The organism is Devosia sp. (assembly GCF_028290435.1).
Classification (GTDB): Bacteria; Pseudomonadota; Alphaproteobacteria; order Rhizobiales; family Devosiaceae; genus Devosia.
Genome location: NZ_JAQGJV010000006.1, coordinates 1 through 91,793, shown reverse-complemented (window position 1 = coordinate 91,793; position 91,793 = coordinate 1). Strand labels below are relative to the sequence as shown.

Here is a 91,793-nt window from a genome sequence, read left to right as displayed (position 1 = left end):
CTCACGAAGCTCGACATGGGCGAGATGCGCGCGATCCGCGGCAACGAGATCTCGATGATCTTCCAGGAGCCGATGACCTCGCTCAATCCGGTCTTCACGATCGGCAACCAGATCCGCGAGGCCGTGGCGCTTCATCAAGACCTGCCCAAGAGCGAGCTCAACAACAAGGCCGTGGAGATGCTCAAGCTCGTAGGGATCCCGTCGCCCGAAAAACGGGTCGACGACTATCCCCACCAGCTCTCGGGCGGTATGCGCCAGCGCGTGATGATCGCCATGGCGCTACTGTGCCAGCCGAAAATCCTGATCGCGGACGAGCCGACCACGGCGCTGGACGTGACGGTGCAGGCGCAGATGCTCGACCTGTTCAAGACGCTGACCGACGATTTCGGCACCTCGCTGGTGCTGATCACCCATGATCTGGGCGTCGTCGCCGGCGTCGCCGACCGCATGATGGTGATGTATGGTGGCCGGGCGGTGGAGAAGGGCGGGGTCGACGATCTGTTCTATGACCCACGTCATCCCTATACGCTGGGGCTGCTGCATTCGACGCCGCATATTGCCAAACGCGCGGTACGGCTCGATCCGATCCAGGGCTTGCCGCCGAGCCTCGAGCACTTGCCCAAGGGCTGCTCGTTCAATCCGCGTTGCGCCTTCGCGTTTGACCGGTGTCTGGTGGAGCGGCCGCCGCTGACCGATGCCGGCGATGGACGGCAAAAAGCGTGTTTCTATGAAGGCCCGATGGCCTATGGGCAGGTGGCATGATGGATCAGACCCCGATCAACCTGCTGGAAATCCGCGATCTCAAGAAGACCTTTTCCATTTCCGGCGGTTTCCTGGCCCGCCCGCTGGTGCTGACGGCGCTCAGCGATATCAACTTCACCATCCGCAAGGGCGAGACGCTGGGCATCGTTGGCGAAAGCGGCTGCGGCAAGTCCACGCTGGGCCGCTGCATCCTGCAATTGCTGGCGCCCGATGAGGGTCAGGTGCTGTGGCTTGGCCAGGACCTGACCAAGCTGCCGGCCGAGGAGATGCGCAAGCACCGCGCCGACCTGCAGATCATCTTCCAGGACCCCTTGGCCTCCCTCAATCCGCGCATGACGGTGGGGGAGATCATCGCCGATCCGCTGCGCACGCTGCGTCCGGAACTGAACAAGGACGAACGCCGCGTCCGCGTGCTCAAGACCATGGAGGCCGTCGGCCTCCTGCCGGAGATGATCAACCGCTATCCACACGAATTTTCGGGCGGGCAGGCACAGCGCATCGGCATTGCCCGGGCGCTGATCACGGAGCCCAAGCTGATCGTCTGCGACGAGCCGGTTTCGGCGCTGGACGTTTCGATCCAGGCGCAGATCCTCAACCTCTTGAGCGAACTCAAAGACGAGTTCGGGCTGACGTTGATCTTCATCTCGCATAATTTGAGCGTCGTGCGGCATGTGTCGGATCGAATTCTGGTGCTCTATCTCGGTCGCATCGTCGAGCTGGCGACCGGCGACGAAATCTACGAGGAGCCGCGCCACCCCTATACGCGGGCGCTGCTGACGGCCGTGCCGATCCCCGATCCAAAGCTGGCGCGACAACGAAACATCGATGCGCTGCGTGGGGAAATCCCCTCGCCGATCAACCCGCCGTCGGGGTGCACCTTCCGCACCAGGTGCCGCTTCGCCAAGCCGCGTTGTGCCGAAGTGCGGCCACCGCTCGAAAGCATCGAGAACGGCCGGCTGGTGGCCTGCATCCGCTGGCGCGAGATCGGCGTCCCGGAGGACGCGGTGCTGGGGGTTTAGCTCGCCTTAGGCACCAGGATGAGCGGGGCCTCGTCGCGCCGATCCTTGTCGCCGATATCGACGGTCTTGCGCCGGCGGTCGGGGCCCTTATAGGTCTCGGCCTCGACGAAGCCGCGAGGATTGGCGTCGATGGAGACCAGACGCGACTGTAGATGGGCGGCCGCGAAGGGTTTGCGCAGGAATTCGGTAACGCCGGCGTCGCGGGCTTCGGCAATGCGCTTGGCGTCGGGGGCCGCAGAGATCATAACCACGGGAACGTAGCGGTTCGGACTATCGACGGAGGCGCGCAACTGGCGGACCAGTTCGACGCCGTCGAGACCGTCCAACCCATCATCGATGACGAGAACGTCGAATTGCCGGTTGGCGAGCTCGTCCATGGCGGACTGGGCGTCATTGGCTTCGCGGTAATCACGTCGACCGACGCCGCGCAGCATGCCGCCGATCAGGGAAACCATGTTCGCACTGGGGTCGGCGATCAGTACGCCATGGTTGGGAATGGACTCTTGCGCCATGACGAATGCCGGACCGTGGGTTAATTTTAAGTGTTGAGACAATAGCTTAGCATTCTATCCACGGGGTTAATGCTCAGCCTGGCGATGCCCCAAATCCACACTTGTCGAGCATGGCGGAAAACGCGCTCGGGCGCGTTGACAGACCCCGGCTATTTCCCTATGTTCCGGCCAATTCTTCGGGCGCTCAGGCGCCCCTTTTGTTTAATCGAGGATATACGATGAAAGTCCGCAACTCGCTGAAGGCGCTGATGACTCGCCACCGCGCGAACAAGCTCGTCCGCCGTCGCGGTCGCGTTTATATCATCAACAAGGTCGACAAGCGCTACAAGGCCCGCCAGGGCTAAGCTTGGTTCGTACCGTACGAATTTGAAAGCCCGCGCAAGCGGGCTTTTGTTTGTCGTGAACTGTGCGATGGTGGTGCAGTTGCGGAACCCAAGATGCGCCGATCCCACACCATCACGCTGCAAATCGAACGCCCCTATGCGGTGGTGTATGGATTCTTGGCCGATCCGCGCAATTTTTCGCAATGGGCGGCGGTGGACGAGGCGACGTTCGTGCCGCTCGAGGGCGGCGATTGGTCTGCCATGACGCCGGGCGGCCTGAGGCATTACCGGTTTACCCCGCCCAATGAATTCGGCGTGCTCGACCACGCCCAGTTCGTGCCGGGCGAGACGCCCCTGTTCACGCCGATGCGCGTCGTCGGCAACGAAGGGGGAACCGAGCTGATGTTCACCTTTTTTCGGCGCGCCGGCATGAGCGACGCGGAATTCGATTCCACGATCGAGTGGATCACTACCGATTTCCTGACCCTCAAGAGCGTGCTGGAGGCCTAGGCGGCAAACCCGCGGGACTTGAACCCGGGCAAATTGGTCCCATCTTCGAGCAAACGGAGAAAACACCATGACGATGGATCGGACCTCGGCTCAATACGATATCGAAAAGAAGTCTCTGCTCGTCGCCTATTTGCTGTGGTTTTTCCTCGGCTATGTGGGCGCGCACCGGTTCTATTTGGGCCGGCCGATCAGTGGCTTCGTGATGCTGGCCCTATCGGCGGTGACACTGGTGCTCACGCTGGTGTCGTTCGGGTTCCTCAGCTTCCTGTGGTTCGCCGTCGGCCTGTGGTGGCTTATTGACGCGCTGCTGATCCCCAGCATTGTGGCGGGCCGCAACACTCGCATCGCCGATCGCGTCTTTTCGTCGCGGCGCTAACGTAGGTTCCCTCCAAAAAGAAAAGGCCCGCTTGCGCGGGCCTTTTGCTGTCTGATGCGAGGTGTGTCAGCTAGAGCCGGCGCCGTCCTGTCGCACGAAGGCGATACGCAACATGTTGGTGGCGCCGGGCGTGCCCAGGGGAACGCCTGCGGTGATGGCGATGCGGTCACCGGGGCGGGCAAAGCCCTCCTGATAGGCGATGACGCAGGCGCGATCGACCATGTCTTCGAGGCTGATCGCGTCCTCGGTCTGCACGCAATGGATGCCCCAGACCACCGACAGGCGGCGGATGGTGCGGTGATTGGGCGAGAGCGCGATGATCGGCTTGGATGGGCGCTCGCGGGCGGCGCGGATGCCGGTGGAGCCCGAGGCGGTGTAGGTGACGATGGCGGCCAGGTCGAGCGTTTCGGCAACCTGGCGGGTCGCTGCCGAGATGGCATCGGCCGCGGTGGCTTCCGGCTCGGTCTGGGCGGCGCGGATGATGCCGCGGTAGTTGGCATCTCCTTCGACAGCGATGGCCACCTTGTTCATGGTGTTCACCGCTTCGACCGGATAGGCGCCCGACGCGGACTCGGCCGATAGCATAATGGCGTCGGCGCCTTCGAACACCGCGATCGACACGTCCGAGACTTCGGCGCGGGTTGGCACTGGCGAGGTGATCATCGATTCCAGCATCTGGGTGGCCACGACGACCGGCTTGCCATAGCGGCGGCACATGCGGATCATACGCTTCTGCAGGCCCGGTACGGTTTCGAGCGGCAGCTCGACGCCGAGATCGCCGCGCGCCACCATGATGGCGTCGCACAGCTTGACGATCTCTTCGAGGCGATCGATGGCCTGGGGCTTTTCGATCTTGGCCATGACGCCGGCGCGGCCCTGGACGATCTTGCGCACGTCAATGATGTCTTCGGGACGCTGCACGAAGGAGAGCGCGATCCAGTCGGCCTCGGCCTTGAGGCCTTCGAGCAGATCGGCGTGGTCTTTTTCGGTCAGTGCGCCGGTGGGCAGCAGCGTATCGGGCAGGGAGACGCCCTTTTTGTCGCTGAGCTTGCCACCATAGATGACCTCGGTCTCGATGGCGCCATTGCCCACCTTGGTGGCCTTGAGCGCCAGCTTGCCATCGTCGAGCAGCAGGCGGTCACCGACAGAAACGCTCTCGATGATTTCGGGATGCGGCAGGTAGACGCGATCGACATTGCCCTGATCGTCATTGTGGCTATCGAGGGTGAATTTTTGGCCAGCGACGAGCTGGACGGAGCCACCTGCAAATTTCCACACGCGCAACTTGGGGCCCTGCAGGTCGACCAGGATGCCGAGCGGATGGTTCAGCGTCTTTTCGACATTGCGAATGCGCGCCACCGTCTGGTGTAGCACTTCGTGGCTGGCGTGGCTCATATTGATGCGGAACACGTCGGCGCCGGCGCGGGCGAGCTCCTCGATCATCCGCTCGTCCTGGCTGGCAGGCCCGAGGGTGGCGACGATCTTTACGCGTCTCATGCGTCTCATTGCGGTTCCGTCCGGTTGGTCGTCGTTAATCGGCACCGTCCATCGGTGCGTCATTGGCTGGCACGTCGGGTGCGCCGTCCATCGGCGCTTCGTCAGGCGGCAGCGGCGGCGCGCCAGGAACGTTGGGATCGACCAGGAAGGTCGGATCGTCGCCTTCCGGGCTGTCCGTCCCTTGCGAACCAGGGCCGTCGCCGTCGTTGGTTAGTTGTAGAGTCCAGTCGCTACGGTTTTGTGTATCGATTTCAAAGAACCCGGTGCGCTCATAACCGCGCGCGAGACAATCCTCAACCCCGAATATCGTGAAGGTTTCGTCACGTGTGCACATGAACACCGAACCGTCCCAGGCGCCGCCGCCAATGTCGTCGGCCGCGAAGACGTAATAGAAGCGGCGCTCGAGATCGCCCTGGTACAAAACCCGGCAATCGCCGGGCGGGGTTTGCCACCAGCCTTCGCTCATCCAGCCGCGCTCAGCGCGGTAGCCAAGTGCCACGGTCAGCGGATTGGCCGTCTCGTTGCAGACGCGCAAATCGGCCCGGGCCGGGAGCGAAAAGAACATAAAGCTGGCAATCAGCGCGCCGACAAGGGTCAGGCCGAGACGGAGTTTGTGCAAGAGCGTGCCGGAAATCATGGGGATCGAAGCCACTTTTTGAGCGCATGGGCGCGTTGCGTCAATGGCTATCGGCGCGATTTGGCCGAATTGGGTCCAGTGGTGGCAGCGGGCATGTGGATTGGGCACAAAAGCGCTTGAACCGAAGGCCGCACTAGGGTTGAACCCAGGCTTGAACCGAAAAGGACGATTGTCGATGGCTGAAGAGAGTGTTGCCCAGGACCAGTTGCGTGCGTTCATCGAACGGATCGAGCGCATGGAAGAAGAAAAGGCCGCCATCGCCGCCGACATCAAGGAGATCTATGCCGAGGCCAAGGGCAATGGCTTCGACACCAAGGTGATCCGCGAGATCGTGCGCATCAGGAAGCAGGATGCCAGCGAGCGCCAGGAGCATGAGGCGATTCTGGAATTGTACATGTCGGCCCTCGGCATGGTGGCGGCGCCAAGCGAGGATTGATCCGATGATCCCGCATCGGCCGGAGATGGCGGCGTGAGCCGGTATTTTGTGGTGATGCGGGGCCTTGCGGCGGCGGCGGCGATGGCGCTGTTGGGGGGGCTGGCGCCGGTCCAGGCCGGGCAAGAGGATCTGGTCGAGAATGCCTTGCGGGCGGCGGCGCGGACTTTTGAACGCGCGCTGCCGCAACTGGACGCCGTGACCATGGGCGTGCCGACGCAAGAATATCATGACGCCCTGGTGCAGCGGCGGTTTGCGTCCTCGCTCTGGGCCACGGCCCTCGATGTGCAATTGGTGACCAATGAGAGCGAGCAGGGGCTGTGCGCGGGCTTTGCGGCCTATGTGACACCGGCGATCCAGCAGGGCGCGGTGTCGCTGGTGATCTGTCCGCGCTTCTTCTCGCCAGGAGCGGATGCGCTGCGCGAAACCACCATCCTGCATGAAATGGTGCATGTGGTCGCGGGGACCGATGAGTGCCAGGCGATGGCCTTTACGGCCCGCATTCAAAAGCTCGCGACCGGCTCGTTCCAACCCGTCAGCGAGTATTGGACCCGCAACAAGTGCAACGCGTCGCGCTATCGGCTGCCGTATTAGTTCGGCGTCAGCGTCGCTTCGGTCAGCTTGATCGAGCGCTTGCGGGTGTTGGAGTCGCCCGGGCGGCTGCGCACGGCGTCGGGGACATCCAGTATGATATCAAGCAGGCCGGTTTCGGCTGCTATGCCGGCCGGAATGGCAAACGGCACGGTAACAGTCTGCGCGCGGGGAATGGTGGTGGTGCCAACCGGGGTGCCATTGGCCGAGACGACCACGCGCTGGTCGCTCATGCCCTCAATATCGTCTGCGGTCATTTCCAGCGTGAGTGTCATCGCTTGCGTCGTCGTGCCAGTGGCGAAGCGCAGGCGGGCGGTTTCGCCGAGCAGGTGCATGCCGTTGCCCACGGGGCCTTCCCAGCCGCAGGGGCGCAATTCGGTGGTGTCGCCGCCGCCGGAGCGGAAATCGATGGTGATGCCCATCGTGTAGGCGCCGGTCACCGGCTGGCGCATGCAGGTTGTAGTGTGGTCGATGTAATAGGCGCGGTAGGCCTCGGGCACATTGGGATGAATGGCCTGCCAAAGGATAACGAGTTCGATCAGCGCGAGCAGCGCGACGGCGCCGTAGGTGGCGACGAAGCGGGGCGAACCCGGTTTGGGATCAGACAAGAGCGACATTATTGCCCAACCAGGCCAGAGGGATGACATAGCCTAGCGCAATAATACCCAGCAGGCTCAAGGCGAAGAGCCAACGGCGCGAGGCCAGCAATTGCGCGGCCAAGACCGTGATCGGCACCATGGCGGCGGTAAAGCGAATGACCGAAGCTAACCCAGCGAACAGCGGCAGGGTCAGCGAGACGAAGGCGAACAGGGCCTGGGCCCATTGGCGGCGCCACGCGAGTACGAGCGTCAGTACAAAACCCAGCACCGCTGCGCCAGCCAGCCATTGTGAGGAGGTCGGCCAAAAGCCCGTATTGGGCCAGGCGGTCAGGCCCTGCCAAACGAAGAAGATCGGATTGCCGAAAGGCCGGCCCCAGGCGCGCTGGGTATGTTGGAAGGCCAGACCATCGCCGATATAGAAATTGAGGAAGGCCATATAGGCGAACAGGCCGAGCGGAGCGATGAAGATCGCGAGCAGCAGGTTGGGCCGCTTGAGAAAGGCGCCGATGAGACCGCGCCAGGAGCCGGTGCTGGTGCGGTGGTCGAGCGCAGCCTGGACGATGAGTGACAATGTGGCGAAGACGCCGACGATGCGGGTGGCCGAGAGCAGCACGGTCGCGAGGCCGGCACCCAGATAATTGGAACGCTTCAGCATGACAAAGACCACGGTCATGGTCAGCACGAACATCGGCTCGGTGAAAAAGCTGGTGAAGTAGAACGCGAAGGGGCCGCTGAGCAGGTAGGCGGCGTAAAGCGTAAAGGCGCGCAGGTTCCGTTCGAAGAGCGGCCAGGCAACGACAGCGGCGGCGTAAGTGGTGAGCAGTGACACGATGCTGGCGGTGACGATGGTGGGAAACGGCAGGACGAGGCGAATGGCGCCGACGAGCAGTGGATAGAACGGGAAAAACGCCCAGTTGCCCGCGTTGATGCGGCTGGGGATCGGGAACGGATCATAGCCAGTCTGGGCCATCTTGACGTACCAGCCGCAATCCCAGCGGCACATCGACTGGATGAAGCCGGTCGGGTCGGCCTCGGGCTGGGCGACGCGGAAGGCAATGAAGCGCAGCGCCAGACCGATCACGAGGAACATCAGGGGGAGGACGAAGATCAGTGCAGTGCGGGATCGGCTGGTCGCTGAGGCCGGCTGGAGCATGTGCTGCACGTGTGTTCCTCGATACGCGCAAACTTGGCGCAGATGAACTGGCCGCGCCGGGCGTTGCTTGTCAACTGACGCAACGGGGATGGTTGCAAATAGACGCGTGTGACGCAACGGGGATGGTTGCAAATAGACGCGTGCATTCTACGCAGGGCAGCCATCACAGACTTGCATGCAACCGATCCTTATTTCCGTGCTTTTTGCCAGCTAGATCAAAACAACGCGACCTGCATCGGATATTGCATGACGGAAATCGGTAGCCAAGCCAAAGTTGACAGCCTCCGCAACCCCGTCGCCACCGGCCATCCGCCGCAATTGGCGGTGATTGTTCCCAGCTTCAACGAGCGGGGCAATATTGAACTGCTGTACGAGAAGCTGGCGATTGCGCTGGACGAGACCGCCTGGGAAATGATCGTCGTCGACGACAATAGTCCCGATGGCACCGCCACCGTCGTCAATGAAATGTCTCGCGTTTACGCCAATGTTCGCTGCATTCGTCGGTTCGGGCGGCGCGGGTTGTCCTCGGCCTGTGTCGAGGGCATGGCATCGACGTCGGCGCCTTATGTGGCGGTGATCGACGCCGATCTGCAGCACGACGAGGCCATCCTGCCGCAAATGCTGGAAAAGGCTTTGGCCGGCGCCGACCTCGTGGTGGGGACGCGCTTTGCTGGCGAAGGCTCTGCCGCAACCGGTCTGAGCGCCACGCGCCTGTCGGGCAGCCGGCTCGCCACCAAGATGGCGGCGATGATTGCCGGTCAGCCGATCAGCGATCCGATGAGCGGGTTTTTCCTGGTGCGCCGCGACATCTTCGAGAATGTCGCGCCCAAGCTGGCCAATGACGGCTTCAAGATTTTGATCGATTTGATCGTCACCTCGGAGCGCGCCGGCAAGCCGCTTCAGATTGCTGAAGTGCCCTACACGTTCCGCCCGCGCCATGCCGGCGAGAGCAAGATGAACCCGCTGATCGTGATCCAGTATCTGGGTCTGTGGGCATCCAAGCTCAGCGGTGGCATCCTGCCGCCGAGCTTCCTGCTGTTTGGCCTCGTCGGCGTGACCGGCGTCGTCGTGCATATGGCTACGCTTGGCGCCGTCACGGCAGGGCTAGGCGGCAATGGCGCCTTGTCTTCGGAGACGATCTTCGTCGCGGCTCAAATCACCGCCACGATGGTGGCGATGACCTGGAATTTCTTCCTCAACAACAACCTGACCTATTCGGACCGTAAATTGCGCGGCCGCAAACTCGTCATCGGGCTGCTGGGTTTCTACGCGATCTGCGCCCTGGGAGGCATCGCCAATATCTCGGTGGCCAGCGGCATATATGAGTTGCGGCACCAGACCTTCATCGCCGGTCTCGCCGGCGCGGTGATGAGTTCGGTGTTCAACTATGCGGTGACGCGGGCGTTTACCTGGAAGTAGGCTTGCGGCGATCGGATCAGCGCTCAGGCCAGGATATCGATCGCCGACTTCTGCATGTCGCTGGCGACCTTGATGATCTTGGTCGAGGCTTCAAAATCGAGCTTGGCGGTGAGGACGTTGATCAACTCCTCCGCCAAGTCGGCGCCCGAATTCGGGCTGGCGATGCGAGCCGCGCTGGTCTCGAACTTTTGTGTAGCGCGCTGAAGACCGGACACGCCGCTCGACATGGCTGAAATTGTCATGAGCTCACCTCTGACTTGGTGATAGCGGCCGGGCATCTCAATCGGGTTAATTGTCTCGCTAAAACCTTATAGCAAGCTGTTTTTAACACCCCTTTCTTCCCGGGGGCTTGGCCCGCGGGCCATTGGCCGCTTGTGCGGTGCTGGTGAAGGCCCGCGGGTTAAGCCCGCGCAAAGAGCTGGTGGGATTAACCGCTGAAGGCCCTAGCTGATCTTGCCCAAAGCCGCCTCGAGCGCCGCGCTGTCGTAACCGAGCGTGGTCAGCGCGGTTGCCACAATGCCGGCGCGGTCGAGGCCGGCGGCGGCGTACATATCGGCTTGGCTGGCGTGCTCGACGAAATGATCGGGGATCATCAGCGGACGGAAGCGCAGCTTGCCGTCGAGCATTCCGTTGCGGGCGAGGAAGGTGGCAACATGGCTACCGAAGCCGCCGATGGATCCTTCCTCGACGGTCAGCAGGACATCATGATTTTGCGCCAGTTGGGCGATCAATTCCTCATCGAGCGGCTTCATGAAGCGCGCATCGGCCACGGTGGGATTGAGGCCCAAGGCCGCCAGCTTGTCGGCGGCGGCAAGCACTTCGCCCAATCGCGTTCCATAGCTCAGGATGGCGATGGTGCCGCCCTGGCGCATGATGCGGCCCTTGCCGATGGGCAGGGCGATGCCGCGGGTGGGCATGTCGACGCCCATGCCGTCGCCACGTGGATAGCGGAAAGCGATGGGGCCGTTGTCATAGGCAGTGGCGATGGCGACCATATGCTTGAGGTCTGCCTCGTCGGCGGCGGCCATCTGGACGATACCCGGAATGGCGCCGAGATAGGCAGCGTCGTAGTTGCCAGCATGGGTGGGGCCATCGGCGCCCACATAGCCCGCGCGGTCGATGGCGAAGCGCACCGGCAGATGCTGGATCGCCACGTCATGCACCACCTGGTCATAGGCGCGCTGCAGGAAGGTGGAATAGATGGCGACAAATGGCTTCATGCCTTCGGTCGCAAGGCCGGCCGCGAATGTCACTGCGTGCTGCTCGGCAATGCCGACATCGAAAATGCGGGTGGGGAAGACTTCAGCGAATTTATCGAGCCCGGTTCCCGACGGCATGGCGGCGGTGACGGCGACCACGCGCGGATCGTCGGTGGCCTCCTGGATCAGGCTTTCGGCGAACACAGCGGTGTAGGACGGCGCGTTCGAGGGGGCCTTGGCCTGGGCGCCGGTGATGACGTTGAATTTGGAAACGCCATGATATTTGTCGGCCGAGTCCTCGGCCGGGCCATAGCCCTTACCCTTTTTGGTGACGACATGAACCAGGATCGGGCCATCGTCAGCGTCGCGCACGTTGTCGAGGACGGGCAGCAGGTGATCAAGATTATGACCGTCGATGGGGCCGACGTAGTAGAAGCCAAGCTCCTCGAACAGCGTGCCGCCGGTGAAGAACGAGCGGGCAAACTCTTCGGTGCGGCGCGCCGGCTCGTGGAAGAAGGCCGGCAGTTTCTTGGTCACGGTCTTGGCGGTTTCGCGCATGCCGCGATAGGTAGGGCTCGACACCAGGCGCGCCAGATAGGCGCTGAGGGCACCCGTCGGCGGAGCGATCGACATGTCATTGTCGTTGAGGATGACGATCAGCCGGGCATCCATGGCGCCGGCATTGTTCATCGCCTCATAGGCCATGCCGGCCGACATGGCGCCATCGCCGATGACCGCTACGACGTTGCGCGGTTTGCCCTGCAAATCGCTGGCGACCGCCATGCCGAGGCCGGCGGAAATCGAGGTCGAGGAGTGACCGGCGCCGAACGGATCGTATTCGCTTTCGGCGCGACGGGTGAAGCCCGAGAGGCCATCCTTCTGGCGCAGCGTGCGAATGCGGTCGCGGCGGCCGGTGAGAATCTTGTGCGGATAGGCCTGATGGCCGACGTCCCAGATGATGCGGTCATGAGGCGTGTCGAAAACCGCATGCAACGCCACCGTCAACTCGATAACCCCGAGCCCGGCGCCCAGATGGCCGCCGGTGACCGAAACGGCGTCGATCACTTCGGCGCGCAATTCATCGGCCAGGGCGCGCAGATTTTCGCGCGGCATGGCGCGCAGATCGGCGGGCGTCGAAACGGTATCGAGCAGAGGGGTAAGCGGCTTGTCGGGCAAGCGGGCGATCCTTTACCAAGGATTGTGACAATCGAGGTTTAGGCCCAGGGCCTTGGCTTTGCAACCGGAACAGGCCTGCCGCGCCAAACGCCGCAGCCTAGCGCTAAGTTGCGATCATGCTGGAATTGGGGCGGCTACCGCTTGCCCTAGTTGAACGCGACGATCGGCGGGCGGCCGGTCTGGAAGCGGGTGGCGCTCAATTCGGCCGGAACCGCGGCGGCGCCCATGACGGTAACGTAGCGACCCATTTCGGTGGTGGGATCGAAATCGGCCTCGTCATGGTCGTAAATGACCGCGAAGTGGTCGGAAGTCATGACGACCGGGGTGAGGAAGACCTCGGCGACATGTTCAAGGTCGGGGGCGATCAGGTCGACATTGCGCATGGCATTGGCATCGGGACGCACCGTTGCCAGCGCGGCTGCCGCGAGGGGCGCAACGCGCTGCTTGCTCGTATCCTGGGGATTGCCGAACAGGCTTCTCAGCGCGTTGACGGCCGGCTGGCCGCCCAGCGAGGCCGTGCGCAGGCCATTGGCAGTGCCGGGCAGTGGCGGCAGCACGGCAATCGGCGCCTTGGGCTGAGCGCTGGCGGTGGTGCTGCGTTCTATGATCATCTGCAGGGCTCGCTGCGCCTCGGGGTCCTGCGTCAGCATGGGCGCATAGGCGGTGAGCATGGCATCGGCCGGATTGCTCATCTGCAGGCGCGGCTGCGGGATGGGAGCCGTCAGGGCGGCAATCGCGGTCACGGCGGTTTCGCCATTGCCTTCAGGTAGGGCGGCCGACGTGGCCAGCAACAGGGCCTGGGACTTGGTGGCGGGAACCGGCGCCGCAACAGCGGTCAACAATTCGGCATCGTCAAGCGGCGCGCTGCCGGTGGTCGAAAAGGGCAGGGGCGGCTGATCGACAGCGGCCATCTGGGTCGGCGCGCCCAGCGCAGCCGGACGTATAGCGGGGACGGGTGGGGCGATTTCGGTGGACGCCACCGACGCCATCTGCACGGTCGCCGGAGCACCTGCGGGGGCCTGCTCGCCGTTGCCAAAGAACATGTCGGCCAGCGAGCGGCCCGAACCGCCATCGTTGCTGGCGACCTGGGTCTCATTGTAGCGCGTGTTACCGTTGCACGGCACAGTATGGCACTGCTGCCATTGCGCCATGGCGTATTGGCGGCCGGCCTCGGACAGCGGCTTGCCGTCGGTGGGCACATGCAGCGTCTTGCCGTCCGGGAAAATCTGTTGCAACTGCGCCTTGGTCATGCGCGGCCAGGCACGCACATTGCCGGTATCCAGATGCACGAAGGGGCTGCCCGAGGTCGGATAAAAGCCGACGCCGCCGACTTGGTGGCGCATCCCGGCAGCACGCAGCTTCGTCAGGGAAATGCCCGGAATGAAAAAGTCCATTGCCTTGCCGCGCATGTGCTGGGAATTTTCGGCGACGCCCGAGCCCTTGACGGCACGCAGCGAAGCATTGGTGGCGGGGTTGCGATAGGCCGAAACAATGTTGACCGGCTGGGTGGCGCCCACTTCCTGGTAGACTTCCCAGATCAGGTCGAACAGCGCCGGGTCCATTTTCGCAGGCTCGTTGTGGCGCCAGTCGCGCAGGAAGGTGTTGAGCTGGTTCAGCCCCGCCTGGACATATTGCCCATTGCGCTTGAACACGATCCGGGCAGTTTCGCCGGTATGCGTATAATAGAGATAGAGGCTGCGCTCACTGGCTGCACTGGCTGGAACCGTCAAGGACGGCAACAGCATGGTAATGCTCATAAGCGCGCTCAAGATGAGCCGCAGGAGATGGTTGCGTATCAAGAAGCTGTCCCCGTCACGCCGAACTCTGCCCGGTTACTGTACTGTGGTCTGATTTTAGCGGAAAGTCGCGTAGAACTTATTAACGCTAACGAGACCTCTAGTGTGGCCAACCAGGCCCCTCACAGTTGCATTTTTACTGGCAAAAACTGGCTGAACCAAGGCAAAATTATGAAGCGCAAGTTAACGGCAAAAAGCCGGACCCCACAGGGCCCGGCTTTGAACAAACCATAATCGTATCCAGAAACCGCAGATCAGGGAGACAGCGCGCCGTCTTCGACTGACGCCGGAGCGGCGGCGGGGGCTGCGCCGGGTGCGTTAAGGCCCATGGCTTCGATCAGCTTGGCATTGTGGCCATAGACGTCGCCGAATGAGCGGATAGTGCCATCGGGCTGCACACGGAGGGTGAAATAGGCTAGGTGCACCGGGATCTGATGTTCGGGGTTCACCCACCGCTCACTGGTACCGAACATGGCCTCGAGCGAGGCGCGGCTGATGGTGGTTTCGTTGGCCAGCAGCGCATCGGCGAATTCCATCGGGTTCTGCACACGCACGCAGCCGTGGCTATAGGCGCGGTAGTCGCGGGCAAATAGCGATTTGGACGGGGTGTCGTGCAGATAGACGTCGTGTTTGTTGGGAAACAGAAACTTGATCTGGCCCAGAGCATTGCCGGCACCGGGGCGCTGGCGGACGCTGAACGGGAAGCTGTTGCCCACGGCCGACCAGTCGATCGAGGACGCGCTGACGACCTTGCCGCCGTAGAGCAGTTCCATGTTCTGGCCGGCAATGTAGCCAGGATTGGCACGGGTCTTGGGTGCGATTTCGTTGCGCACGATCGAGGCCGGGACGTTCCAGTAGGGATTGACGACGATGTGCTGGATGGCGTTGGAGAAAATCGGCGTCTGGTGCGCGGTGGCGCCGATGACGACGCGGGTGGTGTAAACTTCCTGCCCCTGGCGATAGATGGCGAGGCGGTATTCGGGCAGGTTGACGAAGACGTTAAAGGCGCCGAGGTCGCGCGGCATCCAGCGCCAGCGTTCCATATTTGCCAGGATGTCGTTGCGGGTGATGGCGGTGCCGCCATTCAGCGCGGCGACGGTGGCCGGGCCCATAATGCCGTCGGTGGTCAGGCCCAAGCTGCCCTGAAAAGCCTTGATGGCGTCGATCAGCGCGTCGTCATAGGTTGTGTCGGCCACGGCGGGCACTTCGAGGCGCTCGCGCAACTGGGGAACGCGGTCGTCGCTCATGCCGGGCTTAAGCGTCTTGCCGTCGGCGATGTGGACGGGTTGGTCGACGCTGCCAGCGTCGAAATTGGCCAAAGCCGCCTTGAGGGCGAGGAATTCGGGATGGGTCGGCTCGAGTGCCTGAAGTACAGCGACGGGGTCGGCGCTCGAGGCGAGCTGCATCATCAGCGCCGACTGGTCCAGAACCTTGGGCTGGATGTCGAGGTTTTCCGATAGCGACAGCGGGCGGATGCGACCGGTATAGATATTGCTGGCATAGCGCATGGCGGCGCCAGAAAAGGCGGTTTCGAGCGCCGCCATCTTGAGCGGATCGCCCTTGGCGCCGGCAACATCGAGATCGGGCGTCAGGTAGTCGCTGGGGCGCAGGCCTTCGCTGCCGGCGGCCAGGAACAGCTTGAGGATTTTCTGAGCGGAGGCGGAAAAGGCCACGTCACCATTGGCCGCCTGCTCCAGCCAAAGCGGCTCGAAATGGCGCTCGCCGTAAAAGAAATAGAGTTTCTGGGCTTCGTTATAGGCAGTGCTGCCCTTGGCGGCGCCGTAATAAGCAGTGGCGAGGCCGGTCTTGATGGTGCGGGCCAACTCGCTCTGGGGCGGCGCGATGACCACTCGCGTCGGCAGCGTCGTCGTCGCGTCCTGCGCCAAGGCCGGCAGAGCAGTGCTGGCACCGGCGAGAGCGGCGAAAAGGCAGACCATAAGCTTGTTCATGCGAACTCCGGCGGCGCTGTCGCGGGCTCGGGCCAGGCCAGAATCAGGCCTCCGACCAGTCGTTCCGCATGAAAAAATCAATACTCCGCAAATCTTAACGGGCGCAATCGCTCGCAATGTTGTGAGCGATGTTTGTGGCGGCCCTGCAACTTGGTGTCGCACACAGATTTATGGCCGCATTGATGAATGCGGCGTGAATGCGGATGAACAGCACTGCCGCAGCGGCCGGCGTGTTACCCCAAACCTACAGGCAATAGCCGCATCAAAGCCGGACGGGCTGGCCGGTGCGGATGCTCTCGTCGGCGGCAAGACAGATGCGGAGGGACGCGACGGCGTCGTCCATATGGCGGGTCAGGTCGTAATCCTGCGTCACCGCCTGATAGACGAAATCCTGCTCGCGGTCGCACAATTGCTGGTGCCCCGGCTCGTCGTGCATGTCCAGCCAGTCATCCGCCCGCGTCAGCTTGCCCTCTGCGTCAGTTTCGGCGTGATGCACCAGCAGGCGCGAGGTCTGGGTATGGGCGTTGATATCGGCCGAGCCTGCGCCCCCGTCCATGACGATGGACACCGAGCCGCCCGGCGACATGACGTCCTTCACGAAGTAGGCGGTTTCCGACATCATCGGACCCCAGCCAGCCTCGTACCAGCCGAGGCTCCCGTCGTCGAACAGCACCTGGAAGTGGCCGTAATTGTACATGCCCGTGGGGAGGCCCTTCGCCATGTTCAGGCCCATGCCGCGCACTTCGACGGGCTTGGCGTCGGTGATCTGGCACATGACATCGACATAATGCACGCCGCAATCGACGATCGGCGAGGTGGTCTGCATGATCTGCCGATGAATGTCCCAGGCCGCGCCGCTGGACTGCTGGTTGAGGTTCATGCGGAAAACATAAGGACCACCCAGCCCGCGGGCTTCTTCGATCAGCCGCATCCAGGAGGGATGGTGGCGCAGGATATAGCCGATCACCAGCTTGCGGCCATTGGCCTTGGCGGCGGCAACGACGCGCTCGGCATCGTGCACATTGGCCGCCAGCGGCTTTTCCACGAACACATGCGCGCCGCTGTCGAGCGCCGCGACCGCATAATCGGCATGGGTATTGGTGTGAGTGGCGATCGACACCACGTCGGGCGAAAACTCCGCCAGCGCCGCGGCATAATCCTGCCGCAGCGGATATCCGGCCAGCTCATCGGGCAGGGCCCGTGCCGAGCGGTTGACCAGCCCGACAATCTCGAAGCCCGGATGGTTGTGATAGGCGATGGCGTGACTGCGTCCCATCTGACCAAGGCCGACGACGAGCACTTTCAACTTCTGATCCGACATTTGCAGGTCCCTGCTATTTGAGGAGAGGTTGAGCGGCCTTAGGCCGCTGCGCGCTTTTCGCTGGCGATCTTGCGGGCGCCGAAGGTGGCGAGCGCAACCGAGTACAGCGTCGGATTGGTGGCCGTCATGGTCGGAATGACGCCATTGCCGGCGACATAGAGGTTTTCGAACCCCCAGACGCGACTATTACGGTCGCAGACGCTGCTGCCATCATCGGTTTCGCCCATGCGCATGGTGCCCTGATAGTGCAGCGAACTGCCCACCGGCTGCACGAAAGTGGTAAAGCCCGGTGCCGCGCGACCGATGATCTCGGCGATGCTGCGCGCCGTGGCCTTGGCATATTCCTGCCGCGCCTTGTCGGCCTCAGACTCGCGCCACTGGATGGAAATCGCCGGCAGGCCCATCCAGTCGCACCTGGTCTCGTCGAACAGCACGCGATTGTCGGGGTTGAGATCGGACGGGCAGAAAACCCCCATGCCCACAGCCTGCCCGGTCAGGCCGTCCGGGCGGGTCATACTGGTCAGGTTCGTCGGATGGATGGTGACGGTGAAGGGGAAATCGTTGGTCGGGGGAATCCAGCTCATCGCCTGCATCGGCACCTCGTTCTGCATCTCGGCCATTTGCGAGATGATGAAGTGGTCGTTCAGGTAGCGGCCCAGCGCCGCCGGGCGGATACCGGACGCATAGAGGAGCTGCGGCGAATGCAGCGCGTCGCAAGCAACGATAACGGTGCCGGCAGCGACGAACCAGGTTTCGTCCTCACCCGGCTTGCAGAGTTCGACGCCGGTAACCTGGCCGCCCTCATGAACGATCCGGCGGCAGGCCGTTTCGGCTAAAATCTGGAAGCTATCGGCCGGTTCGTCGACCATTGGCCCCAGCACCACATCCGTGCCGTGGTAACGCAGTCCATTGGGCCCGGGCGTTGCCGCCAGCGGCATAGGTTGCACGAAACGGTCAGGCGAACGACCCGGGTTGAATGTCGCGCCCAGCTTTTCGCGCATGGCGATGGCGGTCTGGTCGTTGGGGTGCGGGTTGGTGTTGGTGCCCAGCAGTCCCTGGGCGACGACGATGGCAGCGGCCAGCTCGTCCGCCGGGATAAACGGCACGCGCTCCACCTGCGACGGGGTCGGGGTTCCGGTGGACCATTTGGTGCCCATGCCGCCGACATTGGCCGCCGAAAAACCGGCAAACAGATTTTCGACGGGATCGGCCTCATTGGCGATGAACAGGCCTGAACGGCGCAAATAGGACGCGTCGAAGCCGCCGGCACGGCGTGCTTCCCACTCCTCCTTGCTCATCGGCGTGCGCGGCGTACGATCGCCGCCCTGGGCCTGCATTTCGAGCGCGGCGCGCTCCTTGAGGTCCACGATATTGTCCAGATGCGCGCCGGTCTGCGGCAGGATTTGCGGGCCGGCCTCGACCATCAGGATGCGCGCTTCGGGCCAGTCGCGCCGGATGATCCGCGCATAGGCCGAACCGGTGGGGCCGCTGCCCACGATGACGACATCTGTGGATTCTTGACGCATCGGCCGGCCCTCATCCCATTTTGAACTGGTATGGAAATGGTATTAATGGTACTTTATTGGTACGTAAAGTGCACATTTAACGCCGTGCTCGCAACGACCGTTTCGTCTTCCCGGAGCGCCTTCATGAAACTCGGCCTGTCGTCCTATAGCTTCCGTCCATTGTTGGCCAATGGTGCGTTGCAGATCGAAGATATGTTCGATTGGCTGAGCGCCAATCAGGCAGAGCATCTGGAAATCGCGACGTTTTCGTTTGCTAAGCCAGGTACCGAGGCCGGCTATGATTTAACGACAGAGACGGAAACTTTGCAGCGCGTTACGGCGGCGTCAGCAAAGACCGCCGTGCCAATCTCCGGCATCTGCCTGGGCGCCAAACTGGTCTTTGTCGACGCGGACGAGCGGCGCGCGCAGATCGAGCTGGTGAAACGCCATATCGAGCTGTGTAACCGCCTTGAGATCGGCCTGCTGCGACATGATGTCGTGCTGTGGTCTCACCGGTTCGGCCAAACCGCCGAGTTCGAGAGCGTTTTTCCCGCCATCGCCGAGGCGTGCCACGAGATTGCGAGTTTTGCTGCGACCCAGGGCGTCACCACGAGCGTCGAGGACCACGGCTTCTTCATGAACGGCAGCGACCGCATCCGGCGCCTGCTGCACGCGGTCAACCTGCCCAATTTCAAGTTCACCCTGGATGTGGGCAATTTTCTCTGCGTCGACGAAGACGCCGTGGTGGCGACGAAAGCCAGCCTTGGCGATGCCAGCTTCGTCCACCTCAAGGACTTTTACGTCCGCCGCACCGCGCCCGGACCGGGCTGGCTCGAAACGCTCGGCGGCCAGTTCATCCGCGGCTCGGTGTTCGGCTTCGGCGACCTGCAAACCAAAATGATCCTGGAGGCCGTGGTCGCGTCCGGTTATGACGGCTTCGTCTCGCTCGAATACGAGGGGAACGAGCCGACCTTGTTTGGCTGTGAAACCGGGCTTGGCAATATCCGTCGCATGCTTGGCGAAATTCGCGGCGCCTAAAGCGCCGCGATCCGGTCCGCGCTTTCCTTGAGGGCTTTGAGGCGGTGGCGGTCGCCCCCCGGCATTTCGACAGAGCCCCAGCCGGAATAACCCGAGGCGAGCAGCGCGCTGTTGACTGTCGCCCAATCGCAGTCGCCTTCGCCGAGTTCGACTTCGAAGCCTTTCCAGGGCCCATCAGCATTCATCCGCGTCAGGCTGAATTCCTTGATGTCGATCTTGATTATGCGCTTGCCGAGCGCCTCGATCCAATGCGCTGGGCGGCTGTAGCGCAACACATTGCCCACGTCGAAATACCAGCCGACACGAGCGCTGCCGAACTCGTCGACGAACCGGGCGGCCTCAAGCGGGCTGAGCAGGAAGTCGTTCCAGACATTTTCGATCGCGATCGACACGCCGGTCGTCTCGGCATGGTCCAACACCTTGCGCAGTTCGGTTTGAGCCAGCGCATAGGCCTGGCTGTAGCTGGTCTGGGCGTTGACCACGCCGGGCACCACCAACACCGTGCTGGCGCCGTATTCGCGTGCATTATCGAGTGCCGTGCGGATGGCCTCGACGCCAACCTGGCGCACGGCCGGATCAGGATCGGTCAGCGGCGCTTTCCAATGCATGGAGTTGATCACGCCTGGAATGGCGAGGCCACTGCGGTCCCGAGCCGCCACGACCTCACCCATGGGGAGCTCGTTGGGTGCGTCGAGTTCCACGCCGTCGAAACCCAGATCGGCCAGCAGCAGGAACTTGTCGAGAATCGACAGCGTCGGCTCCTCGATCATGCTCCATTTGAGGCTCAACTTGGTGAGCGCGCGCGTCGGTTCGTTCAATGAATTCATGGCCATGCCGGAGTGTGACATCCCACCCGCTGCGTTGGCAAGCGGTCATGCCAAGCTCAAATTTGCGAGGCCAGGATTGGCGGGTTCCTCGCTATGACAGTCGGCATTCTTCTGGCCTCACGGCAAGCCGCCGGTTCAAGGGGTCGAGGTCGATGTCGACAACAGGGACCTTCTCGCGCACCAATTGACACTGCAGAAATACCGTCATCGCTGCCTTTTCGATAAGCACACATTCTCTTGCATGATATAATGGTGACGTTTTCATTGGAGCCGCAAAGAATCATGCGACGTCGACCGACGATCAGAGATGTGGCTTCGGCCTCGGGCGTATCGATGGGGACCGTGTCGCGGGTTGCGGCCAAATCGAGCGTGGTCAGCCCCGAGACCCGCCATCGCGTTGAACAGGCGATGCGCACACTCGGCTATGTGCCCAATATTGCCGCCCGGACGATGCGCACCAACCGGACCAAGATCGTCGGCCTGTTGCTGCCGGATTTGGCGAACACGGTTTTTCTGCTACTGGCCAAGGCGGCCGAGCGGTTGCTCGGCGCGGAGGGCTACACGCTTTTCCTTTATTCGTCGGAGCGCTCACCGACGCGCGAGATCGAATTTCTGGAACTGGCGTCGCGTTATCGTATGGACGGGCTGATCGTCAGCCTGTCCGACGAGACTAACCAGTCCGTGGTCGAGGCGCTGTCGAAGATGGAGTGTCCCATCGTGCTGCTGGATCGCGATACGCCGATCCGCGCCGACGTGGTGTTCTCCGAGCATGCCGAGGCCATGCAGCGCGTGACCGCCCATCTGATCGAGTTGGGTCATCGCCGGATCGCGCTGATCACTGCGCCACTGGGTATCCGGCCCGGCCGCGAGCGTGTGCTAGGTTATCGTGCGGCGCTGCGCGATGCGGGTCTGGGCGTGGACGAGGCGCTGATCGGCCACGACTACCAGACGAGCAAATACGGGTTCTCCAAAGCGCTGGAAATGCTGCGGCGGCCAGTGCCGCCCACCGCCGTCATCGCGGGTGGCGACGAGATTTTCTATGGCGTGTTGCGCGCGACGCGGCAGCTTAATCTGGCCATACCCGGGGACGTGTCGATTGTGGGGGCCGACAACCGCATGCTGTCCGACGTGGTCACGCCGATGATCACTATCATCGATCGGGACATGGAACAGGTGGGCGACACTGCCGCCGACATGCTGATCCGGCGGATGAACGGGGAAGGGGGCGAGCCGGTGCATGTTCACCTGCCCAGCGAAGTCATCCTGCGCAGCTCGACCGCCAAGCCGCGGCCGGACGTGGTTTAGGCGATGGCGGCGGCAAGCTGGGTTTGCAGGTTTTCGTTGTCGACCTGCAGCCGGCGCCGGGCGCGCCCCTCGGTGTCGAAAAGATAGAGATCGGCGCGGTTGAGGGTGAATGTCGCCTCGCTGCCGCGATCGACGCGCAGGGCCCGATGCAGGTGCGCCACCAGTTCCCGGTCCTGCTGGGCGATATGACCGTACCAGTAGGAGGCGTGCCCCATATATTCCACCACGGTTGTCAGCCCGGTGATCCTGACTTCTTCGGAGCCGCGATAATGCAGGTCCTCGGGGCGGATGCCGATTTCGATTTGGTCGCCGGCCTTGAGGCCATCGGGTTCGCAAGGCACCTCGATGATGCCCGGGGCGACGCCGGGCACCGAGACGCGCACGCTTTCGGCAGTGACGCCTTGCACGGTGCCGTGCAGGAATTGCATGCGCGGCGAGCCGATGAAGCCGGCTACGAAGCGGTTGGCGGGCTGATAGTAGACCTCGAGCGGGGTGCCCACCTGCTGCACCTTGCCCAGATGCATCACGATGATCTTGGTGCCCAGCGTCATGGCCTCGATCTGGTCGTGGGTGACGTAGATCATAGTGGCCGCCAGGCTATCGTGCAGCTTGGCGAGCTCGAGACGCATCTCCACCCGCAGTTCGGCATCGAGGTTGGAGAGCGGCTCGTCGAACAGGAACACCTTGGGCTCGCGCACGATGGAGCGGCCAATGGCAACGCGCTGGCGCTGCCCGCCCGACAGGTTCTTCGGCAAGCGGTCAAGATAGGGCTCGAGCTTGAGGATGCGAGCAGCGTTGGCGACGCGCTCCTTGATCACCGCCTTGGATTCCCCGCGCATGCGCATGCCGAACGAGATGTTCTTGGAGACGCTGAGGTGGGGAAACAGCGCATAAGACTGGAACAGCATGCCGACGCCGCGCTCGGCGGCGGGCGTCGCGTTCATCACCGCGCCGCCAATGCTGATATCGCCCCGCTGATGTTCCTCAAGGCCCGCGATGACGCGCAACAGCGTCGACTTTCCGCAGCCGGACGGCCCCAGGATCACGGCGAAATCGCCGTCGTCGATCTCAACATTGATGTCCTGCAACACCTGCACGCGGCCGTAGAACTTGTCGATATTTTGCAGCGATACAGTTGCCAACTTGGTGTCTCCAGTAAGCCAGGCGTCAGATGCCTTCGATGCCCTTGATGAATTTGCGCACCACGGCGACGAAGATGACCATCAGCGGAATCGACACCGAAACGTAGGCGGCGAACAGCGCGCCATAGTCGACCTGATGCTCGCCCTTGAAGCCGAGCGCGGCCACGGCGACGGGCATCTTGGTGGCGTCGCCCACGGTGATCAGCGGCCATAGCAGTTCGTTCCAGGTGAATAGCAGATCGAGGATCGCGACCGTGCCCAGCCCCGGCAGCGCCAGCGGCAGGGCGACGAACAGCAGCAGTTGGACCTCGTTGGCGCCCTCGATGCGGGCCGCCTGGAATAGCTCACCAGGTAGCCTTTCGAAGAACAGGCGCATGATGTAAATGCCGATGACGATCTCGAAACCGGCGAAGGGCAGAATCAGCGCCCATGGCGTGCCCAGCAATTTGAGGGCTTTGACTTCCACGAACAGCGGCACCAGCGTCAGCACGCCGGGGATCATCAGTAGGGCGACGACGCAGAGGAACGCCGCGTTCTTGCAGGGAAACTTCATCCGCCCGAAGGTGTAGCCGCCCAGCAGCGACAGGATGAGCACGATGACCAGGGTGCCCAATGAATACTGCGCCGAATTGAGGATGGCGACCGAAACCTTGGGCCAGACCTGGGCATAATTGGGCCAGTCAAAAGGGAAAGTGAACCACCAATAGTTCTCGAAGAACTGGTTCGGCGATTTCACCGAAGTCGCGAGCAGGAACAGGAACGGATACCAGGTCAGCGCGGCCAGGATGAGCAGTGCGAACTGTTGCGGCACGGCGTAGCGTTTGAGCGCCCGGAACTCAGTCGACATCGTAGGCACTCCGATAGCGCAGCCACATCGAGATGACGGTGAAGATGAGCCCGACGCCCAGCATCACCACGCCAACCGCGCAGGCCTGGCCGAACTTGCCGTAGTCGAAGGCGGTTCGGTACAGGTAATAGGCCGGCAATTCGGTGGAGGTGCCAGGACCGCCACGCGTCAGGATCAGCTGCGGCTCGGTGGTCTGCAGTCCTTCGAGGATCAGCAGTACAGCCACGAAGACGATGCCGCCGCGCAGCATCGGCAGATCGACGTTCCAGATCCGCTTCCAGATCGAGCAGCCTTCTAGTTGGGCCGTTTCGATGATGTCGCGTGGCAGGCCCTCGAGCGAGGCGACGAAGATCAGGAAGGCGAGTGAGGAAACGAAGGGAAAGCCGATAAAGGCCAGGGCGCCCAGCGCCGTCGATGATTGCCCGAGCCAGGGCTGCTGCCAGGCGCCCAGGCCGATGAGATTGAGCGCCTCGTTGATCAGCCCGACCTGCGGATCGTAAATGAAGGCCCACATCAGGTAGATCACCGAGCGGGGCACCACGAGCGGGATGACGAAGGCGATTTTCCAGAACATGCGCACCCGCTCGTTGCGGATGCTGAAGATCAGTTCGGCGGCAATGAAGGCAAACAGCAGGACCGCGATGGTGCGCAGCGAGGTGTATTTCGCCATGTTGACGAAGGCGTCGCGGAAGACGTTGTCGTTGAACAGGTCGGTGAAATTCTTGAAGCCGATAAAGGCGTCCTTCTTGCGCCCGTCCCAGTTGGTCAGGGAGTGGTAGAAGGCCGAAAAGGTCGGGATATAGCGGAAGATGATTAGCTCGGCGGCGACCGGCAACAGGAACAGGAACGGCACCCAGCGCGACATGATGCGCAGCCGGCTCTGGGGCACGGATGACACACCCGCCCGGTCGATCGCGATGCTGGTCATGCTGGGCCTCCCGTTCAGGAACTACAAAGGTGTGACGATAATGCGGAGCGCTCGCCTCGTGAGCGAGCGCTCCCTGGGAGCCGTTACTTGTTGCACCAGTCCCAGCTATTGGCTTCGCACTGATCGGCTACGGCCTTGTCGAGCAGGGCCTGATACTGGGTCTTCATCTCGTCGCGCGAGATTTCGCCCAGCATGAAGCTCTGCAACAGTCGGTTGTGCGGCGTGCCGTACTGCTCGCCATTATAGCGGCTGACGGCGTCGGTGATGCCGCGTTCGGGCAGCTGCGAGATGGCCGAGAACCCCTTGGCAACCTCGGCCGGCTCCACGCCCTTGATGACCGGCAGATTGCCTTCGTCATAGGCGGCGATGCGCTGGGCCTGCGCCGGCGCAGTGAGGAACTTGAGGAAATCGACCGACGCATCGAGCGTGCCGCGATCGGCGGCGCCCGACGAGATGCCGAACTGACCGCTCGAAGAGGGGCCGCCGACGCGATAGATGGTGGGCTGGGTCAGGTACTTGCTGTTCTGACTGGTAAAGGGCGGGAAATAGGTCGTCGTCACCGAGAACTTGGCCGTATCGCGCACTGTCGGGGCATTCCAGGTGCCGAGCCAGGCCATGGCGACCTTGTCGTTGAAGAACAGGTTCATGATCTGGTCGAGGCTTGTAATGCCCGCAAAGCCTTCCACGATGCAGTTGTCGGTCACTTCCTTGGTCAGGTCGAGGAAGGTGTCGAAGCGCGGGTCCGTGGTGCTGAACTTGCCGTCATGGGTGGCCTTGGCCATTTCTTCGGGCGTCAGCTGGCGGTCCTTCATGAACGGATTTTCGTAGGCGGGCAGGTGCCAGCTCGGAATCTGGTCGGCGAAGGCAGCGCTGATCAGCAGGGTGTCGAGCCATTGATCGGTGCTCCAGCCCGGCGTCGCGAACACGCCCAGCGGCTGGATGCCCTTGGCCTTTAGATTCTTGCAGCTCTTGATGAAGTCGGTCCAGCTCGCCCAGTTGGTGTCGATGCCATTGGCCTTCATCAGGTCATTGTTGATGAACAGGCCCGTCTCCACCCAATTGGTGTTGACCTGATACCAGTTGCCGTCCGGCGCGCGGATCTGGGCTTTCACATTGTCGAAGAATTCGTCATTCCACTTATCGTGGCCAGGCTGGCCAGCGGGGATGTAGTCGTTGGGGCCATCGAGGTATTCGTTGAGGGCCGTCCAGCGGTCGGCTTCGGCATTGCGGGTGTAGTAGTGCGACCAGCCGATATCGGGTTCGTCGCCGGCCGCGTAGCGGGTGGACAGCCAGGCGAAATAGGTCGACTGGTCGCCGCCGAGCCAGGGCACCGGCTCGATCTTGGTATCGGGATGCAGCTTTTCGTAGTCGGCAATGATCGCGTCCATGGTTTCCTTGGAGCGCGGATCGGAGTCGGGGGCGTAAAGCTGGCCCATATAGATTTTGACAGTGGTTTGAGCATAGGCGGCCCCTGTCAGCGCAGTGAGACCCATCAGGCCCATCGTCAGGCCCTTGGCGAGTATACTCAGTCGCATTCTCTTCCTCCCTAGTTGAACGTGTCTTAGGCACTCCCCGTCATGCGGCCAGGCGCAAGGTGATCGTGCGGCGGCCGGGACTGACCGGCAGCCCTTCCTGGCTCATGCTGCGCGCCGCCTCCTCGCGGCTCAATGCGCGGTCGTCCATGGTGATATCAGCCGCGCCCGCTGGCAGCTTCAGCCGCGCTTTGGTTCCGGGCGGGGTGGTGAACGAATAGGTGACCTGGCCGTCTTCGATCTGCCAACCGGCTTCGATGCGGCCGTAGCGGGTGTCGTGGCTCGCCTGGAGTGGCGCGAGTTCAGCATGGAATTCGGGGGCGATGATGATCGAGCCAAAGCCCGGCGCCTGCGGATCGGCCTGAATGCCGGCCAGATGGTGATAGAACCAGTAGACCACCGCCCCATAGGCATAGTGATTGTAGGAATTCATCGAGGTGGCGGGCGTGCCCTCGAGGTCGATGCCGTCCCAGCGCTCCCAGATCGTGGTGGCGCCGCGCTTGACCTGATAGAGCCAGCCCGGACTGGCTTCGACCAGTAGCAGCTTGATGGCGATATCGTGCAGCCCGATCTTGGAGAGGGTGGGCAGCAGTTGCGCGGTGGCGATAATGCCGGTGCCCAGTTGCAGGCCGGGCTCGTTCAGGCCACCGGTGCGATAGATGGCCTTCTTGAAGTCCTCGATGGCCTTGTCGTGCCACTGCTCGGGGATCAGGTCGTTGGCGAAGGCAAACACATAAGCGCCCTGTGAATTGTAGAGCAGCCGCCCGGTCGCGGTGATGAATTCGCGCTGGAAAGCGGCCTTGATCTTGCTGGCCAAGGCTTCATGATGGTCGGCAATAGTCGTTTCGCCCAAAATCCGGGCGGCCCGCGCTACCGTTCGGGTCGAGGCGTAATAATAGGCCGTGGCGACGAAATCGTCGCCGGTATTGGGGTTGGGCTTGACGGTGGAGCCCTGCGGCTGGACCCAGTCGCCAAAGGTGAAGCCGCGCTCGGCGATCATGGTGGGGGGATGCCGTACGCCATCGGGTGACATGCTGGTGAGGTAGCCGATCCAGCGCACCATGGCGGGCAGGTTCTCGGCCAGAATATCCTTGTCGCCGGTGAAGGTCCAAACCGTCCACGGCACCGCGCAGATCGCGTCGCCCCAGCAGGCGCTGCCGTAAAAATTGGGCATATTGGCTTCGTTATAGCGATTGGGGTGTGGCACCACATGGCTGATGGCACCGTCTTCGCGCTGGTCGGCCACCATGTCGCGCAGCCATTTGCGGAAGAACGGTGCCGTATCGCGCAGGTAGGAGGCGGTCGGCGAGAAAATCTGCGCATCACCGGTCCAGCCCAAGCGCTCGTCGCGTTGCGGGCAGTCCATGGGTACATCGAGGAAATTGCCGCGCAGGCTCCAACTGGCGTTTTCGTGCAGCCGGTTGATCAGCGGGTTGCTGCAGGAAAAGCTGCCTGTCTCGACCAGATCTGAGGTGAACGGCACCGATACGATCGACACCAACTGGGCGTGTCCGGTGATCGTCACCCGGGCGTGGCGAAAGCCCATGAAGGTGAAAACCGGCTGATAGCTTTCTTCGCCGCCGCCCTTGAGCGTGTAATCGAGCTGCACCTTGGCGCCGCGAAAGCTGGTGCTGTTGAGGTCCTTGCCCTCGGCATCTAGGATCTCGGCGAAATTGACCCGAACCGTGGCGCCGCGTTCGCCCGACAGGGTGAGCTTGACCGCGCCGGCGACGTTCTGACCGAAATCGACCAGCGTGACACCTGGGCCGATAGCGCTTTGGTCGACGGCATGTAAATGCGGAAGCTCGCGAATGGGCGGAGCCTCCTGGGCCACCAGCGTCGACTTATCGAGTGGCAGTACATCGACGCCGCCAATAGGGCCGGTCTCGCCTTCGAGCCGGGCATCGTAGGTTTCGCCAGGGTAAATGCCCGACATCAGCACCGGCGTCAGGCCGCTGGTCCAACTGCTGTCGGTGATCACCGATTGCGCTGTGCCGGTGGCATCTACCATGCGCAGTTCGGCGAGGCACCCCACGCGATCGCCATAGGCGTTGACGATGCGATGAGCGGGCCAGCAGATTTCGCCCCGATACCAGCCATCGCCAAGCCAGACCTCGATCGAATTTTCGCCGACCTGCAAGTGCTCGGCGATGTCATAGGTGAGATAGCCCAGACGCTCGCGATACGAGGTCCAGCCGGGCGTTAGCTCATCCGCCCCAACGCGCCGCCCGTTAATGAAGCAGCGGAATATCCCGTAGCTGGTGATGTAGAGGCGCGCGCTGGTTGGTTTGCTGGCCAGCGTGAACCGCTTCGCCACCGATGGCGCTCGTTTCTCGGCGCCCGGATCGGTCTGCGGGCCAATCATCTCGCCGCGCCAATCGGCGGTGGATAGTTTGGCGGTTTCGAACCAAGCCGGCTCGCTGCTGGCCTCAGCGCCGGCATCGCCCCAAATCCTGACACGCCAGTAATAGCGCTGATGGGCGGATAGTGGCCCCTCATAATCGATGTGTTGGGAGTTTTCGCTCTCGACGCGCCCGGTGGTCCAAACCATCGAGCCGGCGGCAAAGTCCGGTGCCGTCGCGACCTCCAGCTCATAGGCGATCTGACGCTGCGCGCTCCATTCCGCGGGCAGATACCAGCCAAGGTTCTTCGGCGCGGCATCTACGACTGGTGGCTGCGGCGCAATCAGCGTGAACAGCATCTCTTCCCCCTCCGGCTTCGTCGCGGACACTTTTTGGCGTCTCGTTGTTCCAACTCTGCCTAACCATAATGTAAACGTCAACATCCAACATTGTAATTTGTCGAACGCGCTTTCTCGAAAAAATAGCCCATTTGGCGGCAGGCTCTGGCGTAGCTGAAGTATTATTGACGGGGATCAAATGACAACGTAAGCATTCAAAGCTTCCGCCGTCCAGAACTCGGGACGCGGGCATGGAAGTCGCGTTCGCGTCGCAATCGGGGGAACAAAATGGCAAGCCGTTTCCGCATCCTGACGCCGGATGCGCAATATGCCGACGACGCCGAAATCGAGCGCAGCACCGCGGGTAGCGACGTCAGTTGGGACATTTTCCGCGAACGCGTCGACAGCAAGCGGGTGCCGGACACGGTCTTTGCCGCCGCAGATGCCATCATCGTCTGGCATGAAGTGCCAGTCGACATTGATCTGGTTCGGCGAATACCCAACTGCCGCATCATCGTGCGTGCCGGCGTGGGGTTCGATCACATCGATCTTAAGGCGACGGGCGAGGCCGGCATTCCGGTTGCCAACACTCCGGACTATGGCACCAGCGAGGTTGCCGACCACGCCATTGCGCTAATGCTGGCGCTGTGTCGCGGCATTACGACATTCCATGAATTGCTCCAGATCGACCCCGTGCTGAACTTCGATTCCGGGCGCGCCCCCCTGGTGCGCCGCATTCGCGGGCGCATTTTCGGCATTGTGGGGCTGGGCAGGATCGGCATCGCGACGGCGGCCCGCGCCAAGGCATTTGGGATGCATGTCATCGCCTATGATCCATATGCCCCTGCGGGCATGGAAATCGCCGCTGGCGTCGAGCGCGTCGATGACCTTGCTAGCCTGTTGTCGCGCAGCGACGTGGTTAGCCTCCACTGTCCGCTGACCGATGAAACCCGCGACATGATCGATGCGCGCGCGCTCGGACTGATGAAGCGCGACGCAGTGCTGATCAACACCGCCCGGGGCGCCATCGTCGATATCCCCGCGCTGATTGCCGCAGTAGCGACGCGGCAGATCGGCGGCGCCGGGATCGACGTGTTGCCGGTGGAGCCGCCATTGCCCGGCGATGCCTTCGCGCTTGCCTATCGCGATCTCGCGGCCAGCAATCTCAAGCATCGCTTCATCGTGACGCCCCACGCCGCCTGGTCGAGCCCCGAGAGCCGCGCCGATGCCCGACGGCTATCGGTGCAAACTGCGATGATGTATCTGCGCGACGGCAGGCTGCGTAACCTGGTCAATGGCGACTACCTGCGCGATCGGCGGAAGTTCGCGTAGCGATCGGGCATGGAATCGAGCATTTCCAAGTAGGCCGCCGGCCTTGACGCCGAGAGTGAGGACGCCCGTCTCTGCCCGAAGCCAGCGGCCCCTCAAAGCCCGTCGAACGTCCATTGGCCCGAGCTGATGTGTGGGCGCCTCGCCGAAGGGAAGCTGTCAACTGAGCGGCGTGTGCGTCGCTTTCCCGGTAATGTGACATTGGCTTGACAAGCGATGCCGGATGGTTTTTCATCACTGTAAGGAAAGTTACCAGACGGTCCAGTGATGATGCAAATTCTTGCCGGCAGTCCCAGATTGCTACGCAACCTCAACGAGAAAGCGGTGCTCCAGCGCCTCCTCTCCGAGGGCGCATTGACCCGCATGGAACTCGAGGCCTTTACGGGGCTGTCCAAACCTACAATGTCCGACTTGCTGCGCCGGCTCGAGGCCGTCAGCCTCATCCGCCGCGATGGCGAAAAGGCCGGCACCTATGGCCCCAAGGCGGGCCTGTGGACCCTGCACCAGGAAGCGTCTTACGTCGCGGGTATTGACGTCGGCACCCATGGCATCGACGCCGCGATTGCCGATATCTCCGGCAATGTCATCGGCAGCTTCCAGCACGCTGGCAGCCCTGGGGAGCGCTACGACGCGCATGAGCGCCTCACCACGGTCCTCGATCGGGTCACCAGGGAAGCTGGCATCGCTATCAAGGATATCGACCAGTTGGTGGTCGGCCTTCCGGGCATTGTAGACCTTACCGCCGGCAACCTGCGGCGCGGTCAGCAGCTCCCCAACTGGGAGAGGTATCACATCCCCGAAGCGCTGCAGGGGGTGCTTGGCCACCGCCACGTGATCATCGAAAACGACGTGAACCTCGTGGCCATCGAGGAGATGGCCTATGGGGCGGCGACCGCGGTGCAGTCATTCATCCTGCTCTGGATCAGCGACGGCGTCGGTGCCGGCGCGGTGATCGGCGGAAGGCTGATCCACGGCTCGACCGGTACGGCGGGCGAGCTGGGCGGTGCCATGGTGCCGGATCGCTTCGCCAGGCCGGGCGAGACGGTGCAGATGGCGCTGGTCGAGGACCTGCTCAACATCGAGGCGATCGAAGCGCTGGTCAACCGACATGGCCTTCGCGGCGATGACGGCATCGATGCGATCCGGCGCGCTGCGCTGGGTGACCGGCACGGGGAATTCTTCGCCGAGCTCGGCTATCGCGTGGCGGCCGCGCTCACCGGCGCCATCGGCATTCTCGACCCGGAAATGGTCGTCTTGGGCGGCAGTGTCGGCCGCGCTGGCGGCAAACCGCTCTGCGACAGCGTAACCGACGTCTTGCGCCGCCTCCCCATCGCCATTCCACAGATTGTCCCGACCGCCGTCAGCAGCAATGCCGTGCGGGCGGGAGCCGTAGAACTCGCGCTCGAGCATGCTCGGGAACGTGTGTTCACGGGAGGCAGCGCTGCACGCGGCCTCCCGTGAGGAGATTGGACCACCCTTGATGATGAAGCAGCCTTTCCCCGGAGACAGATATGCACATCGACCCCCTGCCTAAGAAGCCCTTATCGCGCTGGCTTGGACGTTTGCACACAAGCCTGCGCGCCGTTGCCCTTGGTGCGCTGGCCAGCGTTTCGGCCTTCGCCGTCACCGCCCCGGCTTTGGCCGAGGTGCCGCTCGACCAGCTCGTGCGCATCGTTGCCGAAGGCGGCAACAGCTTCACGCGCACCTTCAATCCGTTCTCGCCGACGGCCCGCTGGGTCAGCACTCGCACTATGTACGAACCGCTGATGATCCAGAACTACGCCACCGGCAAGCTCGACCCCTGGCTGGCCAGCGGCTACGAGTGGTCGGCCGATGCCCTGAGCCTGACGGTCACCCTGCGCGATGACGTCAAATGGTCGGACGGCCAGCCATTCAGTGCCGACGACGTGGCCTTCACCTTCAACCTGATGAAGGCCAATGCCGGTCTGATCGGTCCCGCCGCCGGCGCGTTCGACCAGTATCTGAAGAGCGTCGAGGCGGTCGATGCCAAGACGGTGAAGTTCACCTTCTCGACCACCTATACGCCCGGCCTCTATTCGCTGGTCGACCAGTTCATCGTCCCCCAGCATGTCTGGAAGGACGTTACCGACCCGGTGACTTTTGAGAACCCAGATCCAGTTGCCACCGGTCCTTTTACCACCATCGACGCCTTCGGCACCGATCGCTACCAGGTGACGCAGAATCCGAACTACTGGCAGAAGCTGAACATCCAGGGCGTCTTCATCCAGGGCTTCAACGGCAATGACCAGGTCAGTGCCGCGACGCTCTCGGGCAACCTGGACTGGGGCGGGTTGGTGCCCGATCCTGACACCACATTCGTGGCACTGGATCCCGAACACTTCGGCTATTGGTGGCCGCGCACCTCGGTGGTGTTGCTTCAGGCCAATACCACGGTTGGCGCCCTTGCCGATCCAGTGGTCCGCAAAGCCATGAGCCTGGCGCTCGATCGTCAGCGCATGATCAATACGGGTGTCTGGGGCAAGTCCGTGCCCGCCAATGCCACCGGCCTGCCCGAAGGCCCGTTCAAGGACTGGATCGACCCCAAGGTCGTGGAAGAGGGCTCCAGTTGGGTCAATATCGATCCCGATGCCGCCAACAAGATGCTCGACGACGCTGGCTACGCCAAGGGCGGTGATGGCATCCGTGTGGGCAAGGACGGCGCACCGATGAAGTACGACATCATCGTGCCCTCGGGCTGGAACGACTGGGTATCGGCCAGCCAGATCGTCGCGGAAAACCTCAAGGACATCGGTATCGACGTCACCCTGCGCACCACCACGGCGGATAGCTGGACCAACTCTACCTTCACCGGCCAGTTCCAGCTCTCGCTCGGCAGCGCGCAGCGCACCGCCACTCCGTTCGAGTTCTATCGCAACAACATGGCCACCACGTCGGTCAAGCCCGTTGGCACGGCGTCGCCGAACAACCAGCAGCGCTATGGCGATCCCAAGGTCGACGCATTGCTGGCCAAGTTTGCCGCCTCCACCGATGCGACCGAGCAGAAAGCCGTCATCGCCGAGCTTGAAGCGATGTTCTCGGCGGCGGCACCGGCCATCCCGCTCTACGAACAGCCCGACTGGGGTCTCTACAATACGCGCCGCTTCACCGGCTTCCCCACCGAGCAGGATCAGTATGCGCCGCTCAGCCTGCAGATGACCAACGGTCCGCTGCTGGTCTGGCCGCACCTGGAACGGCGCGCGGAATAACCCCACCCTGACCCCAAGCCCACGGAGCTCCCGCACGCGGGAGCTCCACCTCCCGGAGGCCAAGTGATGCTCTACATTGCGAAGCGATTGGCGTTTTACCTCTTGGCGGCGTTCGTCGCCATCACCGTCAACTTCTTCCTGCCGCGCCTCACCCCCGGCGATCCGGCCTCGACCATCGTGGCCACCTATTCGACCACGCTCAACGAAGCTTCGCTGAACGCACTCAAGGCCGCCTATGGCCTCACTGACGAGCCGCTGTTCACCCAATACGTCACCTATCTGGGCAACATCCTGCACGGCGATTTTGGCCGCTCGCTCTCCAATTTCCCCGCGCCGGTGACCGCCATCATCTCGGCTGGCTTTGGCTGGTCGATCCTGCTCGGGCTGACCTCCGTGCTCATCAGTTTCGTCTTGGGATCGGCACTAGGCGCGCTTGCGGCCTGGCGGCGCGGTGGGCTGTTCGACAAGCTGGCGCCGCCGGTGCTGCTGTTTCTCGGCTCGTTCCCCTACTTCTTCCTCGCCCTGCTGCTGTTCTACCTGTTCTGCTTTAAGCTGCAGTGGTTCCCGATGGGCAATGCCTATTCGAGCGTCAACCCGCCGCCCTTCACCCTCAACGGCATTGGCGATGTCCTCTTCCACCTGATCGCCCCGGCCTTCACCATCGTGCTGGTGTCGCTCGGGCCGTGGACACTCAACATGCGCAACGCCATGATCGGCGTGCTCAGCGAGGATTACCTGACCCTGGCCGAAGCCAAGGGGCTGAAACCGCGCCGCGTGCTGTTCGCCCATGCCGTGCGCACCGCGCTGCTGCCCAATGTCACCGCGCTCGGCGCCGCCATCGGCGGGGTATTCTCAGGCCAGTTGCTCACCGAGATCGTCTTCACCTATCCGGGCCTCGGCTATTCGCTGATGCGCGCCGTGAGTTCGGTGGATTACCCGCTGATGCAGGCGCTGTTCCTTATCATCACCTTGTCGGTGCTCGTCGCCAACTTCGTGGTCGACACTGTCTACGTGCTGCTCGATCCGCGCGTTCGCACCGGGCAGGAGGCCTGACGCCATGGCGCTCTACGACACCCTCGCCGGCGCCCGTCGCAAGGCCTTTGGCTCCATTCCCGTCACCGTCGGTGCGGTAATCCTTGTGATCCTCGTCGGCTCCTCGGCGCTGGCGCAGTGGATCGCCCCCTACAATCCCAAGCGCGCCACCGGCGGGATCAACGAGTTCCCCTCGCTGAAGCACCTGTTCGGCACTACGGGGCAGGGACAGGACGTGCTCAGCCAGTTCCTCTATGGCGGCCAGAACACGCTGTGGATTGCCTTCACCATCGCGGTGCTCACCACTCTGCTGGCACTGATCGTGGCGCTCACCGCCGCCTATTTTCGCGGTTGGGTCGACGATGTGCTGACGCTGGTCACCAATGTCTTCCTCGTCATCCCCAGCCTGCCGCTGATTGTCGTCCTCGCCGCCTTCCTGCCCCCCGGGCCGCTGACCATGATCATGGTGCTCACCATAACTGGCTGGGCCTTTGGGGCGCGTCTGTTCCGCTCGCAGGCCCTCAGCCTGCGGGAACGCGAGTTCATCGCCGCGGCCGAGGATGTGGGCGAACGTCGCTGGCGCATCGTCGCCATCGAGCTGCTGCCCAATATGGGCTCGGTCGTCGCCGCCTATTTCGTCAATCAGGTGATCTTCGCCATCACCGCCCAAGCCTCGTTGGAATTTCTCGGGCTCGGCGATGGCGGCCAGGTGACCTGGGGCTCGATGCTGTTCTGGGCGCAGAACACCTCGGCGCTGATCCGGGGCGCCTGGTGGACTTTCGTGGTCCCTGGAATGGCCATCGCCCTCACCGCCTTTTCGCTGGCGCTGATCAACAACGCCGTCGACGAACTGGGCAATCCGCGCCTCCGCGCCGACCGGCTGCTGCGCCGTGCCGGCGTCCGCAAACCGAGCGCCTCGCTCATGACCCCGGTGAAGCGCAATGCCTGACATCACGCCCGCCCTCGAAATCGTCGATCTCTGCGTCGGTTACGCTGGCGAAACCGGCATGGTCCCGGCCGTCAACCGCGTCTCGTTCAGCATCGCGCCGGGCGAGTTCATGGGCCTGGCCGGAGAGTCGGGCTGCGGCAAGTCGACCATCGCCCAATCGATCCTGCGCCTGCTGCGTGCGCCCGGCATCATCACTGGCGGTGATATTCACATCGCCGGCCACGACATGCTGACCTCCGACGACGCCAAGGTCCGAGAGTTACGCTGGCGCACCGCCTCGATCGTGCTGCAGAACTCGCTGACCTCGCTCAATCCGGTCAAGGCCATCAAATGGCAGTTGCAGGAAGTGCTGGATCGCGGCGGCGGCAGCAAGACGCCGACCGAACTGCTGGAAATGGTCGATATCGACGCCAAGCGCCTCAATGCCTTCCCGCATGAATTGTCGGGTGGCCAGCGCCAGCGCGTGGTCATCGCCATGGCGCTCGCGCTGTCACCGCAACTCGTCATTCTGGATGAGCCCACGACCGCGCTAGACGTCATCGTCCAGCAGGAGATTTTCGTCACGGTGAAGGCGCTGCAAAAGCAGATGGGCTTTGCCGTGCTGCTCATCACCCACGACCTGCCGTTGCTGTTCGACGTCGCCGATCGCATCGCCGTGATGAAAGATGGCAAAATCGTCGAAACCGCCACGGTCGACGCCTTCCGCCGGCATCAGGATCATCCATATTCCCGCACACTGCTGTCGGCGACCCCGCGCGTCGATTTCGCCACCCCCGATGTCATCCGCCCCAAAGACGTGGCCCATCCGGTGCTCGAAACCGCTCATCTGGTCAAAGCCTATGGCACCAATCCGCTGACTGGCCGCTCCATGCTCGTCGCTATCAACGACGTCTCCTTCCGCCTCGCCCCGCGCGAGATCGTTGCGCTGGTCGGCGCCTCGGGCAGCGGCAAGTCGACCTTCGGCCGCATGGTCACCGGCCTCACCGGGCCCACTTCCGGCGATATCGTGGTCGATGGCCACACCCCGGTTCCCGTCTCGCGCCGCAGGAAGAGCACGCCGCGCGCAGCCCAAATGGTGTTTCAGGATGTCTACGGCTCACTCAATCCGCTCCACACCATCGGCCACCACCTGCGCCGTGCCGTGATCTCTGCGCCGCAAAGGGAGAAGGTGGATGTCGAAGCCCGCGTTGCGGCCCTGCTCACCGAAGTCGGCCTGACGCCGCCTGCCAGCTACCTCGACCGGCGCCCGCACGAACTCAGTGGTGGCCAGCGCCAGCGCGTCGGCCTCGCCCGCGCTCTGGCGGCTTCCCCTAAGCTGCTGGTCGCCGACGAGCCGGTATCGATGCTCGACGTCTCGATCCGCCGCGAGATCCTCAATCTCATCGCCCGCCTTCGCGATGAGCAGGGCGTCGCGGTGCTTTACATCACCCACGATGTGGTGAGCGCCGGCTATATCGCCGACCGCATTGCGGTGATGCATCGCGGCCAGATCGTCGAGGAGGGCCCTACCAAGGCCGTCCTCATGCACCCCCAGCACGAATACACGCGCCGCCTCATCGCCGCAGTTCCCGGTGGCTTGGGCCTGCCCGACGGCCACACGCACAATCACCTGACAGAAGCCACACCATGACCACCACAATCCCCGAAATCCGCGTCGGCATCGATGGCCGGAAATTCCCGCGCGCCGCCGAACTGGGGCCGATCAAGCTGCTGGAGCGTTGCGCCGAGCTGGACCATGCGGGCGTGTTTTTCCGCACCGTCCTCGACGTGTCGCCCAGCCTCGACCGGGGTTTCCTCGCTGCCGTCAAGCAGCGCGCCGAAGAGCTTGGGCTCTACCTCGAAATGGGGCTAGGCAAGATCAATCCCTACAATACCCCCGAGGCACCCGAAGTGCGCGAGGTCGGCAAGGGCGACTATTTGTTCGGCATGACGCGGATGATTGAGGCCACCACCGAAATCGGCTGTACGGCGCTCTGGGGCGACACCGCCAATTACCAGCGTCACGACTGGGGCCTCCACGCCATCGATCGATACCGCACCGATGTGGACTGGTCCGACCAGCTCGACGCTACCCGCAAATTCCTGCTCAAGCTCAAGCCGGTGCTGGCCGACCATAGCGCCGTCATCGCCGTCGAAACGCATGAGGAAATCACCACCACCGAGATCGTCCAGCTCATCGAGCAGGTCGGCGCCGATACACTCGGCGTCACCCTCGATCTGGCCAATGTGGTGGTGCGCGGCGAAGACCCGGTGGCCGCGACGAGACGCCTCGCGCCATATGTGAAAAAGACCCATATGCGCGACATCGTGCTGTTCGCCCGCCCGCATGGACTGGAGCGGCAGACACGCGCCTGTGGCGATGGCGTCATCGACTGGCAGGCGGTGCTTGGCGCCCTGTTCGATGCCGGCAGCTATCCCAACTTCACCATCGAAAATGTCTGGGGCTCCGACAAGAACCAGATCCCGCTGTTTGATCCGGACTGGCAGGCTCGCCAGCCTGACGCCGTGCTCGGGGAAATCCTCGAGCTGATCCGCCTCTCTCGCGTCTTCGAGGACGGCGTGCGCGCCGGCACGATGATCGCGCCCGACGACTATTTTTCCACCAACCCGAGCCTTGATGAACTCGAAGGCTTCGTTACCCGCAGTGGCGCGACCCTCAGGGCCGCTGCCGATGCCCTGCGGGCCCGGATTTAGAAAGGAGCAATGCCCATTATGTCTTACCCGCTCAAAGTGCTGGTAGTCGAAGCGCATCCCGACGAGGCGGAAATGTATAGCGGTGGCACCATGCGCCGCCTCGCCGATCGCGGTGTCGCCGTCAAGTTCATGTCGCTCACCAATGGCGATGCCGGCCACTACCAGATGGACCGCGAGCCGCTAAAGCGTCGCCGCGCCCGCGAGGCCTATACCGCCGCCCGTCATCTCGGCGTGCTCGACTACGAGATTCTCGACATCCATGATGGCGAGCTGATGCCAGATCTCGCCATGCGCACCGCGGTGATCTCGTCGATCCGCCGCTGGCAGGCCGACGTGGTCATCACCTTCAACGACGAATGCCCCGGCCATCTCGATAACCGCGCCGCCGGCCGCATCGTGCGCGAGGCTTCGGGCTTCTGCACCAATGGCAATATCTGCCCTGAAGTGCCGCCCCTGGCCCAGGCGCCGATCTGCCTCAAGATGATCGACTACGGTTCGCTCGACGTGCACCAGCATGACGTCGTCGTCGATGTCGGCCCCTCGATCGACGCCAAGCTCAAGGCCTGTGCAGCGCACGCGACGCAGTTTTACGAGTTCGCGCCGTTTGAGCGCGGCTTCGTGGACGAAGCTCCCACGATCGGCGACTGGGCGGCCGAACGCGCCTTCATCCTGAAATACTGGCCCGAGTTCATGTATGCGCTGCCGGCGATGAGCGGTGGGCACCAGTTCGCCGAAAGCTTCCAGCTCGCCGATTATGGCCGCAAGACCAGCGTAGAGGAGGTGCTGCAGCTCTTCGCCCTGTGATGCAGGACGCAGCGGCCGCTGCCTGCGACGCAAAGTCCGCTGCATCGTCGCGGAAATGCCTTATGCTGGCCCGCGATGACGAGCCCGCGCCAGGATATCCACAATTCCGACACTCCCCTGCTCTGCCGTAGCTGCGAAACGCGGCATCAGGGCATGTGCGGGGTGTTGAATCCCCAAGAGCTGGTGGAGCTGGCTCGCCACACGCACAAATCGCGTCATGATGAAGGCGCCGAGCTGATTGGCGACAGCACTGAAATCCACAGCTACGCTAATGTCATGCGCGGCGTCGTCAAGCTGAGCAAGACACTGGAGGACGGGCGCCAGCAGGTGGTGGGCTTGCAGTTCGCGCCCGACTTTCTTGGCCGGCTGTTTGGCCATGAAAATTTGACCAATGCGCAGGCGGCCTCACCGGTCGAGCTTTGCGTGGTGCCTAGACTTGCGCTTGAACGGATGATGGCGGCCAATCCGGCGCTGGAGAATCGGTTGCTGCGGCAGACGTTGCGGGAGCTCGACGAGGCGCGGGACTGGATGGTGACGCTGGGCCGCAAGACCGCCAGCGAGAAGGTGGCGAGCTTCCTTTGGCTCATCGCCACTCATCTGGACCCGGCTGGCGAGCCCAGCGAGGGTGCAGAGTTCGACCTGCCGCTCAGCCGCGCCGATATTGGCGATTTTCTTGGCCTCACCATCGAGACGGTATCGCGCCACATGAGCGAGCTGCGGCAGGCGGGCATCATCGCGATCACGCATAGCCGGCATATCGAAGTGCCCGATCTGGAGGCGCTGCGAAACTGCTGCGGCTAACCGGCTAGGTGGGTGCCGCAAAGCCACGCTTGGTCAGTAGTGCGGCAATTTGCGGGTCGCGACCGCGGAACAGGCGATAGGCCTCGGCGTAGTCGCGCGAGCCGCCGGCGGAGTAGATGAACTTGAACAGCCGGTCGGCGGTCACCGGATCGAAGGGGTCGCCGGTTTCCTCAAAGGCGCCGAAGCCGTCGGCGTCGAGCACTTCGGACCACAGATAGCTGTAATAGCCGGCCGCATAGCCGTCGCCGGTGAACAGGTGCAGGAAGTGCGTGCTGGCGTGGCGCAGCGCGATTTCGCGGGGCATGCCGATGCGGTCCAAAGTTCGGTGTTCGAGGGCGGTGACGTCCATCTCGCCCGCCGTCGGGTCGGAGTGGTAATCCATGTCGAGAATAGCGGAGGAGACGAATTCGACCGTTTCGAAGCCGGTATTGGCCTGGCGGGCCAGTTTCATGCGATCGATCAGATCCTGCGGGATGGGCTCACCGGTGCGGTAATGCACCAGCCGTTCCAGCACGGGCTTTTGTTCCAGCCAATGCTCATAAAGCTGGGAGGGCAGCTCGACAAAGTCGCGCACCACGCTGGTGCCGGAAATGCGCGGATAGGTCACGTCCGACAAGAGCCCATGCAGGCCGTGGCCGAATTCGTGGAACACAGTGCGGGCTTCATCCAGCGAGAGCAAAGCGGGCTCGCCGGCGGGCGGCTTTAGGAAGTTGCAGGTGTTGACGATGAGCGGCAGCACGGTGCCGTCCAGCTTTTCCTGGTCGCGGAACGAGGTCATCCACGCGCCGCTGCGCTTGCTCGGGCGGGCGAAGAAATCGCCATAGAAGACGCCAATCTGGCGGCCGTTGCGCAGCGCCACCCAGGTGCGCACGTCGTCATGATAGACCGGGATGTCGGTGCGGGGTTCGAAGGTCAGGCCAAACAGGCGGCCGGCCGTGTACATGGCGGCTTCGATGACGCGGTCGAGTTCGAGATAGGGCTTGATTTCGGTCTCGTCGAAATCGTAGCGGGCGAGGCGAAGCTGTTCGGCGTAGTAGCGCCAGTCCCAGGCTTCGAGCGCGAAGTCGTTGCCCTCATCGGTGATCAATTGCTGCAGCGCCTCGCGATCCTCCATGGCGCGCTGGCGGCCGGGTTCCCAGACCTGTTCGAGCAGGTCGCGGGCGGCGTCCGGGGTTTTGGCCATGCTGTCGGCGAGCTTGAAATGGGCGTAGCTGGGATAGCCCAGTAATTGTGCCAGCTCGCTGCGTAGCCGCAGGACTTCGGCCAGCACGGCGCTGTTGTCATTCTCGTTGCCATTGGCGCCGCGCTTGACGAAGACGCGCCAGACCTTTTCGCGCACGCTGCGGTCGCGGGCGAAATGCAGCACCGGCTCGACGCTGGAGCGCGAGGTGGTGACGGCATAGGGGGCGTTGACGGAGCGATCCTTGGCGGTCCCGGCGGCCGCTGCGCGGGCGAAGTCGGGCAGTCCGTCCGTTTCGGCTTCGGACAGGGCAAAAATGGTATTCTGCTCATCGGCCAGCACGTTCTGGCCGAACTGGGTGCCCAGCACCGCGAGGCGTTCGACAATCTCGCCAAAGCGGGCGCGGTCGCCCTCGGTCAGGTTGGCGCCAGCGCGGACAAAGTCGAGGTGATAGCGTTCAAGGACGCGGAGGGCTTCGGGATCAAGGCCGAGCGTCGCGCGGTTCTTGTAGAGGCCGTCCACCCGCGCGAACAGTTTCGCGTCGAGATAGATCGCGTTCCAATGGCGCGCCAGCAGCGGGGAAATTTGCCGCTCGACAGCTTGCAGCGCCTCATTGGTATTGGCCGACGCAAGCTGGGAGAACACCGTGTCGACCCGCTTGAGCAAGATGCCGCTGCGCTCCAGCGCGGCGATGGTATTGTCGAAATCGGGCGCTGCAGGGGAAGCCGTAATGGCCGTAATGTCTTGCCGATGCGCGTCGAGGGCTGCGAGATAGGCGGGTTCGAAGTGTTCGGTGGCAATCTCCGCGAATGGCGGCGCCTCGAAGGGTGTGGTCCAGGCGGTCAGCAATGGGTTATTCATGGGCGTCCTGCTTGAGTGCAATTCCGGCGACAGCGCGCATCAAATTAGCGCAGAAATCGCAGGAGCCTAGGCTAAAAGGTGTCTGGAGAGATTTCATGGCAAAACGCATGTCGAAGACCCTGGCCATAGAAATTGCCGATCGTACGCTGGCGGTGGTCAATCCGCAGAACCGGGCCATCGCGCTGGATGCGGCGCTGCGGCGGCACGGGTTTACGCCATCGGCCGCGGCGCCACCGAGCGAATTGCTGGAGCGATCGGGTCTCGCTGGCTGGTTGCTGGCGACCTACGCAGCGCAGGGTTAGGGGCGCGGGTCGCCGATCATCTGTTGTTCGAACCAGCGTCGCAGTAGGTGCATGGTGCGGTTGGAGCGATCATTGCGCCAGGCGAGGAACCAGCTGCCTTGCCGCTTGGTCATGCCCAAAGGTGCGATGAGGCGGCCTTGTTCGAGCGCATCCCAGACGGCGGGGCCGGGACCGATGGCGACGCCGAGACCGGCTTCGGCGGCCTGCACGCTGAAAGAGAGCGCGTCGTACCAGATGGTTTCGCGCGGCGGCAGGGTGACGCGGGCCTCGCGGGACCAGTTGGTCCACATATCGGGCGGCCAGCGGATGTCCAGCCGTGGCAGGCTCCAGAGGAATTCTGGCGTCGGTTCGCGGTCACGCACCAGCATGGGACTGACCACCGGGCCGAAGGTTTCGGGGGCTACAGCGGTGACGGTCATGCCGGGAATGTTCAGCAGCGGTCCCACGCCGACATAGACGTCGATCGAGCGATCGGCGGGATTGATCTCGCGCGTCCAGGTGGTGAGGCGCACCGACATGCCGCCCAGGGCCGCTTCCAGGCTTTGCAGTCGCGGCACCAGCCAGCGCAGTAGGAACGTGTCCGGCGCGGTCAGCATGATGGTCGCCTGGCTGTGCGTGGTGTGCAGATGTTCGGTGCCGCGGGTGATCGAGGCAAAGGCCTCGGTGATCGTGGCGGCGAAGGTGGCAGCCGCTGGCGTCAGCTTCATCGAGCGGTTGCCGCGCTCGAACAGGGCAATGCCGAATTCTTCTTCCAGATTCTTGATATGCCTGCTGACGGCGCCACTGGAGACGCGCAGTTCCTCGGCGGCCTTGCGCACGCTGCCAAGGCGGGCCGCGACCTCGAAGGCCCGCAAGGCATTGAGCAGATGCAGCATCGAAAAATCCATCAGGAAAAGTCAACTGAACAGAGCAATAGTATGCTGTTGTCCAAAGCGGGTCCAGCCTAGGATTTCCCTTGTCTGCGGGGCACAGGATGCGCACTGGCCGGGGTTTTCTCGGCGAGCGTGGTCGCTGTCATGATGCAGCTTATTGAAACAATAGTAGTGCGAGTGCAGCGGCGTGTCCAATCCTTCTCATCGCGTGATCATCGATTGCGATCCCGGCCATGACGACATGGCCGCCATCCTGCTGGCCGCCTGGCATGACAGCATCCAGATCGAAGCCATCACCACTGTGTGTGGGAATGCCTCTCTCGACAACACCACCAACAATGCCCTGCGCATCGTCGCGGCTTTTGGATTGGACATTCCGGTCTATAGCGGCGCCGTGCAGCCGCTGTTGCATCGCTATGAATTCCCCGCGGCATTCCACGGCCCGAGCGGGCTGGACAGCGCCGGTGTGGACCTGCCCCAGACCAGCCGACAGGCTGAGAAGGGCCATGCGGTCGAGGCGATCATTCGCACCGTCGATGCGCATCCGGGCGAAATCACCGTGGTGGTCATCGGCCCGATGACCAATCTGGCCCTGGTTTTCGCGCTGCGGCCCGATCTGGCGAGCAAGATCAAGCAGGTCGTGTTCATGGGCGGCTCGGCCGGCGAGGGCAATGTCACTCCTTCTGCCGAATTCAACATCTGGGCCGATGCGGAGGCTGCGCGCATCGTGTTCCGCTCGGGCGTCAGGCTCGTGATGTTCGGGCTCAACGCCACCCACCAGACGCTGTTGCGGCGGCAGGATGTTGCCGCCGTCCGTGCGGCCCGTCCGGGCGCCAACGTGGTGGCCGATATCATGGATTTCTACTGCGGCACCTATTACCGCTTCGCCGGCGCCGATAAGCCGGGCGCGCCGCTGCACGATCCCTGCGCCATCGCCTATCTGATCGATCCGAGCCTGTTCACCATTGCCCAATTGCCGGGCGACGTGATCGTCGGCGATGCCGAGACTTATGGGCAGACGCTGATCGACCTGCGCCCGCAGGACCCCGCGCATGACCAGCGCGTCAAGAATGTCGGCGTGGCGATGCAGGCCGATGCGCCCCGCTTCGCCGCCCTCGTGACCGAGGCCCTGATCTGGGCCGCCGGCAGGATTTCCAACTAAGTCCGATCTCTCCAGCCAATAGGTGCCCCGTGAAGACTATGAAGATCGCCATCGTCGCCGGCCTGGTTGCCAGCATGCTTGCCGGCACCGCAATGGCGCAGGACAAGACGCTCAATATGATCGTGATCGAGGGTGGTGACACCACGGCCATGCAGGCGGTGGCCGATGCCTATACGGCGACCCATCCGGGCGTCACCATCAAGCTGCAGCCCTATCCGTTCGCGCAGTTCTTCCAGGTGGCCGAGCTGCGCCTGCGCTCCAAGGATGCCGGTGTCGATCTGGTCTATGTCGATGCGCCGCTGGTGGCGAGCTACGCCTCGCGCGGCTTCCTGTCGCCGGTCGATGCGGGCATCAGCACTGCGGACCTCGTGACCAGCGCGCTGGATGCCGGCAAATATGACGGCAAGCAATTTGCCCTGCCGATCAACAATTCGGCGCAGGTGATGTTCTACAACAAGGCGCTGTTCGCGGCGGCCGGTATCACCCCGCCCGACGGGCTGACTGCGGGCGCGACCGCCAGCCAGGCGCAGGTGGACGAGCTGGCTTCGGCCAAGCGCTGGACCTGGGAGCAGGTCGCCGATGCGGCGCGGAAGCTGACGGTCAAGGAAGGTGGGCGCACCACCACTTACGGCTTCACCGTCGAGCAGTTCGGCGAGCTCTATCAGTTGCAGCCGTTTGGCGAGTCGCTGGGCACCGATGTGATCGGGCCGGACGGCTATACGGCCAAGGGTTATCTCGATAGCGAAGCCTGGACCAAGGCGGCGACCTATTGGGCCAATCTCTACAATGAATGGGGCGTCAGCCCCAAGAGCCTGGGCTATGGCGAAGCGGCGCAATTGTTCGGCAATGGCAAGCTGGCCATGCTCGCAGGCGGTACCTGGAACCTGCCGGGGCTGACCGCAAGCGGTGTCGATTTCGGCGTGGCACCCTACCCCTATTTCGAGGGCGGCAAAGTTCTGACGCCAACCGGCAGCTGGTATGTCGGCGTGAATGCCGGCTCGGCCAACCAAGCGGAAGCCTTCGATTTCGCCAGCTATCTGACGACCTCGGCGGAAGGCACCAAGACGTGGTTCGACAAGCTGCAGCAATTGCCGACCTATAAGCCGCTGCTCGACGAGATCAGCACGGGCGCCGAATTCGACGCCTTCCCGAACGACGTGTTCCGCCTGGGCGTCTATGACTCGCTCAACACCGCCAAGGCTCGTCCGGTGACTGCCGCCTACGGCCAGTTGCAGGATGCGTTCCGCACGGCTTTTGTCGACATTGCCAACGGCGTGCCGGTTGCCGATGCTCTGGCGAGCGCGGTGCAGAAGTTCGAAGCCGCCGCGGCCCGCGTTGCCCCCTGATATGAACGCGCGATCCCGGCTGCCCCCGGGGTCGCGCTTACCGGAAAACGGCATGACCCAATCTCGGACACCAGTTCTGCTGATCATACTGCTGCTGGTCCCCGCTTTGATCGGGCTTGTCGTTTTCCGGCTCTATCCCATCGCTCTGGCGGTCAATGACAGCTTCTTCAACGTGCTGCGCGGCAACTCGGTCTTTGTCGGGTTCGACAATTACGTGGCGCTGCTGACCGATTCCGCATTCTGGAATTCGCTCAAGGTCACACTCTGGTTCAACCTCCTCATCAACCCGATCCAGATCGCTTTGGCGCTGGGGCTGGCGCTGCTTTATGTGCAGAATTTCAAGGGCGTCAGCGTCTATCGCGTGCTGTTTCTCATTCCCATCGGGGTGTCGCTGCCGACTGCGGTGATCATCTGGCGCATCATGTTGAGCCAGGACGGGCTGGTGAATGGCGTCATCGGGATTGCGGGCGTGCCGGCGCAACCCTGGCTGACGGCGGAATCGCTGGCGCTCTATTCGATCATCGCCATCGCCACCTGGAAGGGCATTTCCTACTGGATGATCTTCATCATCGGCGGGCTGCAAAATATCTCGCCCGAGATCTACGACGCGGCGCGGATCGATGGCGTCAAGGCGTGGCAGCGGCTGATCTTCATCACCATTCCGCTGTTGCGGCCGACGCTGCTGTTCGTGCTGGTGGCCGATGTGTCGATCAATTTCCTGCTGTTCGCGCCCATTTTCATGCTGACCCAGGGTGGTCCGGCCGGTTCCACCAATGTGCTGATGTACGAGGCCTATAAATCCGGTTTCGTATTCGGCGACATGGGCCGGGCCATGGCCATCATCGTGGTGGTGGTGGCGATCCTGTTGGTCATCGTCGGGCTGCAGTTCAAACTGCTCTCGGGCCGCAAGGAGGCACGCTGATGGCTGCGACTACCGCTCGTCGCGGCGTTGGGCTGGGCCTGCGTCATCTGGCCTATGCGGTCATCGCCTTCATTTTCGTACTGCCGCTGTGGTGGGCGATCGTGTCGTCGCTGCGGCCTAACGGGGAGGTGTTCGCCGATATCTTTCCGTTCACCGCCAAGGCGCTGCTGCCTTCGCCATTCACGCTCGAGGCCTATAGCGGCATTTTCGAGCGCGGTTTCGGCATGATCATCGGCAACACCATGCTGGTGGCGCTGATCACCATGGTGGCGGGGCTGATCGTCAACGGCGCAGCGGGTTTTGCCTTCGCCATGTTTCAGTTCAGGGGCAAGACCATTATCCTGACGCTGATCATCATCAGCTTCATGCTGCCATTCGAGGCCATCGCGCTGCCGCTTTATACGGTGACCCAGCAATTGGGCTGGCTCGACAATATTGCGGCGCTGATCGTGCCCAGCGTGGCCAACGGGTTGGCGGTGTTCCTGTTCTATCAATTCTTCAGCCAGGTGCCCAAGGACTATGCCGAAGCCGCGCGGCTGGATGGCGTGAGCTGGCTCAATATCCTCTTGCGCATCTATGTGCCGCTGTCGGTGCCCACCTGCATCAGCGCGGCTCTGCTGCTGTTCATCTTCCAGTGGGAGGCGTTCCTGTGGCCGCTGTTGGCCATGCCGAGCCAGCAGTTCAAGGTCATCCAGGTCGGCATGGCGGCGTTCCAGCAGCAGTACCAGACCATCTGGAACCAGCTGTTCGCCGTGTCGGTGATCACCGCGCTCATTCCCATCGCCCTGCTGCTGCCGTTGCAGCGCTATTATGTCCAGGGGCTCGCTGGCGCGGGCATCAAAGGTTAAGAGAACATCATGTCCGGCCTGACCCTCACAGACGTCAAAAAATCCTTCGACAAGACCCCGATCATCCACGGTGTCGATCTTGAGATCGCGAACGGTGAATTCGTGGTGTTCGTGGGGCCATCCGGTTGCGGTAAGTCCACACTGCTTCGGATGATCGCGGGGCTGGAAGAGGTCAGCAGCGGCAGCATCGCCATCGGTGGGCGCCATGTGACCGAGCTCGATCCGGCGCAGCGCCGGGTGGCCATGGTGTTCCAGTCCTATGCGCTCTATCCGCATATGAGCGTGGCCGACAATATCGGCTTCGGGCTGCGCATGAACGGCATGCCCAAGGCCGAGGTGCAGCGCAAGGTCGATGAGGCCGCCGCGATCCTGCATCTGGGCGAATTGCTGGCGCGCAAGCCCAAGCAGCTTTCGGGCGGGCAGCGGCAGCGCGTCGCCATCGGTCGCGCCATCGTGCGCAATCCGGAAGTGTTTTTGTTCGATGAGCCGCTGAGCAATCTGGATGCCGAATTGCGGGTGCAGATGCGGCTCGAGATCGCGCGGCTGCACGAGCAGCTCGGCGCCACGATGATTTATGTGACCCATGATCAGGTCGAGGCAATGACCCTGGCCGACAAGATCGTGGTGTTGCGCGCCGGGCGGGTGGAGCAGGTCGGCACGCCGCTCGATCTGTATGACCAGCCGGACAACATGTTCGTGGCCGGCTTTATCGGCTCGCCGCGGATGAATTTTCTGCGCGCTGAAGTGAAAAACGGCGCGGTGGTGCTGCCCGATTTCGGCGACGTCGCCGTGCCGTTGCCGCTGGTCGAGATGCCGAAGCCGGATGCGGAGCTGCTGCTGGGCATTCGGCCCGAGCATTTTTCACCAGCCGGCAGCGTGCGGCTCGGGGTGATGGTCGATCTGGTCGAACATCTGGGCGGTGCGTCCTATGCCTACGGGCAGTCTGGCGGGGCGCAGCCGCTGACCATCGAATTGCGCGATAGCCGTACTGTGGAGGCCGGTGCGCGGCTGGATATCGGGTTCGATCCGGCCCGCGCCTTTCTGTTCGACGCTATGAGCGGCGGGCGCCTGCGATAGGCGTCAGCCCAGCAGGCGCGCCAGGCGGAATGGCGTCAGGTCGATGATGCTGCTGGCTCCGGTCATGATCTGGGCGACGGCTTCGCCAATGGCGGCCGAGTGCTTGAAGCCATGGCCGGAACAGGGCGACACCACTAGAACGTTTGGCTGATCGGGATGACGATCGATGACGAAGATGCTGTCGGCGGTGGCGGTGTAGATGCACGTCGTGGTGCGGGCGGCATGGGCGGAAACGCCTGCCAGGCGACCGACCACATGGGTCCGATGCATACGCGCTGAGTCAGCGGCGGGAACGGCACGGTCGATGGCGTTGGGATTGGAGGCGGCGCCATAGAACTCGTCGGCAGTTTTCATCGTCGCGCCATCGAGCGAGGGGAAACCGTAGAAGGAGCCATCCTCATCATCGCCGTGGGGCCACATGAAAACCGGTGACCGTCCCCAGTCGTCCAGTGCTGCGGGCGCGATGTCGAACCAGTGCATCACCTGGCGCGTCGGCTTGAGGACGCGGGCAAACGGCTCGCCGAGCAATTGCCCGGCCCAAGGCCCAGCCGAGACCGCAACCTGAGCGGCCAGAATATCGCCGTGCGTGGTGACGATGCGCACGCTGTCGCCCTGTTGCGCAATCGCGAGCACTTCGGTCCCGAGCAGGGCGGTGGCGCCATGGCGTTCCGCCAATTGCAGATTGGCTGCGACGCAGGCCTCGACGCGCAGATAGCCGCCGCCGGGCTCGAAATATCCCACCTCGTCGTCATCCGGCGTGAAGTTCGGATAGCGGTGGCGGATTTCGGCCGCCGAGAGGACTTCGTGGGCGATCCCGAAGCGCTGCGCCGCCACGATGCTGCGATCGAGGAAGCTGGTGCGGCCCGGGCGCTCAGCCGGGTCATCGGGCCGCCCTATGATCAGGCTGCCGATTTCGTGCAGCAGCGAAGCGCCGGTTTGCCCTTCGATTTCGCGCCAGAGCTCATGCGAGCGGATGGCGAGCGGCACATAGGCCTCGCCCTCGCCGATAGCCCGCCTGGTGATGCGGGTTTCGCCGTGCGTCGAGCCCTGGTTGTGGGGTGGCGCGAAGCGATCGATGCCGATGACCTTGGCGCCGCTCCTGGCCAGTTGATAGAGGCTGGCGCTACCCATCGCGCCGAGGCCTACAATGGCAAAATCGTAGTGTTCTGCTCTCACGCCGGTTGCACGAGATTGGCCAGCAGCCGGAAGGCGCCAGGCACCAGGCGATCCAACTGATGATGCAGCACGAGGCTGGTATGGGTATGCCGGCCCTTGCCGACGGGCGCGGAAATCAGCGCGCCCATCAGTGGCTTTTCGCCGGCATCGTGCATGGCAAGCAGAGGCTCATAGGCGTTGTCCCAATCGGAAGCGAAATAGAGACCGCGTTCCTTGTCCCAGCCGGCCCAGTCGTCGGGACCAACGACGTTGGGGCCGGTCAGCAGTTTGTGCTCGGGCGCGAGGATATCCACCGGCGCGGTGGGGTCAGTGACGCGCCAACGCAGGGATGGTGAGCCGATGACGACGCGGCGTGGCGGGGTAGTGTCAGGTGTCCAGCTGTCCGACGGGCGGTGGTAAAGGGTCAGCAGGTGACCGCCCGCCTCGACCCAGCTGCGCAGCTTGCCGGTGGCGGCCGCGAGGTCGGGCCGGACGCCGAAAGCCAGCGTGCCGACGACGATAGTGGTCAGCTCGGACAGATCGCTGGCCAGGGCCGTCGAATCGAGATCGATGACGTCGAGGCCCATGGCGCGGAGCCAGAGACCGACGCGGTCACTGCCGCCGCCGACATAGCCGATGCGTGTCCCTTCGGGCAGCGTCAGGTCCAGCGCCAGCACGTTGAGCGCCTGCGCAGTGACGAACTGCGTGCGGCCGATATGCGGATAGGCGATCGAGGTCTGGCGATAGGCCTGGCGGCCGTCCAGCATCAAGGGCAGGCGATAGAGGCCGTCGGGGAGTGGCGATGTGGGGCTAATGGCGAAGCCCGCTTCGCTGCGCGTGATACCCCAGCCGGTGGGAGCAATCAGCACGGCATTGGTCATGGGTGAGGCGGAGCGAACGGCGACCTGTAATGGTTCAGCCAAACGGCGCGATCCCAGGATAATGGTTTCGGGCACCAGCGCTACCGATTGGGCCGGGCCGATGCTGAAGGGCTCCTCCAGATCGAGGCTGCCGCGCACGTTCCGGCCGCCGATGCTTGCTTGGATTTCAACGCTGAGTTCGCCATTGCCGCCCAGGCTGGCGAAGGCCGGCGCGTAGAGGCCGCTGAGCGGCGCCTGGGAATTGACGGAGATAGGGTAGGAGAGGATGCCATCGCCCGTTGTGGCGGCGCCGATATGCATCGGGCCCCTGGCAATCGGCGTCACCGAAATTGGTTCTAGCCCGACACCGATCTTCAACGTGGCGCTGCCGCCGGGCGCAGGGCGGTGGGGCTCGGCCCAAGCGATCGGGGCGATGCCAGCCGCGAGCAGCAGGGCGGCGTCGATCTCTGTGCGTTTGAGGGCAAGCCGATGAGCGTGCGGGGCGAGCGTCTCGTCCTCGGCGATGATGTCAAGCGCGTCGGCCGCGGCAATGAGTGCTGCGGTGATCGCGGGGCGGTCGGGAAAGGCGCGCAATGCGGCGTCGATCCCCGACTGGGCCGTGCGAAGGGGGGCGGCGTGGAGGCCGGGTAGCAGCTCGGCGAGCTCGCCCAGGGTTGCGGGCAGGTTCTGGCGAATATCGCTTTCAGCACCAACCGGGCCGCGCGCCAGATGGAGCGGCCACTCGGTCTTGGACACGATTTTCCAGCGGCCCATGCCCTGGCTGGCGTGATAGGCGCGGGACCATTCGCCGATTTCATCAAAGGCCGCTCCGGTCGGCATATCCAGGCCGGGCGCCATGACGCGCACGCTGGCAGTGGGCGGCGGCACTTCATCATCGTAGGTATCGCCACCGCCGGACCACGCGGGCAGGTAATATTTAGTAACGGACCAGGGATCGAGCCCCGGGGTCAGATAGGCTGGATCTGCAGCGAGCGCGATGGCGACTTCGGCCGCTTCGGTCATGGCGCGGTGGTGGCCATGCTGGCCGGGAACGTCGAGGAATGTGGGGATGACGATATCGGGCCTGTCGCGCCGATAGGCGATCACCAGGCGCTCGATGATGCGGTCGCGCCCCCAGCGTGCCAGAGTGTCGGCACCGTTCTTGGAGAAGCCGAAATCGTGGACCGGATCGTCCGGGCCGTGGCCCAGCCAGGCGATATCGGCATCGAGAACGCGGGCCGCCTCCTCCATCTCTCGGGTGCGCACGACGCCCAAGGCGCCGGAGCGTTCGGGGCCAAGACCGTTCTGGCCCCCTTCGCCGCGCGTCGAGCAGGCGACGATAATGCGCATGCCGTAGTCGAAACGCATTGCCGCCAGCATGCCCGATTGTTCGTCGTCCGGATGGGCGCCGGTATTCATCACCGTCAGCGTCGAGGTCAGCCTGGTGAGGGCCCGATGCAGTTCGACGAGGAGGGGACGGGATTTCTGGCGGGCAAGGCGCTCGTTGGCGGTCAACATAACTAAGTCCTCAAGACGCGGCGGAAAGGCCGGGTGCCAGATGCAGCCGTGGCGTCACGGTTTCGAGCATGGGCAATGCAGCAGCCCCGAGCGCTGCGGTCAACTGCCCGGTTTGTCCGCGCATGACACGCGGTGCGGTGCGGGCGCGGCGGGTGGCTACTGAAACCGGCATGGGATCGAGCGCCGCGATGAGCGCGTCGATCACAGAATCGGGCAGGGCGCCGCCGAAAATGATGGTCTGCGGATCGAGCAGATTTTCCAGCGCCGCGACCGTGGGCGCGAGATAATCGGCGGCCTCGGCGATCCAGTCGAGCAGCACCGGATTGTGGGCGTCGTGCAGCGCTTGCAGGTCATCGACGTCGGTTGCGGTGATGCCGGCGGCGGAGAGCTTTTCGCGCAGGGCATAGAGCGAGACGAAGCGCTCCAGATTGCCCTCGGGGCCATAGAGCGCCGGCCGATTGCGCGGGGTGACGACAAAATGGCCGATCTCGCCGGCATTGCCATGGGAGCCGCGCAGGGGGCGGCCTTCCTGGATGATGCCGAGGCCGAGGCCGACACCGAAATATACGTAGCCGAAGCTGGAAAAGGCTTGGCCGGCGCCATAGAGCCGCTCACCGACGGCCGCCGCGGTGGCGTCATTCTCGATCTCGACGGGCTCGCCGATGGCCTCGGCGACGAGCGCCTTGGTGTCGAGCCCGGTCCAGCCGGGCAGAGTGGCGGGACCGACCGAACTCATGCCGTCGATTTCGAAGGGGCCCGGCATCACCACGCCAACGCCGAGCAGGTTGACGGCGATGCCGGGCACCGATTGGCGCAATTCATCCACTGCCAGCCGCAAATCGGCGAGGATGTGGGTGGGGCTGGTGTTGGCGACCGGGCGCACCGATTGCGCACGGACGCTCCCGGACAGGTCGAGCAGCACGATGACGATATGGTCGGCCGCGATCTCGATGCCGGCGGTCATGGGACCATCGGGATTGACCGCAAACTGGATCGGCGGCTGGCCGCGGCCGGAGCGCAAACGGCCCAGTTCGATCAACAGGTTTTCCGCCACCAGTTCATCGACGATATTGGTGACGGCCTGGGGCGTCAGGTGGGCGCGGCGGGCAATTTCGGTGCGTCCGATATGGCCCTGGCTGCGCACCAGGTCGAGCACGACGCGCCGGTTATGCAACCGGTTGCGCTCCGGATTGCTGCCGATGGCCAGGCTCCCCCGCGCTCCCGACTTTTCGCGTTTGCTCAAATCCCGGTCCATGGCGGAAGGCTATTTCCCGGCCTCGAATAACTCAAGTAGATTATTGTATTGACAAATTTGGCCGTGTCGGCTGACCTGTGAGGCTTGAGAAGGGGCTTTGCCCGCGCTCGAAATCAGGGGATTCTGTCCGCTTGGCCTTGGCTTAAAATGCCGGGTGGCGGGCCTTAAGGAGGTTATGATGCGCAATCGGTTCATGCTCGCCGGACTTGCCGCGGGGATCAGTTTGCTGACGCTGGGCGCGGCCCAGGCGGTGGAAATCGAATACTGGCAATATGCCTATGAGACCCGTGTGACGGCGATGGATCAGCTGATCGCCAATTTCGAAAAAGCCAATCCCGATATCACCGTTAAGCAGACGACTTTCCCCTATGACGATTACCAGACCCGCGTGATCGCGGCGAAAGCCGCTGGCCAGGGTCCGGACGTGTTGCAGCTGTTCTATGGCTGGCTCGACAAATTCCAGAGCGGCGGTGTGTTGCAGCCGCTGTCGCCAACAGTGTTCCCGCATGATGCGATCGAAGCCGATTTCTTCCCGATCGTGACGGCGATGAAGCGTGGCGACGACTATTATGGCCTGCCCACCGCCGTGCGCTCGCTGGCGCTGTTCTACAACAAGAAGCTGTTTACCGAGGCCGGGCTCGATCCCAGCAAGCCGCCGCAGACACTGGACGAACTGGTTGCTGCTGCCGTGGCAACTGCCAAGCATGACGATGCCGGCAATCTGATTTCCGAAGGCATCACCATGGACATGGCCGGGCAGGACCACCAGTGGTGGCGCGAAGTGCTGACCCGCCAGTTCGGCGGCGTGCCCTATAGCGATGACTATCGCACGGTGAAATATGGTGAGAAGGGTGGCGTCGAGGCGCTGAAATTCTACACCGATCTGCAGACCGAGCAGAAGGTCGGCCAGACCGGCTTTATGGATGAGGGCCAGGCGGCATTCCGCGGCGGCATGGCGGCGATGACCATCGACGGCACGTTCCGGCTCGGCTCGTTCAAGACCATCGACCAGTTCGAATGGGGCGTAACCGAGCTACCGGCCAATGCCGACGGCACGCGTTCCAACTATGCCAGCTATTTTGCCAATGGCATCGGCGCTTCGGCGCAGGGCGAAGAACTCGCCGCAGCCGAGAAGTTCCTGGCTTATGTTTCCTCGCCCGAGGCAATGCAGATCTGGCTGAACGTGGTCGGTGAATTGCCGGCCCGCAAGTCGGCGGCGCTGACCGACGCAAACTTGGCCGATCCGATCCTGTCGCCATTCCTCAAGGCGCTGGACTATGCACATACGACCCAGTTCGTCGATGAAGCCGGGCAGCGCCAAGTGGCTATCGATATGGCCAACCGCGTGTTGCTCGAAGGCCAGTCGCCGGCCGATTCCGTGGCCGAGGCCGCGACGGCCGAGCAGGCCATCATCGACGCCGCAGCGAAGTAAGCGACACCGTGGCGCAAGGCGCAATCACCGACGGCACGGCCTCAAAGGGCCGTGTCTGGGACCGGTTCTCGATCCGCACCAAACGCGTCATCTGGGCGTGGGCGTTTCTCGCCCTGCCCATCATTTTTTATGGCTGGATACGGTTTTATCCGACCTTCCAGGCGTTCTGGATTTCATTCACCGATTGGGACATTCTCAAGCCCGCGCAATTCGTGGGCCTCGAGAATTACGACAAGCTGGTGCACGATCCGCAGTTCTGGAAAGTGTTCCGCAATACCTTCACCTATCTCATTGTCGGCACGCCGATCAGCCTCGTGATCGCCTTCCTCGTTGCCTATTATCTGGACCGCGTGCGGTTCATGCATGGCTTCATCCGGGCGCTGTATTTCCTGCCCTTCTTGACCACGGCGGCGGCTTTGGCCTGGGTGTGGCGCTGGATTTACCAGCCGGTACCGGTCGGGCTGATCAACGGCTTGCTGTCGCAATTCGGCATTCCGCAGCAGCCCTTCCTCAAATCGACCACGCAGGGTCTGCCGGCCATCATGGTGACGGCGATCTGGGCGGGCTTGGGTTTTCAGGTCATTATTTTCCTCGCCGGCCTGCGCGCCATTCCCTCGACATACTATGAGGCCGCGCGCATCGACGGGTTGGGTGAAGGGGCGATCCTCCGCAAGATCACGCTGCCGCTGTTGAAACCCACCACGGTGTTTCTCGTGGTGTTCTCGTCCATCGGGTTCCTGCGGATTTTCGACTCGGTCTACAATATGACCAGCAATGATCCGGGCGGGCCGCTGGGCTCGACCAAGCCCATTGTGCTGATGATCTATCAGACGGCGTTTTCGTCCTTCGACATGGGGTATGCGGCGGCACAAACGGTGGTGCTGTTCACCATCCTGCTGATCGTGTCGCTGTTGCAGCTGTTTGTGCTGAGGAACCGCTGAGATGACGACGATTGCCGCCGATGCCGTCCCCCAGCCATTGAAATTCGGCCGCATCCGGCCGGGCCAGATCCTGATCTGGACGCTGCTGCTGCTGGGCGGGCTGCTGATGGTCATGCCCATCCTCTACATGTTCTCGACCTCGCTGAAGACCGCCAGCCAGGTCTATGACCTGCGCCTGATCCCGGCGGCGCCGACCTTCGACAACTACATCAAGGTGCTGTCCGACGGCAATTTCCTGCGCTGGTTCGGCAATTCCACGTTCATCGCCACCACGGTGACGTTGTCCAATGTGTTTTTTGACAGCCTCGTCGGTTACACGCTGGCCAAGTTCGAGTTTCGCGGGCGGTATTTCATCTTCCTCGCCATCCTCTCGACCCTGATGATCCCCACCGAAATGCTGGTCATCCCCTGGTATCTCATGTCCAGCCAACTCCACTGGCTCGACAGCTATTGGGGCATCATGTTCCCCGGCATGATGACGGCCTTCGGCACCTTTCTGATGAAGCAGTTTTTCGAGACCGTGCCCGACGATTTCCTCGAAGCCGCGCGCATCGATGGGCTCAACGAGTTCCAGATCTGGTGGAAGGTGGCAATGCCGCTGGTCGCGCCAGCCTTGTCGGCACTGGCGATCTTCACCTTTCTGGGCAATTGGACGGCGTTCTTCTGGCCGCTGATCGTCACCACCAGCCGCGAGCTGTATACGCTGCCGGTGGGGCTATCGAGTTTTTCGGACGCGCAGGACACGCGCTGGGAAATGATCATGACCGGTGCCGCGCTGGCGACGATTCCGACGCTCGTGGTGTTCCTGGTCCTGCAACGGTTTATCGTGCGCGGCGTGATGCTGGCCGGATTGAAGGGCTAGAGCATGAGCGATCCACGTTTGAGCGACACTAGCGTGTTCCCTGATCCGGTTTACAAGGAGACCGTGTTGCGGCCGCTGTTTGACGGCGCCAAGACCCACCATGTCGAAGGCTTTCGCGCCATCGATCGGGCGCATCTGGTCATGTTGGTGGAAACCGGCATTCTCGATGCCGCCTCGGCTGGCAAGATTGCGAAGGCGCTGGAAGCCATCGATGCGGAAGTCGATCCGGCCAAGCTGGTCTATACCGGCGAGGTCGAAGACTTTTTCTTCCTCATCGAAAAGGAATTGAAGACGCGGCTCGGGCCTGACCTGGCGGGGCGGTTGCATACTGCCCGCTCGCGCAACGATATCGATCACACGCTGTTCAAGCTGGGGCTGAAGAGCCGCATGGACACTTTGTTAGGCAAGGCGTTAGCGCTCTACGACGCGCTGGTTGCCGCCGCGGAGCGTGAGAGAGCTACCTTGATCGTGGCCTACACCCACGGCCAACCCGCACAGCCGACCACCTTTGGGCATTACCTTGCTGCAGTCATCGAAGTGCTGGGCCGCGATATAACGCGGTTGCTTGAGGCGCGCGAAACCGTTGACCTTTCGCCAATGGGTGCGGCGGCGATCACTACTTCGGGCTTTCCGATCGATCGCGCCCGCGTCGCGCAATTGCTCGGCTTCGCCGCGCCGCTGCAGAATTCTTATAGCTGCATTGCGGCAGTGGACTACATCACCGGTACCTATGGGGCGCTTGAGTTGATGTTCTTGCATCTGGGGCGGCCGATCCAGGATTTGCAGTTCTGGACCAGCTTTGAGGTCGGCCAGGTGTATGTGCCCAACGCGCTGGTGCAGATTTCCTCGATCATGCCGCAGAAGCGCAATCCCGTGCCGATTGAGCATTTGCGTCATCTCGCCAGCCAGACCTTTGGCCGCGCGCGAGCAATGCTCGATGTGATGCACAATACGCCGTTCACCGACATGAACGACAGCGAGGGCGAGACGCAGGCAATGGGCTACCAGGCCTTCGATAGCGCTTTTCGCGTGCTCGATCTGTTGGCAGCGTTGGTGGCGCAAATTCGTATCGATCCGGCCCGTGTTGCTAACAATATTCGCCGCTCCTGCATCACCATTACCGAGCTTGCCGATAGCCTGGTGCGGCGCGAAGGCCTGTCGTTTCGCGAGGGGCACGAGATCGCGGCCGCCGTGGCGAAGGCCGTGGTGGCGATTGACGGGGACCTGCCGGTCGACGGTTTTGCGCCATTTCTTGCCGCGTTCGAGAAGGCCACCGTCCGCAAGACGGTGATCGACGCGACCTTGTTCGCCGAGCTGGTTTCGCCCGAACATTTCGTCGCCGTGCGCAATAGATTTGGCGGCCCGGCGCCAGAACCGCTGGCAGCCGCGATTGTCGGCTATCGCGCCCAATCGGCTGAGTTTGGTGCTGGTATGCAGCGTCATGCCAAGGCGGAAGCTTCGGCGGCGAGCGAACTCAACAACAAATTCTCTGCCCTGGTGGGAGCGGCCTGATGGCGAATATCGAACTGCAAGGGCTGGTCAAAACCTATGGCAAGACCACGGCGGTGCACGGCATCGACCTGGATATTGCCGATGGCGAATTCGTCGTGCTGGTCGGCCCCTCGGGCTGCGGCAAGTCGACGACGCTGCGGATGATCGCTGGGCTCGAGGACATTTCTGGCGGCACGCTCAAGATTGGCGGCGAGGTGGTCAATGAGCGCGAACCCAAGCAGCGCAATATCGCCATGGTGTTCCAGAACTACGCCATCTATCCACATCTGAGCGTGGCGCAGAACATCGGCTTCGGGCTCTACACCGCCAAGCTAAGCAAGGCCGAAAAGGACCAGCGCATCCTGGCAACGGCCAAGACGCTGGGCATGGAAGAGCTGCTTTCCCGCCGGCCTTCCGAACTTTCGGGCGGGCAGCGTCAGCGGGTCGCCATTGGCCGGGCCATGGTGCGCGATCCGGTGGCATTTTTGTTCGATGAGCCGCTGAGCAATCTCGACGCGCAATTGCGCTCGCAAATGCGCATCGAGATCAAGCGGCTGCACCAGCGGCTCGGAACCACGATCGTCTATGTGACGCACGACCAGATCGAAGCCATGACCATGGCGGACAAGATCGTGGTGATGCGCGACGGACGGATTCTGCAAGTGGGCACGCCGACCGAACTCTACGAAAGCCCGGTCGATGTGTTCACCGCGCGGTTCATCGGCAGCCCGTCGATGAACTTGCTGCCGGGCAAGGTGGCGGGCGCTGCGCTGACGGCGCCGGGCGTAACGATTGCCGGCATCGACGCTGCCACCATTGCATCAGGCGACGTGCTGATCGGCGTGCGGCCGCATGATCTGGTCGTTGGCCAAGTTGGCACCGGACTCTCCATGTCGGGGTTCGTCACCGCGGTCGAGCCGCTCGGGTCCGAAACCCTTGTGCACCTGGATATCGCCGGCACTGAAGTCATCGCCACCGCGCCGGGAAAGCTGGTGCCAAAGGTCGACACGACGGTCGCCGCCTCGGCCATTCCGGGTTCACTCTACCTGTTTGCCGCCGCCGATGAGCGCAGCCTTGGGCGGCTCTGAATAGCATTATCGCCATGGATGTCCGTCGCGCGGCAGCATAGACTCGCCCCGCATTGTGGAGATCTTTGAATGCCCGCCAGTGATGTCCTGTCGTCCCGTCCGTTCGCCGATTTTTTGGGGCGCAGGCCCGGGGCCAATCCGTTGCGGGCGCGAATCGACGCTATGCATCGCCTGCCCGAGCCTGACTGTGTTCCGCCCCTGATCGCGGCAGCGACATTGCCCAGCGATATCGCCGCTGCGATCCGTGCGCTGACCATCAAGACCGTAACCGCCATGCGGGCGCAGAAGCGGCGGGGCGGGGTGGATAGCCTGGTGCAGGAATATGCGCTGTCGAGCCAGGAGGGCGTGGCGCTGATGTGCCTGGCCGAGGCGCTGTTGCGCACGCCCGATAACGGCACACGCGATGCACTGATTGCCGACAAGATCGCGCCGGGCGATTGGCAATCCCATCTCGGAGGTAGCCGCTCGCTGTTCGTCAATGCGGCCACCTGGGGCTTGGTGGTGACCGGCAAGCTGGTGACGCCTGTGGACGAGACCGGGCTGGGCAATGCGCTCGGTCGACTGGTCGCGCGTTCGGGCGAACCGGTGATCCGGGCTGGCGTCAATCTCGCGATGAAACTGATGGGCGAGCAGTTTGTGTCCGGCCAAACCATTGGCGAAGCTTTGAAAAATGGCCGCTCGCTGGAGGCCAAGGGCTTTCGCTATTCCTACGACATGCTGGGGGAAGCGGCGACGACGGCGCGGGACGCGGAGCGCTATCTTCAGGATTATCGGACGGCGATCCATGCCATCGGCAAGGCAGCGGCGGGGCGCGGCGTTTATGAGGGGCCGGGGATTTCGATCAAGCTTTCGGCGCTGCATCCACGGTATGCGCGTTCGCAATATGATCGCGTTATCAATGAGTTACTGCCGCGGGTGATCGAGCTGGCGGCTTTGGCAAAGTCCTATGATATCGGGCTCAATATTGATGCCGAAGAGGCCGACCGGCTGGATATTTCGCTCGATATTCTTGAGGCGCTGTGCTTGGAACCGGAACTGGCCGGATGGCAGGGCATCGGCTTTGTGGTGCAGGCTTATTCCAAGCGTTGTCCCAGCGTGCTGGATTTCTTGATCGACCTGGCGCGACGCTCCGGGCATCGCATCATGGTGCGCCTGGTCAAGGGCGCTTATTGGGACAGCGAGATCAAACGGGCGCAGCTCGATGGGTTGGATGGCTTCCCGGTTTATACGCGCAAAGTCTATACCGACGTCGCTTATATCGCCTGTGCGCAAAAGTTGCTGGCGGCGACCGACGCAGTCTATCCGCAATTCGCCACGCACAACGCGCAGACCATGGCGACGATCTATAATCTGGCCGGCGATTATGTGCCCGGCCAATACGAATTCCAGTGTCTGCATGGCATGGGCGAACCGCTTTATGAAGAGGTGGTCGGCAAGGGCAAGCTGGATCGGCCGTGCCGGATTTATGCGCCGGTGGGTAGCCATGAAACGCTGTTGGCCTATCTGGTGCGGCGGCTGCTGGAGAATGGCGCTAATTCGTCTTTCGTCAATCGGATCGCCGATCCGGAGGTGCCGGTGGAGGCGCTGGCGGATGATCCGGCGGCGGTGGCCGGGGCCATGGTGCCGGTCGGGATCGCGCATGAGGCAATCGATTTGCCACGCGATATCCTGGCGGGAGGACGCGCCAATTCCCGGGGGCTGGATTTGTCGAACGAGCCGCGATTGCAGCGGCTGGGGGTGGCGCTGGGGCAGAGCGTCGATGTGCAATGGCGCGCTGAGGCGATGCCGGGAGCCATGCGGCAAATTCTCAACCCGGCGGATCATCGCGATGTTGTTGGCACTGTGGTTGAACCGTCGCCGGACAATGCTGCGCTCGCTTTGAAGGTTGCAACTGCCGCTGCTCCCGCTTGGGCGGCGACGGCATCGTCCGAGCGCGCCGCTTGCCTGCGCCGCACTGCGGACGCGATGGAGGCGCAGATCGAGAGATTGATGGGCCTCATCATTCGCGAGGCGGGGAAGTCGGCGGCGAATGCGATTTCGGAAGTGCGGGAGGCGGTGGATTTCCTGCGCTATTACGCCGATCAGGCGGAGGGTTTCGACAAGGCGACGCATGCGCCACTGGGGCCGGTCGTCTGCATCAGCCCGTGGAACTTTCCGCTGGCGATTTTCACCGGGCAGGTAGCGGCGGCATTGGTTGCGGGCAATCCGGTGATCGCCAAGCCGGCCGAGGAAACGCCGCTGATCGCAGCGCAGGCAATTGAGCTGCTGCACGCGGCTGGCGTGCCGCGCGAGGTGCTGCAATTCCTGCCCGGAGATGGGCGCATGGGTGCGGCGCTGGTGGGTGATCCCGGCACGTGCGGGGTGATGTTCACCGGCTCGACCGATGTGGCGCGATTGATTGCCAGGCAATTGGCGGAGCGGACGCTGCCCGACGGAAGTCCGGTGCCGTTCGTGGCCGAAACCGGCGGGCAGAATGCGCTGATCGTGGATTCCTCGGCGCTGACCGAGCAGGTGGTGGGCGATGTGCTGGCCTCGGCCTTCGATAGTGCCGGGCAGCGCTGTTCGGCTTTGCGGGTGCTTTGCCTGCAGGAGGCCATCGCTGACAAGACGCTGGCCATGCTCAAGGGCGCGATGGCCGAATTGCGGACCGGCAATCCGGACCGGCTGGGCATCGATATCGGGCCGGTCATATCGGCCGAGGCACAAAAGATCATCGCCGATCATGTGTCGGCACTGCGCGCCAAGGGCCGCACCATCGTCGAAGCGCCGCTGGATCCCGCCACGGCGCTGGGCACGTTCGTGGCGCCGACGCTGATTGAATTGAAGGATTTGTCCGAGCTGACGCGGGAAGTGTTCGGGCCGGTGCTGCATGTGGTGCGCTATCGGCGTGAGGACATCGACACGCTGGTCGATCGCATTAATGGCTTGGGCTATGGGCTGACCTTTGGGCTGCATACGCGCATCGATACGACGATCGAGCGAGTGACCAGCCGGATTTCTGCCGGCAATATCTATGTCAACCGCAACCAGATCGGCGCCGTCGTCGGGGTGCAGCCGTTTGGCGGGCACGGGCTGTCGGGCACCGGCCCGAAGGCGGGTGGACCGCTCTATCTGCGGCGGCTGGTGCGCGGCGATGCTGGCGCCATTGCGGGGCTTGCGCCCAATACCCTGATCGATCCGGCGCTGTCGGCACTGGCCGATTGGCTGGCGGCCAATGGGCGAACCGGCTTGGCGCAACAGGCACTGGTCCATGGCGCGCATCCGGCGATCAACACTTCGGTGGAGCTGGCGGGTCCGGTCGGCGAGCGCAACGTCTATGGCACGGCGCCGCGCGGCACCGTGCTGGCCATCGCCGCCAGCGAAGATGGCCTGTTGCTGCAACTGGCGGCGATCCTGGCCAGTGGCAATTCCGTCGCTGTCGAGGCATCGCCGGCATTGTGGGCGCTGATCGACCAGTTGCCCGCGATCGTGCGCGGGCGGGTGGCGCGACAATCGGCGGATGATGGCGGTGTTGCTGCGGTGCTGGTTGAAGGCGATGCCGAGGCGGTGCGCGGGGTGTCGCGACGGGTGACCGGTTGGCCGGGACCGATTGTCACGGTGCAGAGCGCGCCGCTGGGGCAGGGTGGCTACAGCCTTGATCTGCTGGTGACCGAAACCGCGATCAGCACCAATACCGCTGCGGCCGGTGGCAATGCGAGCCTCATGGCGATCGCCTGATGGTTGGGGTCGGCACTGTCACATCAGTTTCACAAAGGTCGGATTTGAGTGCCTGCACATTAAGGGAATTCCAGCATGTCCAATGAGCAGGCCTATCTCGACCGTATTCGCGCGGAAATTGCCGACAGTTTCGATGAAGAACTCGAATTGCAGCTGGAGGACGATCGCCTGGATGAGTTGGTCAGCGACGGGATGGCTGAGCCGGGCCCCGAAACGGTCGATCGGAAAGTGTATTTCCGCGAGCTGTTCCGGCTCCAGCACGAATTGGTGCGGCTGCAGGATTGGGTGCAACACAATAAACTCAAGGTGGTGGTGTTATTCGAAGGCCGCGACTCGGCGGGCAAAGGCGGTGCCATCAAGCGGGTGACGCAGCGGCTCAATCCGCGCGTCTGCCGCACCGTGGCCCTGCCGGCGCCCACCGAGCGCGAGAAGAACCAGTGGTATTTCCAGCGCTATGTACCGCATCTGCCAACCGCCGGCGAAATGGTGCTGTTCGATCGCTCCTGGTATAATCGTGCCGGCGTCGAGCGGGTGATGGGGTTCTGCACGCCCGACGAGTTGGAGGAATTCTTCCGCACCGTCCCCGAGTTCGAGCGCATGCTGGTGCGGTCGGGGATAATCCTCGTCAAATACTGGTTCTCCATCACCGACGAAGAACAGGAATTCCGCTTCAAGATGCGCATCCACGATCCGCTCAAGCAGTGGAAGCTGTCGCCCATGGACATGGAAAGCCGCGTCCATTGGGAAGAATATACCAAGGCCAAGGAAGAAATGCTGGCGCGCACCCATACGCCCGAGGCGCCGTGGTGGGTGGTGCAGGCCGTGGACAAGAAGAAGGCGCGGCTCAATTGCATTGCCCATCTGCTGAGCCAGATACCTTATGAGGACGTGCCCAAGGCCGATGTGGAACTGCCTGGCCGCGTGCGCCACGACGACTATATCCGCAGCCCAGTGCCGCCGGAATTGTACGTGCCCGAGATTTACTAAGGCTTGGAAGCCGGGGCGGGTTTTGGCCCGCCCCGAAACACTCAGCGGCTGCTGAGCACCATCCGATTGCCTTCGCTGTCGCGAAATTCGGCCACCATCCGGGTGGGATCATACGGCGCGGCCTTCGGCTCGGTGATGATCTCGACACCCTTGGCTTTGAGGGCGTCCGTGGTGGCTTCGACCTTGTCATCGATCAGCACCAAGACCGGGTCAGCGGACGGGGCATCGTCGGGGCGACGGATGAAATGTAAAGCCGTATCGGCGCCGGCGAATTTGAGCTCGATCCAGCGCCAGCCATCCTCGCCCATAGGGGCATCGGCGGCGGTTTGGCAGGCGAAATTGTCGATGTAGAATTGCTTGGCCCGGTCCTGGTTGAAGACCGGCAGTTCGGCAAATTGAATATCCGTCGTTTAGTGGCGGTCAAAAGCCTGTTTGAGAGCCGTGGCGAAGGCTTCGGTTTGGGACTCGAAACCCATGTGGTCGCCGGGGAAGGGCATGGGTTTGGTGCCGAGGGCATCGGTTAAGGCCGTGGCCATGTGTTCGATCGGCTGGCCAGCCGATTGTTCACCGATCGCCACCACGATTTTTGCCCTGCCTGCGCGCAATGCGGGGACATCGGGGCGATAGAACGATAGCGGCAGCATGCCGTGCGCCAGCCAGTAGTCAAAATTGCCGCTGACTCGCGCGAAGGTTTCCATTGCTTGGGGCGGCATGGCGAATTCGGGCGGTGCCTCGGAAGGATCGCCTCCGTCGTCGAGGCCGTTATCGGCGAAGAACTGGCCCATGGCTGCCTCGATGCCGGCGGAGCGGTAGGTATCGTAGAGGCCTTGGGCGGCAGCGACCTCCGCTGACGGATCGGGAAGGAGCATCATGGTTGGTGGCTCGTGTGCCATCAGCGTCAGCACCAGATCGGGGTAGCGGGCAGCCAGGTTCAGGCCGATCTGGGCGCCGCCGCTGGTGCCCAGGATGTAAGCGGGACCGGTGCCCATCTGCCGTATCAGCGCTGCCGCATCGTCCGCCTGCACATCGAGTTGCAACGCCATGGGCGTGCCATCGAACGGACTGCGCGAGTTGCCGCGAGGGTCGTAGGCCACGACGGTGTAACGGTCGGCGAGCCGCTGCGACAGGCCTGCGAACACCCCGGCATCCTGCGGTCCTCCGGCGATGATAAGCAGCATGGGGCCGCTGCCCCGTACCTCATAATAGATCGTCGCGCCCGGCACTTTGAGCGTGGATGATCGAATTGGATAGGTCATGGGGCCTCTCGCGCTGTGTGAACTAGACCGTCCAGTACTTAACTTGCGCAAAACTAGACTGTCCAGTACCGTAGAGTCAACAGGGTGGTTGATTTTCCGGAATGATGACGTGATGACCAAAGCGACAATCGCCGAAGAACCGGCTTCGCCCGACAGCTCGAAACGCTCTAGCCTGAAGCGCCAGGCTATTCTTGCGGCGGCGACAGAGGTGTTTCTCAAAAGCGGCTATCTCGGCACCAATATGGATGAGATCGCGGCGCTGTCTGAAGTCTCCAAGCAGACGGTCTACAAACACTTCACCAGCAAGGAGGCTTTGTTCGTCGAGATCGTTTCCAGCATGACCGATGGCGCGGGCGACATTGTCCACAACGATGTGGCCGAACTCGATGAGGGCGGCGACGTGGCCAAATATCTGACGGATTATGCCTATCGCCAGCTCAGCGTGGTGTTGACGCCGCGCGTCATGCAATTGCGCCGGCTGGTGATCGGGGAGGTCAGCCGGTTTCCCGAACTGGCCAAAGTGCTTTATGAGCGCGGGCCGCAGCGCGCGATGGGCATGCTGACGGTGGCGTTTGAACGGCTGGCCAAGCGTGGCCTGCTCAGCTTCGATGACGCCAATGTGGCGGCGTCGCATTTCAACTGGCTGATTATGTCGGCGCCGCTGAACCAGGCCATGCTGCTGGGCGATGATGCCATTCCATCAGCATCCGAGTTGCGGCGTCACGCTGCCGAGGGCGTGCGGGTGTTCCTGGCGGCTTACGGCAAGAAGTAAGGTGGTTCCGGCAACCCTGGGTCGCCGGAACCGATAATCTGGTTAGCTGCCGACCACGCCGCCATCGCGCTTGGTCAGGACGACCAACGAGGGGCGGGCGGGGATGGCGTCGACGAAGTCGGGCCAGTTGGTGCCGGCATCGGCCATCGAGGAGGCGTCCTCCATGTCCTCGATGCGCAGTTCGCCCGGGTGTTGGACCGAGAGGAACAGGCTCGTGGCGTCGGGCGTGAAGGTTGGGGAGCAGGCTTCCGAACCGGTCGGCGGGATATAGAACAGGCGGGGCAGAGCGCGGCCTTCGCCTTCGGTATCCATGGCATAGACGGCGTCGGCCATGCCATCGGGCGGCGGGCCGTCGGTGGTTACCCAGATGCGGCCGGCCGGATCGACACCGATATTGTCGGGGTCGGTGAACCAGCCATTGGGGGTGGTGTCGGCGTGGTAGAGGCTCTCGTCTTCGGGCTTGGCGGGGTCGCCGCAGAGGACGAACACGTCCCATGTGAAGGCGTCGGCGGCGTGGTCAGCAGCATCGGGCGCGCCGGGTGGCACGAGTTCGAGCAGGTGGCCATGCGGGTTCGGGCCACGTGGGTTGGCAACGTTGACGCTTTCGCGGTCGTCTTCGCCGGCGGGGAGGCGGTCCTCGTTCTCGGTCATGGCGACATAGAGCTTGCCGGTGCCGGTATGGGGGATGAAGCCTTCGGGCGCGTCCATCGGGGTGGCGCCGACGAGGTCGGCGGCGGCGCGGGTATTGAGCACCACGTCGGCCTGGGTGGCGAAACCGGCTTCGGCGGTGAGGAGGCCCTCGCCGGCGACCAGCGGGATCCATTTCATGGTGCCGTCGCTGGCGAACTGGGCGACCGACAGGGTGCCGTTATCGAGCAGGTCCTTGTTGGCGGCGCGGTCGTCGGGGTTGAACTTGTCACGGGTGACGAAGCGATAGAGATATTCGAAATCGTCGTCGTCGCCCATGAACACCACGACGCGCCCATCGGGAGCGACGCTGACCTGGGCGCCTTCATGGGTCATGCGGCCCAGGGCCGTGCGCTTGATCGGCTTGGCGGTCGGGTCCATCGGATCGATCTCGACCACCCAGTCGAACTTCATCCATTCATTGGGTTCGTTTTCGAACTTGAAGCGCGGTTCGACGCGGGAGACGGCATAGATGTCGTTCTCGTCTTCGTCCCAGCCCTGGCGCTCGACCAGTTCCTGATTGGCCAGCGTGGTGTAGTCGCCGGCAAAGACGTCCATGGCGCCTTCTTCACCCGATAGCATGGTGCCCCATGGGGTCAGGCCGCCATTGCAGTTGGAAATTGTGCCGAACACGACAGTGCCGGTCGGGTCGGCATTGGTCTTGAGGCGGTCGTCGCCGGCGGCGGGGCCGGACATGACCATTTCGGTGCCCATGTGGATGCGGCGGTTATACTGGCCGTCCTTGACCACTTCCCACTGCGCGCCAGTGCGCTTGACTTCGACGACGGAGACGCCGGTCGAGGCCATGACCGCACGGATCTGGTCGTCGGTCATCTTGTCCTTGTAGTCGTCAACGGTCATGCCCGGGAACATCAGGAACGGGCTGGCATATTCGTGGCTGACCAGCAGCAGGCCGTGATCGTTGCTCTTGGAGCCGATCGGCAGCGGCAGGAACACGGTGAAGTCGTTGTTGTAGCCGAACTGGCGCTCGGCGGCGGCGCCGTTCAGGGTCGCCAGGTCGAATTCCGGGCTGTCGGGGAAAATCGCGTCGCCCCAGCGCAATAGCACCTGGCGATCATAACCCTCGGGCCAATGGTCGGCGGCGTCGCGGACGCGATCGAGTTCGGTGAAGGTCAGTGTCGAGGCGCTGGCGGCGGCAGCGGCACGGCCCACGCCGAAAGCGCCGCCCATGGTAGCGACGGCGGTGGTCGCGAGGAAACCCTTGAGCAGGGTGCGGCGGTTGAGGCCTTCATTGAGTAGTGAGCCGTAGCTCTGGGCAAAGGCGCGGCGCTGGGTCGGGCGCTCGCGGGTTTTCTGACGATCGGTCATGGACGCTCCTGGGCTTGCTGATGGCGCGGAGCTTTTTCATGGCTAGACGAAGGTTACGTGACAGTGCGCCCGATTCAGGCAGCGTCACTCAGCAGGGTTTCGGCGAGGCCGTATTCGTGCAGCTTTCGGTACAGCGTCGAGCGGCCGATTTTGAGGGCGCGGGCGACTTGCGACATGCGCCCACCATAGTGCTCGATGGCAAAGACGATGGCGGCACGCTCGATTTCGGCCAGCGCAGTGACTTCGCCCGTGGGGGCGATAAAGCGGTCGATGGCGGCTGGCGCTTCGGGCGCATAGCGCTGGCGGCCCAGCGCGTCGTCGATGTGGATCGGGCTTTGCTGTAGTGGTGCCGTTTCGATGGCGCTGGCGGCGAGTTCGCGGCCATTGATCTGGGCGACGATCTGCGGAAAATCCACGCTTTCGAGGTAGGCGCCATCGGTCAGCACGATGGCGCGGTACACCGCGTTTTCGAGTTGGCGGATATTGCCCGGCCAGGCGTAGCTGGCGAGCAGGTCGAGCGCGACGGGCGAGATGCCGATGACGCGCTTGCCGGCTTCGGCGGCGAAGCGGGCGATGAAATGGGCCACCAGCGCCGGCACGTCCTCTAGGCGCTCGCGCAAGGGCGGCACGTAGATCGGGAAGACGTTGAGGCGGTAATAGAGGTCTTCGCGGAACTCGCCGGATTTGGCCAGGTTCAGCAGGCGCCGATTGGTGGCGGAGATGACGCGGACATTGACGCGCTCGGGCTTGCTGGCGCCGACAGGCTCAATCTCGCCCTCCTGCAAAGCACGCAGCAGTTTGACCTGGGTTTCGAGCGGCAATTCGCCGACTTCGTCTAGGAACAGCGTGCCGTTATGGGCTTCGGCGAACTTGCCGGGCTGGTCCGACGTGGCGCCGGTGAAGCTGCCCTTCTTGTGACCGAAGAGGATCGATTCCACCAGATTGGGCGGGATGGCCCCGCAATTGACGGTGATGAACGGCTTGCCGGCACGGTCGCCGGTGCCCTGGATGATGCGGGCGATCAGTTCCTTGCCGACGCCGGTTTCCCCTTCGACTAGCACGGGGATCGTCGACTTGGCGGCCTTGGCGCAAAGCGACAGAACGCGCGCCATGGTGGGGGCCTTGGCGATCATATCGGCGGCGGTGAAGGTGCCGGAGCGGCGCGAGCGTTCGGAGCGGACGGCGGCTTCGAGCGCATCCAGCTTCATGGCATTGCGCAAGGATATGATCAGGCGCTCGGGGGCGACCGGCTTGACGAAATAATCGACCGCGCCCTGCCGCATGGCGGTGACGACAGTTTCGAGCGAGGCATTGGCGGTCTGGATGATGACGGGGGTGTTGAGGCCCTCGCGGGCCATGACTTCCATCACGCCCATGCCATCGAGGTCGGGCATGACCAGATCGAGGATCATGGCGCCGATATTGCGGTCGTCGCGCAGAATCGTCAGTGCCTGCTCGCCGCCGGTGGCGAGGAGGGGCTTGAAGCCGGCGCGGTTGGCGACTTCGGCGGTGAGGCGCAACTGCACCGGATCATCGTCAACTATCAGAACGCGCGTCATTGGACCTCGGTCGTTTCCCGCTCGAATCGCGGTGTGCCGTTTTGGGAGGAGTGTGACGGCTGGGACTTAAGAGGGGATTAATCATGAGGATTTTGCCGGATGGGCGGTTTTGGTCGGGACTGCAAAACCCTTCACATCGCCGCGCTCGCTGGCTATGGTCCGCGCACATTTTTTGACCGTCCGGAGACTCAAGCCATGACCGACCAAGCCGCGCAAAAGGGGCACAATCAGTTCGGGACCTTGCCGGTATGGGATTTATCGGACCTTTATCCGAGCAAGGATGGGCCGGAGTTTGCCCGCGATCTGGAGCAGGCCAAGGCGGACGCAGTCGCGTTCGAGGCGGATTACAAGGGCAAGCTCATTGAGCTCACCAAGGCTGGCAAGCTGATCGAGGCGATCAAGCGGACCGAGGCTTTGGGCGATCTCACAGGTAAGATCGGCTCATTTTCGTTCCTGCAATATGCGCAGAACACCACCGATCCCGATCGCGCCAAGTTCATGGGCGACACCAATGAGGCGCTGACCAACCTTTCCACCAAGGTGTTGTTCTTCGATCTGGAACTGAACCGGATCGAGGACGACGTGCTGGAAGCGGCCTTTGCGCAGAACACTGAGCTGTCGCGCTATCGCACCTGGTTTGCCGAATTGCGCAAGGCCAAGCCCTATCAGCTCGAAGACAAGCTGGAAGAGCTGTTCCACGACAAGTCGGTGACCGCCTATTCAGCCTGGAACCGGCTCTATGACGAGACGCTGGCGAGCCTGCGGCTGGAGGTTGATGGCGAGACGCTGACGCTGGAAGCGACGCTGCATCTGCTGTCCGAGCGGGACGAGAAGAAGCGCGAGAGTGCCTATAAGGCCGTCAGCAAGACGCTGAGCGAGAATGGCCGGCTGTTCACCCACATCACCAATGTGCTGGCCAAGGATAAGGAAATCTCCGACCGCTGGCGAGGCTATCAGGATATCGCCGATAGCCGCCATATGGCCAATTCGGTGGAGCGCGAAGTGGTCGATGCGCTGCAAAGCGCGGTGCGCGACGCCTATCCGCGGCTGAGCCATCGCTATTACAAGATGAAGGCCAAGTGGTTCGGCAAGGACGCGCTCAATGCCTGGGACCGCAATGCGCCGCTGCCGACCAGCGACGAGCGGACCTGGGACTGGGAGACCGCCAAGGCCACAGTGATGGAGGCCTATGGCAAGTTTTCGCCCAAGCTGGCGGAAGTCGCTGCGCCGTTCTTTGATTCAGGCTGGATCGACGCGCCGACCGCCGATGGCAAGCTCAGCGGCGCCTTCGCGCATCCGACGGTGCCGAGCGCGCATCCCTATCTGATGCTCAACTATATGGGCCGCTCGCGCGATATCATGACGCTTGCCCATGAACTGGGCCACGGCGTGCACCAGCGGCTAGCGGCGGCGCAAGGCCCTCTGCTCAGCAATACGCCGCTGACGCTGGCCGAGACGGCGTCGGTGTTCGGCGAAATGCTGACGTTCCGCTCATTGCTGGCGAAGACTACGGATTCCAAGCAACGGTTCGCGCTGCTGTCCTCCAAGGTGGAGGACATGCTCAACACCGTGGTGCGGCAGATCGCCTTCTATACCTTCGAGCGCAAAGTGCACACAGCGCGCCGTTTGGGCGAGTTGCGGACCGAGGAGATCAACGCCATCTGGCTGGAAGTACAGGCAGAATCGCTGGGCGACGGCATCGTGCTCAACGAGGGCTACGACATCTTCTGGAGCTATATCCCGCACTTCATCCACTCGCCGTTCTACGTCTATGCCTACGCGTTCGGCGACTGCCTTGTGAACTCGCTCTACGCGCAGTATGAGAAGTCCGAAGACGGCTTTGCTGAACGGTATTTCGAGTTGTTGAAGGCCGGTGGCTCCAAGCATCATTCCGAACTGCTGGCGCCGTTTGGTCTGGACGCGAAAGACCCGCAATTCTGGTCTTTGGGGCTTTCGATGATCGAGGGCCTGATCGACGAACTGGAAGCAACCAGCCCGAATTGAACTTTGGGCGAATAGACTTTAGGCCCGCTTTATTTCCGAGGATGAAATGGCTAGCAAGCACGAACCACTGCCCGCAATGATCAACGAAAGCGCGATGGATTACGCCGAACACCAGCGGACCTATGACGGGTTCGTGTCGCTGGTAAAGTACGGCGTCCTGAGCTTGGTGATCCTGGTGATCGGGCTGTATTTTGCCATCATCGGTGCACAGCCGGTGTTGGGTGTGGTGCTGATCCTGGCGTCGGTCGTGGTGCCGGCGGTGCTGGCAATGCTGTCGCGCAAATAAGCCCAGGTCGCGTCTCGGCGCGACCACGCTTACCTGCCTGAGTGGCGCATCAGCCCATTGATGAAGTTTGACCGCATGCCGCGGGTCCGTTCGGACGCGCCGGCTGCCGGAGGAGAAACGGCATGAAAATCGCAATCGTCCGCGAGCGCGTCGAGGGAGAAAACCGCGTCGCGGCCACTCCGGAAACCGTGGGCAAGCTGATCGCGCTGGGCGCCAGCGTCTCGATCGAAGCGGGAGCCGGGCTCGGCGCGCGCATTCCCGACGCCGATTATGCGGCGGCCGGTGCCAGCGTGGCGACGACCGCCGCGGCGGCGCTCAAGGATGCCGAAATCGTCCTGACGGTGCGCCGTCCGACGGCGGCGAGCCTGAATGGCGTGGCCAAGGGCGCGCTGCTGATCGGTGCGCTCGACCCCTATGGCAATAATGTCGAATTGGCCGCTTTGGCCAAAGCGGGCGTCACCGCTGTCTCCATGGAATTCATGCCGCGCATTACGCGCGCCCAGGTGATGGATATCCTGTCGTCGCAGGCCAATCTGGCCGGCTATCAGGGCGTCATCGACGCGGCGGCGGAATTCGACCGTGCTTTCCCAATGATGATGACCGCTGCCGGTACGGTTCGTCCGGCCAAGGTGTTCGTGATGGGCGCCGGCGTTGCCGGGCTGCAGGCGATTGCCACGGCCAAGCGGCTGGGCGCAGTGGTCTCGGCCACCGACGTGCGGCCGGCAGCCAAAGAACAGGTCGAGTCGCTCGGTGGCAAGTTCGTTGCCGTCGAGGACGAGGAATTCAAGCAGGCCGAAACCGCTGGCGGCTATGCCAAGCAGATGAGCGCCGAATACCAGGCCAAGCAGGCTGAACTGACCGCCTCGCATATTGCCAAGCAGGATATCGTCATCACCACCGCGCTGATCCCGGGGCGCCCCGCGCCGCGGCTGATCACCAAGGCGATGGTGGAATCGATGGCTCCGGGCTCGATCATCGTCGATCTGGCGGCGGAACGCGGCGGCAATGTCGAGCTGACGGTGCCGGGCAAGATCATCGAGCACAACAGCGTCAAGATCATCGGCTATACCAACGTGCAGGGTCGTATCCCCACCACGGCTAGCCAGCTCTATGCGCGAAACCTGTTGGCCTTCGTCACCACGCTGATCGACGCCAAGACCAAGGTCCTGGCGATCAACTGGGATGACGAACTGGTCAAGGCGACTGTGCTGACGCGCGATGGCGCGGTGGTGCATCCGCAGTTTGTGGCCGCAGCGGCTGCCCCGGTTGCTGAAGCCAAGCCGGCCGCAGTGGCCAAGGCTGCGCCGAAGAAGCCAGTCGCGGCCACCAAGGCCGAGCCGCAGGCTGCGCCGGTCAAGACCGGCGCCGTCAGCGCGGTTCCGGCCAAGAAGGCACCTGCCAAGAAAGCTGTAGCGAAGCCGGTCGTCGTTCCGGCCATGGCGGATGCGCCCAAGAAGGCCGCGCCTGGCGTGGAACAATCCGTGCCGGCCGCCGCCGTAGCTGTTGCTCTGGTCGCGCCCAAGGCCAAGCCTGCCGCCAAGAAGGTTGCAGCCGTGACCGAGGCGGCAACTGCCGCTCCGGTCGCCAAGAAACCTGCAGCCAAGAAGCCGGCGGCGCCGAAGAAGCCCGCAACCACAGCCAAGGATGCCAAGTAAATGGAAGCCATCGATCCCTTCACCTTCCGGCTCGCCATTTTCGTGCTGGCGATTTTCGTGGGCTATTTCGTGGTCTGGTCGGTCACCCCGGCGCTGCACACGCCGCTGATGAGCGTGACCAATGCCATTTCTTCGGTGATCGTGGTGGGTGCCTTGCTCGCCGTGGGCGTACAGTTGGCGGCTGACGGCAATTGGGTTTCCAAGGCCTTCGGCTTCATCGCGCTGGTATTTGCCAGCGTCAATATCTTCGGCGGGTTCCTCGTCACCCAGCGCATGCTGGCAATGTATAAGAAGAAGGGCTAACCGCCATGATCAACGCGGATATCGCCGCCCTTCTCTACTTGGTCTCGGGCGTGCTGTTCATCCTGGCGCTGCGCGGGCTTTCCAATCCCCGCTCGGCCCAGCAGGGCAATCGTTTCGGCATGATCGGCATGGGTATTGCCATCCTGACCACGCTGGCGCTGGCGGCTCCGGTCGATGTTGTCAGCTGGGTGCTGATCATCGGCGGCATTGCGCTCGGCGGCGGCATCGGCGCCTATATGGCGCGCACGGTCAAGATGACCGACATGCCGCAGCTGGTTGCGGCTTTCCACTCGCTGGTGGGTCTCGCCGCGGTGTTCGTGGCCGCAGCAGCGCTTTACGCGCCTGAAGCCTTCGGCATCGGTGAAGTGGGCGCGATCCATGCGCAGGCGCTGGTCGAAATGTCGATCGGCGTGGCCATCGGCGCCTTCACCTTCACTGGCTCGATCATCGCTTTCGCCAAGCTCAACGGCAATATGAGCGGCAAGCCGATCATCCTGCCGGCCCGGCACGCCATCCACATCGTGCTCGGCGTGGCGCTGATCGTGCTGGTCTATCTGCTGACCACGACGGGCAACCCGGTCTATTTCTGGCTGATCACCGTGCTGGCGCTGGTTCTCGGCGGGTTGATGATCATCCCGATCGGCGGCGCCGACATGCCGGTGGTCGTCTCCATGCTCAATTCCTATTCGGGCTGGGCGGCGGCGGGTATCGGCTTCACGCTGGGCAATACCGCGCTGATCATCACCGGCGCGCTGGTGGGCTCCTCGGGCGCGATCCTGAGCTACATCATGTGCAAGGCGATGAACCGCAGCTTCATTTCGGTGATCCTGGGCGGGTTCGGCGGCGACAGCGGCGCGGCGGCCGACAAGGGCGAAGACAATCGTCCGGTCAAGCAGGGCGCGGCCGACGACGCCGCCTTCCTGATGAAGAACGCCAGCAAGGTCATCATCGTGCCGGGTTACGGCATGGCGGTGGCACAGGCGCAGCATGCCCTGCGCGAAATGGCCGACCTGCTCAAGAAGGAAGGCGTCACCGTCAAATACGCCATCCATCCGGTGGCGGGCCGCATGCCGGGGCACATGAACGTGCTGCTGGCCGAAGCCAATGTGCCCTATGACGAAGTGTTCGAGCTGGAAGACATCAACTCCGAGTTCGCCCAGTCTGACGTCGCCTTTGTTATCGGCGCCAATGACGTGACCAACCCGGCCGCCAAGACCGACAAGACCTCGCCGATCTATGGCATGCCCGTGCTCAACGTCGAGGACGCCGGCACCGTGCTGTTCATCAAGCGCGGCATGGCGGCGGGTTATGCCGGCGTGCAGAACGAGCTGTTCTACCGCGACAACACCATGATGCTGTTTGGCGATGCGAAGAAGATGACCGAGGAAATCGTCAAAGCCCTCGGGCACTAGAAACGAATTCTGGCGGCCAGCTAGAGCGGGTACTCTGCGCTTCCGGTGCTCACGTACTTAAGTACGATCCGCTCCGGTTCTCGCGAACCCACGCTATCTGACTCGCCACAATCCGTTTCCGGCAAGAGCCGCGAAATTGGAAAGGCCCGCTTCGGCGGGCCTTTTGCATTTCAGATGTGCGACAGGAGGTTGATCACATTGCCAAACGGGTCGCGGACGTAGAAGCGGCGGACGCCCCAGGGTTCGTCGGTGATCGCGTAGACGATTTCGAGCCCGAGCGAGACGGCGCGGTTGTGGATGGCGTCGACGTCATCGACCTCGATCGAGAGAGTTGGCACCTCGGTACCGGACCCGCCCTGGCTGGCGACGCTCAATTGCGGCTTTGCCGATCCATCGGCGGCGAAGGTCAGGATCCAGCCTTGGTCCATGACCAGGTCGAGTTCCAGAAAATCTCGATAGAACTTCTGAGCTGCCTGTGGGTTGGCGGCGGCGAGATTGGGGACGATGCGGCGAACGGTCATGGGTGCCTCCTCGCCTCAATAATGCGGTGGTGGCGGTTCCGTCCGTGGATCGGCGATATTGCTGACGGCCCGCGCCTGCTCATCGAGCAGGTTTACCTTGCGGCTGAGCGCGTCGATCACCGCCCATTGGGCGGTGATGGTGGCGTTCAGCTCCTCGATAGTCTCGTCCTGATAGGCGATGCGGGTTTCCAGCGCGTCGAGCCGGTCGGCGAGGCGGTCGGGATCGCTCATCGGCAATGCTCCTTGCGGGTCGTTTCGGGGCATCCATAGGCCGCCAACGGGCGTGGCGCAATTGAGACTCACACGGCGGCATGTTGACGTATAGGGAACCCTTTAGGTGCCGTGGCCATTGGTTAGGTGAACAACCAACGGGGGGAGCCGAAAATGGCGACCACTTGGACCAATCATAATCACGATCTGGCAATCGCCCACACTGATGTGCGGGGCGTTATCACGTTGGGTCTCAGTGCCGCTCTGCCCATGGCGGGCTATTTCGCGGCTGATATGCTTGGCGACGCAATGGGCGTAATGCCTGTCGTAACGCCGCCAATGGGCCTGCCGGAATGGACGGTAGCGGCGGCGATGATGCTGACCCTGCCGATGTGGGGTGTTGCTAGGTGGCTGGTCGGCCAGCGCGGCCCTGCGGGGCGCAGCGCCAGCCGCTGGATCGTGGCGCTGATTGCCGGCGTCATCCTGTTGCCATTTGCGCTGAGTGTTGCCAATCCGCTGATGATGGGGCTGCTGCCCATGCTGGTGCTGCTGACCGGCGTCGTTGCGGCCATGCGCGCCTCGGCATTGTCGGGTGGCGCTGCGCTGCTGCTGGCGCCGGGCCTGCTGTGGTTCGGTCTCGGCTCGCTGATCGGCTTCACCACCCTGGCCGGTGGCTGGTCGCCGCCCTTCGCGCTGGTCGATCACAACAAACACTAATCCGCCATTCTCGTAGTTACCTTGGCGTGCGTCCTTGCGGCGCACGCCCTTTCGCGCCATCTGAGGACTGTACTGGCTCGCTTGCGCGAAAGGATTTGCCTTGTCCAAGACTCTCAAGATCGACGTGTTCACCGATGTTGTCTGCCCCTGGTGCCTGGTGGGCTCGGCGCGGCTGGACAAGGCCCTGGCCGATCTGCCCGACGATATCGAGGTGATCGTGGAGAACCATCCCTTCTATCTCGATGCTTCGACGCCGGCGGAAGGTGTTGTCGTGGCCGACATGCTGCGCGAAAAGTATGGCAAAGAGCCCAAGGAAATGTGGGAGCGCGTGGAGAGCGAGGCCAAAAAGGCCGGTATTGATCTTGACCTGTCGCAGCAGCCGCGCATGTTCCCTACTGCCAAGGCCCATACCATTACGCGGCTGGCCAAGCCCCTGGGCGTGCAGCATGAACTGGCCAATGCCATCGCGGAGGCGTATTTCCTGCAGCATCGCCAGATCAACGACGACAATGTGCTGGCCGATCTGGCGGTGGAGTTCGGCTTCGATCGCGGCGACGCCATGGACGCGATGAACGACGCAAATGAATTGGCGATCACCGAGCAGTTGGCGGTTCAGGCGGCCGAGCAGGGCATTCGCGGCGTGCCGTTTTTCGTGTTCAACGAGAAATATGCCCTGAGCGGCGCCCAGCCGCAGGAGGTCTTCGAGAAGGCCATTGCACAGACGCTGGAAGAAGCTTGAGTGAAAATTCTCCGTCGCATCCTGGTTGGCTTGGTCGTTCTCATCATGCTCGGCTATGCCGCGGTGGTGGGCGGCATGTATTATTTTCAGCGCGACCTGCAATATGAGCGCACGGGGCCAATTACGGCCCTGGCGGACACCGCCATCGTGGGAGCCGATGAAGTGGCGATCCCGGTCGATGGCAGCGTCATCAACGGCTGGTACGAGGCGCCTGAGGCCGGCAAGCCGCTGATCATCTATTATAAGGGCAATGCGGGCAGTTTCTCGCGCGAGCATGAGCGCTTCGCCACCTGGGCGCAGGCCGGCTACGGGTTTCTGGCCTTCGATTACCGCGGCTTCCCCGCCTCGCCGGGCAGCATCACCCAGCAGGGTATACTGGACGATGCGCTGGCCGCCTTCGATTGGGGCGCGGCCAAGGGGGCTCCGGTGGTGATCTGGGGCCGTTCGCTCGGCTCGGGGCCGGCAACCTGTGTGGCCAGCCTGCGCGATGCCGATGCACTGCTGCTGGAAACGCCGTTCCTTTCGGCGGTCCATGTGGCAGCGGAGCGCTATCCTTATCTGCCGGTCTATTGGGTGATGCAGGACCAGTTTCCGGTCGATAAATGGATCAAGGACGTGACCGAGCCGGTGCTGATCGCCCATGGCACCGCCGACACCACGATCGATGTGTCCAACGGTAAGCAGCTGTATGATCTGGTGCCGCACCAGGACGAATTGTGGATCGTGCCGGACGGCACCCACGGCGATCTGTGGGATCGTGGGTTATGGCACCATGCCGAGCCGTTCTTCGAGCGCTCTGAGGTTGCGGCGCAGCAATAAACGAAGTGTGGGAGAGCCCAATGGCTATGAGGATCGTTGCCGGGGCACTGGCGCTGGCGTTGGGGGTGAGCAGCGCCCAGGCTGCTCCGATCGGCCTCGCCATCAAGAGCGCATCGGTGCAGGCGGATACATTTGGCGGGCAGCCGACGATCGTGGTCGAGTTGCAGCCTGATGCCCAGCGGACCTTCGCCAAGCTGACAGCCCGGCATGTCGGGGAAATCCTCGATCTGCTCGTCGATGGCACCGTGGTGTCATCGCCGCGTATCCAGACTGTTATTCCCGGTCCCTCGGTGGTGATCAGCGGCGATTTTACAGCGCGCCAAGCCGCTGAGCTGGCGCGCCGTATTTCCAATGGCGATGCCGCTGTGGCGGTCGAGCTGGCTTCGGAATAGGCGGCACAAAAAAACGCCGTCCCGAAGGACGGCGTTTTCAAGTTCTCTTGCGCTAACCTTAGAAGGAAGCGGGACGCTCTGGGCGCGGTGCACCAGCGCTCGGAGCGCCTGGACGCGGGCTCTGGCCGGGACGCGGAGCAGCGGCTGGAGCGGGCAGGCCGCTCTCACGCTGGGCGCGCTTACGAGCCAGCTTGCGGGCGCGACGAACGGCCTCGGCCTTCTGGCGAGCCTTCTTTTCGGAGGGCTTCTCGTAGTAGTTGCGCAGCTTCATCTCGCGGAAGACGCCTTCGCGCTGCAGCTTCTTCTTCAGCGCGCGCAGCGCCTGATCAACGTTATTATCGCGAACGACTACTTGCAAAGGTCAAAAGCCCTTTCGAGACTTGGTCAATGTGTTTGGATGATAGCGCCAGGCCAAATAAACCCCGCGCCGACCAGCAGAGCCAGTCACCGTGGGCCGCTCTATAGCCCAAGGGTTGGGGCTTGTCCACTGTGAGTCAGGATAAAACGCCAATTTCCTGGCGTCTGGCTTGCCTGGCTGTGGATAGAGGAGGCACAAGGTCTCTCCACCCTAACACGGAGACCCACCATGGCCCAAGAGCTTGTCCTGCTACCCGGACTGCTCTGCGACGCCCGCCTGTGGCGCGACGCGATTGCCCCGCTGGGCGATGCCGTTTGCCCGATGATTGCAGATCTGACACAGGACGACAGCATAGCGGCGATGGCGGCGCGGACGCTGGCGGTTGCGCCGACGCGATTCGCCCTGGCAGGGCTGTCGATGGGCGGCTACGTGGCGCTGGAAATCATGCGGCAGGCGCCCGAGCGCGTCACGCATCTGGCCTTGCTGGACACCACGGCGCAGCCTGACGATGCAGCGCGCCTGGCCAAGCGCCGCGCGGGCATCGAGAGCATCAAGCTGGGGCGGTTCATCGGCGTCTCGCAGGCGCTGCTGGCGAACCTGGTGGCCCCACAGCGGCTGGGCACGTCTCTTGCGGCCGAGGTGCAGGCCATGTCCGAGCGGGTGGGGCAGGAGGCCTATATCCGCCAGCAGACCGCGATCATGGGGCGGATCGATTCTCGGCCTGCACTGGGCACGATCGCTGTGCCGACGCTGGTGGGGGTGGGCGATGTGGATATCCTGACGCCGCCGGCGCTATCGCAGGAGATCGCAGCGGAGATTGCAGGGGCGGAGTTGGTGACGTTTGAGGGTAGTGGGCATTTGTCGACGATGGAGGCGCCAGAGGCGGTGGCTGAGGCGCTAAGGGTGTGGTTGGGGCGGTAGCGTCTCAGTCCTTGCGAACGATCCGATTGATATGCGCCATCTTGCGGCCCGGACGGACCTCGGTCTTGCCGTAGAGATGGGGCTGCGTATTGCCGTCCAGTGATCCGGGGATCGCCAGCACTTCGTCGCCGATCAGGTTTTCCATCACCACGTCGGCGAGGCGCGCGGGATCGCCCAAAGGCCAGCCGAGCACGGCGCGGATGTGCTGCTCGAACTGGTCGGTGAGGCAGACGGCCTCGGTCCAGTGGCCCGAATTGTGAACGCGGGGGGCGATTTCGTTGACCAGCAGGGTTGGGCGCTCGCCGGGTACCACGAAGAATTCGACGCCCAGCACGCCGACATAGTCGAGCGCCACGACGATGACCTTGGCGAGCATGGCCGCGTGCTTTTCGAGGCCGGGGGAAATGGCGGCGGGTACGGTGCTGGTGAACAGGATGTGGTTGCGGTGCACGTTTTCGGCGGCGTCGAAGCTTTTGACTTCGCCGCTGAGGCTGCGTGCCACGACGACGGAAATTTCCTTTTCAAACGGAACGAAGGCTTCAAGCACCAAGGGCTTGGGTTCCAACTCGGCAAAGGCCGCTGCCGCCTCGCTGCGCTCCCGGATGACGCGTTGGCCCTTGCCGTCATAGCCCAGCCGCGTGGTCTTGAGCACGGCGGGCAGGCCGAGGGCGTCGATGGCGGTTTCGAGGTCGGCCAGCGTTTCGACGGCGCGATGGGGCGCTACCGGAATATTCTTGGAGGCAAGGAAGGCCTTTTCCGCCAGGCGATCCTGCGAGATCGCCAGCGCGTTGGCGCCGGGGCGCAGCGGCTTGCGGGCGGCAAGGAATTCGGCGGTCTTGGCCGGGACGTTCTCGAATTCGTAGGTGATGACGTCGACTGCGTCGGCAAAGGCGGCCAGCGCGACTTCGTCGTCATAGGCAGCCACAGTCTTGTGCGGCGTGACCTCGAAGGCGGGGCTACTGGCATCGGGGCAATAGATGTGGGTGCGCATGCCCAACTTGCTGGCGGCGAGCGACAGCATGCGGCCAAGCTGGCCCCCGCCGAGGATGCCGATCATGGTGCCGGGGGGCAGCGGAGAAATATCGGGCACGTGTTACTCGGTGTCGGTCGGAAACAGGGGGACGGCGGCGGTCTGCTGGGCGCGGTAGGCGTCGAGGCGGTCGGCTAGGTCGTCATCGCTAAGCGCCAGGATGGCGGCGGCGAGCAGGGCGGCATTGATGGCACCGGGCTGGCCGATGGCCAGCGTGCCGACCGGAATGCCGCCGGGCATCTGCACGATCGACAGCAGGCTATCCTGGCCGGACAGGGCCTTGGACTGCACCGGTACGCCCAGCACGGGCAGGGGGGTCATGGCGGCGATCATGCCTGGCAGGTGGGCGGCGCCGCCTGCTCCGGCAATGATGACCTTGAAGTCTTCGTCGCGGGCACCGGTGGCGAATTCGACTAGGCGCTCGGGCGTGCGATGCGCAGAAACGATGCGCGCCTCATATTCGATTTCGAGGGTTTCGAGGGTTTCGGCGGCGAGGCGCATGGTCGGCCAGTCCGACTGGCTGCCCATGACGATGGCGACGCTAGGCTTGGTGAGCATTGATTCCCCCGACCCCTCTGCAAAGCGGGCATTTAGCCCCATTGTCGCCACAACTCAAGGCGCGAAAGCCTCAGGCGATGATATCAGGAATGAGAATATTCTCGAGCTGGACGATGCGATCCTTTAGCGCCAGCTTGCGCTTCTTGAGTCGCTGAATCAGCATCCGATCGGCCACCTGAGACTCAGTCAAGGTGTGAATAGCTGCATCGAGATCGGCGTGTTCCTGCCGCTTGGTGGCAAGTTCGAGGCCGAAGCCTGCTTCTTGTTCTCTGGTCAGTTCAAGCATCGTCTTGGCGTGTCCCGAGGTCCAGAACCTCACACTTGGTTAACTGATCGGCGACCCATTTGCACCAGAATTTCGACGGGCTCACAAACACGGTCGACAAGACGTGAATTATTTGTGACGATGGTCCTGTCCACCAAGCTTAAGGAGTTGTTATGACGACTGAAGGCCACATTGCGGCGCTCGAACGGCGTCATCTGGAGTTGGACCGTCAGATCCAATCGGAGTTGCAGAATACCCGCTACGACGATCTGATGGTCACCGCGCTCAAGCGCAAAAAGCTCGAAGTGAAGGACGAACTCTCAAAATACTCCGGCGCCAACGCGCTGTAAGCGTCTAAAGTTTCCCCAGTTGGGAATTGAGGGTCACGACATCTGTCGCGGCCCTTTTTTGTTGCCCTAACCGGCGAGAGTGCCCGCGAAGAAGACGCCCTGGGCGCCGTCCCAGATCAGCTTGAGGGCGAGAAAAAACACCAGCACATAGGCGATCTGGTAGAAATATTTGGCCGAGATGCGACGTACCAGGTAGATGCCGAGCAGCACGCCGATAATGCCCACGGGGATCAGCGCTGCCGACAGTTCCAGATTGTGCACCGAAAGCTGGCCGAGGAAGAAGTACGGGATCAGCTTGGCGGTGTTGACGATGCCGAAGAAGAGAGCGGTGGTGCCGGAATAAAGCGCGGGTGCCAGGCGCTGGGGCAGCACGTAGATCTGGAAGGGCGGCCCGCCGGTGTGGGAAACGAAGCTGGTGAAGCCCGAAAAAGTGCCCCAGAACACGCCCCACGGCGTCGAGGGCGGCAGGCCCTCAAGCTTCTTGCGCAGGGGCAGCATGGCGTCGAGCACGAAGAGCAGTGTCACGATGCCGACGAAGAGCAGCACCGCAGCGTCGGAAACGAACGACCATAGCACCCAGCCGATGATGGTGCCTATCGCGGCGCCCGGCAGCATGACCTTGAGGATGTTCCAGGAGAACTCCTTGCGGTAGGCGTAGACCGCGATGCAATCCATGGCGAGCAGCACCGGCAACATCATGCCGGCGGCTTCACGGGCTGGCATGACCAAGGTCAGCAGGGGTACGCCGACCACGCCGAGACTGCCGAGCAGGCCGGATTTGGACAGCCCGACGAGCAGAACCGCGATCGAAGCGATCGCGACGAAATAGGGATCGAACATGGGGAAGGACGCCTGGAAAGAGGTGCGCTAGTCAGAGTCCGCGCCCGGCGATTTGTCAACCGGCCGTTCGGGGTCTGGCATTGTATCGGCCGCCATGGCGGCGTTGAGCAGGCCCATCGACTGGCGCACGAGCCCCACATAGGCATCCTGGTCATTGCGCACGGCAAAACTATCGTGCAGCAGCTTGTTGTCGTGCTCCTCGAAGGTTTTGGCCAGCGACAGCGCCTTATCGGGCTCGTAGCCCAGGCGGGCCAGCACCTTGGCGCCCAGGCTGATCGCCGAGAGGAAGGTTTCGCGCTCGAACACCTCCACGCCCAGTTCCATCAGTTCATGGGCGTGGCCGCGATCGATGGCGCGGGCGGCGATGGCGACGTGCGGGAAGCTGCGGCGGACATTGCGGGCGATCGTGAGGATACGGTCGCGCCCACCCACGGTGATGACCACCAGTTCGGCATCCTTGACCCCGGCGGCATGCAGCAGGTCGAGCCGCGAGGCGTCGCCGTAGAACACTTTGACGCCGAATTTACGCACCAGGTCGATCTGGGCCGGATCATCATCGATCAGGGTCATTTCAAAGCCCTGGGCGCGCAGCAGGCGGGTAACGATCTGCCCGAACCGGCCATAACCCAGCACGACGATCTTCTGCTGCTCGTCTATATCGTCGGTCTGGCGCTTGTCGCGGCGGGCATCGAGCTGGGGCGCGACCAGCCGGTCGAAGGCCAGCAGCAGCAGCGGCGTCAGCGCCATGGAGGTGGCGATCGCCACCGAGAGCAGATCGTATTCGACACCCTCGAAGGCGTTGGAGGTCTGGGCGAACTGCAGGATGACGAAGGCGAATTCGCCGGCTTGGCTGAGCAGAATGGCCAACAGCAGCCGGTCGGCCAAGTGCATGCGAAAGACCGTAGCCAGCGCGAACAGCACGAGGAATTTGACGCCCACAAAGCCGGCCACCAGCGCCAAGAGGCGCAGCGGCTCGGTAAACATAATCGAGAAGGCAATCGACATGCCAACCGAGATGAAAAACAGGCCGAGCAGCAGGCCCTTGAACGGCTCCAGGTTGCTTTCCAGCTCGTGGCGATATTCGCTATCGGCCAGCAGGACGCCGCCGATGAAGGCGCCGAGCGCCGGCGACAGGCCGACATATTGGGTCAGCAGCGCGGCGCCGATGACCAACGCCAGCCCCAGGGCGGTGAAGGCTTCACGCACGCCAGTGCGGGCGACATAGCCCAGCAGCGGGCGCACCAGGTAGCGACCAGCAATGATGGCGGCGATGAAAACGCCAATCAGGGTAAGCGGGGTCAGCCAATCGATGGGACTGTCGAGCGCGTCGACAGCATCGGTGAGGTCGACGCCCACGCTGGCATTGATCCCCGAGGTCGCCAGGATCGGAATGGCCGCGAGAATGGGGATGACCGCCACGTCCTGCACCAGCAGAATGGCGAGGCTGGCCCGGCCGGTATCGGTCTTGGTGATGTCGCGCTGCTCGACCGTCTGCATGGCAATGGCTGTCGAGGACATCGCCAGCGCCATGCCGATGACGACGGCCGCATTCCAGTGGATGCCGGCGAAGTGGATGATCACCGCCAGCAGCACCGAGGTCAGCACCAATTGGGTGACGCCCAGGCCCAGGACCTTGTGGCGCATGCGCCAGATTTCGGAGGGCTGCAGCTCCAGCCCAATGAGAAACAGCATCATGACGATGCCGAATTCGGAGGCGTGGCGGAGGGTTTCGGTATCGGAAACGAGGCGGAGCCCATAGGGGCCGATCAACACCCCGGCGGCGAGATAGCCAAGGACGGTGCCCAGGCCCAGGGCCTTGAAGAGAGGCACCAGGGCGACGCTGGCCGCCAGCAGTACGAAGATGGCCAGCAGGAGGTTATTTTCCAGATTATCCTCCTGCCGGCTTTATTCGAGTTGGTAGCCTTAGTTGTCGGTATCGCTCTTGAGCGATTTGAGACGGGCGAACACGGAGTCCGCGTCGAACTCGTCCTGACGCGCGGGACCGTGATCGGCGCCGGTGCCGAAATCGGGAGCATTCTCGTCGCTGTGGCCACGGGCGCCCGAGCGGGACATCGCCTCTTCGGCCGTCATCAGGGTCGTGCCTTCGTCCATCTCATCGGGACCAACGGCGCCCTTGGACGCGCGCTTGACCTCGAGATCGAGATCGATCTGGCTGCACAGGCCCAGGGTAACCGGGTCCATGGCGGCAAGGTTGGCGGCGTTCCAATGGGTGGATTCGCGTACCGAATCGATGGTCGACTTGGTGGTGCCGACCAGACGCATGATCTGGGCGTCCTTGAGCTCGGGGTGATTGCGAACCAGCCACTTGATGGCATTGGGACGCTCGTTGCGGCGCGAAATGGGGGTGTAGCGCGGACCCTTGCGCTTGGCGGCGGCAACGCGAACCTTGGGCTCCAGCAGGGTCAGCCGATATTTCGGGTCCTTCTCGGCCTTTTCGATTTCTTCGCGCGTCAACTGACCGTTCTGGATCGGGTTCACGCCCATGATGCCGCCGGCGACGTCGCCATCGGCGATGCCTTGCACTTCAAGCGGATGCAGGGTGCAGAACGCGGCAATCTGTTCGAACGACAACGCGGTGTTGTCGACCAGCCAGACGGCGGTCGCCTTGGGCATCAACAAGGGCTGGGTCATGGTAAAACTCTCCTGCAGGCGCGGCCGGTCTTCCTCCGGGCCGCTCCGCCTCTTTGCGTACTGCTGAGGGGGAACGCTCTCAATATATGGGTTTGGTCGTTAAACTGCAATGCCAATGTCGCTGGAACCATGCGCCAAAAGCCGGGTTGCTCCGGCCATCGGGCGGGTTAAGCTGACGATAGAAGGCAGGAGGCTGGAATGGACGAGGACGCGATCAGGAAGCCCAGGGGCCATGAAGTGGGTATGATGCTCGACGCCATGTCGGTCGAGGAATTGGAAGAACGCATCGCCTTGCTGGAGGGCGAAATCGCCCGGCTACAGGCGGCAATCGCGGCCCGCAACAAGACCCGAAACGATGCTGATGCCCTATTCAAGTTTTAGGTCCGGTCGGCCATAGTTGGCGGGAGCTTGTTCGGCAGGGTTAAGAAATTGTGGCCTGTTAACGTGCAGTTAACAACTTTAGGTTAACTTGAATGTATTCAGATTCTTCTGGATTTTTCAGAGCGATTTCTCCCTCTGTTTGACGCCTCCCTGTTAACTTCGAGAGCGGTTCTTACCGCTCTTTTTTTGTTTTCTGCTTTCTCAAATCCTTGATCTTAAAGCTCTTTTCAGCCTGTTTTCCATGCCATGGTGACGGCGGGGCCATTTATCCCTAAACTGGCACCACAACGAGGGAGAGCGCGTGGCGGACATCGGCGACAAGGCACAGGCAATTGCTATCGGTCCGCGCATTGTGGCGTCGGGCGGATTTGACCTGCTGTATCGCGAGGGGATGACCCTGATCGAAGAGGTCGCCTCCTATCTCGATGGCCACGGCCGCGCCGATAGCCGGATCTTGCCGCGTGACGCTTCGTTCCTCTACGCCACTGAATCCATGCGCCTGACCACGCGGCTGATGCAATTGGCCTCCTGGCTGTTGTTGCAGCGCGCCGTCAACGAAGGCGAAATCACCCCCGAAAATGCCCGCTCCGAAAAGGAGAAGGTCAAGTTCTCCGCCACCCCATCCGAGCGAGGCGGGCCGGGCTATGAGCATCTGCCGGAAGTGTTGCGCGAGTTCATCGTCAAGGGCGACCGCCTGTTCGACAAGGTGATGCAGTTCGACACGCTGGAACGCGGCACCATGACGATCGGCGATACGGGCAATGCCAATGGTGTTGTCGATCAGCTGGCGCGCTTGAAGGCGGCCTTCGGGCGGGCGGATTAACCCGCGCGTGGCGCGAAGAAAATAATGGCCGCGCCGGCGATGCAGACTAGAGCGCCCAGAATATCCCAAAGATCGGGGCCAATGCGCTCCACACCCAGCATGAACAGCAGCGAGGCAGCGACATAGATGCCCCATAGGCAGCGAAGGCGCGTCCGGCGCTGGCGGTGCCGGTCAGCGTGAGTAGCCAGGCAAAAGCGGCGAGCGCAAGAAGGGCGGGAAGCCACAGCCAGGGCTGGTTGAGGCGCAGGGCCTGCCAGACCAGAAAATAACCAGTGATTTCGCATGCCGCCGCCAACAGGAAGAAAACGAAGGTCATTCTGCGCTCCTTGGCGATGGCGAGGATAAACGGGCAACAAAAAGCCCGGCACAATGGCCGGGCTTTTGAATTCTTCGGACTGGCTTAGATGCCGAGGCCCTTGAAGCGCTCCTTGAAGCGCGAAACGCGGCCGCCGCGGTCGAGCAACTGGCCCGTGCCGCCGGTCCAGGCCGGGTGGGTCTTGGGATCGATATCGAGCTGAAGGGTATCGCCTTCCTTGCCGTAGGTCGACTTGGTCTGATACTTGGTGCCGTCGGTCATTACCACGTTGACGAGGTGGTAGTCCGGATGGATATCGCTCTTCATGATCGCCTCAAATGCAACGGGCGCCAGCAGGCGCCCTGAAAGCCAAACAGGTGTTGGCCGCTTCATAGCGAAAGCGTGGCCAATCTGCAAGGGCCGAGGGCGAGCTAATATGTCTCGGGACAAAGCGGTTGCGGCGGGTTTGGGCAGTCCTTATGTAGGCGGAACAGTCGGCATGCCTCGGCGTGCCGCTTCCTTGTGGATAGCAAACTCTGCCATGACCGATCAGGCCGTTCCGCTGCCAGCCGAAACCAAAGCGCCCGCAACCAAGATTGTGACGCCACCCAAGCTGCGCCCACTGGCCCGGCTGCTGCCGTTTATCCTGGCCTATCCGTGGCGCCTGTCGCTGACAATCCTGTTCCTGTTGATCTCGACGATCGCCTCGCTGGCTATTCCGGCCATGCTGGGCGGCGTAGTGGACCAGGGCTTTGTCGAGAAGAACCTGCAGAGCGTGGCCAATTATGGCTACCTGATCGTCGGCATCGCGGCGATCATGGGCTTGGCCAGCGGCGCGCGGTTTTACTTCATCTCGGTCTTGGGTGAACGTGTGCTGGCGGATCTGCGCCAGGCGGTGTTCGTGCACCTTTTGGGCCTCGATGCGCGCTATTTCGACACCCACCGGGTTGGGGAGTTGACCAGCCGGCTCAATGGCGACGTGGCGGTGATCCGGGGCGCCGTCGGCTCCAGCGGCTCGCTGGCGCTGCGCTCGTTGGTGACCATCGTGGGCGCGCTGATCATGATGCTGCTGACCAGCCCTGTGCTGACCGTGGCGGTGGTGATCGCCGCGCCGGCAATCCTGCTGCCGCTGGTCACGTTCTCGCGCCGGCTGCGCGGCATGTCGCGCCGCACGCAAGACGCGCTGGCGGATCTGTCCGCCATGGCGACCGAAATGCTGGGGGCAACCCGCACGGTCAAATCGTTCACCCAGGAAAAGGTGCAGTCGCGCGTCTATAATGAACGCAGCGAGGCGAGCTATCAGGCCGAGGTCAAGCGGCTGTTTGCCCGCTCGGCGCTGGTGGCGATGGTGATTTTCCTCGGTACCTCGGCCATCGTGTTCCTGGTGTGGTGGGGCGCCCGCTCGGTATTCGAGGGCACGGTGACGGCCGGGCAGTTGGCGCAGTTTTTGATCTATGCGCTGATGGCTTCGGGCGCGCTGACCAATGTCAGCGAAGTGCTGGGCACGCTGCAATCGGTCGCCGGCTCGACCGAGCGGCTGGTGGAAATCCTCGATACCGAGCCGCAGATCGAAGTGAAGGCCAATCCCACGCCGATGCCGGTGCCGCCGCTGGGCACGGTGGCGTTCGAGCATGTCGATTTCACCTATGGGGCCGAGAGCGGTGAACTGGTGCTGAAGCAGCTCAATTTCGCTGTGGCAAAGGGTCAGACCGTGGCGCTGGTCGGCGCCTCGGGCTCGGGCAAGTCGACGACGCTGTCGCTGCTGCAGCGGTTTTATGATGTCACGGGTGGCGCCATCAAGGTCGATGGGCTGGATGTCCGCGACGTGTCGCCGTTCGAGCTGCGCCAGCGGTTTGCCTATGTGGAGCAGGAGCCGACGATTTTTGCCGGCACGATCGCCGAGAATATCCGCTTCGGCAAGCCCGATGCCAGCGACGCCGATGTCGAGGCCGCGGCCAAGGCGGCGCTGGTGCATGATTTCGTCATGGACCTGCCGCTGGGCTATGGGGCCATCGTGGGCGAACGCGGCGTCATGCTGTCGGGCGGGCAGAAGCAGCGGCTGGCCATCGCTCGGGCGATCCTCAAGAATGCGCCGATCCTGCTGCTGGACGAGGCCACCAGTGCGCTCGATGCGCAGAGCGAGCGGCTGGTGCAGACGGCCCTGGAGCATTTGATGCGCGGCCGCACCACGCTGGTCATCGCCCACCGGCTGGCGACCATCCGCGATGCCGATACCATCCTGGTGCTCGATGGCGGGCGGATCATCGACCAGGGCACGCATGACCAGTTGGTCGGTAAAGGCGGGCGCTATGCGGAGCTGGCCAAGCTGCAGTTCCGGCATGAGATCGAGGGGTAGCTCTCCTCACCTCTCCCTTTGGGGGAGGTCGGCGCGCAGCGCCGGGTGACGGGGCCTTGCCCACGCGCCTCACCCAGTAAAGGCCCCCTCACCCGACCGAAGACGGTCGACCTCTCCCCCGAAGGGAGAGGTGAAGAGCTCTCCTCACCCCTCGGTCAGCTTGAACTCGATCCTTCGGTTGCGGCGGTAGGCTTCTTCGGTATCGCCTGGGTCCAAGGGCGTGAACTCGCCAAAGCCAGCGGCGATCAGGCGGTTGGGGGAGACGCCTTTGCTGACCAGATACTTGGCCACCGAGATGGCGCGCGAGGCGGACAGTTCCCAGTTGGAGGGGAATTGGGCGTTGGAGATCGGGCGCTTGTCGGTATGGCCATCGATGCGCAGGACCCAGTTGATATCGGGCGGAATTTCGGTTTCGAGCTGCAGGATGGCGTCGGCAAGGGCATCGAGGTCGGGCGTGCCGGCCGGTTGCACCGTGGCTTGGCCGGGATCGAACAGCACTTCAGACTGGAACACGAAACGGTCGCCGACGATGCGGACATCGGCGCGGCCTTCCAGGATCTGGCGGAGGCGGCCGAAGAAATCGGAGCGGTAGCGGCTGAGGTCCTGCACGCGCTGGGCCAAGGCCAGGTTGAGGCGCTTGCCGAGATCGGCGATCTGGGTGCGTGACTCGGTATCGCGGGATTCGGACGCATCGAGGGCCTGCTCCAGTGCACCGATCTGGGTGCGCAAGGCGGCCAATTGCTGATTGAGCAGCGCGACCTGGGCATTGGCCTCGTCGGACATGTCCTGAGCCTTGCTTAGTTCGGCATTGAGGCCGGCAATGGCTTCGTCCTTGCCGGTAAGGCCGGTGCCGATGCCGGCGAGCTGGCCGGTCAGATTTTGATTATCGGCGGTGGTGGTGGCCAGGGTCGCCTGCAGATTGGCGATCTGGGAGTTTAGGTCGTCGGCGTTGCCGCGTTCGAGTTGCAGCAGGTCGGTCAGTTCGGCGATCTGGCTGTTGAGACGCGAGAGCGCGGTGTCCTTGCCCTGGATTTCGGTGTTGAGGAAGAACTGCGTGACCATGAACAGCGACAGCAGGAAGATGATGACGAGCAAGAGGCTCGACAGGGCATCGACGAAGCCGGGCCAGTAATTGGCCTCGATCCTGCGGCGCGAGCGGGCTCCGGGCATGGCCTAATTCCGCCGATCGGTGTCGTCTTGCGCCAGCATGGCCTCGATCAGGTCGCGCAGCTTCCGGTTGGTTTCGCCCTGCTCGACGATGTGGGTACGCAAATCGTCCTGCTCGGTGCGGATATGCTTGACCAACCCGTCGATGCCGCGCGCCAGTTCGGCCATGGCGCGAATGGCGTTCTGGGAGGAGTTCTGGTTCTGCATGGTGTTGCCAAGGCGATCGATCATGGCCTGCATGTCGGCGCCCTGCATGCCCAGGCCGTTGGCCTGCATGGCGGTGACGGGGTGATCCAGCTCTGTCATCGAGGTCATCCAGTCCTCGAGATCGGTATAGAAGGCGTTCTGTGCCTGGCTGGTCTGCAGGTCCAAAAAGCCCAGCACCAGCGAGCCGGCAAGGCCGAACAGCGAGGACGAGAAAGCGGTGCCCATGCCTGCGAGTGGCGCTGTGAGGCCATTCTTGAGATTGGCGAACAGCGAGGCGGTGTCGCCGGAGGTAACGTCCAGCGCGTTGATGACGCCGGCGACTGAGGTCACCGTCTGCAACAGGCCATAGAACGTGCCCATGAGGCCCAGAAAGACCAGCAGGCCCGTGAGATAGCGCGAGGTATCCTTGGCTTCGTCGAGCCGATTGCCGACCGAATCCAGAATGGAGCGCATTGAGGACGGGGTGATGATCGCCTCGCCGATGCGCTCACGCAGAAGCCCGGCGACGGGGGCCAACAGGATTGGCGGACGCACGGTGGTGACGGTGCCGTCCTGCAGCGAATTGACCCATTTGACCTCGGGAAACAGGCGGTAAATCTGGCGGAAACTGAGGAAAATGCCGGTGAACAGGGTGAAAAAGATCAGCGAATTGATGAAGGGGTTGGCCCAGAAGAAGGCCAGGACAGTGCTCGCCAGGATCGCCCCGACCAGGCCGACAATGATCAAGAAGATCAATATCTTGATGAGGTAAACCGTGGGGCTGGCAAGATGATAGGGATCGTAGCCTTGCGTCATCGGTGTAGGGCCCTGGTCCATGCTCGGCAAATCAATGCTGGGGAGAGTAGTCAGAGCAGATGGGTGTGACAATCGGAAAGGTTAACGGGCAAGCGCCAGCGCCGCACAGTCTGGTGACCTGCGGGTAGGGGAGACTGCGGCATGCGGCGAGACGTGCCTCATGGTTTTGTAGATAAGCGAGACAGCGCCTCGCCGCATGCGATGGGGTTTCTGGCCGCCCGAACGTGGCCTCCACTGTTTCAGGAGACGAACGTCGCGCTGGCCCAGGGATCGCGCGACCGCATTCCCCTCCCACCAAACTCCCCACGGCCGTTCGTCGCGAACCCGCAGCCATTGTGGAGATATC

The 91,793-nt window shown here is 63.0% G+C and carries 85 protein-coding genes and 1 pseudogene; 47 read left to right on the top strand and 39 right to left on the bottom strand.

Annotated elements, in window-relative coordinates; all coding sequences use genetic code 11:
* Both JWP26_RS01550 and JWP26_RS01545 read left to right on the top strand, forming a co-directional pair.
* The coding region (locus tag JWP26_RS01550; RefSeq protein ID WP_299722428.1) for an ABC transporter ATP-binding protein at positions 1-762 on the top strand (762 nt) is incomplete at its 5' end.
* Entirely contained in the window at positions 759-1,781 is a 1,023-nt protein-coding gene (locus JWP26_RS01545; RefSeq protein WP_299722425.1) for an ABC transporter ATP-binding protein, read from the top strand. The genes JWP26_RS01550 and JWP26_RS01545, both read left to right, overlap by 4 nt.
* Here JWP26_RS01545 and JWP26_RS01540 read toward each other — a convergent pair.
* A complete protein-coding gene (locus JWP26_RS01540) occupies positions 1,778-2,293 on the bottom strand; it encodes a response regulator (protein WP_299722422.1) in 516 nt (171 codons plus the stop codon). The two genes, JWP26_RS01545 and JWP26_RS01540, sit on opposite strands and share 4 nt — an antisense overlap.
* A gap of 218 nt (positions 2,294-2,511) precedes the next feature.
* Here JWP26_RS01540 and ykgO point away from each other — a divergent pair, with 218 nt between their 5' ends.
* The 3 genes from ykgO to JWP26_RS01525 all read left to right on the top strand — a co-directional run bounded on the left by ykgO (position 2,512) and on the right by JWP26_RS01525 (position 3,502).
* Entirely contained in the window at positions 2,512-2,637 is a 126-nt protein-coding gene (gene ykgO / locus JWP26_RS01535) for a type B 50S ribosomal protein L36 (protein ID WP_046136523.1), read from the top strand.
* A 93-nt stretch (positions 2,638-2,730) separates the two neighbouring features.
* Positions 2,731-3,126 (top strand): SRPBCC family protein, encoded by a 396-nt coding sequence (locus JWP26_RS01530; protein ID WP_299722412.1) that lies wholly within the window; start codon positions 2,731-2,733, stop codon positions 3,124-3,126.
* 67 nt (positions 3,127-3,193) lie between these two features.
* Complete coding sequence (locus JWP26_RS01525) at positions 3,194-3,502, top strand: TM2 domain-containing protein (RefSeq protein WP_299722409.1); 309 nt, start codon at positions 3,194-3,196, stop codon at positions 3,500-3,502.
* 66 nt (positions 3,503-3,568) lie between these two features.
* On the opposite strand, the gene pyk is transcribed toward JWP26_RS01525, so the two are convergent.
* Both pyk and JWP26_RS01515 read right to left on the bottom strand, forming a co-directional pair.
* A complete protein-coding gene (pyk, locus tag JWP26_RS01520; RefSeq protein WP_299722406.1) occupies positions 3,569-5,008 on the bottom strand; it encodes a pyruvate kinase in 1,440 nt (479 codons plus the stop codon).
* 25 nt (positions 5,009-5,033) lie between these two features.
* Positions 5,034-5,636, bottom strand: coding sequence for a DUF1036 domain-containing protein (locus JWP26_RS01515; RefSeq protein WP_299722403.1), 603 nt, complete (start codon positions 5,634-5,636; stop codon positions 5,034-5,036).
* Between the two features lie 175 nt (positions 5,637-5,811).
* Here JWP26_RS01515 and JWP26_RS01510 point away from each other — a divergent pair, with 175 nt between their 5' ends.
* The gene (locus tag JWP26_RS01510; RefSeq protein ID WP_299722400.1) at positions 5,812-6,072 is read left to right on the top strand and encodes a DUF2312 domain-containing protein; all 261 of its coding nucleotides are present in this window, start codon (positions 5,812-5,814) and stop codon (positions 6,070-6,072) included.
* Positions 6,073-6,105: 33 nt separating this feature from the next.
* Positions 6,106-6,663, top strand: a complete 558-nt coding sequence (locus tag JWP26_RS01505) for a hypothetical protein (protein ID WP_299722397.1) — start codon at positions 6,106-6,108, stop codon at positions 6,661-6,663.
* Here the strand turns inward: JWP26_RS01505 and JWP26_RS01500 are convergent.
* Both JWP26_RS01500 and JWP26_RS01495 read right to left on the bottom strand, forming a co-directional pair.
* Positions 6,660-7,277 carry a hypothetical protein gene (locus JWP26_RS01500; RefSeq protein ID WP_299722394.1) on the bottom strand — a complete coding sequence of 206 codons (618 nt, stop codon included), beginning with the start codon at positions 7,275-7,277 and terminating at the stop codon, positions 6,660-6,662. The two genes, JWP26_RS01505 and JWP26_RS01500, sit on opposite strands and share 4 nt — an antisense overlap.
* Positions 7,261-8,421, bottom strand: a complete 1,161-nt coding sequence (locus JWP26_RS01495) for a hypothetical protein (protein WP_299722391.1) — start codon at positions 8,419-8,421, stop codon at positions 7,261-7,263. Before JWP26_RS01495 ends, JWP26_RS01500 begins: the two co-directional genes overlap by 17 nt.
* A gap of 237 nt (positions 8,422-8,658) precedes the next feature.
* Between JWP26_RS01495 and JWP26_RS01490 the strand changes: the two genes are divergently transcribed.
* On the top strand, positions 8,659-9,831 hold the full coding sequence (locus JWP26_RS01490) for a glycosyltransferase family 2 protein (RefSeq protein WP_299722388.1): 1,173 nt from the start codon (positions 8,659-8,661) through the stop codon (positions 9,829-9,831).
* Positions 9,832-9,854: 23 nt separating this feature from the next.
* Here JWP26_RS01490 and JWP26_RS01485 read toward each other — a convergent pair whose 3' ends face one another.
* The 6 genes from JWP26_RS01485 to JWP26_RS01460 form a co-directional block, all read right to left on the bottom strand.
* Entirely contained in the window at positions 9,855-10,073 is a 219-nt protein-coding gene (locus JWP26_RS01485; protein WP_299722385.1) for a flagellar basal body rod C-terminal domain-containing protein, read from the bottom strand.
* A 201-nt stretch (positions 10,074-10,274) separates the two neighbouring features.
* Entirely contained in the window at positions 10,275-12,206 is a 1,932-nt protein-coding gene (dxs, locus tag JWP26_RS01480) for a 1-deoxy-D-xylulose-5-phosphate synthase (protein ID WP_299722383.1), read from the bottom strand.
* Between the two features lie 146 nt (positions 12,207-12,352).
* Entirely contained in the window at positions 12,353-13,963 is a 1,611-nt protein-coding gene (locus JWP26_RS01475) for a DUF882 domain-containing protein (RefSeq protein ID WP_299722381.1), read from the bottom strand.
* Between the two features lie 293 nt (positions 13,964-14,256).
* Positions 14,257-15,951 carry a L,D-transpeptidase family protein gene (locus tag JWP26_RS01470; RefSeq protein ID WP_299722379.1) on the bottom strand — a complete coding sequence of 565 codons (1,695 nt, stop codon included), beginning with the start codon at positions 15,949-15,951 and terminating at the stop codon, positions 14,257-14,259.
* Positions 15,952-16,213: 262 nt separating this feature from the next.
* A complete protein-coding gene (locus JWP26_RS01465; protein WP_299722377.1) occupies positions 16,214-17,272 on the bottom strand; it encodes a Gfo/Idh/MocA family oxidoreductase in 1,059 nt (352 codons plus the stop codon).
* Positions 17,273-17,310: 38 nt separating this feature from the next.
* A complete protein-coding gene (locus JWP26_RS01460; RefSeq protein WP_299722375.1) occupies positions 17,311-18,798 on the bottom strand; it encodes a GMC oxidoreductase in 1,488 nt (495 codons plus the stop codon).
* Between the two features lie 123 nt (positions 18,799-18,921).
* Here JWP26_RS01460 and JWP26_RS01455 point away from each other — a divergent pair, with 123 nt between their 5' ends.
* Entirely contained in the window at positions 18,922-19,815 is an 894-nt protein-coding gene (locus JWP26_RS01455) for a sugar phosphate isomerase/epimerase (RefSeq protein ID WP_299722373.1), read from the top strand.
* Here JWP26_RS01455 and JWP26_RS01450 read toward each other — a convergent pair.
* A complete protein-coding gene (locus JWP26_RS01450) occupies positions 19,812-20,642 on the bottom strand; it encodes a sugar phosphate isomerase/epimerase (protein ID WP_299722371.1) in 831 nt (276 codons plus the stop codon). The two genes, JWP26_RS01455 and JWP26_RS01450, sit on opposite strands and share 4 nt — an antisense overlap.
* 282 nt (positions 20,643-20,924) lie before the next feature.
* Here JWP26_RS01450 and JWP26_RS01445 point away from each other — a divergent pair, with 282 nt between their 5' ends.
* The gene (locus tag JWP26_RS01445) at positions 20,925-21,947 is read left to right on the top strand and encodes a LacI family DNA-binding transcriptional regulator (protein WP_299722369.1); all 1,023 of its coding nucleotides are present in this window, start codon (positions 20,925-20,927) and stop codon (positions 21,945-21,947) included.
* Here the strand turns inward: JWP26_RS01445 and JWP26_RS01440 are convergent.
* From JWP26_RS01440 to JWP26_RS01420, 5 genes are all read right to left on the bottom strand, one after another.
* Entirely contained in the window at positions 21,944-23,089 is a 1,146-nt protein-coding gene (locus tag JWP26_RS01440; protein ID WP_299722367.1) for an ABC transporter ATP-binding protein, read from the bottom strand. The two genes, JWP26_RS01445 and JWP26_RS01440, sit on opposite strands and share 4 nt — an antisense overlap.
* A 25-nt stretch (positions 23,090-23,114) precedes the next feature.
* Positions 23,115-23,936, bottom strand: coding sequence for a carbohydrate ABC transporter permease (locus JWP26_RS01435; protein WP_299722365.1), 822 nt, complete (start codon positions 23,934-23,936; stop codon positions 23,115-23,117).
* Positions 23,926-24,864: a carbohydrate ABC transporter permease gene (locus JWP26_RS01430; protein ID WP_299722363.1), complete on the bottom strand. Its 939-nt coding sequence runs from the start codon at positions 24,862-24,864 to the stop codon at positions 23,926-23,928. The genes JWP26_RS01435 and JWP26_RS01430 overlap by 11 nt, the downstream gene beginning before the upstream one ends.
* A gap of 83 nt (positions 24,865-24,947) precedes the next feature.
* Positions 24,948-26,399: an ABC transporter substrate-binding protein gene (locus JWP26_RS01425; RefSeq protein ID WP_299722361.1), complete on the bottom strand. Its 1,452-nt coding sequence runs from the start codon at positions 26,397-26,399 to the stop codon at positions 24,948-24,950.
* Positions 26,400-26,439: 40 nt separating this feature from the next.
* Positions 26,440-29,127 carry an alpha-L-rhamnosidase gene (locus tag JWP26_RS01420; RefSeq protein ID WP_299722359.1) on the bottom strand — a complete coding sequence of 896 codons (2,688 nt, stop codon included), beginning with the start codon at positions 29,125-29,127 and terminating at the stop codon, positions 26,440-26,442.
* 237 nt (positions 29,128-29,364) lie between these two features.
* Between JWP26_RS01420 and JWP26_RS01415 the strand changes: the two genes are divergently transcribed.
* The 9 genes from JWP26_RS01415 (at position 29,365) to JWP26_RS01375 (ending at position 39,912) form a co-directional block, all read left to right on the top strand.
* Positions 29,365-30,408: a C-terminal binding protein gene (locus JWP26_RS01415; protein WP_299722357.1), complete on the top strand. Its 1,044-nt coding sequence runs from the start codon at positions 29,365-29,367 to the stop codon at positions 30,406-30,408.
* Between the two features lie 321 nt (positions 30,409-30,729).
* The gene (locus JWP26_RS01410) at positions 30,730-31,866 is read left to right on the top strand and encodes an ROK family protein (RefSeq protein WP_299722355.1); all 1,137 of its coding nucleotides are present in this window, start codon (positions 30,730-30,732) and stop codon (positions 31,864-31,866) included.
* A 50-nt stretch (positions 31,867-31,916) separates the two neighbouring features.
* Positions 31,917-33,632 (top strand): ABC transporter substrate-binding protein, encoded by a 1,716-nt coding sequence (locus JWP26_RS01405; RefSeq protein ID WP_299722353.1) that lies wholly within the window; start codon positions 31,917-31,919, stop codon positions 33,630-33,632.
* Positions 33,633-33,698: 66 nt separating this feature from the next.
* The gene (locus tag JWP26_RS01400) at positions 33,699-34,685 is read left to right on the top strand and encodes an ABC transporter permease (protein ID WP_299722351.1); all 987 of its coding nucleotides are present in this window, start codon (positions 33,699-33,701) and stop codon (positions 34,683-34,685) included.
* 4 nt (positions 34,686-34,689) lie between these two features.
* Entirely contained in the window at positions 34,690-35,613 is a 924-nt protein-coding gene (locus tag JWP26_RS01395; protein WP_299722348.1) for an ABC transporter permease, read from the top strand.
* Positions 35,606-37,243 carry an ABC transporter ATP-binding protein gene (locus JWP26_RS01390; protein WP_299722345.1) on the top strand — a complete coding sequence of 546 codons (1,638 nt, stop codon included), beginning with the start codon at positions 35,606-35,608 and terminating at the stop codon, positions 37,241-37,243. Before JWP26_RS01395 ends, JWP26_RS01390 begins: the two co-directional genes overlap by 8 nt.
* Positions 37,240-38,307 (top strand): sugar phosphate isomerase/epimerase, encoded by a 1,068-nt coding sequence (locus tag JWP26_RS01385; protein ID WP_299722342.1) that lies wholly within the window; start codon positions 37,240-37,242, stop codon positions 38,305-38,307. Before JWP26_RS01390 ends, JWP26_RS01385 begins: the two co-directional genes overlap by 4 nt.
* Before the next feature lie 18 nt (positions 38,308-38,325).
* Positions 38,326-39,111: a PIG-L family deacetylase gene (locus tag JWP26_RS01380; RefSeq protein ID WP_299722340.1), complete on the top strand. Its 786-nt coding sequence runs from the start codon at positions 38,326-38,328 to the stop codon at positions 39,109-39,111.
* A gap of 75 nt (positions 39,112-39,186) precedes the next feature.
* Positions 39,187-39,912 (top strand): Crp/Fnr family transcriptional regulator, encoded by a 726-nt coding sequence (locus JWP26_RS01375; RefSeq protein WP_299722337.1) that lies wholly within the window; start codon positions 39,187-39,189, stop codon positions 39,910-39,912.
* 4 nt (positions 39,913-39,916) lie between these two features.
* Here JWP26_RS01375 and JWP26_RS01370 read toward each other — a convergent pair whose 3' ends face one another.
* A complete protein-coding gene (locus JWP26_RS01370) occupies positions 39,917-41,953 on the bottom strand; it encodes a M3 family metallopeptidase (protein ID WP_299722334.1) in 2,037 nt (678 codons plus the stop codon).
* Positions 41,954-42,048: 95 nt separating this feature from the next.
* Between JWP26_RS01370 and JWP26_RS01365 the strand changes: the two genes are divergently transcribed.
* Positions 42,049-42,255 (top strand): hypothetical protein, encoded by a 207-nt coding sequence (locus JWP26_RS01365; RefSeq protein ID WP_299722331.1) that lies wholly within the window; start codon positions 42,049-42,051, stop codon positions 42,253-42,255.
* On the opposite strand, the gene JWP26_RS01360 is transcribed toward JWP26_RS01365, so the two are convergent.
* Positions 42,252-43,130, bottom strand: coding sequence for a LysR family transcriptional regulator (locus JWP26_RS01360; RefSeq protein WP_299722328.1), 879 nt, complete (start codon positions 43,128-43,130; stop codon positions 42,252-42,254). The two genes, JWP26_RS01365 and JWP26_RS01360, sit on opposite strands and share 4 nt — an antisense overlap.
* A 184-nt stretch (positions 43,131-43,314) precedes the next feature.
* Here JWP26_RS01360 and JWP26_RS01355 point away from each other — a divergent pair, with 184 nt between their 5' ends.
* Genes JWP26_RS01355 through JWP26_RS01335 form a run of 5 tightly spaced genes read left to right on the top strand, consistent with a single transcriptional unit; the run spans position 43,315 to position 48,482 of the window.
* A complete protein-coding gene (locus JWP26_RS01355; RefSeq protein WP_299722325.1) occupies positions 43,315-44,289 on the top strand; it encodes a nucleoside hydrolase in 975 nt (324 codons plus the stop codon).
* Positions 44,290-44,327: 38 nt separating this feature from the next.
* Positions 44,328-45,635, top strand: coding sequence for an extracellular solute-binding protein (locus JWP26_RS01350; protein WP_299722440.1), 1,308 nt, complete (start codon positions 44,328-44,330; stop codon positions 45,633-45,635).
* Between the two features lie 52 nt (positions 45,636-45,687).
* Positions 45,688-46,557, top strand: a complete 870-nt coding sequence (locus tag JWP26_RS01345; RefSeq protein ID WP_299722323.1) for a carbohydrate ABC transporter permease — start codon at positions 45,688-45,690, stop codon at positions 46,555-46,557.
* The gene (locus JWP26_RS01340) at positions 46,557-47,405 is read left to right on the top strand and encodes a carbohydrate ABC transporter permease (RefSeq protein ID WP_299722320.1); all 849 of its coding nucleotides are present in this window, start codon (positions 46,557-46,559) and stop codon (positions 47,403-47,405) included. The genes JWP26_RS01345 and JWP26_RS01340 overlap by 1 nt, the downstream gene beginning before the upstream one ends.
* A gap of 9 nt (positions 47,406-47,414) precedes the next feature.
* Positions 47,415-48,482, top strand: coding sequence for an ABC transporter ATP-binding protein (locus JWP26_RS01335; RefSeq protein ID WP_299722318.1), 1,068 nt, complete (start codon positions 47,415-47,417; stop codon positions 48,480-48,482).
* Positions 48,483-48,485: 3 nt separating this feature from the next.
* Here JWP26_RS01335 and solA read toward each other — a convergent pair whose 3' ends face one another.
* From solA to JWP26_RS01320, 3 genes are read right to left on the bottom strand one after another with little or no spacing between them, the layout of a single operon-like run.
* Positions 48,486-49,658: an N-methyl-L-tryptophan oxidase gene (gene solA / locus JWP26_RS01330; RefSeq protein WP_299722315.1), complete on the bottom strand. Its 1,173-nt coding sequence runs from the start codon at positions 49,656-49,658 to the stop codon at positions 48,486-48,488.
* Positions 49,655-52,015, bottom strand: coding sequence for a PIG-L family deacetylase (locus JWP26_RS01325; RefSeq protein ID WP_299722312.1), 2,361 nt, complete (start codon positions 52,013-52,015; stop codon positions 49,655-49,657). The genes solA and JWP26_RS01325 overlap by 4 nt, the downstream gene beginning before the upstream one ends.
* A gap of 10 nt (positions 52,016-52,025) precedes the next feature.
* Complete coding sequence (locus tag JWP26_RS01320; protein ID WP_299722309.1) at positions 52,026-53,258, bottom strand: ROK family transcriptional regulator; 1,233 nt, start codon at positions 53,256-53,258, stop codon at positions 52,026-52,028.
* 190 nt (positions 53,259-53,448) lie between these two features.
* Between JWP26_RS01320 and JWP26_RS01315 the strand changes: the two genes are divergently transcribed.
* The 7 genes from JWP26_RS01315 to ppk2 all read left to right on the top strand — a co-directional run bounded on the left by JWP26_RS01315 (position 53,449) and on the right by ppk2 (position 63,788).
* Entirely contained in the window at positions 53,449-54,702 is a 1,254-nt protein-coding gene (locus JWP26_RS01315; protein ID WP_299722306.1) for an extracellular solute-binding protein, read from the top strand.
* 8 nt (positions 54,703-54,710) lie between these two features.
* Positions 54,711-55,643 carry a carbohydrate ABC transporter permease gene (locus JWP26_RS01310; protein WP_299722303.1) on the top strand — a complete coding sequence of 311 codons (933 nt, stop codon included), beginning with the start codon at positions 54,711-54,713 and terminating at the stop codon, positions 55,641-55,643.
* A 1-nt stretch (position 55,644) separates the two neighbouring features.
* Positions 55,645-56,505, top strand: coding sequence for a carbohydrate ABC transporter permease (locus JWP26_RS01305; RefSeq protein ID WP_299722301.1), 861 nt, complete (start codon positions 55,645-55,647; stop codon positions 56,503-56,505).
* A gap of 3 nt (positions 56,506-56,508) precedes the next feature.
* Complete coding sequence (argH, locus tag JWP26_RS01300; RefSeq protein WP_299722298.1) at positions 56,509-58,017, top strand: argininosuccinate lyase; 1,509 nt, start codon at positions 56,509-56,511, stop codon at positions 58,015-58,017.
* The gene (locus JWP26_RS01295; protein ID WP_299722295.1) at positions 58,017-59,084 is read left to right on the top strand and encodes an ABC transporter ATP-binding protein; all 1,068 of its coding nucleotides are present in this window, start codon (positions 58,017-58,019) and stop codon (positions 59,082-59,084) included. Before argH ends, JWP26_RS01295 begins: the two co-directional genes overlap by 1 nt.
* 69 nt (positions 59,085-59,153) lie before the next feature.
* Positions 59,154-62,801 carry a trifunctional transcriptional regulator/proline dehydrogenase/L-glutamate gamma-semialdehyde dehydrogenase gene (gene putA, locus JWP26_RS01290; RefSeq protein ID WP_299722292.1) on the top strand — a complete coding sequence of 1,216 codons (3,648 nt, stop codon included), beginning with the start codon at positions 59,154-59,156 and terminating at the stop codon, positions 62,799-62,801.
* Positions 62,802-62,876: 75 nt separating this feature from the next.
* The gene (gene ppk2 / locus JWP26_RS01285; protein WP_299722289.1) at positions 62,877-63,788 is read left to right on the top strand and encodes a polyphosphate kinase 2; all 912 of its coding nucleotides are present in this window, start codon (positions 62,877-62,879) and stop codon (positions 63,786-63,788) included.
* A 41-nt stretch (positions 63,789-63,829) separates the two neighbouring features.
* Here the strand turns inward: ppk2 and JWP26_RS01280 are convergent, their stop codons facing one another.
* On the bottom strand, positions 63,830-64,174 hold the full coding sequence (locus tag JWP26_RS01280) for a VOC family protein (protein WP_299722437.1): 345 nt from the start codon (positions 64,172-64,174) through the stop codon (positions 63,830-63,832).
* A gap of 24 nt (positions 64,175-64,198) precedes the next feature.
* Entirely contained in the window at positions 64,199-65,044 is an 846-nt protein-coding gene (locus JWP26_RS01275; RefSeq protein ID WP_299722286.1) for an alpha/beta hydrolase, read from the bottom strand.
* Between the two features lie 112 nt (positions 65,045-65,156).
* Between JWP26_RS01275 and JWP26_RS01270 the strand changes: the two genes are divergently transcribed.
* Positions 65,157-65,816, top strand: a complete 660-nt coding sequence (locus tag JWP26_RS01270; RefSeq protein ID WP_299722283.1) for a TetR/AcrR family transcriptional regulator — start codon at positions 65,157-65,159, stop codon at positions 65,814-65,816.
* 42 nt (positions 65,817-65,858) lie between these two features.
* Here the strand turns inward: JWP26_RS01270 and JWP26_RS01265 are convergent, their stop codons facing one another.
* On the bottom strand, positions 65,859-67,832 hold the full coding sequence (locus JWP26_RS01265; RefSeq protein WP_299722281.1) for a PhoX family phosphatase: 1,974 nt from the start codon (positions 67,830-67,832) through the stop codon (positions 65,859-65,861).
* 74 nt (positions 67,833-67,906) lie between these two features.
* Complete coding sequence (locus JWP26_RS01260) at positions 67,907-69,391, bottom strand: sigma-54 dependent transcriptional regulator (protein WP_299722278.1); 1,485 nt, start codon at positions 69,389-69,391, stop codon at positions 67,907-67,909.
* 195 nt (positions 69,392-69,586) lie between these two features.
* Between JWP26_RS01260 and JWP26_RS01255 the strand changes: the two genes are divergently transcribed.
* The 5 genes from JWP26_RS01255 to JWP26_RS01235 all read left to right on the top strand — a co-directional run bounded on the left by JWP26_RS01255 (position 69,587) and on the right by JWP26_RS01235 (position 75,051).
* On the top strand, positions 69,587-71,395 hold the full coding sequence (locus tag JWP26_RS01255; RefSeq protein WP_299722275.1) for a M3 family oligoendopeptidase: 1,809 nt from the start codon (positions 69,587-69,589) through the stop codon (positions 71,393-71,395).
* Between the two features lie 46 nt (positions 71,396-71,441).
* On the top strand, positions 71,442-71,681 hold the full coding sequence (locus JWP26_RS01250) for an aa3-type cytochrome c oxidase subunit IV (RefSeq protein WP_299722272.1): 240 nt from the start codon (positions 71,442-71,444) through the stop codon (positions 71,679-71,681).
* A gap of 122 nt (positions 71,682-71,803) precedes the next feature.
* A complete protein-coding gene (locus JWP26_RS01245; RefSeq protein WP_299722269.1) occupies positions 71,804-73,336 on the top strand; it encodes a Re/Si-specific NAD(P)(+) transhydrogenase subunit alpha in 1,533 nt (510 codons plus the stop codon).
* Complete coding sequence (locus JWP26_RS01240; protein WP_299722266.1) at positions 73,337-73,639, top strand: proton-translocating transhydrogenase family protein; 303 nt, start codon at positions 73,337-73,339, stop codon at positions 73,637-73,639. It abuts the gene before it with no gap.
* An 8-nt stretch (positions 73,640-73,647) separates the two neighbouring features.
* Positions 73,648-75,051, top strand: coding sequence for an NAD(P)(+) transhydrogenase (Re/Si-specific) subunit beta (locus JWP26_RS01235; protein WP_299722434.1), 1,404 nt, complete (start codon positions 73,648-73,650; stop codon positions 75,049-75,051).
* A 170-nt stretch (positions 75,052-75,221) separates the two neighbouring features.
* Here JWP26_RS01235 and JWP26_RS01230 read toward each other — a convergent pair whose 3' ends face one another.
* The gene (locus JWP26_RS01230) at positions 75,222-75,572 is read right to left on the bottom strand and encodes a VOC family protein (RefSeq protein WP_299722263.1); all 351 of its coding nucleotides are present in this window, start codon (positions 75,570-75,572) and stop codon (positions 75,222-75,224) included.
* Positions 75,573-75,587: 15 nt separating this feature from the next.
* Entirely contained in the window at positions 75,588-75,803 is a 216-nt protein-coding gene (locus JWP26_RS01225; RefSeq protein WP_299722260.1) for a SlyX family protein, read from the bottom strand.
* Positions 75,804-75,956: 153 nt separating this feature from the next.
* Between JWP26_RS01225 and JWP26_RS01220 the strand changes: the two genes are divergently transcribed.
* The 4 genes from JWP26_RS01220 (at position 75,957) to JWP26_RS01205 (ending at position 78,449) form a co-directional block, all read left to right on the top strand.
* Positions 75,957-76,499, top strand: coding sequence for a hypothetical protein (locus JWP26_RS01220; RefSeq protein WP_299722257.1), 543 nt, complete (start codon positions 75,957-75,959; stop codon positions 76,497-76,499).
* Between the two features lie 100 nt (positions 76,500-76,599).
* Positions 76,600-77,238: a DsbA family oxidoreductase gene (locus tag JWP26_RS01215; RefSeq protein WP_299722254.1), complete on the top strand. Its 639-nt coding sequence runs from the start codon at positions 76,600-76,602 to the stop codon at positions 77,236-77,238.
* Positions 77,239-78,057, top strand: coding sequence for an alpha/beta hydrolase (locus tag JWP26_RS01210; RefSeq protein ID WP_299722251.1), 819 nt, complete (start codon positions 77,239-77,241; stop codon positions 78,055-78,057).
* Positions 78,058-78,077: 20 nt separating this feature from the next.
* A complete protein-coding gene (locus JWP26_RS01205; RefSeq protein ID WP_299722248.1) occupies positions 78,078-78,449 on the top strand; it encodes a hypothetical protein in 372 nt (123 codons plus the stop codon).
* A gap of 58 nt (positions 78,450-78,507) precedes the next feature.
* Here JWP26_RS01205 and rpsU read toward each other — a convergent pair whose 3' ends face one another.
* Entirely contained in the window at positions 78,508-78,807 is a 300-nt protein-coding gene (rpsU, locus tag JWP26_RS01200) for a 30S ribosomal protein S21 (RefSeq protein ID WP_299722245.1), read from the bottom strand.
* Positions 78,808-79,035: 228 nt separating this feature from the next.
* On the opposite strand from rpsU, the gene JWP26_RS01195 reads away from it, so the two are divergent.
* The gene (locus JWP26_RS01195; RefSeq protein ID WP_299722242.1) at positions 79,036-79,728 is read left to right on the top strand and encodes an alpha/beta fold hydrolase; all 693 of its coding nucleotides are present in this window, start codon (positions 79,036-79,038) and stop codon (positions 79,726-79,728) included.
* A 4-nt stretch (positions 79,729-79,732) separates the two neighbouring features.
* On the opposite strand, the gene JWP26_RS01190 is transcribed toward JWP26_RS01195, so the two are convergent.
* The 3 genes from JWP26_RS01190 to JWP26_RS01180 all read right to left on the bottom strand — a co-directional run bounded on the left by JWP26_RS01190 (position 79,733) and on the right by JWP26_RS01180 (position 81,602).
* On the bottom strand, positions 79,733-80,818 hold the full coding sequence (locus tag JWP26_RS01190) for a 5-(carboxyamino)imidazole ribonucleotide synthase (protein ID WP_299722239.1): 1,086 nt from the start codon (positions 80,816-80,818) through the stop codon (positions 79,733-79,735).
* A 3-nt stretch (positions 80,819-80,821) separates the two neighbouring features.
* Entirely contained in the window at positions 80,822-81,316 is a 495-nt protein-coding gene (purE, locus tag JWP26_RS01185; protein ID WP_299722237.1) for a 5-(carboxyamino)imidazole ribonucleotide mutase, read from the bottom strand.
* A 70-nt stretch (positions 81,317-81,386) separates the two neighbouring features.
* Positions 81,387-81,602: a DUF465 domain-containing protein gene (locus JWP26_RS01180; protein ID WP_299722234.1), complete on the bottom strand. Its 216-nt coding sequence runs from the start codon at positions 81,600-81,602 to the stop codon at positions 81,387-81,389.
* 152 nt (positions 81,603-81,754) lie between these two features.
* Here JWP26_RS01180 and JWP26_RS01175 point away from each other — a divergent pair, with 152 nt between their 5' ends.
* Positions 81,755-81,931, top strand: a complete 177-nt coding sequence (locus JWP26_RS01175) for a DUF465 domain-containing protein (RefSeq protein ID WP_299722231.1) — start codon at positions 81,755-81,757, stop codon at positions 81,929-81,931.
* Positions 81,932-81,997: 66 nt separating this feature from the next.
* On the opposite strand, the gene JWP26_RS01170 is transcribed toward JWP26_RS01175, so the two are convergent.
* From JWP26_RS01170 to JWP26_RS01160, 3 genes are all read right to left on the bottom strand, one after another.
* Positions 81,998-82,771, bottom strand: coding sequence for a sulfite exporter TauE/SafE family protein (locus JWP26_RS01170; protein WP_299722228.1), 774 nt, complete (start codon positions 82,769-82,771; stop codon positions 81,998-82,000).
* A gap of 27 nt (positions 82,772-82,798) precedes the next feature.
* Positions 82,799-84,622, bottom strand: coding sequence for a monovalent cation:proton antiporter-2 (CPA2) family protein (locus tag JWP26_RS01165; RefSeq protein WP_299722431.1), 1,824 nt, complete (start codon positions 84,620-84,622; stop codon positions 82,799-82,801).
* 72 nt (positions 84,623-84,694) lie between these two features.
* Positions 84,695-85,423, bottom strand: coding sequence for a DUF1013 domain-containing protein (locus JWP26_RS01160; protein ID WP_299722225.1), 729 nt, complete (start codon positions 85,421-85,423; stop codon positions 84,695-84,697).
* A gap of 198 nt (positions 85,424-85,621) precedes the next feature.
* Here JWP26_RS01160 and JWP26_RS01155 point away from each other — a divergent pair, with 198 nt between their 5' ends.
* Both JWP26_RS01155 and JWP26_RS01150 read left to right on the top strand, forming a co-directional pair.
* A complete protein-coding gene (locus JWP26_RS01155) occupies positions 85,622-85,804 on the top strand; it encodes a DUF1192 domain-containing protein (protein ID WP_299722222.1) in 183 nt (60 codons plus the stop codon).
* Between the two features lie 301 nt (positions 85,805-86,105).
* A complete protein-coding gene (locus JWP26_RS01150) occupies positions 86,106-86,627 on the top strand; it encodes a DUF1465 family protein (protein ID WP_299722219.1) in 522 nt (173 codons plus the stop codon).
* Here the strand turns inward: JWP26_RS01150 and JWP26_RS01145 are convergent.
* Together JWP26_RS01145 and rpmE are read right to left on the bottom strand one after the other, a co-directional pair.
* A pseudogene (locus JWP26_RS01145) lies at positions 86,624-86,943 on the bottom strand (YnfA family protein). The gene JWP26_RS01150 and the pseudogene JWP26_RS01145 sit on opposite strands and share 4 nt — an antisense overlap.
* Positions 86,944-87,027: 84 nt before the next feature.
* A complete protein-coding gene (gene rpmE / locus JWP26_RS01140) occupies positions 87,028-87,249 on the bottom strand; it encodes a 50S ribosomal protein L31 (protein WP_299722216.1) in 222 nt (73 codons plus the stop codon).
* A gap of 214 nt (positions 87,250-87,463) precedes the next feature.
* Between rpmE and JWP26_RS01135 the strand changes: the two genes are divergently transcribed.
* Positions 87,464-89,278, top strand: a complete 1,815-nt coding sequence (locus tag JWP26_RS01135) for an ABC transporter transmembrane domain-containing protein (RefSeq protein WP_299722213.1) — start codon at positions 87,464-87,466, stop codon at positions 89,276-89,278.
* Positions 89,279-89,422: 144 nt separating this feature from the next.
* Here JWP26_RS01135 and JWP26_RS01130 read toward each other — a convergent pair whose 3' ends face one another.
* A complete protein-coding gene (locus JWP26_RS01130; protein ID WP_299722210.1) occupies positions 89,423-90,448 on the bottom strand; it encodes a peptidoglycan -binding protein in 1,026 nt (341 codons plus the stop codon).
* Between the two features lie 3 nt (positions 90,449-90,451).
* A complete protein-coding gene (locus JWP26_RS01125) occupies positions 90,452-91,447 on the bottom strand; it encodes a flagellar motor protein MotA (RefSeq protein WP_299722207.1) in 996 nt (331 codons plus the stop codon).
* Positions 91,448-91,793: the final 346 nt, after the last annotated feature.

Excerpts from the sequence above, each read along its gene's own strand:
- JWP26_RS01545 (WP_299722425.1), top strand. The coding sequence starts at position 759 with ATGATGGATCAGACCCCGATCAACCTGCTGGAAATCCGCGATCTCAAG.
- JWP26_RS01540 (WP_299722422.1), bottom strand. The coding sequence starts at position 2,293 with ATGGCGCAAGAGTCCATTCCCAACCATGGCGTACTGATCGCCGACCCC.
- ykgO (WP_046136523.1), top strand. The coding sequence starts at position 2,512 with ATGAAAGTCCGCAACTCGCTGAAGGCGCTGATGACTCGCCACCGCGCG.
- JWP26_RS01530 (WP_299722412.1), top strand. The coding sequence starts at position 2,731 with ATGCGCCGATCCCACACCATCACGCTGCAAATCGAACGCCCCTATGCG.
- JWP26_RS01525 (WP_299722409.1), top strand. The coding sequence starts at position 3,194 with ATGACGATGGATCGGACCTCGGCTCAATACGATATCGAAAAGAAGTCT.
- pyk (WP_299722406.1), bottom strand. The coding sequence starts at position 5,008 with ATGAGACGCATGAGACGCGTAAAGATCGTCGCCACCCTCGGGCCTGCC.
- JWP26_RS01515 (WP_299722403.1), bottom strand. The coding sequence starts at position 5,636 with ATGATTTCCGGCACGCTCTTGCACAAACTCCGTCTCGGCCTGACCCTT.
- JWP26_RS01510 (WP_299722400.1), top strand. The coding sequence starts at position 5,812 with ATGGCTGAAGAGAGTGTTGCCCAGGACCAGTTGCGTGCGTTCATCGAA.
- JWP26_RS01500 (WP_299722394.1), bottom strand. The coding sequence starts at position 7,277 with ATGTCGCTCTTGTCTGATCCCAAACCGGGTTCGCCCCGCTTCGTCGCC.
- JWP26_RS01490 (WP_299722388.1), top strand. The coding sequence starts at position 8,659 with ATGACGGAAATCGGTAGCCAAGCCAAAGTTGACAGCCTCCGCAACCCC.
- JWP26_RS01485 (WP_299722385.1), bottom strand. The coding sequence starts at position 10,073 with ATGACAATTTCAGCCATGTCGAGCGGCGTGTCCGGTCTTCAGCGCGCT.
- JWP26_RS01475 (WP_299722381.1), bottom strand. The coding sequence starts at position 13,963 with ATGAGCATTACCATGCTGTTGCCGTCCTTGACGGTTCCAGCCAGTGCA.
- JWP26_RS01470 (WP_299722379.1), bottom strand. The coding sequence starts at position 15,951 with ATGAACAAGCTTATGGTCTGCCTTTTCGCCGCTCTCGCCGGTGCCAGC.
- JWP26_RS01465 (WP_299722377.1), bottom strand. The coding sequence starts at position 17,272 with ATGTCGGATCAGAAGTTGAAAGTGCTCGTCGTCGGCCTTGGTCAGATG.
- JWP26_RS01460 (WP_299722375.1), bottom strand. The coding sequence starts at position 18,798 with ATGCGTCAAGAATCCACAGATGTCGTCATCGTGGGCAGCGGCCCCACC.
- JWP26_RS01455 (WP_299722373.1), top strand. The coding sequence starts at position 18,922 with ATGAAACTCGGCCTGTCGTCCTATAGCTTCCGTCCATTGTTGGCCAAT.
- JWP26_RS01450 (WP_299722371.1), bottom strand. The coding sequence starts at position 20,642 with ATGAATTCATTGAACGAACCGACGCGCGCGCTCACCAAGTTGAGCCTC.
- JWP26_RS01445 (WP_299722369.1), top strand. The coding sequence starts at position 20,925 with ATGCGACGTCGACCGACGATCAGAGATGTGGCTTCGGCCTCGGGCGTA.
- JWP26_RS01435 (WP_299722365.1), bottom strand. The coding sequence starts at position 23,936 with ATGTCGACTGAGTTCCGGGCGCTCAAACGCTACGCCGTGCCGCAACAG.
- JWP26_RS01430 (WP_299722363.1), bottom strand. The coding sequence starts at position 24,864 with ATGACCAGCATCGCGATCGACCGGGCGGGTGTGTCATCCGTGCCCCAG.
- JWP26_RS01425 (WP_299722361.1), bottom strand. The coding sequence starts at position 26,399 with ATGCGACTGAGTATACTCGCCAAGGGCCTGACGATGGGCCTGATGGGT.
- JWP26_RS01415 (WP_299722357.1), top strand. The coding sequence starts at position 29,365 with ATGGCAAGCCGTTTCCGCATCCTGACGCCGGATGCGCAATATGCCGAC.
- JWP26_RS01405 (WP_299722353.1), top strand. The coding sequence starts at position 31,917 with ATGCACATCGACCCCCTGCCTAAGAAGCCCTTATCGCGCTGGCTTGGA.
- JWP26_RS01400 (WP_299722351.1), top strand. The coding sequence starts at position 33,699 with ATGCTCTACATTGCGAAGCGATTGGCGTTTTACCTCTTGGCGGCGTTC.
- JWP26_RS01395 (WP_299722348.1), top strand. The coding sequence starts at position 34,690 with ATGGCGCTCTACGACACCCTCGCCGGCGCCCGTCGCAAGGCCTTTGGC.
- JWP26_RS01390 (WP_299722345.1), top strand. The coding sequence starts at position 35,606 with ATGCCTGACATCACGCCCGCCCTCGAAATCGTCGATCTCTGCGTCGGT.
- JWP26_RS01385 (WP_299722342.1), top strand. The coding sequence starts at position 37,240 with ATGACCACCACAATCCCCGAAATCCGCGTCGGCATCGATGGCCGGAAA.
- JWP26_RS01380 (WP_299722340.1), top strand. The coding sequence starts at position 38,326 with ATGTCTTACCCGCTCAAAGTGCTGGTAGTCGAAGCGCATCCCGACGAG.
- JWP26_RS01375 (WP_299722337.1), top strand. The coding sequence starts at position 39,187 with ATGACGAGCCCGCGCCAGGATATCCACAATTCCGACACTCCCCTGCTC.
- JWP26_RS01370 (WP_299722334.1), bottom strand. The coding sequence starts at position 41,953 with ATGAATAACCCATTGCTGACCGCCTGGACCACACCCTTCGAGGCGCCG.
- JWP26_RS01365 (WP_299722331.1), top strand. The coding sequence starts at position 42,049 with ATGGCAAAACGCATGTCGAAGACCCTGGCCATAGAAATTGCCGATCGT.
- JWP26_RS01360 (WP_299722328.1), bottom strand. The coding sequence starts at position 43,130 with ATGCTGCATCTGCTCAATGCCTTGCGGGCCTTCGAGGTCGCGGCCCGC.
- JWP26_RS01350 (WP_299722440.1), top strand. The coding sequence starts at position 44,328 with ATGAAGATCGCCATCGTCGCCGGCCTGGTTGCCAGCATGCTTGCCGGC.
- JWP26_RS01345 (WP_299722323.1), top strand. The coding sequence starts at position 45,688 with ATGACCCAATCTCGGACACCAGTTCTGCTGATCATACTGCTGCTGGTC.
- JWP26_RS01340 (WP_299722320.1), top strand. The coding sequence starts at position 46,557 with ATGGCTGCGACTACCGCTCGTCGCGGCGTTGGGCTGGGCCTGCGTCAT.
- JWP26_RS01335 (WP_299722318.1), top strand. The coding sequence starts at position 47,415 with ATGTCCGGCCTGACCCTCACAGACGTCAAAAAATCCTTCGACAAGACC.
- JWP26_RS01325 (WP_299722312.1), bottom strand. The coding sequence starts at position 52,015 with ATGTTGACCGCCAACGAGCGCCTTGCCCGCCAGAAATCCCGTCCCCTC.
- JWP26_RS01315 (WP_299722306.1), top strand. The coding sequence starts at position 53,449 with ATGCGCAATCGGTTCATGCTCGCCGGACTTGCCGCGGGGATCAGTTTG.
- JWP26_RS01305 (WP_299722301.1), top strand. The coding sequence starts at position 55,645 with ATGACGACGATTGCCGCCGATGCCGTCCCCCAGCCATTGAAATTCGGC.
- argH (WP_299722298.1), top strand. The coding sequence starts at position 56,509 with ATGAGCGATCCACGTTTGAGCGACACTAGCGTGTTCCCTGATCCGGTT.
- JWP26_RS01295 (WP_299722295.1), top strand. The coding sequence starts at position 58,017 with ATGGCGAATATCGAACTGCAAGGGCTGGTCAAAACCTATGGCAAGACC.
- putA (WP_299722292.1), top strand. The coding sequence starts at position 59,154 with ATGCCCGCCAGTGATGTCCTGTCGTCCCGTCCGTTCGCCGATTTTTTG.
- ppk2 (WP_299722289.1), top strand. The coding sequence starts at position 62,877 with ATGTCCAATGAGCAGGCCTATCTCGACCGTATTCGCGCGGAAATTGCC.
- JWP26_RS01275 (WP_299722286.1), bottom strand. The coding sequence starts at position 65,044 with ATGACCTATCCAATTCGATCATCCACGCTCAAAGTGCCGGGCGCGACG.
- JWP26_RS01270 (WP_299722283.1), top strand. The coding sequence starts at position 65,157 with ATGACCAAAGCGACAATCGCCGAAGAACCGGCTTCGCCCGACAGCTCG.
- JWP26_RS01265 (WP_299722281.1), bottom strand. The coding sequence starts at position 67,832 with ATGACCGATCGTCAGAAAACCCGCGAGCGCCCGACCCAGCGCCGCGCC.
- JWP26_RS01260 (WP_299722278.1), bottom strand. The coding sequence starts at position 69,391 with ATGACGCGCGTTCTGATAGTTGACGATGATCCGGTGCAGTTGCGCCTC.
- JWP26_RS01255 (WP_299722275.1), top strand. The coding sequence starts at position 69,587 with ATGACCGACCAAGCCGCGCAAAAGGGGCACAATCAGTTCGGGACCTTG.
- JWP26_RS01250 (WP_299722272.1), top strand. The coding sequence starts at position 71,442 with ATGGCTAGCAAGCACGAACCACTGCCCGCAATGATCAACGAAAGCGCG.
- JWP26_RS01245 (WP_299722269.1), top strand. The coding sequence starts at position 71,804 with ATGAAAATCGCAATCGTCCGCGAGCGCGTCGAGGGAGAAAACCGCGTC.
- JWP26_RS01240 (WP_299722266.1), top strand. The coding sequence starts at position 73,337 with ATGGAAGCCATCGATCCCTTCACCTTCCGGCTCGCCATTTTCGTGCTG.
- JWP26_RS01230 (WP_299722263.1), bottom strand. The coding sequence starts at position 75,572 with ATGACCGTTCGCCGCATCGTCCCCAATCTCGCCGCCGCCAACCCACAG.
- JWP26_RS01225 (WP_299722260.1), bottom strand. The coding sequence starts at position 75,803 with ATGAGCGATCCCGACCGCCTCGCCGACCGGCTCGACGCGCTGGAAACC.
- JWP26_RS01220 (WP_299722257.1), top strand. The coding sequence starts at position 75,957 with ATGGCGACCACTTGGACCAATCATAATCACGATCTGGCAATCGCCCAC.
- JWP26_RS01205 (WP_299722248.1), top strand. The coding sequence starts at position 78,078 with ATGGCTATGAGGATCGTTGCCGGGGCACTGGCGCTGGCGTTGGGGGTG.
- JWP26_RS01195 (WP_299722242.1), top strand. The coding sequence starts at position 79,036 with ATGGCCCAAGAGCTTGTCCTGCTACCCGGACTGCTCTGCGACGCCCGC.
- purE (WP_299722237.1), bottom strand. The coding sequence starts at position 81,316 with ATGCTCACCAAGCCTAGCGTCGCCATCGTCATGGGCAGCCAGTCGGAC.
- JWP26_RS01180 (WP_299722234.1), bottom strand. The coding sequence starts at position 81,602 with ATGCTTGAACTGACCAGAGAACAAGAAGCAGGCTTCGGCCTCGAACTT.
- JWP26_RS01175 (WP_299722231.1), top strand. The coding sequence starts at position 81,755 with ATGACGACTGAAGGCCACATTGCGGCGCTCGAACGGCGTCATCTGGAG.
- JWP26_RS01170 (WP_299722228.1), bottom strand. The coding sequence starts at position 82,771 with ATGTTCGATCCCTATTTCGTCGCGATCGCTTCGATCGCGGTTCTGCTC.
- JWP26_RS01160 (WP_299722225.1), bottom strand. The coding sequence starts at position 85,423 with ATGACCCAGCCCTTGTTGATGCCCAAGGCGACCGCCGTCTGGCTGGTC.
- JWP26_RS01155 (WP_299722222.1), top strand. The coding sequence starts at position 85,622 with ATGGACGAGGACGCGATCAGGAAGCCCAGGGGCCATGAAGTGGGTATG.
- rpmE (WP_299722216.1), bottom strand. The coding sequence starts at position 87,249 with ATGAAGAGCGATATCCATCCGGACTACCACCTCGTCAACGTGGTAATG.
- JWP26_RS01135 (WP_299722213.1), top strand. The coding sequence starts at position 87,464 with ATGACCGATCAGGCCGTTCCGCTGCCAGCCGAAACCAAAGCGCCCGCA.
- JWP26_RS01130 (WP_299722210.1), bottom strand. The coding sequence starts at position 90,448 with ATGCCCGGAGCCCGCTCGCGCCGCAGGATCGAGGCCAATTACTGGCCC.
- JWP26_RS01125 (WP_299722207.1), bottom strand. The coding sequence starts at position 91,447 with ATGACGCAAGGCTACGATCCCTATCATCTTGCCAGCCCCACGGTTTAC.